Origin of the sequence: Collinsella sp. LCP19S3_B7, assembly GCF_052121795.1 — a bacterium.
In the GTDB taxonomy this organism is placed as follows: Bacteria; Actinomycetota; Coriobacteriia; order Coriobacteriales; family Coriobacteriaceae; genus Collinsella.
In genome coordinates this window covers 57672-171890 of sequence record NZ_JBQKDO010000001.1, presented here as the reverse complement: position 1 = coordinate 171890, position 114219 = coordinate 57672, and the positions used below count along the sequence as shown (strand labels likewise).

General features: G+C 60.4%; 104 protein-coding genes, 2 tRNA genes, 1 other RNA gene and 1 pseudogene (2 of these 108 running past the window's edge). 80 read left to right on the top strand and 28 right to left on the bottom strand.

Annotated features, from left to right (window positions below; translation table 11 throughout):
- Positions 1–703 carry the 5' portion of a diacylglycerol/lipid kinase family protein gene (locus tag ACTQW0_RS00775; protein WP_441566437.1) on the bottom strand. It extends 215 nt beyond the left edge of the window, so 703 of the gene's 918 nt are visible here — the first part of the coding sequence; the start codon lies at positions 701–703; the stop codon falls past the left edge of the window.
- A 98-nt stretch (positions 704–801) separates the two neighbouring features.
- Between ACTQW0_RS00775 and rnd the strand changes: the two genes are divergently transcribed.
- From rnd to ACTQW0_RS00740, 7 genes are all read left to right on the top strand, one after another.
- Positions 802–1935 carry a ribonuclease D gene (gene rnd, locus ACTQW0_RS00770; protein ID WP_154517283.1) on the top strand — a complete coding sequence of 378 codons (1134 nt, stop codon included), beginning with the start codon at positions 802–804 and terminating at the stop codon, positions 1933–1935.
- A gap of 64 nt (positions 1936–1999) precedes the next feature.
- Entirely contained in the window at positions 2000–2704 is a 705-nt protein-coding gene (locus ACTQW0_RS00765; RefSeq protein ID WP_441566435.1) for a zinc metallopeptidase, read from the top strand.
- 115 nt (positions 2705–2819) lie between these two features.
- A complete protein-coding gene (xseA, locus tag ACTQW0_RS00760) occupies positions 2820–4271 on the top strand; it encodes an exodeoxyribonuclease VII large subunit (protein ID WP_441566433.1) in 1452 nt (483 codons plus the stop codon).
- Between the two features lie 42 nt (positions 4272–4313).
- Entirely contained in the window at positions 4314–4580 is a 267-nt protein-coding gene (gene xseB / locus ACTQW0_RS00755) for an exodeoxyribonuclease VII small subunit (protein ID WP_006234311.1), read from the top strand.
- 155 nt (positions 4581–4735) lie between these two features.
- Complete coding sequence (locus ACTQW0_RS00750; protein WP_035137921.1) at positions 4736–5071, top strand: histidine triad nucleotide-binding protein; 336 nt, start codon at positions 4736–4738, stop codon at positions 5069–5071.
- A gap of 147 nt (positions 5072–5218) precedes the next feature.
- Positions 5219–6397 (top strand): acetate/propionate family kinase, encoded by a 1179-nt coding sequence (locus ACTQW0_RS00745; protein WP_006234305.1) that lies wholly within the window; start codon positions 5219–5221, stop codon positions 6395–6397.
- Between the two features lie 163 nt (positions 6398–6560).
- On the top strand, positions 6561–7739 hold the full coding sequence (locus ACTQW0_RS00740) for an acetate/propionate family kinase (RefSeq protein WP_441031553.1): 1179 nt from the start codon (positions 6561–6563) through the stop codon (positions 7737–7739).
- Between the two features lie 550 nt (positions 7740–8289).
- On the opposite strand, the gene pta is transcribed toward ACTQW0_RS00740, so the two are convergent.
- Positions 8290–9270 (bottom strand): phosphate acetyltransferase, encoded by a 981-nt coding sequence (gene pta / locus ACTQW0_RS00735; RefSeq protein ID WP_441031550.1) that lies wholly within the window; start codon positions 9268–9270, stop codon positions 8290–8292.
- A 231-nt stretch (positions 9271–9501) separates the two neighbouring features.
- Between pta and glf the strand changes: the two genes are divergently transcribed.
- Together glf and ACTQW0_RS00725 are read left to right on the top strand one after the other, a co-directional pair.
- Positions 9502–10704: a UDP-galactopyranose mutase gene (glf, locus tag ACTQW0_RS00730; RefSeq protein WP_427729079.1), complete on the top strand. Its 1203-nt coding sequence runs from the start codon at positions 9502–9504 to the stop codon at positions 10702–10704.
- A complete protein-coding gene (locus ACTQW0_RS00725; protein WP_441031548.1) occupies positions 10697–11728 on the top strand; it encodes a glycosyltransferase family 2 protein in 1032 nt (343 codons plus the stop codon). Before glf ends, ACTQW0_RS00725 begins: the two co-directional genes overlap by 8 nt.
- A gap of 364 nt (positions 11729–12092) precedes the next feature.
- Here ACTQW0_RS00725 and ACTQW0_RS00720 read toward each other — a convergent pair whose 3' ends face one another.
- From ACTQW0_RS00720 to ppk1, 5 genes are all read right to left on the bottom strand, one after another.
- The gene (locus ACTQW0_RS00720) at positions 12093–13094 is read right to left on the bottom strand and encodes a P1 family peptidase (protein WP_441031546.1); all 1002 of its coding nucleotides are present in this window, start codon (positions 13092–13094) and stop codon (positions 12093–12095) included.
- 100 nt (positions 13095–13194) lie between these two features.
- Positions 13195–13776 carry a Maf family protein gene (locus ACTQW0_RS00715; RefSeq protein WP_441031544.1) on the bottom strand — a complete coding sequence of 194 codons (582 nt, stop codon included), beginning with the start codon at positions 13774–13776 and terminating at the stop codon, positions 13195–13197.
- Positions 13773–14315, bottom strand: coding sequence for a DJ-1 family glyoxalase III (locus ACTQW0_RS00710; RefSeq protein ID WP_427718432.1), 543 nt, complete (start codon positions 14313–14315; stop codon positions 13773–13775). The genes ACTQW0_RS00715 and ACTQW0_RS00710 overlap by 4 nt, the downstream gene beginning before the upstream one ends.
- Positions 14316–14491: 176 nt before the next feature.
- Entirely contained in the window at positions 14492–15820 is a 1329-nt protein-coding gene (gene rlmD, locus ACTQW0_RS00705; RefSeq protein WP_427748199.1) for a 23S rRNA (uracil(1939)-C(5))-methyltransferase RlmD, read from the bottom strand.
- A gap of 86 nt (positions 15821–15906) precedes the next feature.
- Positions 15907–18315, bottom strand: coding sequence for a polyphosphate kinase 1 (ppk1, locus tag ACTQW0_RS00700; RefSeq protein WP_441540632.1), 2409 nt, complete (start codon positions 18313–18315; stop codon positions 15907–15909).
- A gap of 548 nt (positions 18316–18863) precedes the next feature.
- Between ppk1 and arcA (ACTQW0_RS00695) the strand changes: the two genes are divergently transcribed.
- The 33 genes from arcA (ACTQW0_RS00695) to ACTQW0_RS00535 all read left to right on the top strand — a co-directional run bounded on the left by arcA (ACTQW0_RS00695) (position 18864) and on the right by ACTQW0_RS00535 (position 56840).
- On the top strand, positions 18864–20105 hold the full coding sequence (gene arcA / locus ACTQW0_RS00695; protein ID WP_427719159.1) for an arginine deiminase: 1242 nt from the start codon (positions 18864–18866) through the stop codon (positions 20103–20105).
- A gap of 138 nt (positions 20106–20243) precedes the next feature.
- Complete coding sequence (locus tag ACTQW0_RS00690; RefSeq protein ID WP_441540633.1) at positions 20244–21722, top strand: amino acid permease; 1479 nt, start codon at positions 20244–20246, stop codon at positions 21720–21722.
- 16 nt (positions 21723–21738) lie between these two features.
- The gene (locus ACTQW0_RS00685) at positions 21739–22863 is read left to right on the top strand and encodes an aminotransferase (protein ID WP_441566431.1); all 1125 of its coding nucleotides are present in this window, start codon (positions 21739–21741) and stop codon (positions 22861–22863) included.
- A 579-nt stretch (positions 22864–23442) separates the two neighbouring features.
- Positions 23443–24684 (top strand): arginine deiminase, encoded by a 1242-nt coding sequence (arcA, locus tag ACTQW0_RS00680; protein WP_427719159.1) that lies wholly within the window; start codon positions 23443–23445, stop codon positions 24682–24684.
- A 104-nt stretch (positions 24685–24788) separates the two neighbouring features.
- A complete protein-coding gene (argF, locus tag ACTQW0_RS00675; RefSeq protein ID WP_154515223.1) occupies positions 24789–25784 on the top strand; it encodes an ornithine carbamoyltransferase in 996 nt (331 codons plus the stop codon).
- Between the two features lie 138 nt (positions 25785–25922).
- The gene (locus ACTQW0_RS00670; protein ID WP_427795812.1) at positions 25923–27410 is read left to right on the top strand and encodes a YfcC family protein; all 1488 of its coding nucleotides are present in this window, start codon (positions 25923–25925) and stop codon (positions 27408–27410) included.
- Between the two features lie 500 nt (positions 27411–27910).
- The gene (locus ACTQW0_RS00665; protein WP_154515227.1) at positions 27911–29392 is read left to right on the top strand and encodes a DUF1846 domain-containing protein; all 1482 of its coding nucleotides are present in this window, start codon (positions 27911–27913) and stop codon (positions 29390–29392) included.
- A gap of 193 nt (positions 29393–29585) precedes the next feature.
- Positions 29586–29969, top strand: a complete 384-nt coding sequence (locus ACTQW0_RS00660; RefSeq protein WP_154515229.1) for a hypothetical protein — start codon at positions 29586–29588, stop codon at positions 29967–29969.
- A 180-nt stretch (positions 29970–30149) separates the two neighbouring features.
- On the top strand, positions 30150–31811 hold the full coding sequence (locus tag ACTQW0_RS00655; protein WP_154515231.1) for a CTP synthase: 1662 nt from the start codon (positions 30150–30152) through the stop codon (positions 31809–31811).
- A gap of 2 nt (positions 31812–31813) precedes the next feature.
- On the top strand, positions 31814–32755 hold the full coding sequence (gene xerD / locus ACTQW0_RS00650) for a site-specific tyrosine recombinase XerD (RefSeq protein WP_441016669.1): 942 nt from the start codon (positions 31814–31816) through the stop codon (positions 32753–32755).
- Positions 32756–33218: 463 nt separating this feature from the next.
- The gene (locus ACTQW0_RS00645; RefSeq protein ID WP_035137949.1) at positions 33219–33653 is read left to right on the top strand and encodes a division/cell wall cluster transcriptional repressor MraZ; all 435 of its coding nucleotides are present in this window, start codon (positions 33219–33221) and stop codon (positions 33651–33653) included.
- A 20-nt stretch (positions 33654–33673) separates the two neighbouring features.
- Positions 33674–34639: a 16S rRNA (cytosine(1402)-N(4))-methyltransferase RsmH gene (gene rsmH / locus ACTQW0_RS00640; protein ID WP_441038964.1), complete on the top strand. Its 966-nt coding sequence runs from the start codon at positions 33674–33676 to the stop codon at positions 34637–34639.
- 90 nt (positions 34640–34729) lie between these two features.
- The gene (locus tag ACTQW0_RS00635; RefSeq protein WP_427719178.1) at positions 34730–35200 is read left to right on the top strand and encodes a hypothetical protein; all 471 of its coding nucleotides are present in this window, start codon (positions 34730–34732) and stop codon (positions 35198–35200) included.
- A 239-nt stretch (positions 35201–35439) separates the two neighbouring features.
- Positions 35440–37083: a peptidoglycan D,D-transpeptidase FtsI family protein gene (locus tag ACTQW0_RS00630; protein ID WP_441545600.1), complete on the top strand. Its 1644-nt coding sequence runs from the start codon at positions 35440–35442 to the stop codon at positions 37081–37083.
- A gap of 124 nt (positions 37084–37207) precedes the next feature.
- Positions 37208–38632 carry a UDP-N-acetylmuramoyl-tripeptide--D-alanyl-D-alanine ligase gene (locus tag ACTQW0_RS00625; RefSeq protein ID WP_427719184.1) on the top strand — a complete coding sequence of 475 codons (1425 nt, stop codon included), beginning with the start codon at positions 37208–37210 and terminating at the stop codon, positions 38630–38632.
- Between the two features lie 3 nt (positions 38633–38635).
- Positions 38636–39655 (top strand): phospho-N-acetylmuramoyl-pentapeptide-transferase, encoded by a 1020-nt coding sequence (gene mraY / locus ACTQW0_RS00620; protein WP_441540638.1) that lies wholly within the window; start codon positions 38636–38638, stop codon positions 39653–39655.
- 9 nt (positions 39656–39664) lie between these two features.
- Positions 39665–41071, top strand: a complete 1407-nt coding sequence (gene murD, locus ACTQW0_RS00615) for a UDP-N-acetylmuramoyl-L-alanine--D-glutamate ligase (RefSeq protein WP_441566428.1) — start codon at positions 39665–39667, stop codon at positions 41069–41071.
- Positions 41072–41107: 36 nt separating this feature from the next.
- Entirely contained in the window at positions 41108–42601 is a 1494-nt protein-coding gene (ftsW, locus tag ACTQW0_RS00610) for a putative lipid II flippase FtsW (protein WP_441566426.1), read from the top strand.
- Positions 42591–43706, top strand: a complete 1116-nt coding sequence (gene murG, locus ACTQW0_RS00605) for an undecaprenyldiphospho-muramoylpentapeptide beta-N-acetylglucosaminyltransferase (protein ID WP_441048618.1) — start codon at positions 42591–42593, stop codon at positions 43704–43706. Before ftsW ends, murG begins: the two co-directional genes overlap by 11 nt.
- Before the next feature lie 96 nt (positions 43707–43802).
- The gene (murC, locus tag ACTQW0_RS00600; protein ID WP_441566424.1) at positions 43803–45221 is read left to right on the top strand and encodes a UDP-N-acetylmuramate--L-alanine ligase; all 1419 of its coding nucleotides are present in this window, start codon (positions 43803–43805) and stop codon (positions 45219–45221) included.
- Between the two features lie 5 nt (positions 45222–45226).
- A complete protein-coding gene (murB, locus tag ACTQW0_RS00595; protein ID WP_154515248.1) occupies positions 45227–46138 on the top strand; it encodes a UDP-N-acetylmuramate dehydrogenase in 912 nt (303 codons plus the stop codon).
- Between the two features lie 205 nt (positions 46139–46343).
- Positions 46344–47360 (top strand): cell division protein FtsQ/DivIB, encoded by a 1017-nt coding sequence (locus ACTQW0_RS00590; protein WP_441566422.1) that lies wholly within the window; start codon positions 46344–46346, stop codon positions 47358–47360.
- A gap of 200 nt (positions 47361–47560) precedes the next feature.
- Positions 47561–48712, top strand: a complete 1152-nt coding sequence (gene ftsZ / locus ACTQW0_RS00585; protein ID WP_427719199.1) for a cell division protein FtsZ — start codon at positions 47561–47563, stop codon at positions 48710–48712.
- A gap of 210 nt (positions 48713–48922) precedes the next feature.
- Positions 48923–49723, top strand: coding sequence for a polyphenol oxidase family protein (locus tag ACTQW0_RS00580; protein ID WP_441566420.1), 801 nt, complete (start codon positions 48923–48925; stop codon positions 49721–49723).
- Positions 49720–50556 (top strand): phosphate ABC transporter substrate-binding protein, encoded by an 837-nt coding sequence (locus tag ACTQW0_RS00575; RefSeq protein ID WP_427727615.1) that lies wholly within the window; start codon positions 49720–49722, stop codon positions 50554–50556. The genes ACTQW0_RS00580 and ACTQW0_RS00575 overlap by 4 nt, the downstream gene beginning before the upstream one ends.
- Position 50557: 1 nt before the next feature.
- Positions 50558–51484, top strand: coding sequence for a phosphate ABC transporter permease subunit PstC (gene pstC, locus ACTQW0_RS00570; RefSeq protein WP_441033191.1), 927 nt, complete (start codon positions 50558–50560; stop codon positions 51482–51484).
- A 3-nt stretch (positions 51485–51487) separates the two neighbouring features.
- Complete coding sequence (pstA, locus tag ACTQW0_RS00565; RefSeq protein WP_441566418.1) at positions 51488–52393, top strand: phosphate ABC transporter permease PstA; 906 nt, start codon at positions 51488–51490, stop codon at positions 52391–52393.
- 12 nt (positions 52394–52405) lie between these two features.
- Positions 52406–53209, top strand: coding sequence for a phosphate ABC transporter ATP-binding protein PstB (gene pstB, locus ACTQW0_RS00560; RefSeq protein WP_089571588.1), 804 nt, complete (start codon positions 52406–52408; stop codon positions 53207–53209).
- Between the two features lie 92 nt (positions 53210–53301).
- Positions 53302–54159, top strand: coding sequence for a phosphate signaling complex PhoU family protein (locus tag ACTQW0_RS00555; protein ID WP_427719211.1), 858 nt, complete (start codon positions 53302–53304; stop codon positions 54157–54159).
- A gap of 120 nt (positions 54160–54279) precedes the next feature.
- Positions 54280–55017, top strand: coding sequence for a YggS family pyridoxal phosphate-dependent enzyme (locus tag ACTQW0_RS00550; protein WP_441566416.1), 738 nt, complete (start codon positions 54280–54282; stop codon positions 55015–55017).
- Positions 55018–55077: 60 nt separating this feature from the next.
- A complete protein-coding gene (sepF, locus tag ACTQW0_RS00545; RefSeq protein WP_154515266.1) occupies positions 55078–55806 on the top strand; it encodes a cell division protein SepF in 729 nt (242 codons plus the stop codon).
- A gap of 15 nt (positions 55807–55821) precedes the next feature.
- Positions 55822–56109 carry a YggT family protein gene (locus ACTQW0_RS00540; protein ID WP_427727642.1) on the top strand — a complete coding sequence of 96 codons (288 nt, stop codon included), beginning with the start codon at positions 55822–55824 and terminating at the stop codon, positions 56107–56109.
- A 62-nt stretch (positions 56110–56171) separates the two neighbouring features.
- On the top strand, positions 56172–56840 hold the full coding sequence (locus ACTQW0_RS00535) for a DivIVA domain-containing protein (RefSeq protein ID WP_154515270.1): 669 nt from the start codon (positions 56172–56174) through the stop codon (positions 56838–56840).
- 165 nt (positions 56841–57005) lie between these two features.
- On the opposite strand, the gene ACTQW0_RS00530 is transcribed toward ACTQW0_RS00535, so the two are convergent.
- The 3 genes from ACTQW0_RS00530 to ACTQW0_RS00520 form a co-directional block, all read right to left on the bottom strand.
- Positions 57006–57536, bottom strand: a complete 531-nt coding sequence (locus ACTQW0_RS00530) for a nitroreductase family protein (RefSeq protein ID WP_154515272.1) — start codon at positions 57534–57536, stop codon at positions 57006–57008.
- A 282-nt stretch (positions 57537–57818) separates the two neighbouring features.
- Positions 57819–58442 carry a DUF47 domain-containing protein gene (locus ACTQW0_RS00525; protein WP_427719219.1) on the bottom strand — a complete coding sequence of 208 codons (624 nt, stop codon included), beginning with the start codon at positions 58440–58442 and terminating at the stop codon, positions 57819–57821.
- A gap of 66 nt (positions 58443–58508) precedes the next feature.
- On the bottom strand, positions 58509–59558 hold the full coding sequence (locus ACTQW0_RS00520) for an anion permease (protein ID WP_441566414.1): 1050 nt from the start codon (positions 59556–59558) through the stop codon (positions 58509–58511).
- Positions 59559–59807: 249 nt separating this feature from the next.
- Here ACTQW0_RS00520 and ACTQW0_RS00515 point away from each other — a divergent pair, with 249 nt between their 5' ends.
- From ACTQW0_RS00515 to ACTQW0_RS00500, 4 genes are all read left to right on the top strand, one after another.
- The gene (locus ACTQW0_RS00515; RefSeq protein WP_154515278.1) at positions 59808–60146 is read left to right on the top strand and encodes a hypothetical protein; all 339 of its coding nucleotides are present in this window, start codon (positions 59808–59810) and stop codon (positions 60144–60146) included.
- 80 nt (positions 60147–60226) lie between these two features.
- Positions 60227–60922: a Bax inhibitor-1 family protein gene (locus ACTQW0_RS00510; RefSeq protein ID WP_154515280.1), complete on the top strand. Its 696-nt coding sequence runs from the start codon at positions 60227–60229 to the stop codon at positions 60920–60922.
- A gap of 136 nt (positions 60923–61058) precedes the next feature.
- Complete coding sequence (locus tag ACTQW0_RS00505) at positions 61059–62174, top strand: TIGR02452 family protein (protein WP_441566412.1); 1116 nt, start codon at positions 61059–61061, stop codon at positions 62172–62174.
- A gap of 84 nt (positions 62175–62258) precedes the next feature.
- Positions 62259–62918, top strand: coding sequence for an SGNH/GDSL hydrolase family protein (locus ACTQW0_RS00500; protein ID WP_441033176.1), 660 nt, complete (start codon positions 62259–62261; stop codon positions 62916–62918).
- Between the two features lie 73 nt (positions 62919–62991).
- Here the strand turns inward: ACTQW0_RS00500 and thiD are convergent, their stop codons facing one another.
- Both thiD and thiC read right to left on the bottom strand, forming a co-directional pair.
- The gene (thiD, locus tag ACTQW0_RS00495; protein WP_441566410.1) at positions 62992–63822 is read right to left on the bottom strand and encodes a bifunctional hydroxymethylpyrimidine kinase/phosphomethylpyrimidine kinase; all 831 of its coding nucleotides are present in this window, start codon (positions 63820–63822) and stop codon (positions 62992–62994) included.
- Between the two features lie 177 nt (positions 63823–63999).
- Positions 64000–65334: a phosphomethylpyrimidine synthase ThiC gene (gene thiC / locus ACTQW0_RS00490; RefSeq protein WP_441554562.1), complete on the bottom strand. Its 1335-nt coding sequence runs from the start codon at positions 65332–65334 to the stop codon at positions 64000–64002.
- Positions 65335–65505: 171 nt separating this feature from the next.
- On the opposite strand from thiC, the gene ACTQW0_RS00485 reads away from it, so the two are divergent.
- Positions 65506–66021: a hypothetical protein gene (locus tag ACTQW0_RS00485; protein WP_441566408.1), complete on the top strand. Its 516-nt coding sequence runs from the start codon at positions 65506–65508 to the stop codon at positions 66019–66021.
- A gap of 40 nt (positions 66022–66061) precedes the next feature.
- Here ACTQW0_RS00485 and ACTQW0_RS00480 read toward each other — a convergent pair whose 3' ends face one another.
- Together ACTQW0_RS00480 and ACTQW0_RS00475 are read right to left on the bottom strand one after the other, a co-directional pair.
- Positions 66062–66871, bottom strand: a complete 810-nt coding sequence (locus tag ACTQW0_RS00480) for a YaaA family protein (protein ID WP_441566406.1) — start codon at positions 66869–66871, stop codon at positions 66062–66064.
- Positions 66872–66974: 103 nt separating this feature from the next.
- Positions 66975–68372 (bottom strand): aminopeptidase, encoded by a 1398-nt coding sequence (locus ACTQW0_RS00475; protein WP_441566404.1) that lies wholly within the window; start codon positions 68370–68372, stop codon positions 66975–66977.
- Between the two features lie 166 nt (positions 68373–68538).
- Between ACTQW0_RS00475 and polA the strand changes: the two genes are divergently transcribed.
- Positions 68539–71289, top strand: a complete 2751-nt coding sequence (gene polA / locus ACTQW0_RS00470) for a DNA polymerase I (protein WP_441566402.1) — start codon at positions 68539–68541, stop codon at positions 71287–71289.
- 272 nt (positions 71290–71561) lie between these two features.
- Here polA and ACTQW0_RS00465 read toward each other — a convergent pair whose 3' ends face one another.
- Positions 71562–72389: a Cof-type HAD-IIB family hydrolase gene (locus ACTQW0_RS00465; protein WP_441566400.1), complete on the bottom strand. Its 828-nt coding sequence runs from the start codon at positions 72387–72389 to the stop codon at positions 71562–71564.
- Positions 72390–72942: 553 nt separating this feature from the next.
- Between ACTQW0_RS00465 and ACTQW0_RS00460 the strand changes: the two genes are divergently transcribed.
- The 4 genes from ACTQW0_RS00460 (at position 72943) to ndk (ending at position 76913) form a co-directional block, all read left to right on the top strand.
- A complete protein-coding gene (locus ACTQW0_RS00460; RefSeq protein WP_035138001.1) occupies positions 72943–74169 on the top strand; it encodes an argininosuccinate synthase in 1227 nt (408 codons plus the stop codon).
- 234 nt (positions 74170–74403) lie between these two features.
- Positions 74404–74547 carry a hypothetical protein gene (locus ACTQW0_RS00455; RefSeq protein WP_441566398.1) on the top strand — a complete coding sequence of 48 codons (144 nt, stop codon included), beginning with the start codon at positions 74404–74406 and terminating at the stop codon, positions 74545–74547.
- 145 nt (positions 74548–74692) lie between these two features.
- Positions 74693–76123, top strand: a complete 1431-nt coding sequence (gene argH / locus ACTQW0_RS00450; RefSeq protein ID WP_238057251.1) for an argininosuccinate lyase — start codon at positions 74693–74695, stop codon at positions 76121–76123.
- Between the two features lie 385 nt (positions 76124–76508).
- Positions 76509–76913, top strand: a complete 405-nt coding sequence (gene ndk / locus ACTQW0_RS00445) for a nucleoside-diphosphate kinase (protein ID WP_055251725.1) — start codon at positions 76509–76511, stop codon at positions 76911–76913.
- A 176-nt stretch (positions 76914–77089) separates the two neighbouring features.
- Here ndk and rpiB read toward each other — a convergent pair whose 3' ends face one another.
- Positions 77090–77557 carry a ribose 5-phosphate isomerase B gene (rpiB, locus tag ACTQW0_RS00440; protein ID WP_427719257.1) on the bottom strand — a complete coding sequence of 156 codons (468 nt, stop codon included), beginning with the start codon at positions 77555–77557 and terminating at the stop codon, positions 77090–77092.
- 270 nt (positions 77558–77827) lie between these two features.
- Between rpiB and ACTQW0_RS00435 the strand changes: the two genes are divergently transcribed.
- Positions 77828–79150, top strand: coding sequence for an L-cysteine desulfidase family protein (locus ACTQW0_RS00435; protein ID WP_441041684.1), 1323 nt, complete (start codon positions 77828–77830; stop codon positions 79148–79150).
- Between the two features lie 366 nt (positions 79151–79516).
- On the opposite strand, the pseudogene ACTQW0_RS00430 reads toward ACTQW0_RS00435, so the two are convergent.
- From ACTQW0_RS00430 to ACTQW0_RS00410, 5 genes and pseudogenes are all read right to left on the bottom strand, one after another.
- A pseudogene (locus ACTQW0_RS00430) lies at positions 79517–79687 on the bottom strand (helix-turn-helix transcriptional regulator); the annotation flags it as partial.
- Positions 79688–79833: 146 nt separating this feature from the next.
- The gene (locus ACTQW0_RS00425) at positions 79834–80187 is read right to left on the bottom strand and encodes a hypothetical protein (protein ID WP_427727584.1); all 354 of its coding nucleotides are present in this window, start codon (positions 80185–80187) and stop codon (positions 79834–79836) included.
- Between the two features lie 100 nt (positions 80188–80287).
- On the bottom strand, positions 80288–80908 hold the full coding sequence (locus ACTQW0_RS00420; protein ID WP_427727582.1) for a helix-turn-helix domain-containing protein: 621 nt from the start codon (positions 80906–80908) through the stop codon (positions 80288–80290).
- Between the two features lie 346 nt (positions 80909–81254).
- Positions 81255–81446: an Arc family DNA binding domain-containing protein gene (locus tag ACTQW0_RS00415; RefSeq protein ID WP_117734980.1), complete on the bottom strand. Its 192-nt coding sequence runs from the start codon at positions 81444–81446 to the stop codon at positions 81255–81257.
- 64 nt (positions 81447–81510) lie between these two features.
- Positions 81511–82530, bottom strand: coding sequence for an SPFH domain-containing protein (locus tag ACTQW0_RS00410; RefSeq protein WP_117734981.1), 1020 nt, complete (start codon positions 82528–82530; stop codon positions 81511–81513).
- Positions 82531–82918: 388 nt separating this feature from the next.
- On the opposite strand from ACTQW0_RS00410, the gene ACTQW0_RS00405 reads away from it, so the two are divergent.
- Entirely contained in the window at positions 82919–84169 is a 1251-nt protein-coding gene (locus tag ACTQW0_RS00405; protein WP_427719692.1) for an MFS transporter, read from the top strand.
- 1407 nt (positions 84170–85576) lie between these two features.
- On the opposite strand, the gene ACTQW0_RS00400 is transcribed toward ACTQW0_RS00405, so the two are convergent.
- The 3 genes from ACTQW0_RS00400 to trpS are packed head-to-tail and all read right to left on the bottom strand — an operon-like array spanning position 85577 to position 87842.
- Complete coding sequence (locus ACTQW0_RS00400; RefSeq protein ID WP_427719691.1) at positions 85577–85909, bottom strand: MGMT family protein; 333 nt, start codon at positions 85907–85909, stop codon at positions 85577–85579.
- Positions 85910–85960: 51 nt separating this feature from the next.
- Entirely contained in the window at positions 85961–86791 is an 831-nt protein-coding gene (locus ACTQW0_RS00395; RefSeq protein WP_441566395.1) for an HAD-IIB family hydrolase, read from the bottom strand.
- A 1-nt stretch (position 86792) separates the two neighbouring features.
- Complete coding sequence (gene trpS, locus ACTQW0_RS00390) at positions 86793–87842, bottom strand: tryptophan--tRNA ligase (RefSeq protein WP_427719689.1); 1050 nt, start codon at positions 87840–87842, stop codon at positions 86793–86795.
- A gap of 298 nt (positions 87843–88140) precedes the next feature.
- Here trpS and ACTQW0_RS00385 point away from each other — a divergent pair, with 298 nt between their 5' ends.
- Positions 88141–88530: a hypothetical protein gene (locus ACTQW0_RS00385; RefSeq protein ID WP_118098410.1), complete on the top strand. Its 390-nt coding sequence runs from the start codon at positions 88141–88143 to the stop codon at positions 88528–88530.
- 87 nt (positions 88531–88617) lie between these two features.
- On the opposite strand, the gene ACTQW0_RS00380 is transcribed toward ACTQW0_RS00385, so the two are convergent.
- Complete coding sequence (locus ACTQW0_RS00380) at positions 88618–89376, bottom strand: HAD family hydrolase (protein WP_441566392.1); 759 nt, start codon at positions 89374–89376, stop codon at positions 88618–88620.
- 313 nt (positions 89377–89689) lie between these two features.
- Between ACTQW0_RS00380 and rpsA the strand changes: the two genes are divergently transcribed.
- The 3 genes from rpsA to ACTQW0_RS00365 all read left to right on the top strand — a co-directional run bounded on the left by rpsA (position 89690) and on the right by ACTQW0_RS00365 (position 92553).
- Entirely contained in the window at positions 89690–90856 is a 1167-nt protein-coding gene (gene rpsA / locus ACTQW0_RS00375) for a 30S ribosomal protein S1 (RefSeq protein WP_154515317.1), read from the top strand.
- A gap of 341 nt (positions 90857–91197) precedes the next feature.
- Positions 91198–91559, top strand: an RNA gene (rnpB, locus tag ACTQW0_RS00370) — RNase P RNA component class A.
- Positions 91560–91914: 355 nt separating this feature from the next.
- On the top strand, positions 91915–92553 hold the full coding sequence (locus tag ACTQW0_RS00365) for a YigZ family protein (protein WP_441566390.1): 639 nt from the start codon (positions 91915–91917) through the stop codon (positions 92551–92553).
- Positions 92554–92620: 67 nt separating this feature from the next.
- On the opposite strand, the gene ACTQW0_RS00360 is transcribed toward ACTQW0_RS00365, so the two are convergent.
- On the bottom strand, positions 92621–93067 hold the full coding sequence (locus ACTQW0_RS00360; RefSeq protein ID WP_154515321.1) for a C-GCAxxG-C-C family protein: 447 nt from the start codon (positions 93065–93067) through the stop codon (positions 92621–92623).
- A 230-nt stretch (positions 93068–93297) separates the two neighbouring features.
- Here ACTQW0_RS00360 and ACTQW0_RS00355 point away from each other — a divergent pair, with 230 nt between their 5' ends.
- The 4 genes from ACTQW0_RS00355 to ACTQW0_RS00340 all read left to right on the top strand — a co-directional run bounded on the left by ACTQW0_RS00355 (position 93298) and on the right by ACTQW0_RS00340 (position 96111).
- Positions 93298–94581, top strand: coding sequence for an O-acetylhomoserine aminocarboxypropyltransferase/cysteine synthase family protein (locus tag ACTQW0_RS00355; RefSeq protein WP_427719685.1), 1284 nt, complete (start codon positions 93298–93300; stop codon positions 94579–94581).
- Between the two features lie 135 nt (positions 94582–94716).
- Entirely contained in the window at positions 94717–95010 is a 294-nt protein-coding gene (locus ACTQW0_RS00350) for a hypothetical protein (RefSeq protein WP_441566388.1), read from the top strand.
- 58 nt (positions 95011–95068) lie between these two features.
- Entirely contained in the window at positions 95069–95647 is a 579-nt protein-coding gene (locus ACTQW0_RS00345; RefSeq protein ID WP_441566386.1) for a xanthine phosphoribosyltransferase, read from the top strand.
- A gap of 65 nt (positions 95648–95712) precedes the next feature.
- The gene (locus ACTQW0_RS00340; RefSeq protein ID WP_441566384.1) at positions 95713–96111 is read left to right on the top strand and encodes a peptide chain release factor-like protein; all 399 of its coding nucleotides are present in this window, start codon (positions 95713–95715) and stop codon (positions 96109–96111) included.
- An 87-nt stretch (positions 96112–96198) separates the two neighbouring features.
- Here the strand turns inward: ACTQW0_RS00340 and ACTQW0_RS00335 are convergent, their stop codons facing one another.
- The gene (locus ACTQW0_RS00335) at positions 96199–97161 is read right to left on the bottom strand and encodes a diacylglycerol/lipid kinase family protein (RefSeq protein ID WP_441566382.1); all 963 of its coding nucleotides are present in this window, start codon (positions 97159–97161) and stop codon (positions 96199–96201) included.
- 88 nt (positions 97162–97249) lie between these two features.
- Positions 97250–98671, bottom strand: coding sequence for a chloride channel protein (locus ACTQW0_RS00330; RefSeq protein ID WP_441566380.1), 1422 nt, complete (start codon positions 98669–98671; stop codon positions 97250–97252).
- A gap of 210 nt (positions 98672–98881) precedes the next feature.
- Here ACTQW0_RS00330 and ACTQW0_RS00325 point away from each other — a divergent pair, with 210 nt between their 5' ends.
- From ACTQW0_RS00325 to selB, 18 genes are all read left to right on the top strand, one after another.
- Positions 98882–100144 (top strand): molybdopterin molybdotransferase MoeA, encoded by a 1263-nt coding sequence (locus tag ACTQW0_RS00325; RefSeq protein WP_441566378.1) that lies wholly within the window; start codon positions 98882–98884, stop codon positions 100142–100144.
- Between the two features lie 10 nt (positions 100145–100154).
- A complete protein-coding gene (locus ACTQW0_RS00320) occupies positions 100155–100634 on the top strand; it encodes a MogA/MoaB family molybdenum cofactor biosynthesis protein (protein WP_441566376.1) in 480 nt (159 codons plus the stop codon).
- A gap of 205 nt (positions 100635–100839) precedes the next feature.
- On the top strand, positions 100840–101712 hold the full coding sequence (modA, locus tag ACTQW0_RS00315) for a molybdate ABC transporter substrate-binding protein (protein ID WP_441566374.1): 873 nt from the start codon (positions 100840–100842) through the stop codon (positions 101710–101712).
- A gap of 115 nt (positions 101713–101827) precedes the next feature.
- A complete protein-coding gene (modB, locus tag ACTQW0_RS00310) occupies positions 101828–103309 on the top strand; it encodes a molybdate ABC transporter permease subunit (RefSeq protein WP_441566372.1) in 1482 nt (493 codons plus the stop codon).
- Positions 103310–103312: 3 nt separating this feature from the next.
- Positions 103313–104383: a sulfate/molybdate ABC transporter ATP-binding protein gene (locus ACTQW0_RS00305; protein WP_441566370.1), complete on the top strand. Its 1071-nt coding sequence runs from the start codon at positions 103313–103315 to the stop codon at positions 104381–104383.
- Between the two features lie 117 nt (positions 104384–104500).
- Positions 104501–104851 (top strand): 2-hydroxyacyl-CoA dehydratase, encoded by a 351-nt coding sequence (locus tag ACTQW0_RS00300; protein WP_441053915.1) that lies wholly within the window; start codon positions 104501–104503, stop codon positions 104849–104851.
- Between the two features lie 7 nt (positions 104852–104858).
- Positions 104859–105299 (top strand): BadF/BadG/BcrA/BcrD ATPase family protein, encoded by a 441-nt coding sequence (locus ACTQW0_RS00295; RefSeq protein WP_441063155.1) that lies wholly within the window; start codon positions 104859–104861, stop codon positions 105297–105299.
- Between the two features lie 84 nt (positions 105300–105383).
- Positions 105384–106433, top strand: coding sequence for a selenide, water dikinase SelD (gene selD / locus ACTQW0_RS00290; RefSeq protein WP_441566367.1), 1050 nt, complete (start codon positions 105384–105386; stop codon positions 106431–106433).
- Between the two features lie 60 nt (positions 106434–106493).
- On the top strand, positions 106494–107120 hold the full coding sequence (yedF, locus tag ACTQW0_RS00285; RefSeq protein WP_441566365.1) for a sulfurtransferase-like selenium metabolism protein YedF: 627 nt from the start codon (positions 106494–106496) through the stop codon (positions 107118–107120).
- Positions 107121–107139: 19 nt separating this feature from the next.
- Entirely contained in the window at positions 107140–107391 is a 252-nt protein-coding gene (locus ACTQW0_RS00280) for a DUF3343 domain-containing protein (protein ID WP_427795782.1), read from the top strand.
- Entirely contained in the window at positions 107388–108527 is a 1140-nt protein-coding gene (locus ACTQW0_RS00275) for an aminotransferase class V-fold PLP-dependent enzyme (protein ID WP_441566363.1), read from the top strand. The genes ACTQW0_RS00280 and ACTQW0_RS00275 overlap by 4 nt, the downstream gene beginning before the upstream one ends.
- Positions 108528–108594: 67 nt before the next feature.
- On the top strand, positions 108595–109953 hold the full coding sequence (gene brnQ / locus ACTQW0_RS00270) for a branched-chain amino acid transport system II carrier protein (RefSeq protein ID WP_441566361.1): 1359 nt from the start codon (positions 108595–108597) through the stop codon (positions 109951–109953).
- A gap of 91 nt (positions 109954–110044) precedes the next feature.
- Positions 110045–110121 (top strand) — tRNA-Pro (locus ACTQW0_RS00265).
- Between the two features lie 6 nt (positions 110122–110127).
- Positions 110128–110201 (top strand) — tRNA-Gly (locus ACTQW0_RS00260).
- A 543-nt stretch (positions 110202–110744) separates the two neighbouring features.
- Entirely contained in the window at positions 110745–110993 is a 249-nt protein-coding gene (locus ACTQW0_RS00255; protein ID WP_441566466.1) for a hypothetical protein, read from the top strand.
- 39 nt (positions 110994–111032) lie between these two features.
- A complete protein-coding gene (locus ACTQW0_RS00250; RefSeq protein WP_441566359.1) occupies positions 111033–111872 on the top strand; it encodes a formate/nitrite transporter family protein in 840 nt (279 codons plus the stop codon).
- Positions 111873–112012: 140 nt separating this feature from the next.
- Positions 112013–113470: an L-seryl-tRNA(Sec) selenium transferase gene (selA, locus tag ACTQW0_RS00245; RefSeq protein ID WP_441566357.1), complete on the top strand. Its 1458-nt coding sequence runs from the start codon at positions 112013–112015 to the stop codon at positions 113468–113470.
- Positions 113467–114219, top strand: partial view of a selenocysteine-specific translation elongation factor gene (gene selB, locus ACTQW0_RS00240; RefSeq protein ID WP_441566355.1) — the 5' end (the start) only. Its footprint extends 1215 nt past the window's final position; the window shows 753 of its 1968 coding nt (coding positions 1–753); the start codon lies at positions 113467–113469; the stop codon falls past the right edge of the window. The genes selA and selB overlap by 4 nt, the downstream gene beginning before the upstream one ends.

Here is a 114219-nt window from a genome sequence, read left to right as displayed (position 1 = left end):
CGGTTGGGAGCAGTTGCACGGTTTTTACGGGCTCGATGACTGCGATGTCGACCATGCCGTCGTTCATGCGGCAGTTGGGGAACAGGTTGATGTCGTTTTGGATGACTGAGGTATTGCCCGCCATGCAGCAGATGCCGTCGAGCTCCTCGACAATGCCGTCGTGTTCAATGGTAAAGTGCGCCACCGTGGGGTTGGGCGTGGCGAGCGCGGAGAGGAAGTAGGCGATCTCGCCAATGTCGTTTTTGGTGGGAGCGGCCTTCATCATGATCTCGGCGTCGAAGCCCGAGCCGGCGATGATGATAAAGCCGTGGCGCTTCTCGTTACCGTTCTCGTCGATCCAAAAGAGCTCACCCATGTCCACCTTGACCGTGCGGCCGGCGCGGCAAGCCTTGGCAAGCGCCGCCGCCTCGGGGGCATTACCGATGTTGTTAAAGAACAGGCAGGCTGTGCCGGAGGGGAAGATGAGCGTAGGGACACCGCACCCGCGCATCTGGTCGAGCACGTTGGAGACGGTGCCGTCGCCGCCCGAAACGACTACGCGGTCGAACTCACGAACGTCCGCTACCGCGTCCTCGGGCTCCATGCCATCGCCGATAAAGCGCATTACGACCTCGTCGCCGCCTTGTGCAAGAGCGTGCGTGAATGCGTAGATTTCATCGGAGCTGGGACCCGATGCCGGGTTGTGGATGATAAGGCAGCGCATACTTACGTTCCCGTTCTGTGACTAACCGAGTATAGTTGTAGGGCAATGCCGATATCCTACCCGTGTTTTTCGGGCCTAACCTTATTCGATGGGTTGATATGTACATTTCCACACATCAGGCTCTACTCGACTTTTGTCAGCGCGCTCGTGAGTTCGACGCGATTGCCGTCGATACCGAGTTTTTGCGCGAGCGCACGTTTCATCCGCGCCTGTGTTTGGTTCAGATTGCCACCCCTGCCGAGAGCGTCGCGGTCGATCCTTTGGTGATCGACGACTTATCGCCGCTGGCCGAGCTTATGGCCGACGAGAGCGTGGTCAAGGTCTTCCACGCCTGCTCGCAGGATATGGAGGTCATGCTCCACACCGTGGGCGCGCTGCCGCGACCGATTTTTGACACACAGGTCGCCGCCGCCTTTTTGGGCGAGCGCCAGCAGATTTCCTACGGCGCGCTCGTTCAGACGTTCTGCGGCGTATCGCTGCCCAAGACCGAGTCGCTGACCGATTGGTCGCGCCGCCCGCTGAGCGATAAGCAGATTGAGTACGCGATCGATGACGTCAAGTATCTGATCGTCGCCTATACCGAGATGATGAGCCGCCTGCGCGAGCTGGGCCGCGTGGACTGGGTGCTCGACGAGTTGCGCCCGCTGGCAGACGAGTCGCACTACCGCGCCGACCGGCATGAGGCATTCCGCAAGGTCAAGCGCATCAACTCGTGTAGCCGCCATCAGCTGGGCATTGCGCGCGAGCTTGCCGCCTGGCGCGAGGACCGCGCCGAGCGCCGCAACATCCCGCGCAAGTGGGTCATGTCCGACGATACGCTGCTGGCGCTCGTCAAGCGCAATCCCGTGCGTGTTGAGGAATTCCGCAGCATTCGCGGTACCGACCAGCTGGGGGAGCGCGACGTGGACGGCGCGCTTATGGCCATCAAGCGCGGTGCGAGCTGCCCGCACGATCGCCTGCCGCTCATGGTGCGCGGGCATCGCCAAATTTCGCCGGAGCTGGAAAGCGTGACGGATCTCATGTACGCGCTCATTCGCCTGGTCGCCGAGCGTTCGGGCGTGGCGACCTCGGTCATTGCCTCGCGCGATGACCTGGCCGACTATATTGAGCATCCCGAGCAGAGCCCTCTGCGCGAAGGTTGGCGCTTTGAGCTCGTGGGCTCGCGCCTGGACGATCTGCTCTCGGGCAACATGGGGTTGACGGTCAAAGATGGCAAAATTGAATTGCTATAAGGAAGTCTAGCCGCTTGAGTGGGTAGAATGCCTCCAACGTGTAACTCGATTCGGAGGAATTCGCATGCCCTATTACTATGGTTATGGCTTTGGCATCGACCCGCTGTACCTGCTGGTCGTCCTTGTTTGTACGGTGCTCGGTCTTGCCGCGCAGAGCTATATCAACTCGACGTATAAAACCTGGTCCAAGGTTCGCTCGGACGGCGACACGGGCGCTGCGGTTGCGCGCCGCATGCTCGACGCCAGCGGTTGCAATGCCGTGGGTATCAAGGGCGTCGCCGGTGAGCTCACCGACCATTACAACCCGCAGGATAACAACCTGTATCTCTCGGATGCCAACCGTTCGGGCGGATCGGTCGCAAGCGTTGCCGTCGCCTGCCACGAGGCGGGCCACGCCGCCCAGCGACAAAGCGGCTATGCCATGATGAAGGTGCGCACCGCTTTGGTCCCTGTCGTCAACTTTACTCAGAACACCTGGACCATCGTGCTGCTCATGGGCCTGTTCATGAACATCGCGGGTCTCACGACCCTCGCGCTGGTCTTCTTCTCGTTTAGCGTGCTGTTCCAGCTGGTTACGTTGCCGGTCGAGATCGATGCCAGCCGCCGCGCCGTGGCGTACATCGAGCAGTCGGGGATGAGCTCCAAGCAGGTCAACGGTGCCAAGAAGGTCCTGACGGCAGCCGCGCTTACCTATGTTGCCGCAGCGCTCACCTCGATCATTCAGCTGCTCTACCTGATGGCTCGCTACAACAGAAACTCCAACCGATAACAAATTGGCTTGACAGGCGCCGCGGGGATTTGTGTCCCCGCGGCGCTGTACTATGTGTTGGACTTGAATTTGCGCAGGGCTGGAGCCTTTGTGCACGATAACGAAAGGAGGCTGCGTGGCAGGCTGGAATCTAACCGGCAATGCTGTTTCCGCCGAGTTTGACGGCTCGGACGATCGGGAGCGCAAGGAACTCAGCGTGAGCCAGGCGGTGGAGATCGCCGCCGGTGCACTCGATGCTATTCCGCAGCTGAGTGTCTTGGGCGAGGTCACGGGCTTCCGTGGCCCCAATGCCCGAAGCGGCCACTGCTACTTCCAGATTAAGGACGATTCGGCCGCCGTTGACTGCATCATTTGGAAGGGCGCCTATCTCAAGCGCACGTTCGATCTGCGCGACGGCATGCAGGTGAGCTTTAAGGGTAGCTTCAATCTCTATAAGCCCACGGGCCGCATGAGTTTTGTCGCCCGCTCGTTTTCGCTGGCGGGGGAGGGTCTGCTGCGTCAACAAGTGGCGCAACTGGCCGAAAAGCTGAGCCGCGAGGGCCTGATGGACGAAGCGCGCAAGCGCCGCATCCCGGTGTTCTGCTCGCGTGTGGCGGTCGTCACCTCGCTTTCGGGTGCCGTAATCGATGACGTCAAGCGCACATTGCGTCGTCGCAACCCACTCGTCGAGCTCGTTTGCGTGGGTGCCAAGGTTCAAGGCGAGGGTGCGCCGGCAGAGCTCATTGAGGGTTTGCGTCGCGCCGCTTCCATTACGCCGGCGCCCGATTGCATTTTGCTGGTGCGCGGCGGCGGCTCCTTCGAGGACCTCATGACCTTCAATGACGAGGAGCTTGCCCGCGCGGTGGCGGCTTGTCCTGTGCCCGTGGTGACCGGCATTGGCCATGAGCCCGATACCTCGATCTGCGACATGGTGAGCGATCGCCGCGCCTCCACGCCCACGGCGGCGGCCGAATCGGTGGCGCCGGCTATGACGGAGTTGGCCGACGTGCTTGAGACGCGCCATCAGCGTCTGGGCGCCGCGATGGCTTCGATGATCGGGTCGGATCAGGTCGATCTGGAAATGCTCGACCAGCGCGGTCGTCGTGCCTGGGACACCTATACAGCTCGTCTGGGCGACGCGCTCGATGCGGCCGCGTGCCGCCCGTGCCTCAACGATCCAACATTTATGGTCGAGCGTCGCGAGTCCGAGCTTGCCCTGACTGCCGATCGTCTGTCCGGCGCTGTAACGCGTTCGGTTGGGGCCTTCCGCTCCAACTTTGAGCGTCTGCCCGAGCGCTTGATCGCAAGCACCTCGGGGCTCGATGGCAAGCGCCATGCGCTCACGCTTGCGAGCTCCCGTCTGGAGCATCAGGGGCGCACGATGTTCAGCAAGTCCGCGTCCGACCTGGGCCGAGCTGCTGCGTCGCTCGATGCCTTGTCGCCGCTCAAGGTGCTTGCCCGCGGTTACTCCATCGCGTACAGCGAGGACGGTGTGGCTACGAGCGCCAAGACCTTTAAGCCGGGCGACGCTATTCGCGTGCGCATGGCGGACGGCAACGTGGCAGCAACCGTCAACGCGGTCGAGTAGACCTCGTTTCACAGTGATAGACCCTTAGGAAAGGAAACAGATATGGCAGAGAAGACCCCGGTCGAGCAGCTTACGTACAAGCAGGCCTCGCAGGAGCTGGAGCTCATCATCCGCAGCCTGGAGTCGGGCGACATGGAGCTCGAGGAGTCGCTCGAGAGCTATACCCGCGGCGTCGAGCTCCTCAAGAGCCTGCGTACCCGCTTGTCCGATGCCGAGCAGAAGGTCTCGGTGCTCCTGAAGGACGTCGACGGCAACGACGTGCTCGCCGACGGCGAAGCCGCCAACACCGACGACAACCTTTCGTTCTAACCACCTCGCAGCCTACTTTGGGGTAGTCTTTTTGGGACGGGGCTTTTTTGACTACCTTTGCGCGACGGCTCGCCAGGTGCTTGCGCTTGCGAAAAAGTAGTCAAAAAAGCCCCGTCCCAAAAAGACTACCTTGGTCTGCGAGAAAGGAACCAACCATGTGTGATTGCATCTTCTGCAAAATTGCCAACCACGAGATCCCCTCAACCGTCGTTTACGAGGACGATCAGGTCATCGCGTTCGACGACCTCAATCCCCAGGCGCCGGTCCACACGCTCGTAATCCCCAAGAAGCACTACAGCGACATCGCCGACAACGTACCTGCCGAGACCATGGGCGCCATGGCCCACGCCATTCAGGAGGTCGCCAAGGCCAAGGGCCTGGAGGACGGCTTCCGCGTCATCTCCAACAAGGGCGTCAACGCCGGCCAGACCGTCATGCACTTCCACATGCACGTCCTCGGCGGCAAGAACCTGGGCGAGAACCTCATCTGAGGACGCTTCTTCCGTGGGATGAGGCGAAAGCTTAGGCACCGATAACTTATATATCAACGCAATAAACCCGAGCGCGAGGACGTTTGGGTTTATTATTGAAGCGTATGTAACCTGGCGGCGCCACACCGCCTGTTAGTAGGGAGACACATGAACGTTCTGGTCGTCAACGCGGGATCTTCGACCCTTAAGTATCAGGTCATCGATACCAAGTCCCACAAGGTGTCCGCAAAGGGCTCCTGCGAGCGCGTCTGCTTTACCGGCGGTACCTTCACCCACGCTGCCAACGGTTCCAAGAAGGTGACCGAGAACATCGAGTTCCCCGACCACAAGGTCGCCATCGAGGTCGTCCTGAAGGACCTCGAGGCCAACGGCGTCAAGATCGAGGGCATCGGCCACCGTATCGTTCAGGGCGGTTGGTACTTCGGCGATTCCTCCCTCGTCGACGAGGACGTCCTCGCCAAGATCCGCGAGGTCGCTCCGCTCGCCCCGCTGCACAACAACCCCGAGGCCAACGTTATCGAGTACTGCCTCGAGCAGTATCCCGACCTGCCCAACGTCACGGTCTACGACACTGCTTTCCACTTCAACATGCCCGAGGTCGCCAAGACCTACGCCCTGCCCAAGGACGTCTGCGACAAGCTGCACATCCGTAAGTACGGCGCCCACGGCACCAGCTACCGCTACATCTCCAAGAAGGTTGCCGAGATGACCAACGGCGAGGCTCGCAAGGTCGTCGTGTGCCACATCGGTTCCGGCGCTTCCCTGTGCGCCATCGAGGACGGTAAGTGCATGGACACCACCATGGGCTTGACGCCGCTCGACGGTGTCATGATGGGCACCCGCTGCGGCTCCATCGATCCGGCTACCGTGTGCTACCTGCAGCGCGAGGGTGGCTACACCTTCGACGAGGTCGACGAGATGATGAACAAGAAGTCCGGCCTTTTGGCTGTGACCGGCGGCAAGACCAACGACTGCCGCAACGTTGAGGAGCTCGCCGCTGCCGGCGACCCCGAGGCCCAGCTCGCCTTCGACATGTTTGTCTACAAGATTGCCGCCAAGGCTGCCGAGATGGCTACTTCCATGTGCGGCATGGACACGCTCGTCTTTACCGCTGGCATCGGTGAGCACGCTCCGGCCGTTCGTGCCGGCGTCGCCGACCGTCTGGCCTTTATGGGCGTTAAGATGGATCATGCCCGCAACGCCCTGCGTGGTGACGGCGCCTGGTGCCTGTCCGCCAAGGATTCCAAGGTCAAGATCTTCGTCATCCCCACGGACGAGGAGTTCATGATCGCTTCCGACGTCGAGCGCATCGTCAACGGCAAGTAATTGCAAGAGGGGAGGGGCTGGGCGACCGAGCGCCGTTCGGCCCCTCTTTTGCGCTCGTTGGGCGATATGCTGATAGCTATTTATCAAGATATGATAACTTCTTATTAACATTCGGTCGCCTTAAGGGGTCTGCGTCGACCGTATTGCACTGCAAAGGAGTCTCATGAACGTACTTGTTGTCAACGCCGGCAGCTCAAGCCTTAAATATCAGCTTTTGGATACCGATACCCGCGAGGTTTTCGCCAAGGGCAACTGCGAGCGTATCGGATCGGACATGGGCATCTTTGGCCACTCCGAGAGCGGTGGCGCCAAGCAGACCGAGGAGGTCCCTTTCCCCGATCATCGCTCTGCTATCGCTCGTGTGCTCGAGGAGCTTGAGAAGACCGACTTTACGATTGATGGCATTGGGCATCGTATCGTTCAGGGCGGCTGGCACTTCGATGATTCCGCAGTCGTCGACGACGAGGTCATGGCCAAGATTCTTGAGGTGGCACCGCTCGCCCCGCTGCACAATTACGGCGAGGCCGCGGCAATCGAATATTGCCGCGAGAAGTATCCGGAGCTGCCCAACGTGGCCGTCTTCGACACCTCGTTCCACATGACTATGCCCGAGGTCGCCTACACCTACGCGCTGCCCAAGGACGTGTGCGACAAGTACCACGTGCGCAAGTACGGTGCACACGGTACGAGCCACCGCTACGAGTGGATGATGGCCAAGGAGATCTTGGGCTCGCGCTGCCACCGTCTGCTTTCGTGCCATCTGGGCAACGGTGCTTCGCTCGCCGCCATCGAGGACGGCGTGTGCCGCGACACCACGATGGGCCTCACGCCGCTCGATGGCCTGATGATGGGCACCCGTTGTGGTTCCATCGACCCTGCTACCGTGTGCTACCTGCAGCGTGAGGGCGGCTACAGCTACCAGGAAGTCGATGACATGATGAACAAGCAGTCTGGTCTGCTTGCCATCTCGGGTATCTCCAACGACGCCCGCGACATCCGTACACGCGCCTCCGAGGGCGATGAGCGCTGCCTGCTCGCCTTCGACATGTTTGCCTACAAGGCCATGCAGCAGGCCGGTTCCATGATCGCATCCATGGCGGGCGTGGACACCATCACCTTTACCGCCGGCATCGGCGAGAACGACTGGTCGATCCGCAAGGCCTTCTGCGACTGCTTTGAGTGGCTGGGCGTGCGCATCGACAACAATAAGAACCGCGAGGCCGTGGGCAACGGCCCGCAGGTCATCAGCGCCGCCGGTTCCGCCGTCACGGTCATGGTCATCCCCACCGACGAGGAATACATGATCGCCCACGACGTCGAGCGTCTGACCGCGAACAACTAGCGTGCCGATTGCATGTAAACGAAAGGCCTCCGAAGCAACAGCTCCGGAGGCCTTTTTCTGGAGGGCGGACGGCGGAAACCCCATCCCATTTTGAACGCGGATTTTGGGACACACTTTCCGTTTGGGGCAGGTTGCGGAAAATACAACCCACAACAAAGCAAAATTCCGTCCCGCAGTTTCCCAAACAGCCCCCAAGTGGAAGTTACATCCCACAATCCACCTTCAAACCGGGACACACTTTCCGGCAGAATGGCCGCCGAGGCCCTATAAGCCTTTCAAATCCAAAGTGACCATATCCGCATCGTTTGACCCCCAGCAACGGCATCCAATCATTCAGATTCCCAGCCCCAACTCGTAGCCAAGCCGCCGTCCGCCCCAGATTCCCTGAATGCTACGTGGCGGTAGAAGGCCGTACGGGCTAACCCCTGAAAACAATCCGCAGACCAGAAACGCCCCCGTTCGTAGCTCCGGAGGAGCAGAACGGGGGCGTTTCATTGGTCGAGGACGTTTTCAGGGGTTAGCCCGTACGGCCTTCGGGCGAGTGCGTCCGCTACTCAGCCATCTGAGCCTGGACGGCGGTGATGGCTACGACACCCACGATGTCGTCGGCAGAGCAGCCGCGCGAAAGGTCGTTAACCGGCTTGGCGATGCCCTGCAGGATGGGGCCGTAGGCGTCGGCGCCGGCGAAGCGCTGGACCAGCTTATAGCCGATGTTGCCGGCCTCGAGGTCGGGGAACACGAGCACGTTGGCCTTGCCGGCAACGGAGGAGCCGGGAGCCTTGAGCTGGGCGACGGTGGGGACGATGGCGGCGTCGAGCTGCAGGTCGCCATCGATGGCGAGCTCGGGAGCCTTCTCCTTGCAGAACTTCACAGCCTCCTGGACCTTCTTGGCGACCTCGCCGCCGGCGGAACCCATGGTGGAGTAGGAGAGCATGGCCACGTGCGGCTCAACGTTGCCCATGAAGGTGGACCAAGAGTGAGCGGAGGCGATGGCGATCTCGGAGAGCTCATCGGAGGACGGGTTGATGTTGAGGCCGCAGTCGGCGAAGATCAGCGTGCCGTCGGTGCCGAACTGCGGGGTGTCGGTGCACATCACAAAGAAGGCCGAGACCAGCTTGGTGCCCGGGGCGGTCTTGAGGATCTGCAGCGCGGGACGCAGGGTGTCGGCGGTGGAGTGGCAGGCGCCGGAGACCAGGCCATCGGCATCGCCCATCTTGACCATCATGGTGCCAAAGTAGGTGGCGTCCATCAACTGGGCGCGAGCCTGCTCGATGGTAACGCCCTTCTTGGCGCGGAGCTCGGCAAACTTCTGCGCGTACTCCTCGTGCTTCTCGGCATTGCGCGGGTCGATGACGGTAGCGCCGGGAACGTCGATCTCGTCGGGGTTGCCCAAGATGACGATCTTTGCCAAGCCCTCCTCGATGATCTTGGTAGCTGCGATGATGGTGCGCGGATCTTCGCCCTCGGGCAGGACGATCGTCTTAAGGTCGGCCTTGGCGGCAGACTTCATACGGTTTAGGAAATCGCTCATGTTACTCCTTACAAGCGTTTCGCTAAGCTCCAGGCACCCGGCTGTCCACGAATAAACCCGCTGCTAGCGGGTTTACCTTTCAAATATGTACGCCGGGGTGCTTGAGCTTTCCTTGTGTGGCAAGCTCATTATAGGACGCATTAGCGCTATAATCGCTCTGATAAATATGTCTCGAAGAATGTTCGAGAAAAGCCCAGCTAACGAGCCCGTGGCTTTTGACAAGGAGTATCGATGCAGATTACCTCAGGCCTGCCTGAAGGCTTTAACGCCGGCGCATACGACATGATTGTCGTCGGTGCCGGGTATGCCGGTGCCGTTTGTGCCCGCCGTCTTGCCGAGACCATCGGCTATCGCGTTGCCGTTTTGGAGCGCCGTGGCCACATTGCGGGCAATGCTTACGACTGCTTTGATGAGGCCGGGATCCTGGTCCACGAGTATGGTCCGCACATTTACCATACCTTTAACGAGCGCGTCCACAATTTTCTGTCGCGCTTTACCAAGTGGACGGACTACCAGCACAAGGTGCTCGCCAACATCAACGGCACCCTTATGCCCGTGCCCTTTAACCACGCGAGCCTCAAGCTCGCCTTTGGCGATGAGCGCGGCGAGGAGCTGTATCAGAAGCTCGTGGAGACCTTTGGCAAGGACGTCAAGGTGCCCATCATGGAGCTGCGCAAGAAGAACGACCCGGATCTTGCCGAGGTCGCCGATTACGTCTACGAGAACGTCTTTTTGCATTACACCATGAAGCAGTGGGGCCAGACGCCCGACCAGATCGATCCCTCGATCACCGGCCGCGTTCCCGTCTTTGTGGGCGACGATGACCGCTATTTCCCGCAGGCTCCCTTCCAGGGCATGCCGCAGGACGGCTATACCGCGTTGTTCGAGCATATGCTCGACCACGATCTGATTGATGTGTTCTGCGACGTGGATGCCCGCGACCTCTTTGAGATTGACGAGACCACCGTCAAGATCGACGGCAAGGTCTATGGCGGCGAGATCGTCTACACCGGTCCGCTCGACGAGCTGTTCAACCTCGACTTGGGCGCTCTGCCGTACCGTACGCTCGACATGAAGTTCGAGACGCTCGATATGGACCAGTTCCAGCCCGTGGGCACCGTCAATTACACCACGAGCGAGGATTACACGCGTATCACCGAGTTCAAGAACATGACTGGTCAGGTCCTGCCCGGCAAGACCACCATCATGAAGGAGTATTCCAAGGCCTATACGCCCGGCTCGGGCGAGACGCCCTATTACGCCATTCTGGAGCCCGAGAACCGCGAGCTCTATGAGCGCTATCTTGAGCGCGTCCAGAACCTGACGAACTTCCACCCGGTGGGTCGCCTGGCCGAGTATCGTTACTACGATATGGATGCCGTGACCAACTCTGCCCTCGATCTTTCGGATGAGATTATCGCCTGCCATGCATAAAGTCATATCATTCGGTATTCCCTCGTATAACGCCGCCAAGGACATGGACCATTGCATCACCTCCATTCTGGAGGGGAGCAATTACGCCACCGATATCGAGATCATCATCGTCGATGACGGTTCCAAGGACGAGACGGCAGCTAAGGCCGATGAGTGGGAGGCGCGTTACCCCGGTATCATCCGCGCGGTGCATCAGGAGAACGGCGGTCACGGCATGGCCGTCCTCTCGGGCCTGCGCGAGGCGCAGGGCACCTACTACAAGGTCGTCGACTCGGATGACTGGCTCGACGGTGCGGCGCTTTCGACCATGCTTTCGATTCTGCGTGGCTTTGAGGAGCGCGACCAGCGCGTCGATCTGTTTATCTCGAACTATGTGTACGAGAAGGTTTACGAGGGTACGCATACCGCTATTGGTTACAAGTTTGCCCTGCCGCGCAAAAAGATCTTTACCTGGGACCAGATTGGCCATTTCCGCCCGGACCAGAATTTGCTCATGCACAGCCTGTGTTATCGCACGGATGTGCTGCGCGCGTCCAATCTGCCTATGCCGTCGCACACGTTCTATGTCGACAATATCTACGCCTATGTGCCGCTGCCGCGCTGTAAGACCATGTACTACGCCGACATCGACCTCTATCGTTACTTTATCGGTCGCGAGGGCCAGAGCGTCAACGAGGCCACGATGGTCAAACGTCTGGACCAGCAGTTTCGCGTGACGCGCATTATGATGGAGGCGTTCCATTTGTACAGCGATGTCGAGTCGTCGCGTCTGCGCGCGTACATGATGGGCTATTTCACCATGATGATGGCAATTTGTTCGGTGCTAACCAAGCTTTCCGATGAGGATTGCGCCGACGAGCGCTTGACGACATTGTGGAGTGATTTGAAGGCCTACGACGAGCGTATGTATCGTCGTGCACGCTACGGTGTGGTCGGCTTCTTTACCAACCTGCACGGGCGGGCTGGAGACAAAACCACACTCGGCCTATACCGTCTTGCCTCAAAGATCTTCAAATTCAACTAGTGCATAAACGCTCGGGTAACGGGGACCCCTGGTCCTTAACTTGCTACTTCGAACAGTCCTGCGCAAGACGGAGGCGCCACTGGCGCCTCCTTTGCGTGCGGAACTCGTATCAAGTTAAGGACCAGGGGCCCTCTGCTATGTCCCGCTTTATGTCAGCAAGCTGAATTTGAAGATCTTCGACGCGCGGTACACAGGGGCCTGGGCTGAAAAGGTCTTAGTTGGTAGTCGGTCGGAGGCGGGCGGGCGTTACGTTTGTCGCGAGTTCCGCATGCAAAGAAGGCCACTTAATGTGGCCTTCGTCTTGCATAGGACTGTAGAGCAGCAAACGTAACGCCCGCCCGCCTCCGACCGACGGTCGAGTGGATTACTTCGCGATGCCGGGGATGCCGTGGGATGTTTTGGCGGTTTTGGCTCCGTTTACGATGGCGGTTTCCAGGGCCCTTACGGCGAGCATGCCCAGCAGGTCTAGGGGAACGGCGGCGCTTGCCTGGCTGCCCAGCTTGCCGCTGGCAAGGGTGTAGATGGTGTCACCGTCGTTGGTGGTGTGTGTGGGGCGGATGGCGTGTGCATAGGCGTCTGCGGCCATCTGGGAGACCTTGGTGGCCTGGGCCTTAGTGAGCTCCACGTTGGTGACGATGCAGCTGATGGTGGTGTTGGTGCGGTCGAGTGGCATTTTCATAGAGCCGGCGGCGGCAAGGGCGGCGTGCTCCATGTCGACGATCTGGTCGCTATCGGCTGCGGCGCGCATGCCGGCCACCCACTCGCCGGTGGTCGGGTCGACCACGTTGCCACAGGCGTTGACCGAGACCACGGCGCCCACCTTGACGGTGCCGAGTGCCACGGCAGCAGCTCCAAGGCCAGCCTTCATGCAGGTGGCGGGCCCCATGAGCTTGCCTACGGTGGCGCCGGTGCCGGCACCTACATTACCCTGCTCGAGTGTGGTGGGGGTATGGTCGAGCGCCTCGCGCACGGCGGCGATACCGGCCTCAATGTCGGGACGCACGGTGGGATCGCCAAAGGCGAGGTCGAAGATGCAGCTGGAACACACGATGGGCACCTGCGTGGGGCCGACGGGCAGGCCGATGCCGCGGCTCTCGAGTTCGCGGGCCACGCCGCTTGCCGCTTCGAGACCAAAGGCCGAGCCGCCCGAAAGGCAGACGGCGTGGACCTTATCGACGGTGTTCTCGGGACGCAGCAGATCGGTCTCGCGCGAAGCGGGAGCGCCACCACGTACGTCAACGCCGCCGGTGGCACCCTCGGGCGCCACGATTACGGTGCAGCCGGTGCCGGCCTCTTCGTCTGTATAGTTGCCAAAGCAAAAGCCATCGACATCGCAAACGTCAATGGCTTCGAACAGTGTGTCCATGTTTTCTCCTATCGGTTTTCCGCCGGGCCTTATGCTCGGTCGGGATCCGTACGGTACGGCAAAATTGTAGGCGCCGGGGGATACCCAGCGCCAGATGCAATTACGAGAGTTTTTGAATCGCGCGTGTGACGCGAGCGATGGGTAAGCCCACCACGTTGTAGAAGTCGCCCGAAATGTCATGCACGAGCATGCGGCCGCCTGTGCCCTGGATACCGTAGGCTCCGGCCTTGTCCATGGGTTCGCCGGAGGCAACATAGTGCCCGATCTGCTCCTCGGTAAGCTCATAGAACGTCACGTCGGTCACATCGACAAACGACAGACTTTCGGCGGCATGCGGAGCTGCAGCGTCGCCGGCTTTAACGATGCAGACGCCGGTTGCCACCTGGTGTGTGCGGCCCGAAAGCTCGCGGAGCATGGTGCGTGCCTCGTCTTCGTCTGCCGGCTTGCCCAAAATTTGCCCGTCAAAGGTGACAATGGTATCGGCTGCGACAGTCAGTTCGTTGGGTTCGGCGTGCTCTGAGGCAACGGCAGCGGCTTTGGCGCGTGCCAAACGTTCGACAAGCGTAAGCGGAGCTTCGCCATCAAAAGGTGTTTCGTCGATATCTGCGGGAATTACGCGAACGTCATAGCCCGCCTCGCGCATCAGCTCTATGCGGCGCGGCGATTGCGAAGCCAAAATCATAGCTGGATGCCCTCGGCAACCTTCTCGACGGCCTTGTCGCCGGCGAGTGTGCGCAGCAGCTCCAAGGCAAAGGGAAGTGACTGTGCCATGCCGCTGGCAGTGATGATGTTGCCGTCTTGCGTGACCTTCTCACCGGTATAAGCACCCTCGGGGAAGCTCTTCTCAAAGCCGGGGAAGCACGTGGCTCGGCGTCCCTCGAGCAGACCAAGCTCGCCCAGGATAAACGGGGCGGCGCAGATGGCGGCAACGTGCTTGGTTGCGGCGAACTCGCAGACTACATCGCAGACACGCTGGTCGGCGCGCAAGTTGGTGGCTCCGGGCAGGCCGCCGGGCAGCACGATGCAGTCGTACTCCTCAAAGTTGATTTCGTCAAAGAGCGCATCGCAGGTCACGGGAATCTGCAGCGAGCTCACGACCTCGCGTGTGGGCATGATCGAGACGAGCGTGGCGCGCACGCCGCCGCGACGCATGACATCGACCATGGTTAGGCATTCAATAGTTTCAAAACCATCGGCGGCGAGAACGGCAACGCTGGGCATGAGAGTTCCTTTCGTAAGGCGGATACAATTAGCCGTCTTATACCCCGAAGACCTATGCTTGCCACGCTCGATTTCCCAATGTTTAAAAGGGGACGGGGATTAAATAATCATTCGGAACAAATTTATTTTTATCCCCGTCCCAGAAAAATCATCGGGTGTGGTCTTGGGCAAACAGTCTAGTTGCGCTTGAGATGGGCGACGGTTTCGCAGTGGAAGGTTTGCGGGAACAGGTCGACCGGCGTGATCTTGACGGGGGAGAAGGTGCCTTCCTCGACAAAGCGCTTAAGATCGCGTGCCAAAGTCGCCGGATCACAGCTCACGTAGGCCACGTCGCGGGCGCTCGTGCTGGCGATGAGGTCGATTGCCTCGGGTGCCAGACCTGCACGCGGCGGGTCGACCACCAGGACATCGGCATCCTGATCGGGGAACTCGCGCACGGCATCGCCGCCGATGACATCGACGTTATCGAGCTTGTTGATCTCGAGGTTGCGGCGCAGGTCGCGCACGGCCGGGCCGTAGGCCTCGACGGCGGCAACAAAATCACAGCGGCGGGCGAGCGGTAGGGTAAAGGTGCCGGCGCCGCAGTACAGGTCCATGGCAAGCTCGTCTTCTTGCGGGTCGAGCGCCTCCATGACAAGCTCGATCAAAATCTCGGCGCCCTTGGTGTTGACCTGGAAAAACGATGGGGCCGAAAGGCGCATCTGGCCGTCGGCGATGTTCTCGGTCCAGGAGCCCTCGCCGGCGAGCATCTCCACCTTGGAGACGCGGCGGGCCTTCTTCTCGCCCTTGCTCATGACGCGCACTACGCTCGTGGGGCGAGCGGCGTCTGCCAACACGCGCGAGACCTGCGAGCGCGGGAAGGAGCCCGTGGGCGTCCAAAGTGCGACCTCGAGTGCCTTGGTGCGACGCGAAGCGCGAATGCCCACGCGCTCCAGACCCAGATCGTGACTGCCGCTCAGATAGTTGAGCGCGCCGACGACCGATTTGAGCGCCTTGGGAAAACGCTTATCGAACAGCGGGCACGAATCTACGGTGACGATCTTGCTGGGATCGACGCCGTGCATGCCAAGGCGAACGCGGCCGTTAACGAGGGTGGGCTCCAGCTCAATCTTGTTGCGGTAGCCCCAGTCGTCCTTGGTGTGGCGGATGGGCTGGACAAGATCGTTGACCTGCTCGGGGGCGAACTTGCCAATGCGCTCGAGCGTGGAGCGCAGGTTTTGCTCTTTGGCGGCAAGCTGCGCGGTGCGCGAGAGATTGCCCCACGAACAACCGCCGCAGACGCCCACGAAGGGGCAGGGGGGCTGAATGCGATCGGGGCCCGGCTCCAGAATCTCGGTCGTGCGGGCGCGCATAAACGACTTGCCGTCCTGCACGATCTCGGCCTCGACGGTGTCGCCTGCCACGGCGCCCTGCACAAAGACGGCCTTGCCGTTGTCGGCGTGCGCCAGTCCGTCGGCGCCGTAGGTCATCGATTCTATGGTGAGCTTCATGTTCCTGCCTGTCATTCGCGGTATTGTTCGCAACCATGGTAGCAGGGAAAAGCGCCCCGTATTTGGGGTATTCCTCAAATACGGGGCGCTTCTACAAACGTCTATTTCGTCTTGCCGGTAATGAGCGTCTTAAGGCCTAGGCCGATCAGGCCCAGTCCCATGCGCACGCGACCGGGGCGATGGCGCTCGATGGTCTTGGTCTTGCCAGCGGGCTTCTCGCGGCGGGCGCCCTTCTCGGACGCGGGGTTGGCCGTCTGCGGTTGGGGCCGAGGAGCAGGCTCGGACTCAGGCTCTATGACGGTTGCCTGAACCTTCTGGACCTCGGGTGCGGCCGGCTGCGGTTCGAGCTCAGGCTTGGATGCGAGCGTAGGTTCTGCCTTGGCGACGGCCTCGGCGTTGCGATAGGCACGCTCCAGCAGAGCTTCCTGCGAGTTGAAGGGCTTCTCGCCTTCTTTGCGCTCCACGGGAATCCAGGTGCCGTCACTCGTCAGACTGCGTGCCTTCACGTTGTCGCGCAGCTGCATGCCCATGTACTCGTGCACCTGGGCGCGGCAGGTGGGGTCGAGCACGGGGAAGGCGATCTCCACGCGGTGCTCGGTGTTGCGCGTCATCATGTCTGCCGAGCTCAGGTAGATCATATCCGAGTCCACGCCAAAGGCATAGACGCGCGCATGCTCCAAAAAGCGTCCGACGATGGAGCGCACGTGCACGTTCTCGGTCTTGCCCGGAACACCGGGCTTGAGGCACGAGATACCGCGGATGATCATGTCCACGCGCACACCGGCACACGATGCCTCGGCGATCTTGTCGATGACCTCGCGGTCGGTAAGCGAGTTGAGCTTAAAGAACACGCGGGCGGGCTCGCCGACAAGGGCACGCTGAATCTCGCGGTCCAGGCCGCGCATGATGAGCGGCTTGAGGCCCACGGGCGCCACGCCCAGGAAGCGGTAGTCGCCGCGCAGGTTGCCCAGCGACAGGTTGCGGAAGAACAGGTTAGCGTCCTCGCCGATGCCGGGATGCGCGGTCATGAGCATAAAGTCGCTGTAGAGCTTGGCCGTCTTCTCGTTAAAGTTGCCGGTACCCAAAAGCGTCAGACGGGTAAGCGCCATGCCCTCGCGATAGGTGAGCTGGCAGATCTTGGAATGGCATTTAAAGCCCTCGGAGCCGTAGATAACGGTGCAGCCGGCCTCTTCCAGCCGCTCGGCCCATTCGATGTTGTTTTGCTCGTCAAAGCGGGCGCGGAGCTCCATGAGCACTGTAACCTCTTTGCCGTTTTCGGCAGCATCGATGAGCGACTCGCACAGGCGGCTTTGTTTGGCCACGCGGTAGAGCGTGATGCGAAGCGAGATGCACTCGGGGTCGTAGGCTGCTTCGTGCACCAGGTCCAAGAACGGGTTCATGGTCTCGTAAGGGTAAAAGAGCAGCTTGTCGTGCTGCAGCACCTGGTCGCGGATGGAGCGGGTCATATCGATGGTGGGGTTGGGCTGCGGCCTAAACGGCGTAAAGAGCAACTCGTTGCGTAGATGCTCGGGTATTTTGCCCTCGATGCCAAAGACATAGCCCAGGTTGAGCGGGATATCGCAGGTAAAAACCGAGCGGCGCGAAAGCTCGAGCGCTTTGCGGATGGTCTTGAGCGTTGGCTTTTCGAGCGAGCCCGATACGGCGAGCACCACCGGCTGCAGGCGCAGGCGCTTCTTGAGGATGCGCTTCATGTGCTGGCGGTAATCCTCTTCCTCCTCGACGCCCTCGCCGTCCGGATCGATGTCGGCGTTGCGGGTGACGCGGATGAGCGCGCGGTCGAGCGGCTTATAGGAGCCGAAGCAGCTGTCCAGGCAGGCGAGGATGACGTCCTCGAGCAGAATGTAGGAGTAGGTGCCGGTGGGCGAGGGGATTTCGACCACGCGGTTCATCGAGGCGGGAATCTCGATAAGGCCCAGCAGGCTCTCCTCGTCGGTGATGCCGTCCAGGCCACAAGCCAGATAGAGCGCGCCGTTGCGCAGGTTGGGGAAGGGATGGCGCGGGTCGATGACCAGCGGCGAGATGACCGGTGATACGTAGGCCTGGAAGTAGCGGGTTACAAAGGTATGTTCCTCGGGCGTAAGCGAATCGATGCGGGCGCGGTGAACGCCCAGAGTGTCGAGCTTGTCCTCGATGCTCTTAAAGATCGACTCCCAGCGGGTAAGGAGCCCGGGCAGCTCTGCCATGACAGCATCGACCTGTTCGGAGGCGGTCATATTGCTCTTGTTGTCGACGGGCTGTTTTTTGAGCTCCGCCAGATCGGACAAGCCGCCCACGCGCACCATGAGAAACTCGTCGAGGTTTGACTCGAAAATCGAGACGAACTTAAGGCGCTCGAACAGTGGCACAGACTCATCGAAGGCTTCGTCGAGTACGCGGTTATCAAAGCGCAGCCAGCTAAGCTCTCGATTTTGCGTATACGAGAAATCGCGCGGTATCTTGCGCAGCTTGGCGGCGTTCTGCTTCTTTTCGATTTTGCTCGGCATATGCATCTGTCCGTTCAGTCCCCAAAGGGACGGTAGCCTAACACTGTTTGCTATTGTCTCAATTTAGTCGACCTATGGCACGGACGTATCGCGCGAACGGTATCTTTACCTACTTATTACGCTGACGATCCGAAGCACTAACGTCCGGTGCTTTGAACAAGCGATCTATATCCTCACTCAACTGGTGAGAATGTATGAATAAGAATGATAGCAAGCTGAATATAATCGAATTTAGGTCGAATCGAGGACAAGCGTCATTTATATGCAGAAAACCGTTTTCGCTATGCAATTTTGAATCATGGATAACTTTGAGTGTTCAATCTTGATTTCCTAGAAAAATAACGTTTACCTAGGAAAATCTGCTTTACGAAACTGAAGTGCATCATGGGAAATCAAATGCGATATACCGTTCATCGTACTTTGTTGACCGTTCGGGGGCGAGGTGGAATTGCGGGTGGTAATTGGATATAACTAGAGCTGTCAGCAAGCAGCGCTCCATACGGAGGGGCGCTGATACATTCGGCCAGTAAGGCCCGAAAGAAAGGTAGGAGGCCATGACGAAAGGTCTGCACGTGCCTTCCGAGATCGGCAAGCTCAGGAAGGTCTGCCTGCACCGTCCCGGCGACGAGCTCCTCAACCTGCCGCCCGACGAGCTCGAGCGGCTCCTGTTCGACGACGTCCCGTTCCTGGAGGTCGCGCAGCAGGAGCACGACACCTTCGCCCAGATCCTGAGGGACCAGGGCGTCGAGGTGCTCTACCTCGAGAACCTCGTCGCCGAGGTGTTCGACCAGGTCCCCGGCGCCCGCGCCGAGTTCACCGACCAGTACATCGCCGAGGCCGGCATCCGCGGGAAGCACATGCCGCAGATCGTCCGCGAGAAGCTGGACTCCATCGAGGACAACCTCGAGTTCGTCAAGAAGACCATGGCCGGCATGACCAAGGCCGAGATCGAGATGCCCCTCACGGCCTCCACGACCCTCGACTCCCTGGTCAACTCCGAGTCCGAGTCCGACCTGATCATCGACCCGATGCCCAACCTCTACTTCACCCGCGACCCGTTCGCGGTCGTCGGCGAGGGCGTCAACCTCAACCGCATGTACTCGGTCACCCGCAACCGCGAGACCCTGTACGGCAAGTACGTCTTCAAGTACCACCCCGACTACAAGGACGTCTCCCTGTACTTCCGCCGCGACTGCCAGTTCCACACCGAGGGCGGCGACGTGCTGAACATCAACGAGAAGACCCTCGCCGTCGGCATCTCCCAGCGCACCCAGGCCGCCGCTATCGACGTCATGGCCCAGAACATCTTCTGGAACTCCGACTCCAAGGTCGAGCGCATCCTGGCCTTCGACATCCCGGTCTCGCGCGCCTTCATGCACCTCGACACGGTCTTCACCCAGATCGACGTCGATAAGTTCACGATCCACCCCGCCATCATGGGCACCCTGCGCGTCTACGAGCTGACCGCCGGCAAGAACCCGGGCGACGTGAACATCCGCCTGATCGAGGACACCCTCGAGCACGTCCTGGAGGACGCCACCGGCGTCGACCAGGTCAAGCTGATCCCCTGCGGCGGCGGCGACCCGATCGCGGCCTCCCGCGAGCAGTGGAACGACGGCTCCAACACCCTGTGCGTCGAGCCCGGCAAGATCTGCGTCTACGCCCGCAACACCGTCACCAACGACGTGCTGTACAAGGAGGGCCTGGACCTTCTCGTCGTGCCCTCCGCCGAGCTCTCCCGCGGCCGTGGCGGCCCGCGCTGCATGAGCATGCCCTTCTGGCGCGAGGACCTCTAAGGTTTTCAAAGACCCGTACAGGTCTTAAAGCAAACGTCTAACTGCCATTAGATGTCTCCCATTGGGGCGGTGCGGATCTTTCGCACCGCCCCATTCTTGTTTAATGAAGCTAATTCAACAACAGATAAGGTGGCCATTATGTCTAAAGACAGTCGTGTCGATAACCCCAACGGTGTCGGCTTTTTCGGCCTTGTCGGCATGGTCGTTTCCTCCTGCATCGGCACGGGCGTCTTCGCCCTTACCGGTCAGCTCGCTAACGTCGCCTCTCCTGGTGCTGCGCTCATCGCTTGGGTCGTTTGCGGCCTGGGCTTTTTGATGCTGGCGCTCTCGCTCGCCAACGTGGGTTCCAAGCGCCCCGATCTTGACGGCGCCTGCGCGTACGCGGAGGAGGGCTTCGGTCCTTTCCACGGATTTATCTCCGGCTGGGGCTATTGGCTTTCCGCCTGGCTCGGCAATGTCGGCTTTGGCACCATGATCGCCCAGGTCCTGGGTTCCGATTATTGCCTGGGCACGATCATGCCGGGCGTGTTCTCGGATCCCGTGACCGGAAACCCCGCTGTCGTCGGCGTCGTTGTCGTGTCGCTGGTCCTGTGGGGTATTACGTTCTTGGTCATTCGCGGCGTCGAGAGCGCTGCGGCCTTCAACGCGATCGTCATGGTCATTAAGATTGCCTCCATCCTGCTGTTCATCGTGTTTTCCTGCTTCGCCTTTAATGCCGGTGTGTTTACCGCCGACTTCTGGGGCACCGCCGCGCGCAATGCCACGATCATCGCCGCCAACTGCGTTGAACTCGGAAGCGTTGCCAACCAGGTCACGCAGTGCATTCTGATCATGATGTGGGTCTTCATCGGCGTCGAGGGCGCTTCGGTCATGTCCGGTCGCGCTAAGCGCAAGAGTGAAGTCGGCTCCGCCACTATCATCGGCTTGATCGTGCTGCTCACCCTCTACATCGGCGCTTCCGTCATTCCGTACGGCGTTGTTGACTATGCCGATCTGGTTGCGGCTCCCAAGCCTGCCACCATTTCCGTGTTCGAGCAGCTTGCTCCCGGCTGGGGCGGCGCCTTCATCTCCTGGGCCATCATCATCTCGGTGTGCGGCTCCTGGCTCTCCTTTACCATGCTTCCTGCCGAGGTCTCCTCGATGATGGCCGACCACGGTCTGCTTCCCAAGTCCTGGGGCGAGGTCAACGCCAAGGGCGCGCCGCAGATGGCCTTGATTATCGTCGGTGCCCTGACGGAGGCGTTCATCATCATCGCCACGTTCGCTGCCGACGCTTATACCTTCGCGATCTCCATGTGCACCGTGACCATCGTTGTCACCTGGGCCTACGCTGCTGCCTATCAGGTCAAGCTCTCTCGCGAGCGCGGCGAGTCGGGCCAGGCTCTTATCGGTATCCTCGCCCTGGTGTTCCAGGTCGTCGGCGTGCTCTTTACCGGCTGGGGTTTCTTGCTGCTTGCCTGTCTGGGCTACATTCCCGGTTTCCTGTTCTATCGCAAGGCACTCACCGAGTCTGGTCAGTCCATGGGCAACGGCCAGGTTATCTGTGCCGTGGTGATCGCCCTTTTGGGCATCATCTCCATTCCCATGACCTTCGCCGGCATCATCCCCGTGTTCTAGCGATTGGAGCCTAGCCATGGATATCAAGACAATCGGCGTTGAGGAATGGCTCAACGTTTGGGAGAAGAGCGCTACGTGGGATATCGCCCAGTCGACGATCTCGTCGCTTACCATGGGCGAGTTGCGCGCGCTCGACGAGCAGGACGGCGCTACCTTCTACGAGCGCCTGGACCGCGAGAAGATGAACTACGGCTGGATCGAGGGCTCGCCCGACTTTAAGGCCGAGGTCGCCAAGCTCTATCGTCGCGAGGTCAATCCCGATCACATTCTTCAGACCAATGGCTGCACGGGTGCCAACCTCAACGCCATCATGGCCGTTGTCGAGCCCGGCGACCACGTGATTGCCGAGTGGCCTACCTATGCGCCGCTCTACGAGATCCCGCGTACACTGGGCGCCGAGGTCGAGTATTGGGAGCTTCGCGAGGAGCTCGGCTGGAAGCCCGATATCGAGGAACTCAAGCGCCTGGTTCGCCCCAACACGAAACTCATCTGCATCAATAACGCATCGAACCCCATCGGTACGGTGCTTGATGCCGATACGCTCGGTCAGATTGCCGAGATCGCCCGTTCGGTGGGCGCCTACGTGCTGTGTGACGAGGTGTATCTGCCGCTCGAGAACACCGAGTCCTTTATGTCGATGGTCGACGTGTATGAGAAGGCCATTGTCACCAACTCGGTGTCTAAGACCTATTCGACGCCTGCAGCCCGCGTGGGTTGGGTCGTGGCCGACGAAGAGGTGTCCAATCGCATCCGTACCTATCGCGATTACACCATGATCTGCGGCGGCGTGTTCAACGATGCCCTGGCGACCTATGTGCTTGAGCACAAGGACAAGATTCTCGAGCGCAACCGCAAGATCGTGTCTGGCAATCGCGATATCGCGCAGGCTTGGATCGATACGCAACATCGCGTTTCCTGGACGGCCCCGCAGGGCGTGTCTACCTCGTTTATCCAGCTTGATATTCCCGAGGACGACGAGGAGTTCTGCAAGCGCCTGTTGTCCGAGAGGGGAGTGCTGCTGGTGCCCGGCAGCCGTTTTGAGCTTCCCTGCGGCGCACGCCTGGGCTACTGCGCGAGCGAAAATGTTCTTCGCAAGGGCTTGAAGCTTCTGGGCGAGGCACTGGCCGAGTTCGATCGCTAATCCCTTGAGGCCCTCGAAGGCCTAAACCTTACTTGGCCCTAGGTGTACCGAATGCAGACCCGCCCCTTTTGGGGAGCGGGTCTGCATGTCTTTGCCGCCGGAAAAGTCAAGTTGTTACAAATGGAGACGCAAGATCGATCGGGTATTCGACGGGCCTTATACTAAGCTTCCGGTGAACGGTATCCAACGTCTGGTAAACGGTAATCTGTTTGCTAAAAATGAATAGGACAAACTTTTTTATGAATAAAAATCAAAATGGTTGAGACACAGCAAGAATTGCGAATTCTATTCATATCGTTGCACGAAATATGCAATCTGAGGGTGGTTTAATAAAGTTTAGTTCCATTTGATTTTTGGATTGAAAACGCGTTTAAGCACGTAAATAAACTTTATTAAGATGAAGTGTGCCATGCGTGAAGTATATGTGTATGCCGTTCACCCCCTATAAAAAACCGTTCGGGGGCAAGGTGGAAGTATGGGTTGATTTTGGATATAAATATGTCGTCAGCAATAACGCCTCACACGGAGGGGCGCTAACGAATCGGCCCTGACAAGGGCCCGAAAGAAAGGTAGGAGGCCATGACGAAAGGTCTGCACGTGCCTTCCGAGATCGGCAAGCTCAGGAAGGTCTGCCTGCACCGTCCCGGCGACGAGCTCCTCAACCTGCCGCCCGACGAGCTCGAGCGGCTCCTGTTCGACGACGTCCCGTTCCTGGAGGTCGCGCAGCAGGAGCACGACACCTTCGCCCAGATCCTGAGGGACCAGGGCGTCGAGGTGCTCTACCTCGAGAACCTCGTCGCCGAGGTGTTCGACCAGGTCCCCGGCGCCCGCGCCGAGTTCACCGACCAGTACATCGCCGAGGCCGGCATCCGCGGGAAGCACATGCCGCAGATCGTCCGCGAGAAGCTGGACTCCATCGAGGACAACCTCGAGTTCGTCAAGAAGACCATGGCCGGCATGACCAAGGCCGAGATCGAGATGCCCCTCACGGCCTCCACGACCCTCGACTCCCTGGTCAACTCCGAGTCCGAGTCCGACCTGATCATCGACCCGATGCCCAACCTCTACTTCACCCGCGACCCGTTCGCGGTCGTCGGCGAGGGCGTCAACCTCAACCGCATGTACTCGGTCACCCGCAACCGCGAGACCCTGTACGGCAAGTACGTCTTCAAGTACCACCCCGACTACAAGGACGTCTCCCTGTACTTCCGCCGCGACTGCCAGTTCCACACCGAGGGCGGCGACGTGCTGAACATCAACGAGAAGACCCTCGCCGTCGGCATCTCCCAGCGCACCCAGGCCGCCGCTATCGACGTCATGGCCCAGAACATCTTCTGGAACTCCGACTCCAAGGTCGAGCGCATCCTGGCCTTCGACATCCCGGTCTCGCGCGCCTTCATGCACCTCGACACGGTCTTCACCCAGATCGACGTCGATAAGTTCACGATCCACCCCGCCATCATGGGCACCCTGCGCGTCTACGAGCTGACCGCCGGCAAGAACCCGGGCGACGTGAACATCCGCCTGATCGAGGACACCCTCGAGCACGTCCTGGAGGACGCCACCGGCGTCGACCAGGTCAAGCTGATCCCCTGCGGCGGCGGCGACCCGATCGCGGCCTCCCGCGAGCAGTGGAACGACGGCTCCAACACCCTGTGCGTCGAGCCCGGCAAGATCTGCGTCTACGCCCGCAACACCGTCACCAACGACGTGCTGTACAAGGAGGGCCTGGACCTTCTCGTCGTGCCCTCCGCCGAGCTCTCCCGCGGCCGTGGCGGCCCGCGCTGCATGAGCATGCCCTTCTGGCGCGAGGACCTCTAAGTCTTTCCGTTTCCGGTGCGGTCCCCCTACAACCGCACCGGTTTCGCCCGTCAAACGGGCAACACTAATACTTGCGTAATTCATTTTTCGAAAGGAAACGAACCATGGGTGTTAACCTCTCCGGCCGTAGCTTCCTCAAGCTCCTCGACCTCACCACTGAGGAGATCGAGTACCTGCTCAAGCTCTCCAAGAACTTCAAGGACATGAAGCGCGCTGGCGTTCCGCATCGCTATCTCGAGGGCAAGAACATCGTTCTGCTCTTCCAGAAGACCTCCACTCGTACCCGCTGCGCCTTCGAGGTCGGCGGCATGGATCTGGGCATGGGCGTCACCTACCTCGATCCGGGTTCGTCGCAGATGGGCAAGAAGGAGTCCATCGAGGACACCGCCCGCGTTCTCGGCCGCATGTATGACGGCATCGAGTTCCGTGGCTTTGCCCAGGACGACGTCGAGGAGCTCGCCGCTAAGTCCGGCGTGCCCGTGTGGAACGGCCTGACCACTGAGTGGCATCCCACCCAGATGCTCGCCGACATCCTGACCGTCCAGGAGAACTTCAACTACGACATCAAGGGCAAGACCCTCGTCTTCATGGGCGACTGCAAGAACAACGTTGCTCGCTCCCTCATGGTTGTCTGCTCCAAGCTCGGCATGAATTTCGTGGCCTGTGGCCCCGAGGAGTGCATGCCCGCTGACGACGTCATCGAGGCCTGCAAGCCCATCGCCGAGGCTAACGACTGCACCATCAAGCTGACCACCGACGTCAAGGACGGCGTCACCGGTGCCGACGTTATCTACACCGACGTGTGGGTCTCCATGGGCGAGCCTGACGAGGTCTGGGCCGAGCGCATCGCTCAGCTCACCCCGTATCGTGTCACCTCCGAGGTCATGGCTATGGCCAACCCGGGTGCCATCTTCCTGCACTGCCTGCCCAGCTTCCACGACACCAACACCACGATTGGCGCCGAGAAGTGCGAGCAGTTCGGCATTACCGAGCAGGAGGTCACCGACGAGGTCTTCGAGAGCCCCGCTTCCAAGGTTTTCGACGAGGCCGAGAACCGCATGCACACCATCAAGGCTGTCATGTACGCAACGCTCAAGTAAGAGCCTTTAAGCATTTCGCTCGGGGTGTATTGCTGCACACCCCGAGCGGTTTGTCTGGTAAATATCTTGCGTCGGGCGGTGGGCACGGCACGGAAGATCCGCTTCGCGCGAGAAAGTTAAATGATTTATGAAGGGGGGATGAGAACCATGACTGAGACCGCAAAGAAAAAGCGCGGTATGCCTTCATCGTTCACCATTCTTCTAGCTCTGCTGGCAATTGTTGCAGTGATTACCGTTATCGTCTCCGGCACGTCCGGCGGCGCTGTTACTGCAGCCCGTCTGAGCGATTTCTGCACCGCCCCGATCCTGGGCTTCGCTGACGCTCTGCCCGTCTGCCTCTTCGTTATGATCCTGGGCGGCTTCCTCGGTATGATGACCGAGACTGGCGCTCTGGACAACGGCATCGCCGTTCTGGTGCAGAAGCTTAAGGGCAACGAGATCATGCTCGTTCCTGTCCTTATGCTCATCTTCTCCCTCGGTGGTACCACCTATGGTATGTGCGAGGAGACCGTTCCCTTCTACGCCCTGCTCGCCGCTACCATGATGGCTGCCGGCTTCGACCCCATGGTCGGCGCCGCTACCGTCCTGCTCGGCGCTGGCTGCGGCTGCCTGGGCTCCACGGTTAACCCGTTCGCCGTCGGCGCTGCCGTCGACGCTCTGACCGGCGTTGGCATTGAGGTCAACCAGTCCATCATCATCGGCCTCGGTGCCGTCCTGTGGATTGTTACCACGGCCATTTCCATCTTCTTCGTCATGGGCTATGCCAAGAAGGTCAAGGCTGACAAGGGTTCCACCATCCTGTCGATGCAGGAGCTCAAGGACGCCGAAGAGGCTCACGGCAAGGCTGCTTCCGAGGTTAGCAAGGAGGTCAAGCTCACCGGTCGTCAGAAGGGTGTTCTGATCGCCTTCGCCTTCACCTTCGTCGTCATGATCGTCGGCTTCATTCCGCTGGCCGACCTCAACGAGGGCGTTGCCAACTTCTTTGACGCTGGCGCTGTCTACGATGCCGACGGTAACACCGTCGTCCAGGGCTGGTCTGCCCTGATCACCGGCCTGCCCATTGGCCAGTGGTACTTCGACGAGGCTTCCACCTGGTTCTTCCTCATGGCTATCCTGATCGGTATCATCGGTGGCCTGTCCGAGAAGCAGATCGTTAACACCTTCATCACCGGTGCCGCCGACATGATGTCCGTTGTTCTCGTCATCGCCCTCGCCCGTGGCATCTCCGTCCTCATGGCCAACACCGGTCTCGACGTCTACGTCCTCGACGCTGCCGCCAGTGCCCTGGCTGGTCTGTCCGGCGTGATCTTCGCTCCCATGAGCTTCCTGGTCTACTTCGGCCTGTCCTTCCTGATCCCCTCGACCTCTGGTATGGCTACCGTCTCCATGCCCATCATGGGACCGCTGGCTGTTAAGCTCGGCTTCTCGCCCGAGGTCATGGTCATGATCTTCTCCGCCGCCATCGGTGTCGTGAACCTGTTCACCCCGACCTCCGGTGCCATCATGGGCGGTCTCGCCCTGGCCAAGATCGAGTGGACGACCTGGCTCAAGTTTGCCCTTAAGCTCATCGTCGTTCTCTCCGTCGTCTGCGCCATCATCCTGACCGTCGCCTGCGTGTTGATCTAAGTACCCAACGGGTGCCCCACGGAAACCTTGACGATCCTGTAGAGGATCACTTGGTCATCGTCTGTCCGGTGGGGTCAACCCACCGGTAGACTCCTACCTTTAGCCCCCTCCCGTTCCGTGCGCGGGAGGGGGCGCTCTTATGTTGCGCGGTTCTACGAACCGCGCAACCAGTTGACGCTGCGCGCCGCCCAGAACGACAATTTGTCATTCAAAAGGCAAGGCATGACCAAAAGGTCTACGCCTTGCCTTTTTCATGCCAACTTGTACGTTCTGGACGGCGCTCGCTGACTTATGCTCAACCTGCGATGTTGCCATTGTTGGTGCAGGGGAAGTGCGTTTGGGGCAGCTAATTTGGGACGGGGCTTTTTTGACTACCCCCACATAAAGGGTAGTCAAAAAAGCCCCGTCCCAAATTAGCTGCCCCGGCCTCGTCGGTGGGGGAGGGTCTGCTCCGCTATAATCGCCTAGGACATTAAATGGAAACGGGACGGGAGCCATACATGCGCCAGGGTTTCGACAACGCGAAGTATATCGAGCTGCAGGCTGCTCACATTAAGGAGCGCATCTCGCAGTTTGGCGGCAAGCTGTATTTGGAGTTTGGCGGCAAGCTGTTCGATGACTATCATGCGAGCCGCGTGCTGCCGGGTTTTGAACCGGACAGCAAGTTCCGCATGCTCAAGAGCATTGCCGACGACGTCGAGGTCATCATCGCAATCAATGCGAACCATATCGAGAAGAACAAGGCCCGTGGCGACTTGGGCATTACCTATGACGAGGACGTCCTGCGTCTGGTCGATCTGTTCCGCGGGAACGGATTTGCCGTTGCCGCCGTGGTCATCACGCAGTATGCCGGTCAGCCCGCTGCCGACGTCTTCCGCAATCGTCTAAACGCGCTCGGCATTCCCGCCAAGCTGCACTATCCCATCGAGGGCTATCCGCACGATGTCGACCTGATCGTTTCTGATGAAGGCTACGGCAAGAACGAGTTTGTCGAGACCACGCGTCCGCTCGTTGTCGTGACGGCGCCCGGCCCTGGCTCGGGTAAGCTCGCCACCTGCCTGTCGCAGCTGTATCACGAGCACAAGCATGGCACCGCTGCCGGCTATGCCAAGTTTGAGACCTTCCCGGTCTGGAATCTCCCCCTCACGCATCCGGTGAACATTGCCTATGAGGCTGCCACGGCAGACCTCGATGACGCCAACATCATCGACTCGTTCCACCTTGAGGCATATAACAAGACCACGGTCAACTACAACCGAGACGTTGAGGCGTTCCCGGTTGTTCGCGCCCTGATGGAAAAGATCTTGGGCGAGAGCCCCTATCAGAGCCCCACGGACATGGGCGTCAATATGGTCGGTTTTGCCATTACTGATGACGATGCATGCCGAGATGCCTCCAAGATGGAGATCGTGCGCCGCTATTTTGCCGCGGTTGAAAGTGTGCGCCGTACTGGCGTGGGCGATGAGCAGGTCGACCGTCTCAAACTCATTATGAAAAAAGCCGGCATCGACAAGAACTATTCGCCGGCACGCTCGGCTGCTCTCACCAGGGAGCAACTGACGGGCGGTCCCGTGGGCGCCATGGTGATGCCGGACGGTTCGGTAGTGACCGGAAAGACCTCAACGCGTCTGGGCGCCGCGAGCTCGCTCATCATGAACGCGCTTAAGCATGTTTCGGGCGTCGATCTTGAGCTCGAGGTCATCAGCGATGAGGCGATTGAGCCTATCAGCAAGCTCAAGACGCATTTCCTTGGCAGCAAAAACCCGCGTCTCCACACCGACGAGACGCTCATGGCGCTCTCTATCACCTCGGCCACGAGCGAGACGGCTACTCGTGTTCTTTCGGGTCTTGAGCAGCTGCGCGGCTGCGACGCCTTCTTTAGCGTGATTATCTCGCCTACGGACGAGACGGTGCTGCGCAAGCTGGGCATTAACGTGTGCTGTGAGCCCAAGTTTGAGCGCCGCGGTTTCTTCCATCGCTAAGATTGAGATGAGACGCCGCATCGGAGTGCGCACCCGATGCGGCGCTTAGGGGTTTTTAGGGCTTAATTTGCCGAAATTTAGGCCGTTTACCTGCCCAAAAGCGATTTGCGCGGTATACAATTACCTCAGTGGATACATCCTTTGCGGGGCTACCCATGATGGATGTTGCCGGCCATCGAGGGATGCGCCGGTCATGCGCGGTGCTTTTGATGCTCGTGCTCGGTTTGAGGAGGCTGCCATGGCGGGCAAGGGTCGTGCGAGTGTCAACGATATGAAGCGTGTCGAGGTGCTGGTGCTGATGGAGATCGCTCGGCAATCTAAGGGAAACGGTGTGCCGTACGGTTTCTCGCGCAAGACACTCTCCGAGTGCGTAGGGGTTTCGCCGTATCGTGCCCGCGCTGCAATCGACCGTTTGGATTCTGATGGCCTTATCGAGGTCGTTTCTCGTTATAACGATGATGGCGGCCAGCTTGCAAACGGCATATGCCTGACCGGGCGAGGCGAGTGGTACCTTAAGGGTGTTCGTGCCGGCATGCTTGTTCAAGATATGTTGAAGGATGAGACTGCCGATCGGTAACAACACGGTAGTTTCGACGAGCCTGCACCGCCCAAAGCTACTTGGGCGGTGTTTTGTTTCGAGATGGAGAAATGCGGGCATGCGGGTGAAAAATAGCGAGCGGCTTGCTTTTCGAGTATTACAATGAAGACCCGTAAGATGTGAATGGAAAACTTCTACGGGAAGCGCAGGTAATTCAATATGACCAAGCATGTATTTGTAACCGGCGGCGTAGTTTCGTCCTTGGGTAAGGGCATCACCGCGGCCTCGTTGGGCCGTCTGCTCAAGTCACGCGGCTACAAGGTGACGATGCAGAAGGCCGACCCGTATCTGAACGTCGACCCCGGCACCATGAGCCCGTTTCAGCATGGTGAGGTCTTCGTGACCGAGGATGGCTACGAGTCCGACCTGGACCTGGGCCATTATGAGCGCTTTATTGACGAGAATCTTACCCGTGATTCCAACTTTACGACCGGCGCTATCTACAAGAGCCTGATTGCCCGCGAGCGTCGCGGTGACTTTTTAGGCGGCACCGTTCAGGTGATTCCACACGTCACCAACGCCATTAAGGATAAGTTCCGCCGTATCGAGGAGCAGACCGGTTCCGACGTGGTCATCACCGAGCTGGGCGGCACGATTGGCGATATCGAGTCGCAGCCGTTCGTGGAGGCCATCCGCCAGTACCGTAAAGAGGCCGGCCCCGAGAACGTCTGCTACATCCACGTGTCGCTCGTTCCCTATATCGCCGCCGCGCATGAGGTCAAGACCAAGCCCACGCAGCATTCGGTCAAGGAGCTTCGCAGCTTTGGCATTCAGCCCGACATCATTGTGCTGCGTTCTGATCACCATATCGACGACGCCATCCGTGGCAAGATCGCAAGCTTCTGCGACGTCGATACCGACTGCGTCTTTACCAACGAAGATTGCGCGAGTATTTACGACGTGCCGCAGCTGCTCGCCGAGCAGGACTTTGACCTGCGCATTTGCGAGCGCCTGGGCTTGGACCCGCGCGAGCGCGACATGAGCGAGTGGAACGAGTTCCTGCGCAAACAGAATCATGCCAACCACCATGCCGACAAGGTCAAGATCGCCGTTGTGGGCAAGTACACCCAGCTCCCCGATGCCTACCTGTCGGTTATCGAGGCCCTGCATCATGCAGGCGTTTTCTATGATCGTCATGTGGACGTGCAGCTGGTCGACGGCGAGAGCCTCGACGAGCAGAACGTCTCCGAGGTGCTGGGCGACGCATCGGGCATTTTGGTGCCCGGCGGCTTTGGCAAGCGTGCCCTGGAGGGCAAGATTCTTGCTGCCGAGTTTGCTCGCGAGCATAAGATCCCGTATCTGGGCATTTGTCTGGGCATGCAGGTCGCCGTGTGCGAGTTTGCCCGCAACGTGGTCGGCCTTGCCGGCGCTAGCTCCTCCGAGTTCGATCCGGACGGTCCGTTTAGCGTAATTGACCTGATGAGCTCGCAGGAGGACGTGACCGAGAAGGGCGGCACCATGCGCCTGGGCGCCTATCCGTGCAAGCTCGCTGCCGATACCCTTGCGCGCGAGGCCTATGGCGAGGAGCTTGTCTATGAGCGCCACCGTCATCGCTTTGAGTTCAACAATGCCTTCCGCGACCAGCTCGAGGACGCGGGTTTGGTTATCTCGGGTCTTTCGCCTGACGAGCGTCTGGTCGAGATGGTCGAGCTGCCGCGTGACGTGCATCCGTGGTATGTGGCCACCCAGGCCCACCCCGAGTTTAAGAGCCGTCCGACCAAGCCGCAGCCTCTGTTCCGCGAGTTCGTGCGCGCCTCGATTGGCCAGCACGAGGGTGTCGATCGCCTGCAGGTGACGCCCATGAACCTCGCGACGGACTAAGGGTGCCAGCGAACGAAAGACATACCGAAGATACTCCCTCGTTGCTCGATACGGTGACGGGGGAGTATCTTGATTACCTTGCGGTCGAGCGAGGCTTGGCGCGCAATACGATCGCGGCATATCGTCGTGACTTGACGACTTACTGTTCCTACCTGGAGCGGGCCGGTGTTGAGTCCTTTGAGGGCGTGAACCGTCAGATAATAGAGGGTTTTGTCGGTGATCGGCGCGACGGGGGCTACTCCGATGCCTCGGTGGAGCGTGCAGTTGCGGCCGTGAAAGGTTTGCATGCCTTTTTGGTTCGCGATGGGATCGTCGCCCAAAACCCGACGGCTGCACTGCGCCTGCCCAAAAAGGCGGAGCGCCTTCCGGAGTGTCTCTCGGTAGGGGATGTCTCGGCGCTCCTCGACCAAGATTTCCCGGAAGGGGAGATGGGTTTGCGGGACCATGCCATTTTGGAAGTGCTCTATGGATGTGGCCTGCGCGTGAGCGAGTTGGTGGGGCTCGATGTGGGCGACGTCCATTTTGACGACGGCTTTGTGCTGGTGCGCGGCAAGGGCTCGAAGGAGCGGCTTGCCCCACTCGTGGGAAGTGCCGCACGGGCTATGGCTCAATATATTGCTGATGGGCGTCGACGCCTGGCCGCTCATGCCCGCGGGTCAAAGACGCCGGCAGTCTTTTTAAATAAGAACGGTGGTCGCCTGTCGCGTCAGAGTGTTCACGTCATATGCGAGCGATACGGGCGTCAGGTGGGACTGGTGGGGCTTCATCCTCATACCTTGCGTCACTCCTTTGCGACCCATATGCTTGCGGGCGGTGCCGACCTGCGCGTGCTACAGGAGATTTTGGGACATGCCGACATTTCGACCACACAGGTCTACACGCATGTCGACCGCACGCAGCTGACCGAGGTCTACCTGGCGGCTCATCCGTTGGCGCATCGCTAGCGACTCTTTGACCTGCATATTTACAACTAATGGGGGACGGACCCCAGGTTGTCGTGACGCGGTTTTGTGCGCGTATCGGCAATCTGGGGTCCGCCCCATCTTTTGTCTTGCGCCGATGCGCCGGTGGGTCACGCGTGACGTTGGTGGGGAAGTTTGGGGGGCGATGTGAACGGCGCGTAAAGGGACACAAAATTCGCCTCAAGGTCAACTTGAAGGTTGAGGTCGAAAGCCGGGCTGCTACAGATGGCATCCCGGCTTTGCTGTAAACACAACATATTGTGTTTTCGAACATATGAACGAGGGTGTTTTACAGCATATAGAGGGTGGAGTGGTGGGGTGTTGTGGGGGAAGGTGTGGGGAAAGATGTTGAAAAATGGGGCTGTTCCCCATATTATTAATGACGTCGACAGGCGGGGTGGTTCCCCGCGTACGTGCCATCTGAGTAACCGAGGGGAGGGCGCACATGGGAATGACGGGTGCATACGAGCGCAATCTCGATGCAAAAGGTCGTCTGTCCCTGCCTGCACCCCTTCGCGAGGAGCTTGGAGAGCATGTTCGCGTGTTCAAAGCCCTGGATGTCGATGCTCTGTACGTGTTCTCTGCCGAGGCCTTCGATAAGTGGGTCGAAGGACTCTTCGCGGGTCGTGAGGGCCACGAGGGTTTTAACCCGCGTGACATCAACGACCAGAAACTCATGAGGGCGATCAACAAGCGCACCACCTCGATGGATGTGGACAGCGCCGGTCGTATCGGTCTTTCTGAGTCTCTCCGCAAGCAGGCGAACCTCGACCGCGAGGTCACGGTTGTGGGCAACTACGACCACCTCGAGGTTTGGGACCGTGCTACGGCCGATGAGGACGATGACGATGAGGCTCTGCTGGACCTCTTCTTCTCGTAAGGGCAAGGCATGAGTAACGGATGGAGCGTGGGATCTTGACACAAGAATATCGGCATGAACCTGTCATGCTCGGCGAAGTGCTTGAGTCGCTGCAGCTAAAGAGCGGATCTGTCGTCTGCGATTGCACCCTTGGCGGTGCCGGTCATTCGGTAAAGATGGCCGCGCAGGTGGGGGAGACGGGTCTTTTGCTTGGCGTCGATCAGGACGACATGGCCCTCGAGGCCGCTGGTGCCCGTCTGGACCGCGAGGTCCCCGGCGTCCCGCATCAGCTGCTGAAGGGTAACTTTGGCGACTTGGACGAGCTGCTTTGCTCGGCCGAGGTGCCCGGGGTCGATGGCTTCCTGTTCGACTTGGGCGTCTCGTCACCGCAACTCGATATCCCTGGCAGGGGCTTTTCGTATAACGAAGATGCCCCATTGGACATGCGGATGGATCCGGGTAACAACACCCTAAACGCAGCTGAGGTCATCAACACCTATAACGAACACGACCTCGCCCGGATTCTACGCGTCTATGGCGAAGAGAAGTTCGCCTCGCAGATCGCACGCGAGATCGTGCGTCGCCGCGAGTCCGAACCGATTGAAACCACCGGTCAGTTTGTCGAGATCATCAAGGCTGGCATTCCGGCTGCCGCTCGTCGGCATGGCGGACACCCGGCCAAGAAAAGTTTCCAGGCCATTCGCATCGAGGTCAATCATGAACTCGATGTGCTCGAGAGAGGACTTGACGCCGCCACCAGGTGGCTCAACCCGGGCGGACGCATCTGCGTCATCTCGTATCACTCGCTCGAGGACCGTATCGTAAAGAACCACTTTAAGGAGATGAGCCAGGGGTGCACGTGTCCGCCGGAGATTCCGGTGTGCGTGTGCGGCAACGTGCCGATACTCAAGGTCATCACCCACAAACCCTTGGTTGCCCAACCCGATGAGGTTGCGCGCAACCCTCGGGCGAGATCAGCCAAAATCCGCGTGGCGGAGCGCTTGTAGCGTTACGCGCGCGATATTGGACCTCCCGCTCGCACCATAGACGAAGCTTAAACACACTACCAACGTACTCGGGATGGGAGGCGGCATATCATGGGCTACAACACCTCAAACGCAGCACTCGCCTATGATATGAACGCCATGCCCGCCTACCGCGAGGCACCGCAGGCGCCCGCTGCTCCTCGTGAGCAGCGCACGCCGCGCTTTGATGTCTACACGGGCGCGGGCCGTCAGGCAAACCAGGCGGTAAGCCCGGTTTTCATGAGCGTTCTTAAAACGTTTTGCATCATTGCGGCTATCTTCATGACGATTGGCGTCGCCCGCGTGGCGCTTGCAAGCGTTACGGCCCAGGTGCTCAACAGCAACGCCGAGCTTACCAACACGCTCGAGAAGGCGACCGATGAGAGCTCCGACCTTGAGGTCATGCACTCTGTTTATGGTGCCGATACACGCATTCGCGATCTTGCGGGCGCTTATGGCATGGTGGAGCCCAGTGAGAGCGTTACACTTGATTTTTCGCAGGATGCAGCCGCGGGCGCTAGCTCGGCTGCGGCTGTCCAGTAATAAGACGGTAGCTGAGTATGACAAATGATTATCGTCGCGGTCCAGACGGGAGTCGCGGGCAGGGACGTCCCTCTTCGCGGGGACGTTCTGGTTATCAAGGATCGGGTCGGTCATCTTACAACTTGGGGTCGAATCGTGGCAACGACCCAACGTCGCGCCTTCGCGGCTCGGATGACCCTCAAGTACGCAATAGCAGATCGAATAGACGATCTTCGACCGAATGGCTTACGGGGACGCCATTGCCTCGCCGTAATGTCGTCATGGGTTGTATCGGTTTGGGTCTGGCTGCGGGCGCCATCCGCCTTGCCGACTACCAGATCGTAAATGCCGATGAGTTGCGCGGGCGCGCCGATGCTCGACGCCTGCTTGCGGAGACGCTTTACGCCAAACGCGGCACGATCTACGACCGAAACGGCAACGTGCTGACGTCGTCGGTCGAGTGCAGCAATGTCGCCGTGAATCCACAGCTGATCGAGGATGTCGATAAAACGGTATCGGCCTTGGTTAAGGCGACTGGAATCGATAAGAAGACTTGCCGCAAGCTGGTTCAGTCCGATGGCACTTGGGTGTATATCAAGCGCCAGGTGGACGAGGACGATGCCGCGGCATTGAAGAAGAAAAATCTGCCCGGCGTGCTCTTTGAGCAGGCGATGAAGCGGGTGTATCCATACGGCAATCTGGCTTCGCAGGTTCTAGGCGTGGTGAACGTTGACAACGTGGGCCTAACGGGCCTTGAAAAGCAATATGACAAATTGCTGACCGGAACAAACGGCACGCTGGTACGAGAGCGCGCGAGGGACGATAGCTATATTGCGGGTGGCGCCTATAAAAAGGTTGCCGCCATCGATGGCGTTGACATCGTGACGACGCTGGATGTCAATATCCAGCGTGCAGCAGAGGACGCTCTGGCGGAGGCGGTTGAGAAGACCAAAGCCAAGAACGGTTCGGCTTTGGTGACAGACCCTACTACCGGCGAGATTCTGGCCGCCTGTTCATATCCGACCTACGACCCGACCAATTTGGAGAACGCCAAGACCGAGGATATGAACTTGCGCTTGGTCACCGATGCGTATGAACCCGGTTCGGTCTTTAAGACGCTCGTTGCAGGTGCGGGTTTCGACTTGGGCGTCGTGCGCTCGAGTACGTCGTTTGAGGTGCCGGCGAGCATTAAGGTTGGCGACGATACCGTCACCGATGCCGATAAGCGTGACTACGCCATGACCATGGATGTGCGCGAGATGATGCGCCGCTCATCCAATGTTGGCTTTGTATTGGTCGGGCATAAGATCGGCGCGGACGATTTTGCCGCGTACGTGGACAAATGGGGCGTTGGACACAGTTCGGGCATCGATTTTCCCGGCGAGAGCCTTGGCATTGTCAAGGAGCGTGACCAGTATGACGGCGCCACGTTGGGCTCGATGAGTTTTGGCCAAGCGCTGTCTGTCTCGCCGATCGAGATTGCGCGCGCCGTGGGCGGCATTGCCAACGACGGCGTGATGATGACGCCGCACTTTTATAAATCCAGCAAAGGCGAGGAGAAGGACTGGGGTGAGGGAGAGCAGGCGATTTCTGAGGATGCCGCCGCCCAGGTGACATCGTGCATGCAGACGGTCGTTTCCGAGGGCACGGGTGTCGGGGGCGCCGTCGATGGTTACGACGTGGCGGGTAAGACCGGTACGGCCGAGCGCGCCGATGAAAAAGGCGGCTACCTCAAAGCGAGCTATATGTCGTCCTTTATGGGGTTTGCCCCGGCGCAAGCACCCAAGGTTTTGTGCTATATCACGCTCGACGGAACGCCGAGCGGTTCGGATGCCGCCGCCGTGCCGTTCCAGGTCATTATGGCTAACGCGCTCGATGTGTTGGGTATCCCACGCACCAAGTAGGGGGTTACAATCCTGAAAAGGGCTGTCGATTAATCTGGAGGGTGTTCACATGCCCTGCACCACGCATGCGTGGCGCTGGGATACAATACGCCGATAGCATTATTAGGTTTACAGGGGAGCTGCAATGATAGAGATCGCCGTCAACAACCTCGCGGCCGCAACAGGGGCCCGAACCGTGACGGGAGAAGCCGATCGGGTATGCCGTGGGTGCGTTATCGACTCGCGCCAGGTTGAGGAAGGCACGATTTTTGTTGCCTTTCCGGGTGAAAAAGTCGACGGAAACGACTTTGCTTCCCGCGCCATCGAATCGGGCGCCGGCGCTGTTGTGATGACGCGCGAGCCCAACGCCGAGCTTGTATCGCTGGCTCAGCGTAAGGGCTGCGCCATCCTACACACCGATGATCCCGAGGAATTTTTGCTGCGCCTGGCACATGCCTATCGCACGCAGCTTGGCTGCCTAGTGGTTGGCATTACCGGCTCTATCGGTAAGACGACGACCAAGGATGTCCTTGCGGCAGTGCTTGCCAAGCGCTATCGCGTTTGGGCCACCAAGGGTAATTTCAACAATCTGATCGGTATGCCGCTCACGGTTTTGGCCGCTCCTGCCGACACCGAGGTGCTGGTTCTCGAGATGGGTATGAACCATTTTCACGAGATCGAGCGCCTTTCTCGGTCCGCCAATCCCAACCTTGCCATCGTGACCAAGATCGGCACCTCTCATATTGGAATCCTGGGAAGTCGCGAGAATATCGCCCGCGCTAAGTCCGAGATTGTTGGGGGCATGTGTGCCGCCGACGACCTTCTCCCGTTGCTGGTTTTGGGCGGCGAAGACGACTTCACCCCGTTCATTCGTGAGACGTTTGCCGAGCCCGCGGGTATCGACGTGATGCTGGCGGGTGTTTCGGATGTTGATGAGGTTTGCGCCCGCGGCATTCACATTGATGATGAGGGCCGCCCGGTCTTCACGCTTGACTTTGGCATGGGTGAGTCCGTTGACACCATGCTCGCCATTCCCGGCGTCCAGTCCGTTCCCAATGCCGTTAAGGCCGCCGCAGTTGCCTATCGTTTGGGTGTGACCCCCGAGCAGATCGATGCTGCCTTTAGGGGTATCGCGATTACCGGTCATCGTCAGGAGATCAAACACGCCAAGAGCGGTGCCCGCATTATCGACGACTCGTATAACGCCAGCGCCGAATCCATGGCTGCTGGCCTTGACCTGCTGTGCTCGCTTTCGTGTTCCGGCTCTCGAATGGCGATTCTGGGCGAGATGGGCGAAATGGGCGACGAGGCCCCCCGCATGCATGAGCTGGTGGGCGCCTATGCCGCGGCTAAGAAGCTCGATATGCTGGCGTGCGTGGGCGGTGAGCTGGCCGCTCGTATGGCCGAAGCCGCGCGCATGATGGGCATGGACGAGGACCGCATCCAGGTGTTCTCCGATTATCAGCAGGTGCTCGACCGTATGGCCGGCGCACTTGAGAAACATGACGTTGTGCTGGTCAAGGGCTCTCGCTTTGTCGAGCTCGACCGCTTTGTGGAAGGTGTGTGCTAGCCCATGTTCGGGAACCCCGCGTATCCTACATACCAGGCCTTTTTGGGACTTGGCCTCGCCGCCGCCATTGCGCTGCTGCTCATGCCGTGGTGGATCAAGCTTCTTAAGGTCGAGGGTATCGGCCAGCAGGTCCGCGCCGATGGACCCAAACGCCACCTGATTAAGCAGGGCACGCCCACCATGGGCGGCGTTGTCATTCTCGTAGCCGTTTCGCTGACGTGCCTTTTGATGGGCAAGCTCACCACCGAGCTTGTGCTCGTGCTGCTTGCCACGCTTGCAACCGGCGTTCTGGGCCTTATCGACGATTTGACCTCTGTCACGCACGGTCGTTCGCTCGGCCTGACGCCCCACGCCAAGATGATCGGTCTCACCATTATCTGCGTCACGTTTACCGTACTTGCCGTCAGCTGGTGCGGCGTTGCCCCCGAGATTCGTTTTCCTGGCGGTCTGACGATTGACCTCGGTATCTTCTCGACCACCATTGGTGGCCTTACCTTTCCGTGGCTCTACATCGTCTTTTGCTGGCTGATGATCGCCGGTCTTTCTAATGCCGTGAACCTGACCGATGGCCTGGACGGCCTTGCCGGTGGCACCTCCATGATTGCCATGCTTGCCATGGCTGCCATGGCGTTTTTGCACGGTGACGTAAACCTGTCTATCTTCTGTACCGCATGTGCTGGTGCTTGCCTGGGCTTCCTTTGGTTCAACTGCTATCCGGCGAGCATCTTTATGGGTGATACCGGCTCTCTTGCCTTGGGTGCGGCCTTTGCCTGCACGTCCATTATGACCAACACCGAGGTCGTCTCGCTCATCATCGGCGGCCTGTTTATCGTCGAGACCCTGTCGGTCATGATTCAGGTCGTCTACTTCCACTTTACGCATAAGCGCGTCTTCCTTATGGCGCCCATTCATCATCATTTCGAGAAGAAGGGATGGGCCGAGACTAAGGTCGTCATCCGTTTTTGGATTGTCGCTGCCGCTTTTGGCGCTCTGGGCCTTGCCCTGTTTTTTCAGTTGGGATAGTGGTTTTTCATGCCTCTTGCAGATTCCTTTAGCCTGCTCGTCTTGGGCCAGGGTAAGTCCGGTCTAGATGTCGCTCGCTGGGCGCTTGCGCACCCCGAGCGCGTGAGTACCGTTACCGTGTACGGCGGCGGCACGTCCGAGCCCAATGATGCCACGCGCTCGCTCGAGGCGCGCGGGGTATCGTTTGTCTACGGAACCGAGCAGGTCGAGGGCGCGTTTGATGTATGCGTGACGTGTCCGGGCATCTCGGAGTTCTCGGCATTCTTTAAGGCTGGCCGCGATCACGCTGCCCAGATCATGGGTGAGCCCGAGTTTGCCTACCGCCTGTCTCCCAAAAATTGGATCGCCATTACGGGCACCAACGGCAAGACAACCACCACGTCGCTGACCGACTACCTGCTTAAGGCAGCGGGCGAGGCGAGCGTTGCTGTCGGTAATATCGGTGAGCCTCCGGTGAACGAAATCGACGACCGCGCGCATAACGAGTGGTTTGTAGCTGAGCTTTCGAGCTATCAGATCGCAACGACCCAGGAACTCCACCCCCGTGTGGCGGTGCTGCTCAACATCACCCCCGACCATCTGGGCTGGCACAAGAGCCATAAGAACTATGCGCTCGCCAAGATTAAGCTCTTCGAGAATATGGTCGATGATGACCTTGTGGTTATCGACGTCGAGGATGCCGGTATCCATGAATTCGATGAGTATGTCTACACGCCGGGTCGTCGCATCTGCAAGGTCGCCTTTGACGAGCCTGCGGGCGAGGACGCCGCATTTGTGCGCGATGGCAAGATGGTCATTCGCCTGAAGGGCGTCGAGACCCCGCTCATCGCCACGTCCGAGCTCAAAATCTCCGGACATCACAATGTCATCAATGCCCTGTGCGCTGCCACGGCTGCCCTGGCTGTCGGCGCCGATGTCGACGGTGTGTGTCGCGGCCTGGCCTCGTTCCAGCCGCTGGAGCACCGCGTTGAGCCCTGTGGCGAGATCGATGGCGTGCGCTACGTCAACGATTCCAAGGCAACGAACACCGATGCGGTCGAAAAGGCCCTGACGGCGTTTCCCGACGACGACGTTATCTTGCTGCTCGGTGGTCACGATAAGGGCACGCCACTCGAGTCCTTCGCCCGCGTTGTCATGGACAACGTGCGATCGGTCGTCTGCTTTGGCGATGCGCGCGAGCGCTTTACCGCCGCTATGGACGAGGCCGATGTCGATGGTGACGTTGATATCGCTCAGGCTGACGACCTGCGCGACGCCGTCGACGTTGCCCGTTCGCTGTCGAGCCGAGGCGACGTGATTCTGCTTTCTCCTGCCTGTTCTTCGTTCGATGAGTTCTCGGGCTACGAGGAGCGCGGCCGCGTGTTTAAGGACTACGTGGCCCAGCTTGCCGCCGCAGCGAAATCGCAAATGGAATAGGGGCCGCCGGTGAGAGAGGAGAGCCCCCGACAAGGTATGAGGAGGCCCGACTCGGACCGTGCTTCCTCGCAGCGCAGTACGCCGCGTTCCGGTCGCGGCGGGCAGACGCTCAGCGAACGCTATATTGCCGGCGTCCCCGCCCGCATCATGCGCCCTCGTTTGATATTCATGGCGTGCCTGTTTACTTTAGTGTGCTTTGGTCTGCTGATGGTGTACTCGGCGTCATCGGTCGAGGCATTGCACGAGAACGGCTCGGCGACGTTTTTCCTGGTTCGACAGGCTACCTTTGCCGGGGTTGGCGTGCTTGCCATGGTTGCGATCGTTCGCGTCTTGCCGGACAGCTGGTTTGGGGAAGATGTACTTAGGGTCTTCCTTATCGGCATGATTCTCTTGCTGTTTGCGGTATTTCTTGTCGGCAGTGGCAGCCGTGGCGCCACGCGCTGGCTCAACATCGCCGGTATTCAGTTCCAGCCGTCTGAGTTTTTAAAGCCGCTTGCCATCGCGTATTCGGCCATCATACTCGACCGTTTCTTTTCGCCCGGTGGCAACATCAACGAGTTCCTTCGTAAGATGGTCGTCTACTTGGGCATTTCGCTCTTTTTGATCTTTATCCAGCCCGATTATGGCACCGTCTTGATCATCTCGCTGACCCTCATGTGTATGGCGTTATTTGCGGGCCTAGACCCCAAGTTTATCATCGGCGTGATCATTCTCGTCATTGTCATGAGTGTGTTTGCGCTTGTTGCAGAGCCGTACCGCATGGTGCGTGTTCAGGTTGCCCTGAACCCTTGGGCCGACGAGTATGGCGATGGCTATCAGGCAACGCTTGCCATCATGGCGTTTGCTTCGGGCGGCTTGTTCGGCCGCGGCATCGGTAACTCCACCATGAAGTATTCGTATCTGCCCGAGGCACACAACGACTATATTCTGGCCATTATCGGCGAGGAGGTCGGTTTTGTCGGGACCGTGCTGCTCTTCCTGGTCTTTGCGATGCTGATTTACTCAGCGTTTCGCATTGCCGAACAGGCTGCGGACCGTCGCGGAGCGCTCATGGCATCGGGTTCCGCAGTCATTCTCGCGGTACAGTTTTTGATCAATGCGCTGGGCATCCTCAACGTGTTTCCCATGACGGGTAAGCCGCTGCCATTTATCAGCTACGGCGGTTCGTCGATTATCGTATCGCTTATGCTTGCGGGGCTGATCTTGCGCGTCTCGCACGAGAGCGCCCGTCGTGATGAGTACGACCGTCGCCGCGAGAGCTTTGCCGTTATGGACGAGAGCACCGCCGGCGTGCCCCATGTGCGCGGCGATCGCCCTTCGCGCAACGGTTTTACCGTCTTGGATGGCTCTGCGTCCGAGCCGGCGGCTCGTCCGCGCCCGCGAACGGCTCCGCAGGGGCGTCCCCAACGCCCGAACCCCCGAAGCTCGGGCGGCGGATATAATCGAATCAATTTGAATTCGGACCCGTCGGCGCGTCTGCGCACCGACGATCAGGGACCGCGCGTACGAAGGGATTTTCATGACCGATAAGATGACCGTTGCTATCGCAGCCGGCGGCACGGCGGGACATATCAACCCTGCGCTTGCCTTGGCTGAGGAGTTGCGCGACCGCGGACATCATGTTGTGTTCGTGGGCCAGTCGCACAAGCTCGAGGGTCGTTTGGTTCCCGAGGCCGGGTTCGATTTTGTACCTATCACGGTCACGGGCTTCGACCGTTCCCGTCCTTGGACCGCGTTGAGCTCGCTGTGGCGCGTCAATAAGGCCAAGCGCTCGCTCGCCAGCCATTTCTCAAAGGTTGGCAAGCCCGATGCTGCCATCGGTTTTGGTGCCTACGTCGAGGTCCCGCTGCTGGGCTGGTGCAAGGATGCGGGCGTTCCGTATCTGCTGCACGAGCAGAACTCTGTTCCGGGCCTGGCCAATAAGATGATGAGTTCCCATGCCGCCCGCGTGTGTATCTCGGTGCCGGCTGCGCGCTCTGTCTTTGAGCGCGAGGGCGACCCCGAGCATGTGCTCATGACCGGTAATCCGGTGCGCCGCTCGGTCATTGAGGGCGATCGCGCCCGCGGCCGCGAGGCACTTGGCGTGCCCGAGGATGCGACGCTTCTGCTCGTCTTTGGCGGTTCGCTCGGTGCCCAGCATCTCAACGAGCGCGTAGCCTCGCTCAAGGGCGAGCTGCTGACCCGCGAGAATCTCTACATTTTGCATTCGACGGGAGCCGACGGCTTTGAGGACACCGAGCGCGCTTTGGCGCTGACGTCCGATGAGATGAAGCGCTATCGCGTCCAGCCCTACATTGACGACATGGGCGACATGCTAGCTGCAGCTGACCTGGTGCTCTCGCGCTCCGGCGCCTCGAGCGTGGCCGAGATTGCCGCCCTCGCCGTGCCTTCGGTGCTCGTGCCGTATCCGCATGCCACGGCCGACCACCAGACGACCAATGCGCGTTATCTGGTCGATGCCGGTGCCGGCGTGCTTTGTGCCGATGCCGATATCGATGCTCCGGCGTTTGCCGAGGAGCTGCTGCATCTGGTCGATGACGCTGCAGCGCGCGATGCCATGCGTCAGGCGGCGCGCGGGTTGGCTCAGGACCGCGCCGCCGCACTTTTGGCCGATGCGGTAGAGGGTTTGCGTTAGTTAGACGGGATATCGAGCTTGCGCTCGCGCGGATGAGGTAGGTGCGGTACAGTTAACGGGTTACAGGCAGTGTTTACGCAAGGAGTACACGAGCACATGGCTGATTCCCAGACTGCAACCTCCGCGCCCGAGTTCAAGAGCGCCCACTTTATCGGTATCGGTGGCGCCGGCATGAGCGGTATCGCTCTCGTTTTGCACGAGCGTGGCTATGCCGTTACCGGTTCCGACCTTAAGACCTCGCGCTACATTCGTCAGCTTACCCGTGCTGGCGTGAAGGTTCATGTGGGCCACGAGGCCGCCACGATCGATGAGGTCAAGCCCGACGTGGTCGTGGTCTCTACCGCTATTCCCGAGTCCAACCCCGAGCTTGTGCGTGCTCGCGAGCTCGGTATTCCTGTGTGGCCCCGCGCCAAGATGCTCTCGGCTTTGGGCCACGGCTACACCACCATCGCTGTTGCCGGTACGCACGGCAAGACCACGACGTCCTCGATGTGTGCCACCATGCTCGACCGCATGGGTCTGGATCCCAGCTTTTTGATCGGCGGTATCGTCGAGGGTTACGATACCAACGGAAAGAACGGCTCGGGTGACTACTTTGTCGCCGAGGCCGATGAGTCCGACAGCTCGTTCCTGTTCCTGAACCCCAACGTGGTCATCGTGACCAACGTCGAGGCCGACCATCTCGACCACTACTCGGGCATCGAGGAGATCGAGGCCACCTTTGCCAAGTTTATGGGCCTGGTTGGAGAGGGCGGTACCGTCATCGTTTGCGGTGAGGACCCGCATCTGGTCGAACTCGCCAAGTCGACGGGTCGCCACGTGCTTTCCTATGGCTTTGCCGAAACCAACGACGTCGTCTGCGTACATCCGGATGTCAAGGGCATTCAGAGCGACTTTACCGTTCGCTTTGAGGATGGGACCGAGCATGCTGTCGAGATCAAGAGCAACCCCGGTCGCCACAACATGCTCAACGCCACGGCAGTGCTAACCGTTGCCCATGTCCTGGGTCTCGACGTCGACGCCGCAGCCGAGGCGCTTTCGAGCTTTGAGGGCGTCCGCCGCCGCTTTACCCATGTGGGCGATATTGACGGCATCACCGTGGTCGATGACTACGGCCATCACCCCACCGAGATCAAGGCGACGCTTGCCGCCGCCTCGTCGCTGGGCTATAAGCATGTTGACGTCGTGTTCCAGCCGCACCGCTATTCGCGTTTGCAGGCGCTGTGCGATGACTTTGCCGATGCCTTCGCCAATGCCGATAAGCTGCTGCTCATCGATGTGTTCTCTGCCGGCGAGATGCCGATTCCTGGCGTAACCTCCAAGATGCTCGCTGACACTGTGCGCGCCAAGCACCCTGGCAAGGAGGTCGTGTACTGCTCCAGCCGTCTCGAGCTCAATCGTGAGCTCGAGAAGATGGTAGGTGAGGGCGATCTGCTGCTTACTATGGGCGCCGGCGACGTTACGACCGTTGGCCCTGAGTTCATCGAGTATCTGACTGCCAAGAAAGACGCTTAGCCCCTATGGGTCTGTTTAACGCCGTCATGGCGCTTTCGGGCATGATCGACACGGATGTAGTCGAGGATGAACGCCTTGCGCGTCATACGAGTTATCGTATCGGCGGCAAGGCCGACCTCTTCGTGACGTGCCATAGCTATCATGCCCTTCGTCGTGCCGTGGCAGTGCTCGACCGTGAGCAGGTGCCGTGGGTCATTATCGGCAAGGGATCTAATCTGCTCGTTGCCGATGCGGGCTATCGCGGCGCCGTCATTTCGCTGGGGCGTGAGTTTCAGCGCACCGTTGTTGCCGAGGACGGTTGCACGCTGACCGTTGGCGCGGGCGTTATGTTCGCACGTTTGGTCAACGATGCCCTGTCGCGCGGGCTTTCGGGCCTTGAGTTTGCGGTTGGCATCCCCGGCTCGGTCGGCGGCGCCGTATCTATGAACGCCGGTACGCGTACCGAGTGGATAGGTTCGCTTGTCGAGGATGTGGTCACGTTTGACCCGGCATCCGGCATTAAGCATTATGCGGGGTCCGAGATTGCCTGGGGCTACCGTGAGTGCAGCCTGCCGCGTAACGAGATTATTCTCGAGTGCGTGCTTAAGCTCAAGCCTGCGCCTAAGGCCGACATTCGCGAGCGTATGGAGCGGTACCTGACGAGGCGCAAACGCACGCAGCCCATGGGTCGCGCTTCTTGCGGGTCGGTCTTTCGCAATCCACCCGACGCGAGCGTTGGCAAGCTGATTGAGGATTGTGGATTAAAGGGTTTTTCGGTTGGCGGTGCGGAAGTTTCGCCCGTACACGCTAATTTTATCGTTAATAACGGTACCGCCTCGGCCGATGACGTGGCCGCGGTTATCAGGCATGTGCACGGAAAGGTGAGGGAGGCGTATGGCATCGAGCTCAGACCGGAAGTCAAATTCCTCGGCTTCTAGAGCATCGAAACCTACCTTCCGCCGCGCCGGAGGGCGTTCCGGCGCACCCGTCCAGCCTCAACGCAAGCCCCCTGTGTCCTCCAAGCCCGCTGGATCCGTACGGTCCACCAAACGTCCGGTCGTCGGCTCGCAACTTGGTGGACGCACTGCCGCAAAAAAGACGGTTCACCCGGCTCCGCGCCCCTCGGTGACGTCTAAGTCGGCGATGGGTGCCAAGCCCTCTCGCCCCATAGTGACACCCAAGCCCTCGCTGGGGGCTAAAGCGACGCATCCCGGTCGTACGTTGGGCGCTGCCAAGCCGCGCTCGTTGACGTCGGTGCCCGCCACTAAGGCACCTGCGACCAATAAGGGTATCAATCCGCTGTCGTCGCTTGGCGTCATGGCGAGTAAGACGTCCGAGGCCGCCTCTGCCGTTAAGGGCAAGGGCAAAATCGTGGGCGGTATCTTGGCGGCTGTGGCCGTGCTTGCCGTCGTTGCCATCGTCGTTATCAATTCCGGCCTGTTTGCCGCTACCGATATTCAGATCGAGGGCAGCGAGCATGTGACCAAGCACGATGCCATGCAGCTGATCAGTCTGCCCGAGAACACATCGCTCTTCAACGTAAATCCCGACCAGATTACCGAAGATCTCAAGCAGAACCCGTGGGTTTCGGGCGTGGACGTTCAACGGCAGTTTCCCCACACGCTCGTCATTACGCCGACGGAGCGCAAGGTCACCGCGATCGCTTATATAAGTTCCGACGATCTTGCCTGGGCCATCGGCGACGATGACACCTGGATCGCACCGCTTTCGACCTCTGTGGAGGTGGACGACCAGGGAAATGTCGTCACTTCGGGTGAGGGCGCCAACACATTGAGCGGTATCGATGCTGCGTTGGCGCTGGCCAAGCACTACGGGGCCGTGCTGCTTACCGATGTCTCGGCTGATGTCGAGCCGGTCTCGGGGCGGGCTGTTTCTTCCAAGGCCGTTAAAGCGGGCCTGGATTACGTGCGTGGTTTTTCCGGCGAATTCTTGGCGCAGATCAAGGATATTTCTATACCTTCGGTCGAGGCCATCTCGGCGAATCTTGATAATGGCGTTGAGGTCTCGCTGGGCGATTCTGATGATATCGCCAAGAAGGAACGCGTCGTGACCAAGCTTCTGTCGCAGGTAGAGGGCGTAACCTACATTAACGTTCGGTCTCCCGGCAACTATACGTTTAGAAACGCACCGACCGCTTAGCGTCGGTGCGTGGCTTTGTTGAGGGGCCATACCACGCCGTTTATCTGGTTTGTTTGGTTTTCACGGTCAATTATTTGACTGATACGTTCATAATGTGCAAACATAATACGGTTTACCTTTGCATTTACTTTCAACCTGAAGGTTAATGTGCGCAGGGGTCAACCCATGCTATGGCTATAACCTTTGTTCGGAGGACCGACATGCACGAGACAGAGATCAACAACTACCTTGCCGTCATTAAGGTGGTCGGCGTCGGCGGCGGCGGTACCAACGCGGTCAATCGAATGATCGAAGAGGGCATTCGTGGCGTCGAGTTTGTTGCCATCAACACCGATGCTCAGGCGCTCGCGATCTCTGATGCCGATATCAAGGTCCACATCGGCACCGACCTTACCCGCGGCCTGGGCGCTGGCGCCAACCCCGAGGTTGGTCGCAAGGCTGCCGATGAGTCCCGCGATGACATCGCCGAGGCGCTCGCTGGCGCCGACATGGTGTTCATCACCTGCGGTGAGGGCGGTGGCACCGGCACCGGCGCCGCTCCCATCGTTGCCGATATCGCGATGAACGAGGTCGGTGCGCTGACCGTCGCCGTCGTGACCAAGCCCTTCACCTTCGAGGGCCGCAAGCGTAAGAAGAGCGCCGAAGAGGGCATTAAGACCCTTTCCGATTGCGTCGACACCATGATCGTTATCCCTAACGACAAGCTGCTCGACATCGCCGAGAAGAAGACCACCATGCTCGAGGCCTTCGCGATTGCCGATGGCGTCCTTTCCCAGGGCACCCAGGGCATCACCGACCTCATCACCGTCCCGGGCATCATCAACCTGGACTTCGCTGATGTTAAGACCATCATGAAGCAGGCCGGCACCGCCATGATGGGTATCGGTACTTCTTCTGGGGACACCCGTGCCGTCGACGCCGCCCAGCAGGCTATTTCCAGCCCGCTGCTCGAGAGCTCTATCGATGGTGCTACGCGCGTCCTGCTCTCCATCGCCGGCTCCAAGGATCTGGGCATCCAAGAGATCAGCGACGCTGCCGACGTTGTCGCCAACGCCGTCGATCCCGAGGCCAACATCATCTTCGGTACCGTTGTCGACGAGTCCCTGGGCGATCAGGTGCGCATCACCGTTATCGCTACGGGCTTCTCCGACTCTAATGTCAACCGTCAGGACGAGCTCTTCGCTGCCCAGCAGTCCCAGAGCAAGGCTTCCGTTGTCGAGCCTCAGCGTACCGCTCCCGCTGCAAGCTCGGCTCAGTCTGCCCCGACCCGCAACGTCGGCGGTACGGAACTTCCCAATTTTGGTAACGACCAGTTTGAGCTTCCCGACTTCCTTAAGCGTGGTAGCTTCTAGTTCGTTTTTCTCAACGATCTGCACGGGGTGTGTCCATTTGGATGCACCCCGTTTTGTTTCTCGTTTGTAAACGAAAGTCTCCAATCTCTTTACGTTCCCCTTACGTTTGGTTCCTACCGCTACGGGTATCCTTTTGTAGAAGTATGGCAGCCGTATGGCACGGACTGCTGCGGCTTGGCCGCGATACTCGTGTTATTAGGAGGCTTTAGTATGGCAGCACGTGCGGACAACGTTTCGCGTGTCGACCATGATGGAGTTACGTTGGTAGAGGGCGCGACGCACGATGTCCGCTTTGCCTTCACCGAACGCACTGGCGGTGTTTCCGAAGATGCGTACTCCTCACTCAATCTGGGCTCGCATGTTGGCGATGACCCCTTTGCCGTTCAAGAAAATCGTCGCCGCGTACTCGAGGCCATGGGTGTTGCCGAGTGCGAGCACAACCTGCTTGTCCCCAATCAGGTACACGGTGACAATGTCGTGACGGTGACCTCGAACGGCGCCGATGATCTCGAGAACATTCGCGAGCAGATTGCCGAGGGCTGCGATGCCCTCGTCTGCACGGCGCATGAGGTGCCCGTGATGCTTTGCTTTGCCGATTGTGTTCCCGTTGTGCTGGTGGCTCCCGGCGGCTTTGCCGTGGTGCATTCTGGCTGGAAGGGCACGATTGTGCGCATTTCCGCCAAGGCGTGCCAAGCGCTCTGCGAGGCGGCTGGCTGCAAGCCAGACGACATCTCTGCCTATATTGGGCCCCATATCCTGGGTGACGAGTACGAGGTGTCCCAAGAACTTATGGACCGCTTTGCCTCCGAGTTCGCGTGCATCGATGCTGCCGCTTCTCGTATGCTCGATCTTTCCGCCGCCATTCGCGAGGCGTTGATGGACGCCGGCGTCGAAGCGAACGGCATTGTGGACACCAAGCTCTCCACCGTTCGTCAGAACGACCGCTTTTATTCCTACCGCAACGAGGGTGGCACCTGTGGGCGCCATGCTGCGATCGGCGTGATGCTATGAGAAAGATCGCATCGGTCCTAAGCGCGGCAGTGCTCACGCTTACGCTGTGTGCCTGCTCCTCGGGATCTTCCACGTCTTCTATCACCGTGGCCGGCTCGACCACTTGCCTTCCCATTGCCGAGATTGCGGCCGAGGGCTTTAAGGAGGAGACCGGCACCGACGTGCTTGTCTCTGGCCTTGGCTCTTCTGCCGGTATCGAGGCCGTCAGCAACGGCACGGCTGACATCGCCAGCTCGTCTCGTGGCCTCAATGCCGACGAGCAGGATCTGGGCCTGACCCCGATTGTAATCGCGCACGACGGCATCGCAGTCATCGTGAACGACGATAATCCGGTCGACAACCTCTCGACCGAGCAGCTTCGCGACATATACGCCGGTAAGATTACCAACTGGAAGGAAGTCGGCGGAGAGGACCTGAAGATTCAGGTTATTAACCGCGATGAGGCGTCCGGTACGCGCGAGGCCTTCCGTACCATCGTGATGGACGGCACGCCGTTCGATCGTCGCTCTGCCGTTCTTTCGGGCACGGGCCAGGTACGCGATGTCGTGTCCCGTTCGCGTGGTGCTATTGGCTACATCTCGCTGGGTTTTGTCGAGAGCCTCAACGCTAAGACTTCGGTTAAGGCTGTTTCGGTCAACCATGTCGAGGCATCCGAGAAGACGGTCGCAAGTGGCGGCTACCCCATCTCGCGCGACCTTTACTTCTTTGTGAAGGGTACGCCTTCGCAGCGTGCACAGGACTACATTGACTATGTGACGTCGGAGAAGATGGACAAGCAGATTCGCGAGGCGGGCTTTATTCCCGTCACCAACGACGGAAAGGGGAGTGAGTAGCATGGAAGCACAGGAAACCCCCCAGATTGAGCGAGAGGCTCAGGCGCCCAAAAAGCGTGAGTTGGCGTTGGTGTCGCGCAGCACCTATCTCAAAGAGAAGGCGCTGCAGTGGATTTTCTTTGCTTGCGCGTTCTTGGCGGTCGTCACCGTCATCCTGATTTTTGTCTTTACCACGTACTCGGCGTTGCCCGTCTTTACCGACATCGGTCTGGCGGACTTCTTTAGCTTTACGTGGGCGCCCTCCGAGGGCCACTACGGCATCATGTCGCTGCTGGCGGGCTCTGGTCTGGTGACGGTCGGTGCGCTCGCCATGGGTGTGCCCCTGGGTGTGGGCACGGCCGTGTATCTGGTCGAGATCGCCGGCAAGCGCGTGCGCAGTCTCATCAGCCCCGCCGTCGACCTGCTGGCGGGTATCCCCTCCATCATCTACGGTTTCTTTGGCATGGTCATCATCCGTCCGTTTATCGCGCAGCTGACCGGCGGTCTTGGCTTTGGTGCGCTGACAGCGTGGCTCGTGCTCGCCATCATGATCGTTCCCACCATCACCACGCTCACCATCGATGCCCTCAATTCCATTCCCATGGGCATTCGCGAGGCATCCTATGCCATGGGTGCCACCAAGTGGCAGACCATCTACAAGGTCGTGCTGCCTGCAGCCAAGTTGGGCATCGTCGATGCGATTGTCTTGGGCATGGGTCGTGCCATCGGTGAGACCATGGCCGTGCTCATGGTCGTTGGCAACGCTCCGGTTATCCCGGACAGCATCTCGAGCCCCATCTCGACGCTCACGAGCCAGATCGCGCTCGACATGAGCTATTCCTCGGGCCTGCACCGCTCGGCTCTGTTTGGCATGGGCGTGGTCCTGTTTATCATTTCCGCCGCATTGGTGGGCATCGTCCGTCTGATTTCCAAGAAGAAGAGGGGGTAGGCTATGTCCGATTCCGTTGACACGACGGTCGATACGACCTCGTCGCGCGAACGCATCAAGCGTGCCCTTTCCCATGGTAAGAAGGGCCGCATCAACAAGGATCTGTCCAACAAGATTATGCTCGGCGTGTTTCGTGCCGCGGCCTATATCACCACGATGGTGCTGGTCGCCATCATCGCCTATGTAGTTATCAACGGTCTGCCGCACATCTCGCTCGACTTTATCTTTGGCTGGCCGCAGGGCGTAAACGCCGAGGGCGGCATTTGGCCCACTATCGTCTCGACCGTCTACGTGACGGCGCTCGCCATGCTCATCTGCACGCCGGTTGCCGTCTTGGCTGCGGTCTATCTGGCTGAATATGCCAAGCAGGGCAAGGTTGTCGACATCATTCGCTATGCTGCCGATGCCCTGGCCTCGGTGCCCTCCATTGTTATGGGCCTTTTTGGCTACGCCTTGTTTGTCGAGGCCATGGGCCTGGGTCTTTCGATGGTTTCGGCCGCCCTGGCGCTCGCACTTCTGATGCTGCCCATTGTCATGCGTACCACCGAGGAGGCAATCCGCGCCGTTCCGCGCTATATCCGTTGGGGCGCATATGGCCTGGGTGCCACCAAGTGGCAGGTCGTCTCCAAGATCGTGCTTCCTTCGGCTTTTGGTCGCATCGCCACCGGCATCGTACTTGCCATCGGCCGCGCCATCGGCGAGACCGCCGTGGTGCTCTACACCATGGGCCAGGCCATCAACCTGCCCATTTCGCCGCTCGATTCCGGTCGCCCCATGACCGTTCACCTTTATCTGCTTGCCAATGACGGCATCAACATGAACGCAGCCTACGGCACCGCGCTTTTGCTGATGGCGATTATTCTGGCCTTCAACCTGTTTGCGCGTTATCTGTCGCGCAAACGCCGCTAGTTAAGGAGTCCCATGTCCGTCTATCAGTCCGCTCCCACGCTGGAGCAAGCGGCCATCACGGCCAAGGATTTCAACTTTTGGTACGGTGACTTTCATGCGCTGACGGGGCTCGACCTCAACATCGCCAAAAACGCCATTACCTCGTTTATCGGCCCTTCGGGCTGCGGCAAATCGACGTTTTTGCGCTGTATCAACCGTATGAACGACCTTATCGAGGGCACGCGCGTCGAGGGCACCATGACGCTCGACGGCAACGATATCTATGCCGAGGGCGTCGACCCGGTCGACCTTCGCCGCCGCGTGGGCATGATTTTTCAGCAGCCCAACCCGTTCCCTAAATCCATCTACGAGAATGTTGCTTTTGGCCCTCGTCTGCAGGGCGTGACTAGCAAAAGCGACCTCGATGACATCGTGGAAGAATCGCTCAAGCGCGCCAACCTCTGGAAAGAGGTATCCAATCAGCTCAACAAGGATGGTTTGGCGCTCTCGGGTGGTCAGCAGCAGCGTCTGTGCATCGCGCGTGTGCTCGCGGTGCAGCCCGATGTCCTTCTGATGGACGAGCCCTGCTCCGCCATCGACCCCACGTCCGTCTCCAAGGTCGAGGATCTGATGGCCGAGCTGGCGCCCGAGATGACGATCATCATCGTCACACATTCAATGCAGCAGGCAGCTCGCATTAGCGACTACACCGCCTTCTTCTTGCAGGAGGTCGCCGGCGAGCCCGCCACGCTCATCGAGTATGGTCAAACCGACGCGATCTTCACCAGCCCGGTGGATTCGCGGACGGAAGACTATATCACCGGCCGCTTTGGCTGATCGGTGCGACTAGTCCCAAGCCGATCGGACCTGGTCCGGTGCGTATTCACTGTGCGGGCGGCATGACCGCACCCAACTGATTGGAGTGAACCATGCGCAAACTGTTTTCCCGTCAGCTCGTCGAGGCTCGTCACGAGATGTTGAGCATCTACGAGGCTGTAGACCTGGCTCTTCACGACGCCGTGAAGGCCTATGTGACCGACGACCGCAAGCTCGCCACCAAGACCAAGAAGCGCACGCTTTCGATTGACGCGCGCTGCGCCAACCTGGAGGCCGTGTGCTACAACCTGATCGCTACACAGTCGCCGGTCGCCTCCGACTTCCGCTTGCTGCAGACAATCATCTACGTCGACTTTAACCTGCAGCGCATGACCGATAAGGTTCGCCAGATCTGCCGCGCCACGCGCCATATGGTCAAGGCCGATATCTCGCTGCCCCAGGAGCTCGTCGGTACGGTTGAGGCCGAGGCCGAAGCCGTATACCAGGTGCTGGGCTCGTCGCTTTCCGCGCTCGTCACCAACGACATGTCCATCATCTGCAACTTGGCCGTCGAGGACGAGCCGGTGCATGCGGCCTATGAGAAGTTCTTCCGTACCTTCAACCGCATGGACGCGGGCGAGTTTATGGACGACGACAGCAACTATGACGATCTGCGCCGCGCCATCATGGTTTCGCGCTACCTCGATCGCATCGCCTCGATTTCCATCGATGCCGCCTGCCGTCTGACCTTCCTTTTGACCGGCCAGCGCATGAACGCCGGCGATATCGCCCGTACGGACGAGGATGAGCTCGAGAGCATGCGCGTGCCTTCGGGCGAGGGCGTCATCATGAGGCCAGCTGTCGATGCGCGCTTTGTTGCCAAGGTGCCCGCTAACGAGGTGAGCGAGGGTCTGCGCTACCTGCTCGAGCACCTCGAGGACGAGGACGATACCGAGGATGACGAGGAGTAGGGTAGCTCCGTTCGTCGAAAGATTGTAAATACCTAAGTGAGCGCGGCCTTGCACATGCAGGGCCGCGCTCTTGCGTTAGCATGGGACTACTTGTACGTCTGTCTGCGGAGGCGATTGGCAATGGATAATTATTTGGACTTGATGCGCGCTCGCCGCGAGCAGATTCTCGAACGCTTTTATGCCGCACTCGATCGCGCGGGCCGTTCTCACGATGCCGCACGTCTGATTGCCGTCTCCAAGACCGTTGGCGTCGATGAGACCGTTGCCGCCATCCAGGCAGGGTATCGTCATTTTGCCGAGAACCGTCCGCAGGAGCTTGTTCGCAAGCTTGCGGGGCTGGCGGAGCATCCGGAACTGCCCGAGGTGCGCTTCGATATGATCGGTAATCTTCAGACCAACAAGATCAATGCGGTGCTGGGTGCGGCCGAGCTGATTCATTCGGTGGGGTCGCTTCATTTGGCGCAGGCTATCTCGAGCCGTGCCGTCCGCAAGATTGAGGCGGGCGAGCTTGCCGGTCCTCAGCATGTGCTGATCGAGGTCAATGTAAGCGGCGAGGAGTCCAAGGGCGGCTTTTCGCCCGATGAGGTTCGTGCCGCGGCTGGCGAGCTTGCGGAGCTTGAGGGAATTTACGTACAGGGGCTTATGACCATGGCGCCCCGGGGGAATAAGGATGTGGCGCGCCGCACCTTTGCCGGGCTGCGTGAGTTGAGGGATGAGCTGGAGACGGCACACCCCGATCTGTGTCTGCCTGAGCTATCTTGTGGCATGAGCGAGGACTTTGAGCCTGCCCTTGAGGAAGGCTCGACGCTTGTTCGCCTGGGCAGGGTAGTATTTAGCCCGGAGTTTGAAGTAAAATAAGAGCCTGAAGTGCGCGCTGATTATCAGAGCGCCTGCATTAGACCGTGAGAGGACACAACCATGGGTTTCCTTGACGAAATTAAAAATAAAATGCACCTAGGCGGCCAGCAGGGTTATGACCAGGGTTATGGCCAGGATGATGACTACGGTTACGATGACGGCTATGACGACGGCTATCAGAACAACGGCTACAGCGGTGCTTCGGGCGAGGGCTTCTACACGCAAGATGAACCGAGCAATGGACTGCTGGGGCAGACACGCCGCGGAGAGGCTGAGTCGGTTGCTGTGTACACGCGTTCCGGTCAACTGATCGGCGACGACTCCCGTCACGCTACGACGTACAATCCGCCTTCGCGCTCTCAGGATGCCGCTGCGGGCGGTTATCGTCCCGGCGCCTATGACACGCCGTCAAGCTACGCCGAGAACGCTCGGGTCCGCGCGGCCGCTGTGCCCGCTCCTGCTTCAACGCCGAGCGATGCCTCTGCCTATGCGAGCAATATCATCAACGCCACGCCTCAGTTGCCGGCCTACGTTCTTCGTCCGGAGAGCTATGACGACGTGGAGACGGTCGTGCGCCGCGTGCGTACCAAGCAGCCTGTCGCGCTGATCTTTGTGGGCGTTCGCACCGAGGTCGCCAAACGCGTCCTGGACTTTAGCTATGGCTTTGCCTGCGGCCTGGGCGCTTCGGTCAAAGAAGTGGGCGATCGCGTGTTTATGGTGCTGCCCGCCGGCTGCGAGGTCAAGGATTCGGATCTCAAGAAGCTTCGCGCCGACGGCTATCTCAAGTAAAGACAAGGCGAGGAGATTCCCATCAACATCTACACCATCGTTCAGCTTGTCAACACGCTGTTTAATTTTTATTCCACGTTGATTGTGGTCTACTGCTTTATGACGTGGATTCCCATGAAGCAGGGTGGTTTGCTACAGGATATCGCGGCGGTGCTCGATAGCGTTTGCGGCCCTTGGCTCAACCTGTTTCGCCGGTTTATGCCGCCGATGGGCGGTATCGATTTTTCACCGGTCGTTGCGATTATTGCGTTGCAGTTGGTGCAGAAGCTCATTCTGCAGCTACTTATAGGTATACTCGTATAGGACTGGCTCAGTAACCTATGTCGGGCGCTTAGCGCCAAGGCGATGATAAAGGAGAACTTGTTATGGCTATCACCCCTGCTGACATCCAGGCTCAGACCTTCTCTGAGGCCAAGCGCGGCTACGATCCCGCCGAGGTCGACGTCTTCCTGGAGACCCTGTCCTCCGAGGTCGACGCTATGCTTGCCAAGATCGTTGATCTTAAGGGTCGCCTGACCGCCACCGAGCAGCAGCTTGCCGATACGCAGGCTCAGCTTGCGCAGGCCCAGGATTCTGCTGCTCAGGCTGCCCCTGTCGCCACTCCCGCTCCCGATTTCTCCGCTCAGGAGCGTCAGATTTCCGCCGCTCTCATTGCGGCTCAGCAGACCGCCGAGGCGATTGTCAACGACGCTAACGAGAATGCTGACCGCATCCGCAACGAGGCCGACGCCAAGGCCCGCGAGGTCATCCGTCAGGCCCTGACCGAGAAGCAGGCCGAGCTCGAGGAGATTGACCGTCTGAAGGCTTCCCGCGAGGAGTTCAAGGCCGAGTATCTTAAGCTCATTCAGCACTTTATGGACGATGCTCAGAATTCCTTCCCGGCCGATCTGCTGGCTTCTACGCCGGTCGGTTCCGCGGCTTCTCCTGCCGTGACCATGCCTGCCGCCGAGCCGCTGCCTGTCGCTGATCCGGTTGTCCCCGTGGCCGACCCCTTCGCCCCGATTGACAACTTTGCCGCGGACGACCTGGACTAGCGCCAAAACTACAATCTAGCTCTTAAAAGGAGCTCGCGCTTGCGAGCTCCTTTTTTGTAGCTGTATACGGGTTGGGAAGCAAAACGCCGAGCTCTGCGTGCGATAGGGCAGAACTCGGCGAACGTTTGAGCGGTAAAAGGTAGATTTTAGGGCATGGGCCAAAAACTACTTGAGGAGGAAATTGGATAGGGGAATGGTGCGGGCCTCGCGATGCTCGGGGTCGGCGATATGGTCGGCGGGATAGCCGCAGACGAGCATGTGGTAGGGATAAACGCCCTCGGGCAGGTTGAACTGCTCGCGGGCTAGCTCAGGCTTAAAATGGCATACCCAGCACGTTCCCAGGCCCTGTTCTTCGGCCTCCATCATCATCTGATCGCAAACAATCGAGGTGTCGATAGCGCTGGAGTTCATCTGGTCATAGGGACGCACCCAAGCATCGTTGGTAACGCTGCAAACGAGGAAGATGAGCGGAGCGCCAAAGATGGACCCATCACGAGCAAACCGAGGCTGACAAGCAGCTGCCTTTTCCAGAAGCTCAGGCGTATCTAACACCATCACACGGGTTGGATGATTATTGCAAGCAGAAGGAGCAATGCGCCCAGCCTCAACAATGGTATCCACCACAGCCTGCTCAACAGAACGATCCTCAAACAAACGACAAGAATACCGAGACCGAGCCAGATCCATATACGACATACAAGCCCTCCAACAATTAAAAATCAAACAAACCCAAAGTAACCTAAAGAGTACCCAAAGCAGCAATCAGTCAAACGCTCACCAAGGGCCAAAGTGTCCGAGCGGGTACCAAAGGGCCCTTCAGCCAAACCCCCATTGCGCTAAAACTATCAGCCAAAGTTCCAATGGTGGTACGTAAGGCGAAGGGCCGGCACCTGTTTACTTTCGAACGACTCTGCTACGCAGCCGGAGTGAGAAAGCAAACAGGTGCCGGCCCTTCGCCAGTGGGATACGTACCCCCAATTAACTGTTCTTCATGACAATCGAATCCACGACATCGGCCACATTCTCGCAGCAGTCGGCGCAGTACTCCAAGAAGGCGTACACGTCACGCCAGGCGATGACCTCGAGCGGGTCCTTGCCGTTGACGTGCAGGTTACGCATGGCGTTGATGTAGAGTTCGTCGGCCTCGGACTCGATGGTGTTGATCTGGATGACGAGCTCGCGCAGCGTTTTGGACTTGCGGTAGTTGGGCAACTCGACCATCAGGTCCTTCATGGCGCGGCAGGCGTCGGTCACCTTGTGGGCGATCACGATGGCATCGGGGTGGATGCTCTGGATGTTGGTGAAGTAGAGGCGCTGCACGACACCCTCAATACGGTCGAGCACGGTATCGAGCGAGCAGCTCATGAGGTTAAGGTCCTCGCGCTCAAGCGGGGTGATAAAGGCCGTGAGCAGGGCGTCTTCGAGCTCATGGTGCTTCTTGTCTGCTGCATGCTCAATCGCATGCATCTTCTCGAGCATGTCGTGGATCTGCGCGGGGTCAAAGTTCTCAAAAATCTTGGTGAGCAGCTCGGCTGCCTGAACGGCAAAGTCGGCGCAGGCGACGTAGTTGTCAAAGTAGAACGAATCGGGTTTCTTTGCCATGAGTGATCCTTTCGGGGCGAAGACGGGTGGGCGAGGTAATGCGGTCCGGATGGACGTTCGGTTTGACTAGAGGAGCATCATGAACAGCCTGGCCATGACAAAGCTGATGAGTCCACAGGCGGGGAAGGTGAAGAACCACGTGAACATCATGTCCTTGACCACGCCGAAGTTGATGGCCGAGAGGCGCTTGACGGCGCCAACGCCCATGATGGCGCAGGTCTTGATGTGCGTGGAGGACACGGGGATACCGGTGAGCGTGGCAAGCAGCAGGTTTGCGGCTCCTGCCAGGTCGGCAGAGAAGCCCTGATACTTCTCAAGCTTAACCATGCTCTGGCCGACGGACTTGATGATACGCTCACCGCCCACGCTGGTGCCGATGCCCATGGTGGCCGAGCACAGCAGCATGATCCAGATGGGGATGCCGGCGTCGCCGACGCCGGTCTGTCCGTTGGCAAAGGCGACACCTAAAAAGAGCACGCCGATGAACTTTTGTCCATCCTGCGCGCCGTGCATAAAGCTCATGGCCGCGGCGCTCGCGATCTGAGCATATTTAAAGAAGACGTTGGCACGTCGCCTGTTGGCGGCGGCGAAAAGAATCGAGACGAGCTTGCACAGGACCCAGCCCATGACAAAGCCCAGACCGATGGAGAGCGCCAGGCCGTAGATGACCTTCATCCACTCGTGGACATTGACGCTGCTGGCGCCGCCGAGGGCGATGGCAGCGCCGGTCAGGCCGGCGATGAGGCTGTGGCTCTGCGAGGTGGGGATGCCAAAACGCGATGCCGTGGCGCCGTAGACGACGATGGAGAACAGGGCCGCGCAGAGGCACGCGAGCGCCATGGTGCTCTTTCCGCCAAAGTCGACGATATGGGAGATGGTGTTGGCAACGCTGGCATTAAAGTGCGTCATGATGAGCACGCCCAAAAAGTTGAACGCGGCACTCATGAGAATGGCGGCGCGGGCGGGCATGCAACGCGTGGTGACACAGGTCGCGATGGCGTTGGGCGCGTCGGTCCATCCGTTGACGAAGATGGCGCCGAGCGCGAGGAACACGGTGACGGCAAGGACTGGGTTCGAAACAAGTTGGCCGAGGAAGGCTGAGAACGTTACGTCCATATATGGGCTTTCTCGAAGTTTGCAGAAACGTTACAAAAACATGATAAATCGTATCACCTCCTGCGGGTTTCTTTACCGAGTTCTGACGGGAGAAGTGAATTTTTTGGCACTAAAATTGAATATTAGCCCTGTTGACCGCGGGTGTTCTTTTTGCTAACACGCCGTGAGGACACGTGCGCTCGCTCCGACACCCCAAAACCACAGTCTGTTCGCTTTACAATATGCAAACATGCGTTCGATAATAGGGGCATGGAATATCGACAGACAGATGGCAAAACTCGGCGCGTGCACAAGCAGTATGTGGACGTCGTGGCCCGCATCCTCGCGGGCGGACAAGTTGTGCCGGTTACCGTCTGCTGGGTCGACGGTCGCTGCTTTACGATTGACGAGATTGTCTCGTCTACCGGTTTTGGCCTGACGGTTCACGGCATTCGTACGGCAACCTATAAGGTTCGTTTTGGCGGACATACGACCGAGCTGTATCTGGAAGACCAGGCGCGTGAGCGACCGGATGGCTCGCAGGCTCATCTGATGCGGTGGTGGGTGTGGGCGTTCGACCGCACACTCGAGAGTGAGCGCCGCGGGTAAGAGCGCGCGCCATTCGGGTACAATGGCAGGAATCTTGTCACCTACGGCGCTGTCGCGGCGCTTTTTGAAAGGACGAAATTATGAACGATATCCAGGGCTATCAGAACGGCCCCATCGAGACCGGCGCAAGCCGTGCCAAGGAGATGTCGCCGCGCGCGTACAACCTTGCCATGTCTGCCCTGATCTTTTTGGGTTTTTGCGCTATGGGCGCTGGCGCCTACTTTACGGGCACCATGTCGTTTGCGCGCATGATGATGAGTGGCGCCGCCCTGCCGCTGGTCTTTGGCTCGTTTATCCTGACCATTGTCGGCATCGTCATGATGTCGGCCGCCGCCAGCAAGCAGTCCGTGGGCCTGTCGCTCGCGGGTTACGCGATCTTTGCGAGCACCTTTGGTCTGACCGCGTCGTTTGGCCTTGCCAACTACGACCTGCCCACCATCAACACCGCCTTTATCGCCACTGCCGCCATCACCTTTGTCTTTGGCGCACTGGGCGTGACCTTCCCCAAATTCTTCCAGCGTGTGTATGGCATTGGTTTTGGTATTCTGCTTGCCACGATTCTGGTCGAGATCGTGCTGATGTTCATGGGCGTCTCGCAGACCATCACCGACCTGATCGTGATTGTGGTGTTCGCCGGCTTTATTGGCTACGACACCTATGTGGCCACGACGGTGCCGCCCACGCTGCCCAACGCCGTGCTCATGGCGTCCAACCTGTTCGTGGACATTATCAACGTGTTCCTGCGCATCCTGAACATCCTTGGTCGTCGCGACTAGTGCCAGATTGCAGCGGTGCTTGCCGCGCGCAAATCAATGCGAAAGGCGGTCCTTCGGGGCCGCCTTTTTTGTACGCGGCGGGGTATCATGGATGGGAAAAGCCGATAGCGGCAGCGACCGAGAAAGGTGACCACTTATGGCAGACGTCGACAACAGGAACCGTAACCGTAGGCCCAACCGCGCGGGACAGCCCAATCCCAAGCGCGAGGCCCGTGCCAAGGCCGCCGAGCGTCACGTGGCGACTGTGTCCGAAGCGTGCGCAAAGGATATCGAGCGCTCGCTTGCCGGCGTGCGCGAGTTCGAGGGCAGGCCTGCCGGATTTGTCGCGGCGATGAAGGCTAAGGCCCAGGTGGCTGCTGCCGAAGAGCAGGTTGCCGATGAGTCTGAGGCCGCCGAGGTTGTGCCTGCCGAGACCGAGGTCGTGGCCGAGCCTGTGCCCGCAGAGGAAGCCACGGAGACCGAGCCCGCGCCTGCTGCCGAGGAGCCCGCTCCGGTCCTGCCCGAGGTCACCGTGCTCGACGCCTCTGCCACGCAGGCCATTCTGGATAACGGCCGAGGCTACGCGCAGTTCTGCGACATGGCCGTGCTCGCCTTTGCCTCGTTCACCAACCCGGGCGGCGGCTACATCCAGGGTTATCTGGGTCAGGAGGCCACGCTCTGTGCCGATTCGTATCTGTACAACGTTCTCGATAAGCAGCGCAAATGGTACGGCGAGAACCGTCGCCGCAACATCAACTGCGAGCTTTATCGCAACCGTGCGCTGGTGGTGCCCGCGGTGCGCTTCGACCGCAACCACGTGCATGCGTATGCCGACGTGATCGTGGCCGCCGCGCCCAACGCCAAGCGCGCTCGCCAGGAGTATCGCGTGGGTGACGATGCCCTGCTGGACGCCCTGCGCGATCGCATCCGCTTTGTGCTTGCCATCTGCGACGAGCTGGGTCGCGAGAAGCTCGTGCTGGGCGCTTGGGGCTGCGACAACAACGGCTTTGGCGCCGAGGCCGTGGCCGAGCTCTTCCGCAAGGAGCTCGCATCGGGCGACTTTAAGGTCAAGCAGGTCTTTTTTGCCGTGCCCTCTACGCGCTGGGACGAAGATTTTGCCAAGTTCGAGCACGTGCTGGCAAACTTCCCCGAGCGCAACGAGGAGTCCTATGCCCAGGTTGCCGCTCGCGCTGCGGCTGTCCGCGCCGCCGAGCAGGCCCAGGCTGCCGCCGAGGACGATGAAGACGATGACGATTGGCGCAAGTACCTGTAATCGGTATGTGCTGACAGATAGGTCGATCCGGCGGGAGAGACTGCTCCCGCCGACTTTTTCTTTTTACTAGAGGAAGGGCTTACGATGAAAAACGTTCTATGCTTTGGCGACAGCAATACCTACGGCTATGATCCGGCGGGCATGCGCGACGGCACCGCGGTACGCTATGCGCACGATGTGCGCTGGTGCGGCGTGGCCCAGCGCGACCTGGGCGAGGGCTGGCACGTGATTGAGGAAGGCCTCAACGGCCGCACGACGGTACGCGACGACATGTGCCATCTGGACACTAATCTCAACGGCATCCGCGCGTTGCCGATGCTGCTCGAGGCTCATAAGCCGCTGGATGCGATCGTGATTATGCTGGGCACCAACGACTGCAAGACGGTCTTTAGCGTGGGGGCTGCCGATATCGCTGACGGTGCCATGGCGCTGATTCGCACCGTCCGCGCGTTTCCCTGGACCGAAGCCGCGCCCTGCCCGCGTATTCTGCTGATGGCGCCTATCAAGATTAAACCGCAGATCGCCGATGTGTACATGACCGACTTTGACGAGCGCTCCGTCGAGGCCTCGGAGCATTTTGCCGAATACTATGCGTATGTCGCTGAGCAGTTTGGCTGCGACTTTTTGAATGCCGCTGATTTTGCCGAGCCGGGCGATATCGATTATCTGCACATGATGCCCGAAAGCCACGAGAGCCTGGGCCACGCCGTGGCAGCCAAGCTCCAAGAGATGCTTGGTCAGTAGCGCGACCCCAAACCACCACAAAGGGACAGGCGCCTTTGTGGTGGTTTGTGCGGTGGTTTTGGCTGCTGGCTTTTTAGTACTGCCACATGTGGTTGACGGGGCCGGAGCCCTTGCCCATGTTCAGGCCGGCGGCGAGAGCGCCGGTTAGGTAGGCCTTGCCGGCGTTGACGGCATCGGCAAGATCCATGCCCTGGGCCAGCGCGCAGGCGATGGCGGACGAAAGCGTACAGCCGGTACCATGCGTGTTGTCGGTCTCGATGCGCTTGTGGCGGAACCACGTGGTGAGCGGATCGCCCAGGTGGTTGCCCTCGTCATCGAGCGGCGCGGGCTCTGCTAGTACATCGTTGGCCTCGTTGACAAAATGCCCGCCCTTAACGAGGGACGCGCAGCCAAAACGGCGGGTGAGGAGCATGGCGGCATTTTGCTGTGTGCGCTCGGAATCGACCTCGTAGTCGAGCAGCGCCATGGCCTCGGGAATGTTGGGCGTGATGACGGTCGCCAGCGGGAACAGGCGGCGTGTAAGCGCTTCGGCGGCGTCCTCGGCGATGAGACGAGCGCCCGAAGTGGCGACCATGACGGGATCGACGACGATATTTTGTGCGTCCCAGGCGCTCAGGCGGTCGGCTATGACTTCGATAATCTCGGCAGAAGAAACCATGCCGATCTTGACGGCACTGGGGCGGATATCGTCAAAAACGGCATCGATCTGCGCCGCGACAATACCCGGGGAGATGTTCTGCACGGCGGTGACGCCTAGGGTGTTCTGTGCGGTGATGGCCGTGATGACCGTCTCGGCATACAGGCGGTGCGCCGTGATGGTCTTGATGTCGGCCTGAATGCCGGCACCGCCGCTGGAATCGGATCCTGCGATGGACAGGACGGCAGGTACCTTACTACGATCCATGTTCGCTCCCTTGTTCGGTCGGATTCAAATGGGTCTCCTGCCCGCATTATAAAGTTGCCCGGGCCGGCTGTATGCCGATCCCGGGCGGGTGGCGCAATCTTTACGTAAATGTAAGAAAATGTTCACACGTCAACAATTGACGAACGCCTTGTGGCCGATTATGGCTCCGGTGACGAGTTAGTCCTCCATGCCGAGGTCGATCGTCGTGCCCTCGAACACCTTGTTGACGGTGCGGACGGCGCACATCTTGCCGCACATGGTGCAGGTGCCCTCGGTGGCAGCAGGGGATTCCTCGTAGCGCTTCTTGCCGGTGACCGGGTCGAGCGCGCACGTCCACATGGCGTCCCAGTCGAGCTTGCGGCGTGCCTGGCCCATCTTGTCGTCCATGTCGCGGGCGTGGGGCACTTTTTTGGCGATGTCGGCGGCGTGTGCGGCAATCTTGGTGGCCATGAGGCCGTCGAGCACATCCTGGGCGTTAGGCAGGCATAGGTGCTCTGCCGGTGTCACGTAGCACAAAAAGTCGGCACCCGAGCTCGCGGAGATGGCGCCACCGATGGCTGCGGTGATGTGGTCGTAGCCCACGCCGATATCGGTCACCAGCGGCCCGAGCACGTAGAACGGGGCGTTGTGGCACAGGCGCTTCTGCAGTTTCATGTTGGCGGCGATCTCGTCGAGCGCCATGTGCCCCGGGCCCTCGACCATGACCTGGACGCCGGCGGCCCAAGCGCGCTTGCACAGCTTGCCCAGCTCGATCATCTCGGCGGTCTCGGTGGCGTCGTTGGAGTCGTAGAGGCAGCCCGGGCGGCAGGAGTCGCCGAGCGAAATCGTCACGTCGTACTCGTGGCAGATCTCGAGCAGCTCGTCAAAGTACTCGTAGAAGGGGTTCTCGTTGCCGGTGACCTCCATCCAGCCAAACAGCAGTGAGCCGCCGCGGCTGACGATGTTCATGAGACGGCCGGTCTCCTTAAAGGTTTTGGTGACCGACTTGTTGATGCCGCAGTGGATGGTCATAAAGTCCACGCCGTCCTCGGCGTGCGCGCGCACGACCTCGAACAGGTCGTCCTTGGTAAGCTTGACAAGCGGCTTTTCCATGTAGCCGATGGCGTCGTACATGGGGACGGTGCCCACCATGAGCGGCGTCTCGTCGATGAGCTGCTGGCGGAATTGGCGCGTCTTGCCCGAGTTGGAGAGGTCCATGATGGCGTCGGCGCCAAAGTCCTCGGCGATCTTGACCTTCTTCCATTCCTCGGCGGCATCGGCCTTGTCGCCCGAGATGCCCAGGTTGACGTTGACCTTGGTAGACAGGCCCTCGCCGACGCCAAAGGCGCGCATGCCCTTTTTGATATGCACGATGTTGGCGGGAATGGCGATGCGGCCGTCGGCCACGCGCTCGCGGATGTACTCGGGGTCGCGATGCTCGCGCTCGGCAACCTCCTTCATCTGCGGTGTGATTTGTCCGGCGCGGGCGAAATCGATTTGCGTGACGAGCTTGGGCTCGGTCTGTGTGCTCATTGGCACGGCTCCCTTCGTTGGCATTACCCATATCAGGTTTGCGGGTCAGGGCGGGCGCGCCCAGTCTCAGCCTGCCGTCTTGTCCTGCAAGCTCCCCGTTTATGTGACGGGCTCAAGTATAGCTCGAATGGGTACGATTGACGCGACGAGCATGCCCGCGGGGAGGCGAACATGGAAGACAAGCATCTGTATCGAGAGACGCAGTGGGATGTGTCGGCCGAGGAGAGCCGCGCCCATCATGGGCTGGTCGCAATTGGTTTCGCGATTCTTGTCGTGATGGTGATTGCCTGTTGTATCTGGACGTTCGGCGGGCGTGGGGGAGTTTCCTGGACGTTTGAGGCGGACGATAGCCTGCCGATTATGACGGCGAAGGTCGCGGGTGGCAATACCGTTGCCGCGCCGGGCGACTATTGGTATCCGCGCGACATGTTTGTGCAACTGCAGCTGAGCGGTGGTTCCATTCCTGGTGAAGAGATCGAGCGTGTGACCTTCGATGCGTCGCTTAGGACGCTGTCGGTCGAGCTCAAAGATCAGGGGGATGTACCCACGACCATGGATATAGCCCTGACGGAATGGCGCCTGGAGCCTCCGTCGGGTGTTGAGGCGTCCGAGGTGGAGCACGTTAAGGTTACCTACCAAGATGGCTCGACGACCGAGATTGCAAAAGCCGACGGCCTGGCGGAATAGACGCCGTGCCTAGGCAGCACATTCAAAAGTAGCGGTAGTCCTACAAGGCCTGTTCGTTCAGGAAGACCAAAGTGTTTTTATTTGAAAGCTCGGGAAAGTAACGATAACCAACGTCGAACGCGGTGAGCCCGCTTACATCCTCGAACTTTTTTTCTGCCATCCAGCGCACCATGGAGCCGCGCGCTTTTTTGCTGGCGGTCGAGCGTTGGATGGGCTTGCCGTTGCGGATGCCTTCGCCAAAGAGACATGTGACGACCGTGGCGTCGGTGGTGAGGCGGGTCAGAACGGCTTTGGCGTATTCCGCGCTGGCGAGGTTGACGATCGTGGCGTTGGAGCCTGCCGGAGCGATGACCCGTGCGAGCTTGTTGCCCCAAAACGCGTAGAGGTCTCGGGCATCGTCGACGGCAAGCTTCGCGCCCATCTCCAGCCGATACGGTTCAACGGCATGAAAGGGGCGTACGCATCCGTAAAGGCCCGAGAGGATCCACAGATGGTCTTGCAGCCATGCGAGCTGTGCGGAATCCATCACCTCGGGCGCCATGCTTTGGTATTGAATGCCGTGATAGGACATGACGGCAGGGGAGAGGTGACGGGCGAGTGCGGGATTGTCGAGATCGCCGTTTTGCAAGATGGGCTCGAACTCATGCAGGGTGTTGAGGCAGGGCCCCAGCAGTTTGTCACTCACGTTCCACAGCGCCTGCAGGCTGCCGCTGCCTTCATTCCGCTCGATATCTAGCAGTGCGCGGTGGAGGCGAGCCGTCTCGCGCACAAAGGGTGGAATGCCCAGGACTTCAAAAGCATCTTGGGCCGCGCGCATCTGCTTGGCGGGTGAAATGATGACCTGCAGCATGGACTCTCCTCTGCCAAAAAGGAAGTTGCGGTGTAATACGGTCTGTTTTGGCCGTTTATGGGCCAGTTTAGTCCGTATCTCACCGCAACTGATGAAGGGTTGATTATGCGCGCTCGAGGAAGGCCTTGTAGCCGCGATAGGCCTCGTAGATATCGGCCTTGTTGGCGACCTCCCACAGGGCGTGCATGGACAGGACGGCAACGCCGGAGTCGATGACGTTCATGCCGTACTTGGCCATGATGTAGGCGATGGTGCCGCCGCCGCCCGCGTTGACGCGACCGAGCTCGCAGGTCTGGAAGTCCACGCCGGCCTCGTCCATAATGTCGCGGATGAGGGCCATATACTCGGCGTCGGCGTCGTTGGAACCGCCCTTGCCGCGGCTGCCCGTGTACTTGTTAAAGCACAGGCCGCGACCCATAAAGGCTGCATTCTTGGTCTCGAACTTGCCGGCGTAGCCCGGATCGAAGCCGGCGGATACGTCAGAGGAGAGCATGCGGCTGCGGGCGAGTGCGCGGCGCAGGGCCAGCGGGCTGCCCTCGCCGGCGAGCGTCATGATCTCGGCGACGGTGTTCTCGAAGAAGCGGCTTGTCATGCCGGTGGCTCCCACGGAGCCAATCTCCTCCTTGTCGACGATGAGCGTGATGCTCGTGCGCTCCACGTTGGCCACATTGATCTGGGCGAGCATGGAGGGGTAGGCGCAGACGCGGTCGTCGTGGCCATAGCCCAAAATCATGGAGCGGTCGAGGCCCATGTCGCGGGCGGGGCCGGCGGGCACGACCTCGATTTCGGCGGAGAGGAAGTCCTCCTCCTCGACGTCGTACTGCTCCTTGAGGATATCCAGGAACATCTGCTTGACGGGCTCGGTGGGAGCGTCCTTGTCGTCCTCGTCAAATTTTACGGGACGGCCGCCCACGATCACGTCGAGGATCTCGGCGTCGACGGCGTCCTTGGCGGGCTTGGACATCTGCTCGCTCGAGAGGTGGATCAGCAGGTCGGAGATGGTAAAGACCGGATCGTCGGCCTTGTCGCCGATGTTGATGTCGACGGTGGTGCCGTCCTTTTTGCAGATGACGCCCACGAGTGCGAGCGGGGAGGCCACCCAGTGGTAGCTCTTGACACCACCGTAGTAGTGCGTGTCGAGGTAGGCCATGTCGCCGGCCTCGAACGCGGGATTCTGCTTGAGGTCCAGGCGCGGCGAGTCCACGTGGGCGCCCAGGATGTTAAAGCCCTGCTCGAGCGGGGCGGTGCCCAGGTTGACGAGCATAAGATCCTTGCCGTGGTTGGCGGCGTACACCTTGTCGCCTGCCTTGAGCTCGCGGCCTTCGGCGATCACGGTCTCCAGGTCGACGTATCCCGCCTCCTCGGCCATCTTGATGCCGGTCTTGACGCACAGGCGCTCGGTCTTGTTCTCGCTCAAAAACTGCTTATAGCCGCGGCAAAGCTCCTCGAGCTCCTCGATTTGCTGTGGCGTGTACTTTTTCCATGCGCAGGGACGCTCCATGACGCAGGCTCCTTTCGGATCGATCGTGCTGGTTGTTGTACCGTGAGCCATCGTATCACTCGGGAACGCGCGGTGGCGGGGGAGCTTGATGTGCGGTGGCCGCGGGGCGGGGAGCGTGTAAACTGGAGTGAGCAAACCGTGCCCAGCCCAAAGCGAGGTATTCAATATGTCTGACAAGCGCCGCACCTTTGCCGTTATCGACGGCAACTCGCTCATGCACCGCGCCTTCCACGCCGTGCCGCCGACCATGAACGCGCCGGACGGTCGTCCCACCAACGCGATCTTTGGCTTTCTGAACATGTTTCTTAAGATGATCGATGCCTTTAGCCCCGACGGTGTGGTCGTGGCGTTTGACAAAGGCAAGCCGCGCGTGCGCATGGAGATGCTGCCGCAGTATAAGGCGCAGCGCCCGCCCATGGACCCCGATCTGCATGCGCAGTTTCCCATGATTAAGGAGCTGCTCACGGCGCTCAACGTGCCAATTCTGCAGTCCGAGGGCTGGGAAGGCGACGATATCCTGGGAACCATGGCGCGCCTGGGTGAGGAGGCCGGCTGCGACATGCTGCTGGTGACCGGCGACCGTGACATGTATCAGCTTGTGACCGAGCACGTCAACGTGGTCTCGACTCGCAAGGGCCTGTCCGACGTGGCGATCATGACGCCCGAGAGCGTGGACGACCTGTATCACGGCATTACGCCGGCGCTCGTGCCCGATTTTTACGGCCTGAAGGGCGATACGTCGGACAACATTCCCGGCGTACCGGGCATCGGCCCCAAAAAGGCGAGCGCGCTCATCGCGCAGTACGGCAGCTTGGACGAGGTCATTGCGCATGCTGACGAGGTCAAGGGCAAGATGGGCGAGAACCTGCGTGCACACATCGACGATGCGCTGCTGAGCCGCAAGGTTGCGACCATCCGCACCGATGCACCTGTCGAGCTCGACTTTGACGCGACGTCCTTCCCATCGTTTTCTGCCGATGAGGTGTCCGCGGCGCTGGGCGCACTTGGCATTACGGCCATGCAGAACCGCTTCCTGGCGCTGATTGGCGGCGAGGGCGGGGTCGTGCCCGCTGCCAGCTCGTTCGAGATGCCCGCGGTTTCGCGTGCGGCCGCCGGCGATGCTGAGGCACTTGCTGCTGTGGCGGCCGAGATCTCTCGCGCGATTGATGCGGGCGAGTGGGTCGCCGCCGTGGTGGACGATGACAAGGAGGAGGGTGCGCTCTTTGGCCTGACGCGTACGCTGTGGCTGGCGACGTCCAAGGGACTCTTTGCGCTCGAGGAAGCCGATGACGGCACGCCTGCCGCTGTCGAGGGCTTCAATTCTGCCCACGGCGTTATCGCTGGCGTGCTCGCGCGCCTGTTTATGGAGGGCCGCGTGGCGAGCCCGGACATGAAGGCGTTGCTGCATGAGCTTTCGCCCATCGATTCTTCTGAGCCCGAGCTCATGGACCCGCTGGCAGTCGATTCCGTGCGCATCTTTGATACCGTGGTTGCCGCGTACCTGTTGGATTCCGACCGTTCCGAGTTTGACGAGGCATATCTGGCCGATACCTATCTGCAGATGGCGCTGCCTGCGGCGCGCGGTGCGGATGGTGCTGGCGAGGACGCTCCTGCTCCTGCTGCCCGTACCGTGGCGTTGACGCTGGCACTCGTGGCGCCGCTTCGCGACCGCATGGCCCGCGAGAACGCCGCCAACGTGTTCGATGGCATTGAGATGCCGCTCGTGCCGGTGCTTGCCAAGATGGAGCGCGCGGGCATGCTCGTAGATCCCGACCGGCTGCACAGCCTGTCCGAGGGCCTGGCGACCCAGATCACCGAGGTCGAGCGCAGCATTCGCGACCTGGCAGGTGATGAGACGTTTAACATCGGCAGTCCCATGCAGCTCTCGCACGTGCTCTTTGACGTTATGGGGCTTCCGACCAAGGGCCTCAAAAAGACCAAGCGCGGGTACTATTCGACCAACGCCAAGGTGCTGAGCGACCTTGCCCGTGACCACGAAATCGTGCGCCTGATTTTGGACTGGCGTGAGAAGTCCAAGATTAAGTCGACCTATCTGGACACGCTAGGTCCGCTGCGCCGTGGTGACGGTCGCGTGCACACCACGTACAACCAGACCATCACGGCAACGGGTCGCCTGTCCTCGAGCGACCCGAACCTGCAGAACATCCCGACGCGCTCTGAGCTGGGCCGTACCGTTAAGACGGCGTTTTCGGCAGGCGAGGGCAGCGTCTTTTTGGCGGTGGACTACTCGCAGATCGAGCTGCGTCTGCTCGCGCATCTCTCGGGTGACGAGCACCTGGTGCGCGCCTTTAACGAGGGCGAGGACTTCCATGCCGAGACGGCCGCGCGCGTGTTTGGCGTTTCCGTGTCCGAGGTAACGCCCGACCTGCGCAGTCGCGCCAAGGCCGTGAATTTTGGCATTGTGTATGGTCAGCAGGCGTACGGTCTGTCGCAGTCGCTGCACATCTCGATGGCCGAGGCGCGTGGCATGATCGATCGCTACTACGAGGCCTACCCGGGCGTGCGCACGTTCCTCGACAACGTGGTGGCGCGCGCCAAGCAGACGGGCTACGCCGAGACCATGTATGGCCGTCGTCGCCATATTCCGGAGCTCAAGGCCAAAAACCCGCAACTCCGTGGCTTTGGTGAGCGTACGGCCATGAATCACCCCATGCAGGGCACCGCCGCCGACATCATCAAGATCGCCATGGCCCGCGTAAGCCGCCGCCTGGAAGAAGAGGGCTTTGCCGCCCACATGATCTTGCAGGTGCACGACGAACTGGACTTTGAGTGCCCCGTCGACGAAGTCGAGCGCCTGACCGCCATGGTCCAAGACGTCATGGAACACGTCGTAGACCTCCGCGTACCCCTCATCGCCGAAGCCAGCACCGGCGTAACCTGGGCCGACGCGAAATAGGAAAGCGCCCACAATTCCAAAGTAATTAAAGGCAGAAGGGGGCTCCTTGCCAACAAGGAGCCCCCTTCATTCCAAAAAATCAGCCAAGTATCTAGACACCCAAGACGCCATCTAGGCGGCAAGCAAGTCAACATAGCCATGCCCGGGGCCGGCCGTTTGATTTTTGTAGATTCCGCACGAGCCGAAGGCCACTTAATGTGGCCTTCGAGCGAGCCCAGGACCTGACCGAGCAAAAATCAAACGGCCGGCCCCGGGCATGGCGACGAGATAGATTACCGAGCCGCCAAGATGGCGTCGATGAGCGTCAGTACGCCCCCGTCGTTGTTGCTCGGAATGCGCCACTTGGCGTGCGCATTCATATGCTCTTCGGCATTGTCCACGATAAAGCTATGCCCGACGCGCTCGAGCATGGGGATATCGTTGTAGGTGTCGCCCACGGCGGCGGCATCGGCGATATCGATGCCCAAGTGCTCGCACAGGTGCGCGACGCCGGCGCCCTTGTCGACGCCCAGGTTCATAAAGTCGATCCACTCGCGGCCCGCATTGGTGACGTAGAGCTGATCCGAGAACGCGGGGTTATAGGTCTCGCGGAACGCAGGCTCAGCGTCGTAGGCGGGGAAGAAGATCGAAATCTTGTTGGACTCGAAATCAATGCCCTCAAAGCTGTCGACGTAGTTGATTGTGTTGTAGTAGACGCTGATCTCGTCGTGGTATTGATGGTCGCGGGCAAGCACGTAGAACTCGTCGAAGCAGCACAGGACGGGAACGGCGCGAGAATCCTCCGAGGCACGAGCGAGCACCTGTTGATACAGCGCCACATCGATGTTGCTCTTATAGATATAGTTGCCGCGATAGATGACGCAGGCTCCGTTGTCGGGACAAAAGGCGAGGCGGTTCTTGATGTCCTCAAACATCTCCTCGAGCTTGGGGGCGGGACGTCCGCTGGCGGGGCAGAATACGATGCCGGCTTCGGCGAGCTTGTCCAGGCGTTCGTCAAGGCCTTGCGGCAGCACGCGCTCGTCGGTCAGCAGCGTCTTGTCCATGTCGACGGCGATGAGCTTAATGTTTCCGATATTGGCGTCCGATTCGTAAGTTTGCATAAAAGCGAGCCTTTCGTTTCGAAATTGTTTCAGACGTTATAACCATCAACTCGTAATCAGGCGTATTTTCGCAGGAACGGAGCGTATTTGCACTGCATTTCACAAACTAATGAAAATACTTTTCAGAAATTTGAATTTGTCGCTTGTGCAGCAGGCACTTTAGCGTAATATAGCGACCATCGAAAACGGAGAGGCAAAAGAGCCGCTTACCGAGGAAAAGGTACCGTTTGCGATATTAGAATTGCGCCCGGCGATAGGTGAAAGGAGAGGCAGATGCAGTTCGTAAAGATCATAACCACTGCAGACAATGCCATCCGACGCCAGCGCGCAATTTCCCGACGACGATAACAATCGTCTCTGTCCGCATGGGGCGAATTGCCTCAACAGAGTCATTTTAAGGTCGTTGGGTTTTAGCACGACATTGCTGCATGTTTCTAGGGCATGTATGTGCTGATTTTTGCTATTTAACCTGATATTGCACGGTACGTGACCTTGAAATGACTTGCAACTGACCGATGTTCTAACTAGCTACCAAGGGCGAAAGGAAACAGCCATGAGCAAGGAAAAAGTCGTTCTCGCATATTCCGGTGGTCTTGATACATCCGTATGTGTCAAGTGGCTCCAGGACGAGAAGAATCTCGATGTCGTTTGCGTCTGCGGCAACGTGGGCCAGGAGGAGACCGGCCTGGATGCCAAGAAACAGAAAGCGCTCGACCTGGGCGTTCTTGATTGCCAGGTGCTCGACCTGCGCGATGAGTTCTCCGATGAGTTCCTGACCAAGGCCATCGCCGCAAATTCCATGTACGAGAACAAGTACCCGCTGCTTTCCGCTCTGTCTCGCCCGCTGCTCGCCAAGAAGCTTGTCGAGGTCGCCCACGAGTTTGGCGCGACCTACGTCGCCCACGGCTGCACCGGCAAGGGTAACGACCAGGTTCGTTTTGAGGCTGCCGTCAAGGCCCTCGACCCCGAGCTTAAGGTTATCGCCCCGGTTCGCGAGTGGGATCTGAAGTGCCGTCCCGACGAGGTCGCCTATGCTCACGCCCACAACGTGCCGGTTCCCGAGGGTGCCAACGACAACCCCTATTCCATCGACGACAACCTGTGGGGTCGTGCCATTGAGTGCGGCCACCTGGAGGATCCCTGGAACGAGCCGCTCGACGACGCCTGGGTTATGACCAAGAATCCCGAGGACACGCCCGACACCCCGACCTACACCGAGATTGAGTTTGAGGCCGGCAAGCCCGTCGCCGTCGACGGCAAGAAGATGAAGCTCTCCGAGATCGTCATCGCCCTCAACAAGATTTCGGGCGATAACGGCTTTGGTCGCCTGGACCTGGTCGAGGATCGTCTGGTGGGCCTCAAGAGCCGCGAGTGCTATGAGGTTCCCGGCGCCCTGACGCTTATCACCGCCCACAAGGCGCTCGAGGATATTTGTGTCGAGGGCGATCTGCTCAAGACCAAGATTAAGCTCGAGCAGGATTGGGCCACCGCCGTGTACAACGGCCAGTGGTACAGCCCGCTCAAAAACGCACTCGACGCCTTTATGGCCGATACCCAGAAGTTCGTGACCGGTACCGTTCGTCTGAAGTTCTTTAAGGGCAACTGCCATGTTGTCGGCCGCAAGAGCCCCTTCAGCCTCTATGACTACGGTCTGGCCACCTACGACCGCGACACCACGTTTGACGAGAAGGCCAGCGCCGGCTTTATCGAGATCGACACGCTGTCGCTCAAGACGTGGGCCAAGGTCCAGGGTCCCAGCTCTGCTGCCGCTCAGGCTTAAGTCTTTCTCCCTTGGTATCCGCGCGGCCCATCCGCGTGATACATAACGGGCGCATGGGGTCCCTACCTTTCGTTATGCTTGCTGACACTTCTTAACATCGGTGGCCCCTACATTCCGCCCGCATATATGATGCCGCGTCTGCGGCTGAGTCCGAGCCCCGCCGGGGTTGTCCGGCGGGGCTCCTTCTATCAATTTGGCGGCTCTGCGCCTATATATATCTGAGGAGTATCCATTATGTTCAATGCTATCGCGCATGCTTTACTTGCCCTCGCGCCCGAGTTCGATGCTGCAAAGGTCGAGGATGTCCCTATGAGCCTGAAGGCATGGATTGACGGCTCGGCAAGCAACGGCTGGCGGGAGTCGATGGGCGCCAAGTGACTGGTGCGTCACTTCTTTGCAAATTAGCCACATGGTCTCGCGCTCGGTGGGGAATGTGCAAAACTAGCGGTTGATAAATCGCTTTAGCGACATGGCGCTTTGCTTTGGGCGCTTGTTTTGGTATTTAGAGAAAGGGGACGGTTCCATGGCTCTTTGGGGCGGTCGTTTTGAGGCAGGCGTGGCCGAGGTCACGCAGGAGTTTGGCGCGTCGCTGCCGGTCGACAAACATCTCTATAAGCAGGATATCGCTGGCTCTAAGGCACATGCCAAGATGCTGGCGGCCCAGGGCATTATCAGTGCAAAGGACGAGCAGGCGATTGCCGAGGGTCTGACCGCAATCGAACAGGATATCGATGCCGGCAACTTCACCTTCGATATCAACGACGAGGACATTCATATGTCCATCGAGAGCGAGCTGACCCGTCGCATCGGCGAGGCGGGCAAGCGCCTGCATACCGGGCGTTCGCGCAACGACCAGGTGGCGACCGATACGCGCCTGGGCGTCAAGGCGCTGGCCAAGGAGCTCATGGAGGCCAATCTTGAGCTGCGCCACGTGCTGGTGGATGCGGCCAAACAGTACGACAAGGTGATTCTGCCGGGTTACACGCACATGCAGCATGCTCAGCCCGTGCTGCTGTCGCATCATCTGCTGGCGTATTCTTGGATGTTCGCGCGCGACTTTACACGCCTGAAGGCCGCCTTTGATGCTGCCGACAACTGCCCGCTGGGCGCTGCCGCGCTTGCCGGTACGAGTTATCCGCTCGATCGTCAGATGACGGCCGCCGAACTTGGCTTTGCGGGCGTGATTCCCAACTCGCTCGATGCGGTTTCCGACCGTGATTTCCTCCTCGATCTGCATTACGCCGGCTCCGTCATGGCGATGCACCTGTCGCGTCTTTCCGAGGAGATCGTGCTGTGGTCGAGCTCCGAGTTTGGCTTTATCACGCTTTCCGACTCGTATTCCACTGGCTCGTCCATCATGCCGCAGAAGAAGAACCCCGATTTTGCCGAGCTTATCCGCGGCAAGAGCGGCCGAGTCTATGGCAACCTGGTGCAGCTGCTCGTGACCATGAAGGGCCTGCCGCTCGCTTATAACAAGGACTTGCAGGAGGACAAGGAGGGCGCGCTCGATACCGCCCATACGCTCATGCAGTGCCTGTCCGTTATGGCCGGTATGATTTCGACCTGGACCGTCAACGAGGATGCCATGGCGCGCGAGTGCGGCGTGGGGCACCTTGCCGCCACCGATGTTGCCGATTACCTGGCCAAGCGTGGCCTGCCGTTCCGCGAGGCCCACGCCGTGGTGGGCCATTTGGTCCTGATGTGCGAGAAGCGCGGCTGCAATCTTGAGGATCTGCCGTTTGAGGTGTTCCAAGAGGCAAGCCCGCTCTTTGAGCACGACATTACCGAGGCGCTCGACATTCCGTCGATTGTCGCCGCACGCACGACCGAGGGCGGTACCGCCCCTGCCGCCGTTGCCGTGCAGCTGCAGCGTGCCCAGGCACAACTCGTTGCCGACGAAGGTGTGCTTGGATCGCTGACCAAGGTCGTCGAGATGGGCCACGGGGCAAAGTAAGGGTTTAGTTGAAGCGGCTTTGGCCATTTATTGATAAATCGTTTTCGCTTTTACGGGCGTCTGCTGCAGCGGGCGCCCGTATTTTGTTGCGATGGGGAAGGGGCTTGTCGATAACTTCTGTAGGACCTTTGGGCAGGTTGTGAAGGGGCTACGTTCACGGGCGGCAACCGACCGTCCGCTCGGTTCGGTGCGGTTGATGCGCGGTCGGATGATACTCTAGTCGGGCTTCGAAACAGAAGTAACACATATGGAACGTTTTAATAAATTGTAGTGTTTCAATAAACAGTTTTTTGTTTAACTGCAGCTAAAACTCTGTTACGATGCAGTCCAGGCGGGTGCCGGAATGGGACTTGGGCACGCGCGAACCTACTTGAAAGGCTACCTTATGGCTATCGAGAAGACCTTCATCATGATTAAGCCCGACGCTGTGCGCGATCGCAAGATCGGCGAGATCGTCGCTCGCATTGAGCGTAGCGGCCTTGTCATCGAACGCATGGAGATGACCACGCTCGAGCGTGCTACCGTCGAGGAGCACTACGCCCATCTGGCGGACAAGCCCTTCTTTGGCGGTCTCTGCGACTTTATGACGAGCGGTCCGGTCGTCAAGATGGTCGTTTCCGGTCTCTCCGCCGTCTCCAAGATGCGCACCCTTATGGGCGCTACCAACCCGCTTGACGCTGCCCCCGGCACCATTCGCGGCGACTTCGCTGTCGATGTCAACGCCAACGTGATCCACGGCTCCGACTGCCTGGAGAACGCCGAGATCGAGATCAAGCGCTTCTTTGGCTAAACCAGCTTTGACTCCTCAAAGCTGTTAGCGTGTGGCTTTGGCGCCGCGGAATTCCATCCGTGGCGCCCTTTTTATTCCAGTAGATTTCTAGGTATATCCCAAAATCTACTAAACAGCCCCCGTCCGGATGTTTCTTCCGGGCGGGGGCTGGCGTTAGCATATGGCTTTGTAGGTCTTTAAGCCTCGTCGACGACCTTGAGTCCGCGGGTCTGGTCGATCTCGTTGATGAGATTGACGCGACGCTCGTGGCGGCCGCCCTCAAACTCGGCGTCGAGCCACTCGTCGACAATCATCTTGGCGAGCTCGGAGCCCACGACGCGGGCACCAAAGGCGAGCACGTTGGTGTTGTTGTGCATGCGGGAGAGCTTGGCGCTGAAGGGCTCGGAGCACACGACGGCGCGTACGCCCTCGACCTTGTTGGCAGCCAGGCTAATTCCGACGCCGGTACCACAGATGAGGATGCCCAGGTCGACGTCGCCGTTGGCAACGGCCTTACCCACCTTGTAGCCGGCGATGGGGTAGTCAAAGCTCTCGGAGGTGTCGGTGCCAAAGTTCACGACCTCGCAGCCGCGCTCCTTCAGGTGCTCGGAGATGATGTTCTTGAGCTCGACGGCGGCGTGGTCGTTACCGATACCGATCTTCATGGATGCTTCCTCTCTGGTCTGTGCGGCGAGATTGCTAAAGGTTTTACCGCGTTCGACTGCATGATAGCGCGACTTTTGTGTAAACGCTCGGGCGTTTTTTGCTCAAACGCTTTAGCATGCAATAAGACCGGCTTCTCATGAATAATGCCGCCAATTTGTGCTTGAGCGCCGTCCGCCGGAACCATGGTTGTGGTTTTTGATGCATTGTTATCAAATAATAATAGCGAACTATTTTGAGAGCCCAGCCCGTTATACAAGTAGGAGATACCTATGCCTGCCGATTCCCTTCGTGATACCGCGTTTTGCGATGTTTTGAACCGCGAGCTTGTCTGTGCGCTCGGCTGCACCGAGCCCATTGCCGTTGCCTATGCAGCGGCGCTGGCGAGCCAGACGCTCGGTTGCGAACCCGATCATATGGATGTTGCCTGCTCGGGCAACATCATCAAGAACGTAAAGAGCGTGACCGTGCCTAACTCGGGCGGTATGCATGGTATTGAAGCCGCGGCCGTGCTGGGTGCTGTGGGCGGCGACGCCAAGAGCGCGCTCGAGGTGCTCGAGAGTGTTGACGATAAAGACCGTGCTCGCGTGGCCGAGCTCCTCGCCGATGCCGGCTACTGCGATGTGTCGCTTGTCGAGGGCGTGCCCAACCTCTACATCAAGGTGACTGCCACGGCCGGGGGGCATACCGCGGTCGTCGAGATTACCGACCACCATACCAATGTTACGTGCCATACACTCGACGGTATTCCGGTGTGCGGCAAGTCGGTGGGGGAGTGTGCCGCCTGCGCCGAGCGCGTGGTGGCCGAGCGCGCGGCAGATAGCGCCGACACGCCCATGTCGATTGAGACCATCATCGACTTTATTGAGGACGGCGATGTTGAGGGTGCTCGCGCTGCCGTTGAGCGTCAGATCGAGCTGAACGGCGCCATTAGTGCCGAGGGCCTGGCGCACGCTTGGGGCGCCGAGGTGGGCCGTACGCTGCTGGGCGCTCGCGCCGATGACGTCGCCTGCCGTGCCCGTGCCCGTGCGGCCGCCGGGTCCGACGCCCGCATGAACGGCTGCGCGCTGCCGGTCGCCATTGTGTGCGGCTCGGGCAATCAGGGCATTACCTGCGCACTGCCTGTTATGGAGTATGCCGAGTACCTGCGCTGCGACCACGAGCGCCTGGTGCGCGCCGTGATGCTGTCCGATCTTATTGCTGTGCATATCAAGAGCTATATTGGTGCGCTCTCGGCGTTTTGCGGTGCTATTTGCGCTGCGTGCGGTGCCGGCGCGGCGATTACCTGGCTGTGCGGTGGCACGCGCGAGCAGATCGGCGCGACGGTCTCCAATACGCTCGGTAACGTGGGCGGCATCGTGTGCGATGGCGCCAAGGCAAGCTGTGCCGCCAAGATTTCCGCTGCCGTCGATGCGGCGATTCTGGGTCATGATATGGCCATGCAAGGCCGCGGATTCCGTGCCGGCGAGGGCCTGATTCAGGATACGGTGGAGGAGACGATCGCCAGTATGGGCTATGTGGGCCGTGTGGGCATGAAGGATACCGACGTCGAGATCCTCAACATCATGATCGGCAAGACCATCGTCGACTGCTAGGGGCTCTGGGGCACTGCATCTTGTTGTTGAAACTATCGCGCTTGTGGCTGTAAAGCACCTGTCTGCATTGCGGACAGCGAGGATCTCGCGGTATGTCACCAGGTCGTTCTCGCGCTTGATGCGCTCGAGGACGGTTGCGACAACAAGCGCCGCTATCGCCGGCAGGAACGCCGCAGCCGCGGCGACGCCGGCGCCCCAGGTGCCCTCCATCCAGTTAAACGCCGGCGACAGTATCAGCGCGAACGCCACCGCCAGCAACGCGAGCATCAGCACGGCCAGCCATAGCATCCGCGTTCCCATGCGCTTGCGATCTCTTTCGACTGCCTCTTCCATAACGGTCACGTCTCCCTTCACGAGCGTGTCTATGGAGGTGCCGAATAGGATGCTCAGCATGAGCAGACTCTGGACGTCCGGATACGTCTTGTCCCGCTCCCAGTTGCTGATCGTCTGACGCGACACGTAGAGTTTCTCGGCGAGTTGTTCTTGGGAGAGCCCCATCGCCTCGCGCCGCGTCTTGATCTGGTTGCTGATGTCCATCGTCACCTCCCGGTCGTGAAGGAGCGTCCCGCGAACACGCCGGGTGCGCTATCGAATCTGTTGTACATCATATGCGGCAAGGCTTGCCGGGCGCTGCAAAAACTGTTTTGCACGGGGTTTACCTGCATGACTGTTGCTGCGATGGCTTAGCGATGTTGTCGAGCAGTCATCCAAGTGCGCAGGCCCATGGCGGCGTAGCCGATTGCGGTATAGGCAACCCCATGGAACGCAAGGTCCCGGCTGCCCTCGACCGCGAGGGGAAACAGGAGCGCGGATCCGATTCCGAGCGCCGCGGGTATCCAGAAGAGCGTCCTCGCGGAGTTCGCGGCGAGCAGGCCGAGGGCGATCGCAGTTACGGGGAGCACGAGGTAGATCAGCGTCATCATGGCGATCATGCCGGCATCGGATGGGACGACCCTCACCAGGAGGACGGGGATTGCCCAGCAGGCGCCAACGATTGCGATCAATGCGATGAGGGACGCGCGTACGGTGACGTTCATGGGGCACCTCCTAACGGGAATCGCCCCCATTCTGGCATACATCTTCAGAATGGGGGCTAAGGGGGATACCATTTCGGGGAACGGGTGCGTACCCGCGCTTTTAACTCAGCATCTTGGCGAGCATGCCGATGCCGACGCCCACCAGTCCGCCGGCGATGGCGCCGATGATGATCTGCACCGCGTTGCGCGTGCCCTTGACCCAAGGGTTCATCTCGCGCTCACGGCGCCCCTCGAGCGTGTCGCGATCGACCTGCTCGCCGCGGCTAAACGCCAACACCTCGCGGTACGTGACGAGGTCGTGCTGCTTCTTCATGCGTTCCATATACACGAACGCCACGAGCATCACGACGAGCGCCACGGCGGCAAACGCCGCGGTGGGCGCGATGTGCATGCCCCAGCCCCATTCGAACTGGAACGCCGCCCACGCGCTCAGCACCAAAAACACGACCGCGCTCACGACCGTGATTGTGGAGAGGGCGTTGTACTTCTTGACCGCTTTGTTCATTACCTGTGCCATGGTTTCCACATCTCCTTTGATGAGGGAGTCCACGGTCACCCCGAACACGTTGGAAAGCAGCAGCAGGCTCTGGACATCCGGATACGTACGGCCGCACTCCCAGTTGCTGATGGTCTGGCGCGACACGTAGATGCGCTCCGCCAGATCGTCTTGGGACAGTCCGAGCTCCGTGCGATGCTCCTTGATGTGCGAGCCCAGCTCCATGCGTTTGCTCCCTAGAGGGTCGGGGTGACCCCTGTCGAGAGCCACCATGTCATTGACGCGAGCATCGTACCATCAAAGGTCTTTATATTTGACCCCCACGGGGCAAAATCGAGCTGTCAAAAGGCTTTATATACGACATCTAGCTGGGAAAAGAACGGTCCCCAAAGGCGGATGCCTCCGGGGACCGGTTGGTGCGTATAGAGGGGGCGAGCTTGCTTTGGGTTGGTGTTGGCCCCGCCGCTCGGCTCGACTTTGGAGCGGCGGGGCTCAGCTCTGCCTCGGCGCTGGCGAGGCAGAGCGCGGCTTTGCCCCGACGTCGGCAGCGGCCGAGCCCTGTCTTCCCGGCTTAGCCCTCTTCGCCTTTGGGCGTGCCCTTGAACGAGGGCTCTTTCTTTGGCAGCCTTCCCGCGCGTTTGAGGGCGTCTCGCAAGATCCATTCCACCTGACCGTTGGCGCTGCGCATCTCATCGTCCGCCCAGCGTTGGACGGCCTCCCAGATAGCGGGGTCTATACGGAGTGGATACTGCTTGCGTGCCATGACGTGCCTTCTTGTCGAATGTGCAATTTTGCACCCGTCCCCAAATTATTCATTGGTGTTGGGGTTAGTACAGCGAGCCTGCGTTGAGCACCGGGTGCGCCTCGGATTCACCGCAGAGCACCACCATGAGGTTGCTGGCCATCTGCGCCTTGCGCTCGTCGTCGAGCTCGATGGTGCCGCCGGCAGCCATCTCCTTCACGGCCATGTCGACCATGGAGACCGCGCCCTCGACGATCTTCTTGCGTGCGGCGATGACGGCCTCGGCCTGCTGGCGGCGCAGCATCGCCTGGGCGATCTCGGGGGAGTAGGCGAGGTGCGTGAGACGTGCATCGTCGACCTCGACGCCGGCGGGCGCCAGGCGCATCGCGAGCTCGCGGCGCAGGGCTTCGGAGACCTCTTCCACATTGGCGCGCAGCGTGATGGCGCCGGCGGCATCGGACTCGTCCTCCAGGTGGTCGTAGGCGTACACGCTCGCCACGTGGCGCAGCGCCGTCTCGGCCTGCATGGCGACATAGCTCTGGTAGTCGTCGACGTCGAAGAGCGCCTTGGCGGTATCGGCGACGTGCCACACCACGACGGTTGCGATCTCGATGGGGTTGCCCATTTTGTCGTTGACCTTCAGGCGCTCGCCATTTAGGGTGCGCACGCGGGTGGAGATGGTGGTGGGGTTGCCCTTGGCGGCCTTCTGCGCCGCGGCCTTGGCGGCCTTGGAATCGCTCATCTCGAGCTCGATCATCTCGCCGATCCCGGCCGATCCGCCCATGCTCTTGCTAAAGAACGGGTTGGCCCAGAAGAAGCCCTCGTCGCGGACGGTGCCCACGTACTTGCCGAACAGGATGCACACGCGCGCCTGGCCGGGCTGCAGCGAGAAGAATCCGTTGAGTGGGATGAACCACAGGCAAAACGCGAGGATGCTGAGGCCGAGCCCCCATCCGTAGACTGCGGGCGCGTCGACGCCGTCGGGCGTGCTCGCGAGCCCGATGGTGCTCCAGATAAAGAGGCCGATGATGGCGATGAGCGCCACCGCCACGGCGACGAGCATGCCGTAGCCCGACTTGGCCTTGAGTTGCTTTTCCACGCTCATTGTGAGTTCCTTTCACGACTGCGCCGGCGTTCGCGTGACGTCCCCGGCGCCGCGCTCCAGATTGCGATGGGGAGGAGGCGAGTCCCCGAGCAGTCCGTGCGGCTGCTGATTGCATTGTGATATCACATTGAGACCAAGTCAAGGGGAATCGGATGCCGTCTCTCATGGCATAAGTGGTTCGGGGCGCCCGGCATCTACGCTCCGTAGAGGTCTTCCTGTTGCATCTTGGCTCGCAAGTCCCTATAATAGCCCCACTCACGGCTGAAGGTTTACCTCGAGATTTGGAAAGGGGAGCTGCACCATGCTTGCTTCCATTTGGCTCTAGCCACGGTCGCGTGAGCGACCGGTACTTCGCTGCATACCACCGATCGCATCAAAGGATTATTCCATGACACAACCGAATCCCTGCGCTTCTTGGAAGCGCTCGCTCGCCATCGTCTGGATCGGCGAGTTCTTCTCCGTGCTCACGAGCTCCATTCTGCAGATGGGTCTCATCTGGCACGTCACCCTCACCACCGGCTCCGCGAGCGCCCTGTCGTTCGTGAGCCTGGCGGCCTTCTTGCCCATGGCGCTCCTCGGCGCCTTCGCGGGCACCATCGTGGACCGCACGTCCATCAAGCGTCTCATGATCGGCGCCGATCTCTTCATCGCGGCCGTGAGCCTCACGCTTGTCTTCGGCTCGCTTCGGGGCGACCTTTCTGTCGCCGTTGTGGCGGCGGTGCTGTTCGTCCGTGCGCTGGGCAGCACGCTCCATACGCCCGCCTTCAACGCGCTCACACCGCTCATCGCCCCGCCCGAGGTGCTCGGCAAGCTGGCGGGCATGCTGCAGTTCATGCAGTCGGGTAGCTATATCATCGGCAACGCCATCGCCGCGGCGGTCTACCCGGCGTTTGGTCTGACTTTCATGATCGCGCTCGATGTCGCCGGGGCGGTGCTCGCGAGCATCGCGGTGGCGACCTCCGGCATCAAGACGCCGGCGCCCGAGCGCCATACGCCCGAGGAGAACGCCGAGGCGTCGCACCGCGCGGTGCGGGCCTTCCTATTGGAGACGGCCAACGGGTACCGCGAGCTCAAACGCCATCACGGTCTGTTCGCCATGCTCTGGATCGGCTTCGCCTTCTCGGTCCTGTTCTCGCCCATATCCGCGCTGTTCCCGCTCATGGTGTTCGACCATTTTGGGGGCACCACTACGCAGTCGGCTATCGCGGAGATCGCGTTCTCGGTCGGCATGATCGCGGCGAGCGGCTGGATCGGGGCGACGGGTGGCCTTAAGAACCGCGCTCTTTCGTGCACGCTGGCCATCGGCCTCATCGGAGCCGCCGCGCTCGCGGGCGGCCTCGTGCCCCCTTCCGCGCTCGTTGTGTTTCTGGGGCTTACGTTCGCGATGGGGGTCTCGAGTCCGCTGTACAGCGCGCCGCAGATGGCGCTCATGCAGGAGCGCGTCGATCCCGAGTGCATGGGCCGCGTCTTCGGTCTGTACGGAGCGGTCTGCAGCTGGGCTATGCCCGTGGGGCTCGTCGCATCGACCTTGTTCGCGGACGCCATCGGCGTAAGCGCGTGCTTCGTGCTCATCGGTGCTGCAATGGTGATCCTAGCAGGCATCACCTGGGCGATCCCGAGCATCCGCAAGATTGGGTAGCGCTCTGGCGGAGTGCGTTTCGTTTCGGACGGCTCGTAGGGTCGCTGCGACGTGAAGGGTGGTCGACGGTGCGCCTGCGAGGGCGCCGTCGACCACCCTTTTGTTTAATTCGTCTGGCCCGGCGCCGATCATCATCTGTTCGCCGGGCGATTGCGATGCCGCCGCTTGCCGATACGCGGCTCCTTACGTTGTGCGCATCCCATCGTTCTGGCAGCGTTTCCTGCAGTTAATCTCCAGAGCTCGAGGCGGTGGCCCCTATGAGTAATCTGCTCGAATCCATTCTGCGCGTCGGTATGACCGTGTTCATCGTCGGCCCGCTCACTGCATGGGTCGCCCGCCGCGGCGCGAGCGAGCGCAGCGAGGCAACGGACAGCCTCGATTGCTTCACGGTGCGCATGCCCGCAGCCATCCGCACGATCATCGCCTGCTGCGCCGTCGCGTTCGAACTGCTCATGCTGGGTGTCTACGTCTGGCAGGGCGTCTCGCTGGGCGAGTGGGACCACGAACTTGTGTGGTTCGGTCATGCCATGGCGCTCGCGGGTATGGCTATCTGGGCCTTGCTGAGCATCCCGCGTATCGACGTGGACGGTGGGCGCATTCTCTCGCGTAACGCCTTCGGCATCCGCAAGGAGACGACGTTTGGCAACATCACCCGTGCAACGCTTCACGCGCAGATGATGAGGATCGACCTGTTCGAGGGCGACCGGAAGTTCTGCTCGATAAGCCTCGAGGGGGTGTGCTCGCTCAACCTCCTCGCCCGTCTGGAGGAAGAGGGCATCGAAGTCTCGGACGCCGTCGACGGTCCCATGACCAAGGCGGGCCTGTGTTGGTCTGCCATCAAGCCGTTGACGATTGTTTTCAACGGCATGGCCCTCGTCTTCTCGCTCGTCCTCGCCTTCATGGCGGTCTTCACCGACGAGGGTGCGCGCCTGCTCGTGCTCATCCCGTTCCTGTTCCTGTTCATAGGGGGGTTCCTGCCCCTGCTCATGCTCGGCATGCCGGCCCGCGGCATCCTCGAGATCGGCAGGCAGGAGCGCGCGCTCGGTTTCTCCTTCTCCGAGGAGATGGCAAGCCGAGGTGCCACGGGTACTTCGCTTGTCGATGACGATTGGTTCATCGAGATCAGCAACGCCCGCGTCGTGGCGTTTCGCCGCGATTACCTCAAGAAGATCACGGCGCACGAGAACAGCGAGAGCGGCGACCGCTGCACGGTGACCACGAGGGGTGGTCGCAAAATCAAGGTGTATGCAAGCGGGCAGCACGCTCGAGGACCTGCGCACGTGGTTCAAACAGGGTGCCAAGGTCAGAAGCACACTCGACCGCGCGGGGGACGCACTCGAGGCGACCGTTTGATTGGGTTGCCTGCCAAGGATCCAAAACGGGAAGGGGCGCTGTCGGCGCCCCTTGTCATACCAGGCCCGCTGGCCAGCGAGAGGCCTGCAGGTCGACATGTCCGTTGGCGAGGAAGGCAACGCCTTCGTCCTCGAGCAGTGTGCGCTGCGCCTCGGGCCCACCGAAGGCGAACCCCTCCGCGAGGCGGCCGTCGGCAAACACGATGCGATGGCAGGGGATGACGCCCGGTTGAGGGTTGACGTGCAGGGCATATCCCACGTAACGGGCTCGCCTGGGCTCGCCGACGAGCTTGGCGATCTGCCCGTAGGTGGCGACCATGCCCGCGGGAACCTGTGCGACCATCTCGTAGACGCTCCCGAAAAAGCCCTCGCGGTTGCTATCAGCCATCACAAACCTTTCAGTGCGCGGGTATCGGCGCGCCCGCGAGCAGCGGACGCGCTACGCCTCCAAATACCTCTCGACAAGCTCCTCAAACGCGCCGTCCATGCCCGTGGTCTCGAGCGCGCCGTCGCAGTTGGGGCGCACGTCGTCGGTGACGTTCGCCACGCCCACGCCGAGTCCGGCGGCCTGGATCATGGAGAGGTCGTTGGCGGAGTCACCCACCGCGATGACCTCGCTCATGGGGATACCGAGCATCTCGGCCAGGCGCATCAGGCCGACTCCCTTGTTCACGCCTGCGGGCATGAACTCGAGGTAGCGCTTCGAGGAGAACGTGATCTCGACGCCAAGGCGCTGCGCCAGGGGCTCAAGATCGCCCCCGAGCTTCTGCAGCGCGTCAAAGTTCCTGTTCACAAACAGGATCTTCACGATGTCGCGCCCATCCAGGAAGGACAGGTCGGGGTGGTCTGCGCTCGAGATATGCGTCACGCCGCTGATCGAGGTGAGGTACGCACGCTCGTCGTCGTCCGCATCGGGCACGAAGACGTGTCCGTCGGCGACGTTGATGTGCATGCTAAGCCCCAGCTCAAGGCCCTTTTGATAGAGCTGCTCGGCACAGTCGCGCGAGAGTTCGCAGGTGGTGAGCGGGCAGGGGTCGCCCACGCGGTTGATAAACCCGCCGTTGTACGACAGAACGTATCCGCCTTCGAGCAGCGACGCATCGACGGCCGCGAAATTGTGCATGATGGACGAGTACCAGCGCCCGCTTGAGGGGACGAACAGAACCCCCAGCTCCTTCATGCGCTTGAGCGCGCGGATGTTCGCCTCGGGGATGGCGTGATTGGAGTCGAGAAAGGTCTCGTCCATATCGCTTGCAACAAGGCGGTACATGCTAGTACACCATGCCCATGGCCTCGCGCACCTCGGCGAGCGTGGCCTCGGCGACCTCGTTAGCGCGGCGGTTGCCCTCGTGCAGGACGTCCTTGACGTAGTCCATATCCTGCACGAGCTCCTCGCGGCGCGCGCGGATGGGGGCGAAGTGCTCGTTCACGCTCTCGGTGACGTACTTCTTGAGCGCGCCTGCGCCGCCCATGCCGATCTCCTCGGCGATCTCGACCTCGGAGCGGCCGGTGCAGATGGCGGCGGTGGAGAGCAGGCCGGACACACCGGGACGGGCTTCGGGGTCGAACGTGATCATGCGCTCGCCGTCGGTCTGGCTCTTCTTGATGCGCTTGGCCGTCTCCTCGGCGGTCATGGAGATGTTGATGGCGTTGCCGTAGGACTTGCTCATCTTGCGCCCGTCAAGGCCGGGCAGCAGCGGCGTATCGGACAGCAGCGCGTCGACCTCGGGGAACACCTTGCCGTAGCGGTTGTTGAACTTGCGTGCGATGGTGCGGGTGAGCTCGATGTGCGGCAGCTGGTCGCGCCCGACCGGCACCACGTTGCCCTTGCAGAACAGGATGTCGCACGCCTGGTGCACGGGGTAGGTGAGCAAAAGGCCGGTGAGCTCATGACCGCTGGCCTCCATCTCGGCCTTGACGGTGGGGTTGCGCTGCAGCAGGGCCTCGGAGACGAGCGACAAGAACGGCAGCATAAGCTGGTTTGCCGCGGGCACGGCGGAGTGCGTGTAGATCATCGTCTTGTCGGGGTCCAGGCCGCAGGCCAGGTAGTCGATGACCATGTTGTAGACGTTGTCCTGGATGTTATCGGTGCTGTCGCGGTCGGTGATGACCTGGTAGTCGGCGATGAGCACGTTGGTGTGCACGCCCATGTTCTGCAGCTCGACACGGCTCTTGAGCGTGCCGAAGTAGTGGCCCAGGTGCAGACGGCCGGTGGGGCGGTCGCCGGTGAGCATGGTGTACTTCTCGGGGTGCTGCGGCAGGTCGGCGCGGATCTGGTTGCTGCGCTCGAGGCTGACCTCATAGCTGAGCTCGTTGGGCATGCTGTCTCCTTTTGGGTTAAGTGCCTGGCCGGCATTGTCGGTCTGGGTTGAAGATGAAGGTACCAGAGAAACGGCGTCTCTTGCCGGAATCAACGATGGTTTTCGCCGTGTCGTCCCGCAGGGTCGTTTCCCTTCTTGGGAAGGAGCCCCTCGATATGCTCGAGCCGCTCCTCATGGGCCACGTGCGCCGCGCGTTCCTCGGCGGCGAAAGCGGGGTCTTCGGGCGTGACGGTCTCATCTCGCTGTCGACTCCGGTAACACCGCGACGGCGCTCCTGAGCCTGCTCGTCGACAAGCCGGTGACTATCTACACCACCAACGGCTATGCATGTCGGTTTACGGGCGAGCTTGCTGCTAAGGTGGTGGTAATTGGCGGCGACTTCAACCCCGTTACCTGCTCGCTCACCGGTCCTATGGTTGAGAGCGCGCTGCGCGAGCTGTACTTTGACCGGGCGTTTATAGGTGTCAACGCGGTGGACGAGGACCGCGGCATCATGACGCCAGGTTATCCCGAGGCTATCAAAAAACGTATCGTGATGCAGAATTCCCAAGCGAGTTACGTACTCGCCGATAGCTCCAAGTTCCACGTGTTTTCAAATGTAAAGGTGTGCGACCTGGAGGGCTTTACTGTTATTTCCGACAAGCGCGACGCCAAAATCGGCGAACGCGTCAAAATGATCACGGCCTAGGACACTGGGGCATCGCATCTTGCCCTCAAGCCGTTGCCCACGTAACGAAGCGTGGGGCAAATGTGCGCCCCATTCCTGATTTGGGGACTAGCTTAGTTCGTCGGCTATTTGGTGCTCGTAGAAGGCTTCTACTACGGCGTTAAAGTCGCGGGCGAAGTCTTCCATGGTTCCACGCCAGGTGGCTCGGCCGGGCTTTCCTTGGCCCACATAGGCGGTTTGAATGCCGCAGTCGGGGCTGGGGAAGTCGCGCTTGGGGTCGTTGCCCACCATAAGGACCTCGTGCGGTTCGAGCCCCATGGCCTGCAGCTGCTCCAGGTAATAGGTGGCATCGGGCTTGCAACGGGTGGCGTTTCCCATGTGCGTCACGAGCTCAAAGGGGGCGTCGGCCAGGTCACCCCAACCCATGCGGCATTCGATGGCCCCCTGGGGAAAGCTGGGGTTGGTAAAGAGTGCGCAACGCAGTCCTGCGTCCCGTACAGCCTGGAGTGCGGCGTGTGCACCCGGCATGGCGTGGGCATTGATGGCATCGTCATTCTTGTACGGGAGAACTTCGCGTTCATAGTAGGTAAAAGCCTCATAGATGAGTGGGTCCGAGAGGCAGATGCCGCACCTGCGCTCGACCTCGGTGCGGTAAAACTCAAGATTGGTGCGATTGTCCGTGCCGCTTCGGCGATTGGCGTTGAGGTCGATCAGGATGGTGCCGAGGCGTGCCATCGTGCCACCGCGACTGCATCGTCCGATATCCGCGAGCATTGACGAGACATCCTTAAAATAGCGAAGGATAAACGCGTTGAGATTGATGCTGAGAAGCGTCTCGTCCATATCGAAAACGACTGCTTTGAGCACGCGGGCACCTTTCTCGAAAAATTGTTTAGAACGTTGGCTCCGGATACTTTACCCCAAAGCCGTATACTCAACTGCTTATCGTCAACTTATGGAGACGGTCGTTCACAAGATTGCGAAAAAGTCTCCATACGAGTAAAAAATCGCAGTTCACGCTTGAAATCGAAGTGATTTCCACGTAACCTATACGAACGTGATTGCATAAGCGTCACATTAGTATCTGTCGGCTCCCGAGTGTTCCTAAACGTTGTGTGCTTGTCGCACCCTTCTGTAGGTCCTAGCAATCGGGGCCCCGTAGTTCGAAAGGGGTCCACCTTTGAGTGAGATTCAGAACTCGTCCATTTTCTCTCTTGACGATGTCAACGAGGAGGAGATGAACAACCTCATTGACGGTACGATTACCGACTTTGATGAGGGCGATCTCGTTAACGGTACTGTCGTTAAGATCGAGCATGACGAGGTGCTCGTTGATATCGGATTCAAGTCCGAGGGCGTTATCCCGGTCCGCGAGCTGTCCATCCGCAAGGACGCTAACCCTGCAGACATCGTTGCACTCGGTGATTCCATCGAGGCCCTGGTTCTCCAGAAGGAGGACAAGGACGGTCGTCTGGTCCTTTCCAAGAAGCGTGCCGAGTACGAGCGTGCTTGGAACCGCATCGAGGAGAAGTTCAACTCCGGCGAGAACGTCGAGGGCGAGGTTATCGAGGTTGTCAAGGGCGGCCTGATTCTCGACATCGGCCTGCGTGGCTTCCTGCCCGCTTCCCTCGTCGACCTCCGTCGCGTCAAGGACCTCACCTCCTACATGGGCACCCGCATCGAGGCCCGCGTCATCGAGATGGACCGCAACCGCAACAACGTCGTTCTCTCCCGTCGCGTCGTGCTTGAGGAGTCCCGTAAGGCCGAGCGTTCCGAGATCCTGTCCAAGCTCAAGTCTGGCATGCGTCTCCAGGGCACCGTTTCCTCCATCGTCGACTTCGGCGCCTTCGTCGACCTCGGCGGTATCGACGGTCTCATCCACATCTCCGAGCTCTCCTGGAACCACGTCAACCATCCTTCCGAGGTTGTCAAGGTCGGCCAGGAGGTCGAGGTCGAGGTTCTCGATGTCGATCTCAACCGCGAGCGCATCTCCCTGGGTCTCAAGCAGACCACCGAGGATCCGTGGCGCGCACTGGTCAAGAAGTACCCCGTCGGCGCTATCGTCGAGGGCACTGTGACCAAGCTTGTCCCGTTTGGCGCTTTCGTCGATCTGGGCGAGGGCATCGAGGGCCTGGTGCACATCTCCGAGATGGCCAACAAGCACGTCGACCAGCCTTCTCAGGTCACCCACGTGGGCGACAAGGTTCAGGTCAAGGTCATGGAGATCGACCTCGACCGTCGTCGTATCTCCCTGTCTATGAAGTCCGCTGCTGAGACTCTGGGCGTCGAGATCGAGGTTACCCCGCTGCCTTCCGAGAAGAAGGACGAGGAGACCGACGCCGAGTAAATCGGTTTGACGATCACTTGCTTTAAGGGATCCGTCCGCAATGGACGGGTCCCTTTTTGCGTTTGCCGGTGAGGTGCGCAATGCTACTCGTGCGCAACGCTGTCCGGGCTGTTCACAGGCTATTGGGTTGTCGGTGCATGAAAATGCCGACATCCCGCCTCGGGGAGGAGGCGGGAACGCACCGAGTAGACGGAGGGGTGCGGAGCGCGGTCGCGTCTCGACTGGCGACGTTGCCCATCGACAACCCTATTGTACTGCATGGCTTGGTTCTTGGTATATCGTGTCGAACGCTTGTGTTGTGCCTTTGCCTGCGGCAACGGTGTGTTACACTCTTGCACTGCTGAGTGGGCCAGACGGTCGCGCGATGTGCTGCTTGCGGCACGCGTGAGGAAAGTCCGGGCTCCAGAGGGCGGGATGCCGGCTAACGGCCGGGCGGAGTGATCCGACGGAAAGCGCCGCAGAAAAGAAGACTCCCACCTGCGCCGCAAGGCGTAAAGGGAAAAGCTGAAACGGTGGTGTAAGAGACCACCAGCGTCGTGGCAACACGGCGGCTTGGCAAGCCCCATCCGGAGCAAGCGCGAATAGGAACGCTATGGGCCGGCCCGGTCCGCGTTCGGGTAGCGTGCGTGGAGCTGCACGGTAACGTGCAGACAAGATAAATGACCGTTCACGACAGAACCCGGCTTATAGGCCCACTCGGCACTTTGTTGACGCTGCGAACCCGTCAGCGCGACAATCTGCCTTTCAAGCCTTCGGGCATGACCATAAGGTCAATGCCCTCGTCTTTCAAGGCACCTTGCTCGCGCTGACGGGTTCTCGCTTTCGTTGACGGAATCATCGGCGGTTCCGTTCTTGGCATCTCGCTGTTTTTGCCTGGTCATCGGCAGCTTCATTTCTGTTGCAATCTCGTCTTTCAAGGCACCTTGCTCGCGCTGGCGGGTTCTCGCTGTTGGTGACGGCATCATTGGTGTTTTCGCTCTTGTTGGCGAGGACAACGGTGCTGTCTTTGCCGTATTATTGAGGCTGTTTGTTGCCGCGCTTAGTTTTGTTGAGGGGCTTTGTTGGACAGCTATTTTACCCTGCGATCGAATATTGAGGCTTCTGGCGAGTTTGTGGATCGCAAGAGCCGGTTTATTGCCCAGCTGGTCCATATTGAATCCGAGGATGAGGCGAATGCCTTCATCGAGATGGTTCGCAAGCGTCATTACGACGCTCGACACAATGTTCCCGCGTGGATTTTGGTCGATGGACGCGAGCGTCAGAGTGATGACGGTGAGCCGAGCCGCACGAGTGGCATGCCGACGCTCGAGGTGTTGCGCGGCACTGGGCTCAAAAATGTTTGCTGCGTGGTGACGCGCTATTTTGGCGGCACGCTGTTGGGGCCCGGTGGCTTGGTGCGCGCCTATACCGCGGCGACGCAGGCGGCGGTGGCAGCTGCTCAGGAGGCAGGGCAGGTCGTTGAGATGACGAGCGTCGTGCCTGTTGACGTGCACGTGGCCTATCCGCAGTATGAGCAGGTGCTTCGTTTGGCGCAGGATTCGGGTGCCAAGGTTTCGGATACCGATTACGCGGATGCCGTGACGATTCATTTGGTGTTTAAGGCGGGGGAGCAGGAGCCTTTTTGCGCTAAGATGCGCGAGCTTATGGCGGGGCGCGAGGAGCTTGAGGTCGGCGCTCCCAAATTTGCCGAGTTCTAACGGCGACGGCCGGCGTGCTTTTGGATGAATCCCAAGCACGCCAGCCGTCGTTTTCTGTTGCCGCCGTTTACTCGGCGAGCTGCTTTAGCACATCGCAGGCGATCTCGATGGCGTCGTCGATGCAGCCGGGGCAGCTGCGGAGCGGACCATTGTCCGATCCGATGCCCTTGAGCGTGCCGCAGACGGTCGTCGTGTTTTTCGTTTTAAAACGCTTGGCGATTTCGCGCGACAGCTTGTAAGTCTGGCCCTTGGTCTTGGGGTTATCCATGCCGTCGCTCATTACAAAGCCCATGATGGCCACGGCGCCCGAGATAGCGCCGCAGGTCTCGGTCATGCCGCCCATGCCGGCGCCAAAGCCCTCGGTGAGGATAAAAGCGGTCTGGGGGTCGAGCCCGACGGCGGGTGCGAGCGTGCAGGCGACGGCCTGTGCGCAGTTAAAGCCACGGGCGTGGTATTCGGCAGCCTGAGCCTGACAGGCGGTGATGTCGAGCTGGGCAGTATCGATTTGCTTCATCGTTGTCTCCTCGGTAACGGTGTACTCGCCTATGGTACCCTTGCCGATGCATTTGTTCATCGAAAGCCTCATGTATGCCTCATTTTTATCTATCGAATAAATGCCAAGATCTGCGATAAATGACCCCGGTTGATTTGTCTCATAACCTACCTTGGGGATGGGTTGAGAGGGGTGCGGGGTAGCGGTATCGTGAACCGGATAAAAATGTAACCCAGGCAAGGGAGCTAGATATGAGCGAGCAGACCATCGGTACGACATGTGTTCAGGGCGGCTATCACCCGGGAGATGCGGAGCCGCGCCAGGTGCCCATCTACCAGTCCACCACGTGGAAGTATGACACGTCCGAGCACATGGGCAAGCTGTTTGACCTGGAGGAGTCTGGTTATTTCTACAGCCGTCTGCAGAACCCTACGTGCGATCTGGTTGCCGCCAAGATCTGCGAGATGGAGGGCGGCACCGCTGCGATGCTCACGAGCTCGGGCATGGCTGCGAACTTCCTCGCGATCTTTAACGTGGCCGGCGCCGGCGATCATGTGGTCGCAAGCTCGGCCATCTACGGCGGTACCTACAACCTGCTTGCCCATACCATGGGTCGTATGGGCGTTACCTGCACGTTCGTTGCCCCCGATTGCACCGATGAGGAGCTCGAGGCAGCCTTTGAGCCCAATACCAAGCTCGTCTTTGGCGAGACGATCGCCAACCCCGCCCTTGCCGTGCTCGATATTGAGCGCTTTGCCAAGGCCGCGCATGACCACGGCGTGCCGCTGATGGTCGACAACACCTTCCCGACGCCCGTGATGTGCCGTCCCTTTGAGTGGGGCGCCGATATCGTTACGCACTCCACCACCAAGTACATGGATGGACATGGGGCCTGCCTGGGCGGCGTGATCGTCGACCACGGCCAGTTTGACTGGATGGCCCATGCGGACAAGTTCCCGGGTCTCACCACGCCCGATGAGAGCTACCACGGCGTGACCTATGCCGAGAAGTTCGGTCGCGAGGGCGCCTTCATTACCAAGGCAACCGCTCAGCTCATGCGCGACCTCGGCCCCATGCAGAACCCGCAGGCGGCGTTTTTCCTGAACAGCTCGCTCGAGAGCCTGCATGTGCGCATGCCGCGTCATTGCGAGAACGGCCTGGCTGTTGCCAAGTTCCTGCAGAGCCATCCCAAGGTGCGCTTCGTGAGCTATCCGGGTCTGGAGGGCGACAAGTACTATGACCTAGCTCAAAAGTACATGCCCAACGGTACCTGCGGCGTTGTGAGCTTTGGCTTTAACGGTGGTCGCGCGGCGGCCGAGACCTTTATGAAGAGCCTCAAGCTCGCTCAGATCGCCACGCATGTGGCCGACGCCCGCACTTGCTGCCTGCATCCCGCTAACGCCACGCACCGCCAGATGAACGATGAGGAGCTTATCGCCTGTGGCATCTCCGCCGACATGGTGCGCCTGTCGTGCGGCCTCGAGGACACGGCCGATCTGATTGCCGACCTTGAGCAGGCGCTTGAGCAGTGCTAGGCTAACGTTCGTGCAAGGCGCCGATGCCGGCAGAAAGCTTCGGCGACCTTTAGTTCCGATACCGTAGGCGGGGCCCCAATCGCGACTCTTTGCAGGCGATTGGGGCCCCGTTTTTGTGTTGCGCCACTCGAAAGGATGGATACGGAGAAAACCGCAGAGCAGCTGCGCCGAGAACACATCGCTGTTGAGGGAGACACCCATGGCAAGAACAAATGGGCGATTCTGTTTACGGTGCTCATCATGACGTTTATGGTGTGTCTGGATTCGACCGTCGTGACCGTGGCGCTGCCCGTGATGCAAAAGGAGCTGGGCGTGGGCCTCGATCGCATTCAGCTGGTAAGCTCGGTGTATCTGCTTGCGGCTTGTGCGGCGATGCGGCTTTGTGGTGCGATGCGGCTTGTGGGGCGGGCGGGGGTCGGTCCGTGGTAGACTATCGAGCAACGTTTATTAATCGCGCGGTATCGTTGCCGCGAGAAGGGGTTGCGCCATGCAGGAGCTTGAGGACCGTATTCGCCATGACGGCATCGTAAAGGCCGGTAATGTCCTTAAGGTTGATGCTTTCCTCAACCACCAGTGCGACGTTGAGCTGTTTGACCGCATGGGCGCCGAGTGGGCCCGTCTGTTCGAGGATGTCGAGATTAACAAGATCCTTACGATCGAGGCTTCGGGCATTGGCATGGCCTGCATCGCAGCCCAGCATTTTGGCGGCGTGCCGGTGGTCTTTGCCAAGAAGGCGCAGTCCATCAACCTCGACGGCGAGCAGTATGCCACGACCATCTATTCCTTTACCAAGCAGAGGGAGTACCCGGTCATCGTTGGCAAGCGCTTCCTGTCCGAGGGCGACAAGGTCCTGATTATCGACGACTTCCTGGCCAACGGATGCGCGCTCGAGGGTCTTATCAAGATATGCGAGGCTGCGGGTGCCGAGGTGTCCGGCATTGGCATTGCGGTGGAGAAGGGCTTCCAGGGCGGTGGCGATAAGCTCCGCGAGCGCGGCTTCCGTGTTGAGAGCCTGGCCCGTATCGCCGATATGGACTGTGAGAACGGCGAGATCACCTTCGCCTAAGCGCGCAACACAAGCGATTGGTATGCGATGTGACAAAGGGACTGTCCCTTTGTCACATTTTTTGTATGAGGGGAGGTGTTGATATGGATGAGAACAAGATGGGATGGCGTGAGTATGCGCGCTATGCCGAGATGTCGGTCGAGGAGCTGGCGCGCGATTGCGAGGTGCAGGTGTTTCGCGCGACGGGTCCGGGCGGGCAAGGCGTGAACACGACGGACTCGGCGGTGCGCATGAAACATGTCCCTACGGGGATTACCGTGACGGCGCGCGAGAGTCGCAGTCAGTTCCAAAATCGTAGCTGCTGTTTGCGTAAGCTGCGCGCTGAGCTTGAGCGTCGCGGGCGTCCACCGCGTCGACGCGTAAAGACCAAGGTGCCTCAGCGCTCTCGCCAGCGCAGACTTAATGACAAGCACTTCAACGCCATTAAAAAGGCCAACCGCCGCAAGCCGGGCGGGGAGGAGTGATCTTCTCGATAAGTTGCGGTGAAATAGGGGCTTTTTTGCGGCTTTACCTGCATAAACAGTCCCTATTTCACCGCAACTTAGGGGTGGTTAGCGGGTTGGGCGCCAGACTTGGAGGGCGCCGGGTAGGATGTCGACTTCGATGCGCGAGGCGATAACAGGTTCGCCGTCGGCCTGAATGGGGTAGTCGGGCTCCTCAAAGGTAAGCACGGCATGGCGGCAGCGGAGCATGCAAACCGGCGGCAACTTGGTATGGTGGCCGTCCTTGGCCGAAAGGAACATGGGAAGCGCGACCGCGCGCGGAACGGGGCCGCAGGCGTAGCAAACGTCGAGCATGCCGTCACACGGGTCGGCGTCGGGACAGATACGATAGCCCGAGCCATAGGTGGGGCCCAGCTGAATCGCCATGATGATCGCCCTCACGCGCTCGGCGGGCGCGCCGTCAAAGCTGACTGTCATGGGGTAGTTGCGATAGCGCAGGCCAAACTGTTCAAGTCCCGAGAGGGTGTAGAGCGGAGCGCCGGCGAGGCCCGTCTTTTTGCGCAGCTCGGTGGTGCCCAGGCCGATGGCGGCGTCAATACCGACGGAGAGCGTCTGGTCGTAGTACTCAACGGTAGCCTCGCCGCTACCGCTTGCGGGGTTCCATGAGCGAATGCGACCGATGTCCTGACGCTGCAGCTCGCAGGTGAGCAGCGCGCCAAAATCCTTGCCGGAGAAATCTTCTATACCGAGCGTTTGGGCAAAATCGTTGCCGGAACCCACGGGTAGGATGGCAAGAGCGGGGCGGGCGTCCTCCTTTTGTGCCATAAGCCCGTTGACGACCTCGTGGATCACGCCGTCGCCGCCAAGGGCGATAACAGTGCGATAGCCCTGAGCCTGTGCGGCCAGCTCCTTGGCGTGTCCCATACACTCGGTCAATACCAGGTCAAACTGGGATGCGCGTGCAGTCATGTCCAAAAAGCGTTGCAGGCGCTCGGCAACTTCGCGCGCCGCACCCGATTGGGCGGCTGGGTTGGCGATGATGAGCGTGCGACCAAAATCAGTTGCGTGCATGGGCGACTCCCGGCATATGGCGTGACGGTGCGGTCGCGCTCGGGTCAAATTGCCCCCCCGATTGTGGCTGCACGGCGAATACTTACGTCTACTCTATCAGGTCGTTGTGGCGCTCGATAGCATCCGCTACCGTACCGCCCTCATCCACTATAAGCGAACGGCGCTTGGGTGAGATGATGCGCTGGGCAGGGTACACGCCGCGGTGTCCGCCGGCGAGATAGCTGATAAAGGCCACGATGACAAAGAACCCGGCGGCCGTGCCGTGGAACAGGTCGATGGCCATCATGCAGGTGGTGATGGGCACGTTAAGGCCGGCACAGAACACGCCGAGCATGCCGAGAGCCGCCAGAAAACTGGGGTCGAGCCCGGTAAGGCAACCGATCCAGCCACCGAGTGCCGCACCGATGCCAAACAGGGGCGTGACCTCGCCGCCTTGGAAACCGGCACCCAGGGTGAGTGCCGTTACGACGAGCTTGATGGCGGCGTCGGCGAGGGTGGTGTTGCCGGCAAACCCGGCGCCCGAAAGCCACGTGGAAAGGCCGGCGTAGTCCCAGGCGTCGAGGAGGGCATAGACAGCCAAAACCACGAGTGCGCCTATAAGTGCGCGAACGAGGTAATTGGTGATAAAGCGACCGTACAGGCCCTTGACGGTTCGAACCGACCAGGCAAAGAGGCGTGCCGTCAGACCGAAGATAATGGCGCTGATAACAACGATAACGACCGTTTTGGGCGTCATGGCGGGAACGCTGGCGATGGCATTCGCTTCGTACTCGGTACCCAGGGCGAGTGATGTAAAGTAGCCGGTAAACGAGGCGACCAGGCAGTAGATCCCTGCGGTGTAGTCGATCTTGCCGATAAAGCACATCTCCATGCCAAAGAAAGCTCCGGCAAGGGGAGAGCCGAATACGGCGCCAAAGGCCGACGAGATGCCGGCGAGCATGAGGTCGTGGTGGTCATGCTTTTTGAGGTGGGCGAGGCTTGAGATGTTGCTGGCGATGGTGCCGCCAATCTGCACCGCGGCTCCCTCGCGACCGGCCGATCCGCCCGTTAGGTGCGTGAGCGTGGAGCAGACGAAGGTGAGGACGGCCATGCGCTTATGGATGAGGCGTGTGCCCAGAGCGGAGTCGATGACCAGGTTGTTACCGCGTTTGGCGGCAAGACCGTGGTTTTTGTACACCCATGCGGTGGCAACGCCCACAACGGGAAGCATGGCGTAGATCCACGTATGGTGCTCGCGATAGTCGGTCGCGATATTCAACGAGGCCAAAAACGCCCAAGCGGCAACGCCCATGGCGAGCGAGACGATGACGACGAGTACGAGCAATTTAGCGCTCGCGAGTAGGTTGTGGGCATTGCGGCGCGTGTCGGCAGCCAAGAGATGCTCGGAGTGGGTGAGCTGTTGCCTGCCTGCCATGATGACGTCGTTAAGGGAGAAAAAGCCGCCGTCGTCGAGCGGCTGGGAATGATTCTGCGCCTCGTTTGTGCTTTCGGGTTTGTCGGTAAAAGCCATACGTTCCTCTTTTAGGTTGCAACACGAGCATTATAGAACGTGCCAAACGTGACAAACCGGCAGGTTGGTTTCGGTTCTGTTTCGCGGCTTGCGGCCGACAGATGTATTCGAGAACGTGGGTCGTTTCGCCGTCGTGCGGCAGGGGATTATACTGAGAAAAGCATAAAGAATTGGCGCTCCCGTTGTGCGCTGTGGCATTAAGAGGTGCATATGGCAGAGAAACTCATTCCGCTGGAGGACGCGCAGTCGATTGTTCTGTCGCACGTTGCTCCGACCGATCTCGTCGAGATTCCCGTGTGGCAGGCCGCCGGTCTTCCCTTGGCCGAGGACACGGTGGCCGATATCGACATTTCACCGTTTGCCAACAGCGCTATGGACGGATATGCCGTGCGCGCCGTCGACCTCGCCAAAGCGTCCACCGATGCGCCCGTGACGCTTTCTGTCGTAGGGCACGAGGCAGCGGGCCATGTCTTTGAGGGCGCAATCGGCGCGGGCGACACGGTTCGTATCATGACGGGCGCGCCGGTACCCGAAGGTGCCGATGCCGTGGTGAAGTACGAGATCGTCGATGTGCTCGACGGTGACGGCAACGAGGGTTCGCGTGTGAGATTCTCGGCGCCGGCCAAGGTGGGGGAGAACGTTCGATCGGCTGCTGAGGAAGCGCATACTGGCGACGTCGTGATGTACGCTGGAGAGGTTGTGGCTCCGGCGGGCGCCGGCTTGCTGGCGAGCGCCGGGTATGCGAGCGTGAAGGTGCATGCCGCGCCGCGCGTGGGCATTATCTCGCTGGGGACGGAACTGGTCGCACCGAGTAACGTGCCGGCGCGCGGGCAGATTCGCGACTCCAACTCGTCGGCGTTGATGGCCGAGGCGCTCGATGCAGGAGCCGAGCCCGTATTCTACGGCATTGCGCCCGATGATGAGCAGGCGATTGCCGAGCTGGTGCATCACGCTGCGCAGGAGTGCGATTTTGTCATTACGAGTGGTGGCGCCTCTGCGGGTGATTACGACTATGTGACGGCGCTCGTTCGGCGCGAGGGCGAGGTGCTGTTCGACCGCATCTCGATGCGTCCCGGCAAGGCCATCACGTTTGGCCTGCTGGGGGGCAAGCCATATTTGGGACTTTCGGGCAATCCCGCGGCGGCGTATGTGGGCTTTGAGATGCTCGCCCGCCCGGCGATCCGCAAGATGCGCGGCTTTGCCGAGGGCGTGCGTCCCGTGCAGCAGGCGAAGCTCACACACGGCGTGAAGAAGCGACAGCATCGCCGCTTCTTCGATCGTGCCACGGTTTTGCGCGACCCCGAGACCGGTGAGCTGTTGGTGACCGAGGCCAAGACGCAGAATTCGGCGCTGCTCGGCACGATGCAGCGGGCCAACTGCCTGCTGCGTATTGACGAAGGCCCGTGTGACCTCAAGGCGGGCGACGTCGTGGATGTCGTGCGTGTCGACTTGCCTGAGGGCACGGTGCTATAGGAGGAATGCTATGGAGCTGAAGATATCGATTGTGACGTGCTCGGATACGCGCGATCTTGCCCAGGACGAGGCGGGTGCTGCGCTCGAGGAACTCATCGCGGCGCAGGGCTGGACGGTCGCCTCACATGTGGTCGTGCGCGACGACGTCAGCGAGATCGGTGATGCCATTGTGGAAGCGGCCGATGAGTGCCACGCCGATGTCGTGCTCACCTGCGGCGGCACGGGCCTTTCGATGCGCGACGTGACGCCCGAGGCGACGCGTGCCGTCTGCGACCGCGATGTACCGGGCATTGCAGAGGCAATCCGTGCGTACTCCATGACCAAGACGCGCCGCGCTATGCTTTCGCGCGCCGTGTGCATGCAGCGGGGGCATACGCTTGTCATCAACTTTCCGGGATCAACGAAAGCAGCCCGCGAAAGCTGGGAGGCTGTGAGTGACCAGCTGGAGCACGCAGCTCAAATGACGGCGGGGGGCGGGCACACCAAATAAGCGCATTACCTGCGGCGGAGTGACCTTACGGGCTGCTCCGCCTTTTTTATGCAGCGACAGTGCGGTCCGTCTCGTGGTTACCGGTAAAGGAAAGTTATTAGACGAGAAATATTTATCACAAACACTATTCGCGCAAAAGTATAATCTAGTAACAGTATAAAGCTTGCGGCGGGGTGCCCGGGCGTAGCGTTCGAAAGGGTTGAACATGTTCGATACGGTTTCTCGCCGCGGGTTCGTTTCACTTTCCGCTGTCGCCGCTGCCGGCCTTGGGCTTGCCGGCTGTTCCGGCAGCAAGACGTCTGGGCCGACTGGCTCCGATGCCGGTTTTTCTAAGGCATCTTCCAAGAAGGCTGTTGATCTGCAAGTCTTTGCTGCCAACTCGCTCGAGAAGGCCCTGCCCGAGGCTCAGAAGCTCTATACCGACCAGACCGGCACTACGTTTGCCGACACGCAGTTTAAGGCGTCTGGCGACCTTGTCGAGCAGATGCGCGCCGGTGCCGCCGTCGACGTGCTCATCACCGCTTCCAAGGGCACCATGGATGACGCTGAGACCGCCGAGCTCGTCGACGCCGACACGCGTGAGGACATGTTCGTCAACGACCTCGTGATCATTCGCGCCGAGGGCTCTGACACCAGGGTCGAGGCCATCGCCGACGTCGCGAACCTGGACGGCAAGATTGCCATCGGCGACGCCAAGACCGTTCCCGCTGGCAAGTACGCCAACCAGGCCCTGGCCTCCGTGGGCCTCTACACCGGCACCGAGGGCGACGACGGCGAGTATGCACCCGATTTCGCCGACAAGGTGGCTCTGGCCGACAAGGTCGGCACCGCTGCGTCTTACGTCTCTACGGGCGATTGCGTGGCTGGCTTTGTCTACAGCTCCGATATCTTCCGCTACGACGGCATCGAGGAGGCCTTCGTGTGCCCCGAGGACTCGCACAAGCCCATCGTGTATCCCGGCGCTGTCGCCGATAGCTCCGAGCACGCCGACGAGGCCAAGGCGTTCATCGACTTCTGCCTGACCAACAAGAAAGCCCAGAAGATTTGGGCTAAGTACGGCTTTGAGCTTACCGCGTAGTTCGCAACATCGCTGCATAACGATATGCTTGAGGGCGGGCGTTCTCGCGATCGCCCGCCCTTTTGATTGAACCGGCGTGTCCGCGCGCCGTTGCCCTGTGTTTGAGGAGTCGCCCGTGTCAAGGAAAACGATTCGCCTGCTCGCCGTGCTGGCTGCGGTTCTGTGCGTGCTGACCGCACCGCCCGGGGTTGCTCGGGCCGAGGCACTCTTCACCACCGCCGATGGCCGCCAGGCGACCGAAGATTCCGCGCTTATCGATGGCGTCGGGTTTGGCCTCAACGCGTTTGAGCGCAATGCCAAGGGCACAGCCCGTTCGTTTGCGGGTCAGCCCGAGGGCTACCGTTTTCCTATCTACAAGAAGACGACCCTCGTGACGGTGACGACGCCTGAGAGCATCGTGGTCTGGCTCGACGCCCATGCCGCCAAAGACGCGGGGCTCGACATCTCAAAGGCAGATGACCAAAAGGCGCTCAAGAAGATGCTCGTGGGGCTCGACAAGTCGCACTCCATGGGTGGGGCGTTGCTGGAGGACTCTAATCTCGAATGGGTCTTTACCTCGGATAACGCGCTGGTGCAAAGCGATTACCGCTATCAGTTTAAGGTGAAGGGCGGCAACGGCGATTACTACACGGTAGTGAATGCCGCCGACGCCGCGAATGCCGAGCTAGATTTGGGTGACGGCGTCCTGTGGAGCGATAACGCCGCCCTCGTGCGGTATGCGGACGTGTCGACGACGGTGCCGCCGTCGCTGGCGGAGCGCGCCGCAGCCTTCTTGGGCGACATCGACTATCGCCCGTTTTGGGTGTCCATTAAAACGAGCGGCCTTGCCCTGCTGATCTCCTTTGCGCTGGGCCTGTTTGCCGCGTGGAAGACTATGGGTACCTCGAGTCGCATCAAGGGCCTGCTCGATTCGGTTTTTACGATTCCTATGGTGCTGCCGCCCACGGTCTGCGGCTTTTTGCTCCTCATGCTGTTTGGCCGCTCGATTGGGGTGGGCCAGTGGCTCATCGCGCACGGCGTCTCGATCGTCTTTACGTGGCCGGCGGCGGTGATATCTGCCGTGGTGGTGTCGTTTCCCCTGGTCTACCGTACGGCACTTGGTGCCTTCGAGAGCCTCGACACGCAGATGCTCGACGCCGCGCGAACCTTGGGATGGTCCGAACGTCGCATCTTTGCCAAGCTCATGATGCCGCTCGGCTGGCCCTCCATCGCCGCCGGCACGGTGCTCGCCTTTGCCCGCGCGATGGGCGAGTTTGGCTGCACGCTGTTCTTTGCGGGCAACTACGCCGGTATTACGCAGACCATTCCCATCGCCATTTACTTTGAATGGATGGGCGGCAACACGTCGGTGGCCCTCTTTTGGGTCGCCGTCGTGATCATGTTCAGTTTCCTGGTCATTCTGTTCATCAATATGTACACCGCTCATTCGCAAAAGTATCGCGAGCGCGGCCTTTCCCGTGCGGAGCGCAAGCAGGCCAAAGATCTCGCCGGACAGGGCGATTCGCTCGACCCGGCGGGCGGCGATGCCTTGCGTATCGATCGCGAGGCGCTGGCCGAGCTCATGCGCGATGATGCCGCTTTGCAGGGAGGTCGATAGGCCATGTCGCTCGTTCTGGATATCAAAAAGCACTATCCCGGGTTTACGCTCGACATGCAGCTTGAGGCCGGCGAGGAGCGTGTGGCGCTGCTGGGCGCCTCGGGCTGCGGCAAGAGCTGCACGCTGCGCTGCATTGCCGGCGTGGAGACGCCCGACGAGGGCAAGATCGTCGTCAACGGTGTAACCTTCTTTGACTCGGCGGCGGGCATCAACCTGTCGCCTCAGGAGCGCAAGTGTGCCCTGCTGTTCCAAAACTATCAGCTCTTTCCCAACATGACGGTGGCCGATAACGTATGCGCCGGCGTAAAGGATGCGGGCGACGCCGCCGCGCGCAAAAAGCTCGCCGAGCGCTATCTGGGCATTTTCGGTCTGGCCGATTTTGCCGACCGCTATCCCGCGCGACTCTCGGGCGGCCAGCAGCAACGCGTGGCGCTCGCCCGCATGGTGGCGGCGCATCCGGGCATTTTTATGTTCGACGAGCCCATGAGCGCGCTCGATTCTTATCTTAAGAGCGCCCTCGAGCAGAACATGCTCGACCTGTTTGACGTCTGTAACCGCACCGTGCTCTACGTGAGCCACGACATCGACGAAGCGTGCCGCCTCTGCCAGCGCATCTGCGTGATGCATAACGGGCATGTGGAGGAGATCGGCTCCGTCGAGGACGTGGTCCGCCGTCCGCAGACGCTGGCGGCACTGCGTCTGACGGGGTGTAAGAACACAAGCCGCGCACGAAAGATCGGGCCCGAGGAAGTTGAGGCGCTCGACTGGGGCATGACCTTTAACGTGGGTCGCGAGGTTCCCGATAATGTGGTGTACCTGGGCATTCGCGCAAGTTACTTCCATGTTGACAACCGTGCCGAGCGGGGCCGCAATAGCTATGATTTGCACGTGGCCCGTGTGAGCGATTCGCGCTTTGAGCGGCTGGTGCTGCTGGACGTACCGCGCGTCGATGCGCCAACGCGTCTGCAGTGGAAGGTCAACAAGGTGGGCATGCCTGTCGACGAGCTGCCACAAGCAGGCGAGACGCTGCGCATGCATTTTGATGCCAGTAGGATCCATTTGGTTTGTCGATAGCGCCGGGTAATGCCGTCGGGGATATAAGCCTCGGCGGCTTTGTTTTTGCCGTTCGCCGAATGAGGGATGACAAACTCTTATCAATCAAGCAATCAATTTATTAAACGACGGCACACGATGCTGTCGTACGACGATGCCGCGGGGGCTGCAAGCGTGGCTCTGTGCGGTACGTCCGACGAGGTGATTCCCGAGGCCGAGAAGGTGCTGCCGTCAAACCTCTGCCCGCTCATCAAGTCGACGTACGGCTTTGCCTACTCGCAAAAGTGCCCGTTTACGTACTTTAGCGACATGATCATCGGCGAGACCGCCTGCGACGGCAAGAAGAAGATGTACGAGCTGCTGGGGGAGCTTAAGCGCACGCACATTCTGCATCTTCCTCAGGGTCGCGACCGCGCCTACGAGCGTGAAGGCTGGTACGAGGAGTGCCGCCTGCTCAAGGAGGAGCTCGAGGGCTTCTACGGCGGCTAAGGCCGCTGTGGTCGATGGGGTGGATTCGGTGACGTGGACCTGCGTGCAGCCAACCGGGTTCTCCTCGGTCGATGCTTCCGAGCGGCTGCGCGAGGCACTGGCAGCGGCTGGCTATGACGTGGCTGCCGACCTGGCGCGTTCCGGCGAGCCCACCAAGATCAGCAGCATGTGCACGGTGTTTGCCGAGAGCGAGGTCATTAGTCTGATCGGCCGCGGCGAGCCGCGCGAGAACATTGCCCGTGGCGTGATCGACAGCGTCGTGTCGCGTGTGGCGACCATGGCCTCGCAAGCCGCGGGCGCCCCGTACTATCTGACCGGTGGTCTGTGCGAAAACGCCTATGTCGTCGAGCGTCTTGGCGCATTGGTGGGCTCGCCGGTCACTACCTCGCCCCAGGCCCGCTTTGCCGGTGCCATCGGCGCGGCCATTCGCGCCCAGGCGCTCGCGTAGGGGGCCGGTGCGATAAATTGCCCGCTCTCGGCGCCGTCATGCGTATACTGGGAGGAACTGATTGACCGATGAGAGGAGGTATCGATGGCTGACGATCTCATGAAGCTCACGCAGATGACTGCCGCGAGCGGTTGAGCCGCTAAGTTGGCTCCTGGAGCCCTCGCCCAGGTCCTGGGCGACTTACCCAATGTGCATAACGACAACCTGCTCGTGGGGTTCGATACCTCCGACGATGCGAGCGTCTTCCGCGTTGGCGATAACTTGGGCCTCGTGCAGTCCATCGACTTCTTCCCACCGATGGCCGACGACCCGTTCCTGTTTGGCCAGATCGCCGCGGCAAACTCGCTGTCGGACATATACGCCATGGGTGGGCGGCCGAGCCATGCCATGAACCTGCTTTGCATACCCAGTTGCCTGGGCGTTGAGGTTGCCGGCCAGATTCTGGCGGGCGGCGCCGACAAGTGCGTCGAGGCCTGCTGTGCCATCGCGGGCGGCCACACCATCAACGACGACGAGCCCAAGTACGGCCTGTCCGTGAGTGGCTTTGTCGCGCTCGACCACATGCTCGCCAACAGCGGCGCACGCGTGGGCGATGTTCTGCTGCTGACCAAGGCGATCGGCTCGGGCATCATCACTACGGCCATTAAGGGCGAGCTCATCGAACAGGATGATGCCAGCCCGATGTTCGACTCGATGCGGACCCTCAACGAGGCTCCGATTCGTCTGGCCGAGGACCTCGAGCTTCATGGCTGCACCGACATCACGGGCTTTGGCCTGATCGGACATGCGTGCGAGATGGCCGAGGGCTCGGGCGTGCAGATTGAGCTTGTGTCGGGGGCGGTGCCGCTCTTTGACCAGGTGCTCGACATGGCACGCCTCGGCATTATCCCTGCCGGCGCCTACCGTAACCAGGACTTTTTTGGCCCGCGCGTGGCGGTCGACGATGGCCTGGAGCCGGGGATGCTCGATGCGCTGTACGATCCGCAGACCTCTGGCGGCCTGCTTATCGCGGCGCCTGCTGACGATGTGGATGAGCTTGCGCGCCGTATGCATGCCGAAGGACGTATCGCCTCCGTCGTCGGCCGCGTGTGCGAGCCGGTGCCGGGCGGTCCTGCCGTCCACGTTGTCCGCTAGCCCGCACGTTTATGTAACTGTTTACCGTTCTCTAGAACGGTTCTTTCGAAAGGAAATGCTATGTCTACCAAGATTGAAGTCAATGCCATGGGCGATGCCTGCCCGCTGCCCGTCGTCAAGACGCTTAAGGCGCTCAAGCAGCTCGATGGCGAGGGCGTTGTCGTGACCTCGGTCGATAACGAGACCGCCGTCAAGAACATCTCCAAGATGGCGCAGGAGAAGGGCTGCACAGCCTTGGTCGAGAAGGTTTCTGACGCCGAGTGGCACGTGACCGTGGCGACCGCCGGTGCCGTGGCCGTTGCGGACCCCGAGCAGGACGGTGCTGCCTTCTGTGATGCCAGCGCCGGCAAGGGCAAGCTCGTCATTTCCGTCTACACCGACTGCATGGGCCGCGGCGACGACGAGCTGGGCCACAAGCTCATGAAGGCGTTTATCTTTGCCGTGACGCAGCAGGAGGAGCTGCCCGCGACCATGCTGTTCTACAACGGCGGCGCCAAGCTCACCGTCGAGGGCTCTCCGGTGCTCGATGACCTGAAGGGCCTGGCCGAGCAGGGCGTCGAGATTCTCACCTGCGGTACCTGCCTGGACCACTTTGGCATTAAAGACCAGCTTGCGGTGGGCGAGGTCACTAACATGTACGTGATCGTGGAGAAGATGGAGCAGGCCGTGCGCGTCGTGCGCCCGTAGCATATTGGTTGGAGTTGCCATGAGGGAGAAGCGCCCGGCGCTTGTCATCACGTTTCCCACCACGGCGGCCGCCATGGGCTGCGAGACCCTATGCATCGAGCGCGGCCTTCCCGGGCGCACGATTCCCGTGCCCGGGGAGGTCGCTGCCGGCTGCGGTCTGGCGTGGAAGGCGTTGCCTGCCGATGAGGAGCTGCTGCGCGCCGAGCTTGCCGCAGCTGGTGTTCCCACCGAGGGCTTTACGGTGATTGACATGTGGGAGGTCGTGCGATGATCTACCTGGATAATGCGGCGACGACCATGCATAAGCCGCAGGCGGTCATCGATGCCGTGACGCAGGCGATGTGCTCGCTCGGCAATGCCGGGCGCGGCGCCACGTCGGGTGCTCTCGATGCGGCTCGTACGATTCACGGTTGCCGTGCCAAGCTCGCGCGCCTTTTGGGTTGCCCGAGAGCGGACCATGTGTGCTTTACGCCCAACTCCACGGCTGCACTCAACACCGCCATCTGTGGCGTGGTGCGCCCCGGCGACCGTGTGGTCACGACGGTGCTCGAGCACAACTCGGTGTTACGCCCGCTCAATCGCCTGGCGGCGGAACAGGGTGTGGCGGTTGAGCATGCGGGCTGCGACGAGAACGGCGTGCTCGACTACGACGAGCTCGAGCGGTTGGTCACGCCCGGTACGCGTGCCGTGGTGGTGACGCACGCCTCCAATGTAACCGGCAACGCAGTCGACATTGCGCGCGTGGCGGCCATGGCCCATGCGGCAGGTGCGCTGGTGATCGTCGATGCCTCGCAGTCTGCCGGCACGGCGCATATCGATATGCACGCCATGGGGCTCGATGTCGTGTGCTTTACCGGCCACAAGGGGCTTATGGGACCTCAAGGCACCGGCGGCCTGGCCGTGGCGGAAGGCATTGACGTGGCGCCGTGGGCCATGGGCGGCACGGGCGTGCACAGCTTCGATGAGCTGCAGCCGCTTGAGTGGCCCACGCGCCTGGAGGCCGGTACGCTCAACGGTCACGGTATCGCGGGCCTTTCTGCCAGCCTCGACTTTATCGAGACACAAGGCGGGGTCGAGGCGATTGCGGCGCATGAGCGCTCGCTTGCAGAGCGCTTCCTCGCCGGTGTTCGCGAGATTCCGGGGATTAAGCTCTACGGTGCCTTTGACCAGCCGACGCGCTCGGCGATCGTTTCGCTTAACGTGGGTGATATCGACTCTGCCCAGATTTCGGACGCGCTCATGCAGGGGTGGGGGATTGCGACGCGCCCCGGCGCCCATTGTGCCCCGCTCATGCACCGCGCGCTCGGGACTGAGCGTCAGGGTGTCGTTCGTTTCTCGTTTGGGTATTTCAACACGGACGAGGAAGTCGACACCGCGATTGACGCGCTCCGCGATTTAGCCTGTTAGAGCGTATATACTTGCGGGACGGGTCTTTTGCCCGTCCCGTTTTTGTTTCGACCCGAAAGGTGGTCCCATGGCCTCATCCGCCCCGCGCGGCCTGCGCTCCGACCATGTCGTTACCGTCGGCATCGCCCTGTTCTCGATGCTCTTTGGCGCCGGCAACCTCATTATTCCGCCGCTGTTGGCGCTGCAGGCAGGTTCTGCCACGCCGCTCGCCATGCTCGGCTTTCTGATTGCCGCCATCGGCCTGCCCGTCATGGGCTTTATTGCCGTGGCGCTTGCCGGAACGGCGCGCGAGCTGGCCGGGCGTGTGCATCCTAAGTTTGGCGAATTCTTCGTTGCGGCGGTGTATCTAGCCATCGGCCCGTGCCTGGCTATTCCGCGCACGAGCTCCACGGCCTTCGAGATGCTGGTGCCGCTGCTGCCGGAGGGCGTCTCGCTCGGCACGGCTCGCCTGGTGTTTGCCGTTGGCTTCTTTATCGTCGCGTTTGTGCTCACGCTGCGTCCGGGCGTTATCACGCGCGTGCTTGGTCGCATTACGGGACCCGCGCTCATTGCGCTCATCGTGCTGGTCGTGGGTGCCGCCGTGGTCTCGCCGTTGGGACCGGCTGCCGCGCCGCAGGCTCCCTACGATGCAGGCGCTGCCGTGCAGGGCTTTTTGACCGGCTACCAGACCATGGACCTGCTTGCGTCGCTCGCCTTTGGCATTATCATCGCCGAGACCATCCACGAGCTGGGCGTGACCGATGACAAGCGCGTGGCCTTCGAGATTTCGCGTTCCGGTGTGATCGCCGGCGTGCTCATGGCCATCATCTACTGCGGCCTGGCGCTTGCCGGCATGCAGCTCGGCACGGTTATACCCGACGCTACCAACGGCGCCGCCATCCTTGCCCGCTCTGCCTCCATGCACTTTGGTCTTGCCGGCACGGTCGTGGTCTTTGCAATCTTTTTCCTCGCCTGCATGAACGTGTGCATCGGCCTCATCAGCTGCTGCTCGCGCTACTTCTGCGAGACGTATGTGGTTGAAGGGGGAGCGGAGGCTTCCGAGGAGGCCGTGCGCCGTCCCTTCGCGGTTCTCGCCTTTGTGTTCGCGGCGTTTTCGTGCGTGCTCTCCAACGTGGGCCTCGACGCGATCCTCATGTTCTCGGTGCCCATGCTCAACGCCTTGTATCCCGTTGCCATCGTGCTGGTGCTTATGGGCCTGGTGCACGGCTTTTGCGACGCTCATCCGCAGGTGTGGGTCTGGGTCGGCGGCGTCGTCGCGGTGCAGAGCGTGATCACCTCGGTCCGCGACGCGTTCTTTGCGGGCGCGTGGCTGCCGTTCGATGCGCTGCCGCTGGCAGATATCGGCGCTGCGTGGGCGCCGGTCGCTGTGGTGGCGTTTGTGATCGGTCTGGTTCATAGCCAGTTTGTCGCACATTCGAGGAGCTAGGGTATCGTCGCTTGCACAGGAGAGAAGTCTCCCCTATAATTTCCTTCGCTTTGGGACACGCAAGGTTTAGACCTTAGCTGCTCAACACCTTCGGGACGTGGCGCAGTTTGGTAGCGCGCCTGCTTTGGGAGCAGGATGTCGCAGGTTCAAATCCTGTCGTCCCGACCATATCTTGCGGGCGTAGTTCAATGGTAGAACCCCAGCCTTCCAAGCTGATGACGCGGGTTCGATTCCCGTCGCCCGCTCCATAGGATAGTTTTAACGGCTTTGGCTCTATTTGGTGCCAGAGCCGTTTTCATAAGCGTGCCGGGCGACGGGAATCGAACCCGGCAGGGTGCGAAGCTGAGAAAATGCGTGAGCATTTTCCAGCGCAGCACGCAAGGGCCAATGGCCCGCAGCGAAACAAGGGTTTGCGAAGCAAACCCTTGGACTTCCCGTCGCCCGCTCCATAAGATTGATGAATGGCTCTGCTTCCTTTTGGAAGCAGAGCATTTTCATATACCTGCCGTGGACCCCACATCCCCTCCTAAGTTGCGGTGAAATACGGACTGTTTTCCGGCTTTTATGGCCCATGTAGTCCGTATTTCACCGAAACTTGCACCTGAGCTTCAGGTTGAGATTGCTCGGCCAAGAAACGCCGGCTATTATCTGGCAGATTATGGTTGGCATGTGCCGTCGCTACTCGAGGCCTGCGATGCGCTGCTCGACGAGCGCGGTTTTCGCGGGTCGGCCAAGGCCGGCATCTCGGTGTTTGACGACGACTTTGGCCTGCATGCCCAGCAGGTGGCACCATCCGCCTGCTCGACAAGAGCGATGTGGTCCGCAAGTCGATGCTCACCACGCATTCGCTCCCTTTGTCGATTCTGATCGAAGAAATCGAGCAATCGTGCGATGATATCGTCTTCATAGGGATTCAGCCGGGCGACACGGAGTTCTACAACCCCATGTCCCCGGAAGTCTTTGACGCCGTTGACGCCGTGTACGACGCCGTGGCCGCCAACGACTTTTCCCATTTTGTCCGCTTGGGACAGGAGCTGTAGCAACGCTTGTCCCTGGTGATTAGGAAAGAAGTGATTGACATGGCAGATTCCAAGGTGGAGTACCCTGCTCCCGATTGCCTGGCGCCCGCCGCGATCGAGGTCAAGACCGAGGCCGCCGGCGTGACCAAGGCTAACCTGCCGGTCGATAAGGCCTTTCTGTTGGCAATGTTCGCCGGTGCGTTTATCGCCTTCGGCGGTCTGTTCTTTACGGTGTTTTTGAGCGACAGCACGCTGGGCTGGGGTGCCCAGCGCGTCGTGGGCGGCCTGTGCTTTTGCCTGGGCCTGGTGCTGGTGCTGGTGTGTGGCGCCGAGTTGTTCACCGGTAATTCGCTTATGGTCTGCGCGCTCAAGAGCAAAAAGATCACCCTGGTCCAGATGCTCAAGGCTTGGGTCGTCGTGTGGCTTGGCAACTTTGCCGGTGCCCTGTTCATCGTCTTTTTGGTGTACATGGCCGGAGTTTACAAGCTCAACGGCGAGGCGGTCGCCAATTCCATGGTGAGTGTCGCCGCCGGCAAGGTGACGATCGACTGGCTGACGATCTTCTTCCGCGGCATCCTGTGTAACATCTTTGTGTGCCTGGCCGTGTGGATCGGTACCGCCGGCAAGACCGTGGTCGATAAGGTCGTGGGCATTCTGCTGCCCATCGCCGCCTTTGTGGCCTGCGGTTTTGAGCACTGCGTTGCCAATATGTACTTTTTGCCCATGGGTGCCGTGATGCACGCGTGCGGCTATGGTGTCGACGTCGCCGGCGCCGATGCGCTCAACGCCGCGGGCATTGCGTTTAACCTGTCCGCCGCCACGTTGGGCAACATCGTGGGCGGTGCGGTTCTGGTCGCGCTCGGCTACTGGTTTATCTACGCCAAGAAGTCTGAGGCGTAGGGTACCGTCTGTTTGACGTTGGACCTCCCGCGGGGCGTCGCCGCGCGAGGATAATAGCGATTGATTGATTCAGCCGATCGAATTGGCTGATAGTTTGACGTTCGAACGATTGATTCACCTTTGGTTTTGAAAGGCCGCACATGAGCGATAGCCAGAATATGTCCGATGAGGTTCGCGCCCGCCTGCGCGCCATTCCCTCCGTCAACGAGCTGCTCGCCGAGTGGCCGGTAGTGAAGGCGGCGGGGGAGACCTGCGACGCGGTGGTGCATGCCGCCGTCACGGCCGAGCTCGACGAGGAGCGCGCCGCCATTCGCGCCGGTGCCGTCCCGCGCTCTAAGCGCGACCTGGCCTCGGCGATCGAGTGGCGTGCGCACCGCTCCGCGCTGCCGAGCCTGCGCCCTGCCGTCAACGCCACGGGCGTGGTCATCCATACCAACTTGGGCCGCGCCCCGCTCGCGGAGTCGGCGGCAAAGGCCGTGGCCGAGGTTGCGCGCGGGTACAGTACGCTCGAGTACAGCGTGGACACCTGCTCGCGCGGGTCGCGCAAGGAACACGCCGCGCATCTGATCCGCTCGCTCACCGGTGCCGAGGACGCGCTTGTGGTCAACAACAACGCCGCCGCGGTGCTGCTGGTGCTGGCGACCCATGCCGCAGGCAAGGAGGTCATCGTCAGCCGCGGCGAGCTTGTCGAGATCGGCGGCAGCTTTCGCATCCCCGATGTCATGGCGTCTTCGGGCGCCAAGCTCGTCGAGGTCGGCGCCACCAACCGCACGCACCTAGCAGATTATGAGCAAGCCATCACGCCCGATACGGCCATGATTTTCAAGGTCCATCCTTCCAACTATCGTATCGAGGGCTTTCACGAGGAGGTGAGCTCTCGGGAGCTTGCGGCGCTTGCTCACAAGCATGGCCTGCTGTTCTATGAGGACCAGGGGTCGGGCGCGCTCCTGCCCGATGACATCCTGGTGTGCGGTGGCGAGGAACCCACGCCGGCTTCGGTCGCGGCGGGGCTCGATATCGTGTCGTGCTCGGGCGATAAGCTGCTGGGCGCGGCGCAGGCGGGCATCATCATGGGCCGTCGCGATCTGGTCCAGGCCTGCGGCGCACATCCGCTCATGCGCGCTCTGCGTCCGGGCAAGTTGGCGCTTACGGCGCTCGAGGCCACGCTGCGTATCTACATGGACGGCGCCGATGTTGCCCATCGCGATATTCCGGTGCTCAGCATGCTTACGCTGCCGCAGGCCCATTTGGAGCGACGTGCCCGCAAGTTGCGCGATCGTATGGTCGCCGGGCTCGATAAGGCCGGTTGCCCGTGCGCCGTTCAGGTGGAGATCGTCGAGGAATCGTCGACCCCCGGTGGCGGCTCGCTGCCTACCATGGAGCTGCCCACGATGTGCGTTGCCGTGCGTCTTGTTGACGCGCGCCTGACGGTCGATGCGCTCAAGCGCTCGCTTGTCCAGGACTTCGACACGCCGGTCGTCACGCGAACCTCGCACGATCGCATTTTGTTTGACGTCCGTACGCTCGTGGGCGACCGCGATATCGAGACGGCGGCGTCGACGCTTGCCGCATGCGTTGAGAAGGCGCTTGCTCGATGAGTGAGGTCCAGGCGCTGGTGGAGTGTCCCGTTATCGTTGGCACGGCGGGCCACGTCGACCACGGTAAGTCGGCATTGATCGAGGCGCTGACCGGCAAGAATCCCGACCGTCTGGAGGTTGAGCGTCGTCGAGGTATGACCGTTGAGCTTGGCTTTGGCGAGCTGGCGCTGCCGAGTGGCAAGATTGTCGGCCTGGTCGACGTGCCTGGCCATGCCCACTACCTGCGCGCCATGGTGCAGGGCGCCACGGGTATCGACGTGGCCGTGCTGGTGGTTTCGGCCGTCGAGGGCGTGATGCCGCAGACCCGCGAGCACGCGCATGTGCTGGAGCTGCTGGGCGTTACGCATATGGTGGTCGCGCTGACGATGTGCGACCTGGCCGATGCCGAGATGACCGAGCTTGCCGAGCTCGATGTCGATGACTTTTTGTCGGGTACCGTGTTTGCGGGCGCGCCGATGGTGCCCGTGTCGTCCAAGACGGGCGAGGGGATCGACGGGCTGCTTGCGGTGGTCGACGAGCAGGTAAGTGCCTGCTGGGATGCTTGCCGCGACCGTTCCGATCGGAGCGATACCGCGTCTCGCCTGCCGATTGACCGCTGCTTTACGATCAAGGGTGTCGGCACCGTCGTTACGGGAACGCTGCACGATGCGCCGGTTGCGGTGGGCGACGAGCTGATGGCTTTGCCATCGCGTACGGTCTGTCGTGTGCGCGGGATTCAGGTGCATGGCGATACGCCGCGCGCGCTGCCT

What these genes read in the sequence shown, in the direction of transcription:
- rnd (WP_154517283.1), top strand. Translation starts at nt 802, where the DNA reads ATGTACATTTCCACACATCAGGCTCTACTCGACTTTTGTCAGCGCGCT.
- ACTQW0_RS00765 (WP_441566435.1), top strand. Translation starts at nt 2,000, where the DNA reads ATGCCCTATTACTATGGTTATGGCTTTGGCATCGACCCGCTGTACCTG.
- xseB (WP_006234311.1), top strand. Translation starts at nt 4,314, where the DNA reads ATGGCAGAGAAGACCCCGGTCGAGCAGCTTACGTACAAGCAGGCCTCG.
- ACTQW0_RS00750 (WP_035137921.1), top strand. Translation starts at nt 4,736, where the DNA reads ATGTGTGATTGCATCTTCTGCAAAATTGCCAACCACGAGATCCCCTCA.
- ACTQW0_RS00745 (WP_006234305.1), top strand. Translation starts at nt 5,219, where the DNA reads ATGAACGTTCTGGTCGTCAACGCGGGATCTTCGACCCTTAAGTATCAG.
- ACTQW0_RS00740 (WP_441031553.1), top strand. Translation starts at nt 6,561, where the DNA reads ATGAACGTACTTGTTGTCAACGCCGGCAGCTCAAGCCTTAAATATCAG.
- pta (WP_441031550.1), bottom strand. Translation starts at nt 9,270, where the DNA reads ATGAGCGATTTCCTAAACCGTATGAAGTCTGCCGCCAAGGCCGACCTT.
- glf (WP_427729079.1), top strand. Translation starts at nt 9,502, where the DNA reads ATGCAGATTACCTCAGGCCTGCCTGAAGGCTTTAACGCCGGCGCATAC.
- ACTQW0_RS00725 (WP_441031548.1), top strand. Translation starts at nt 10,697, where the DNA reads ATGCATAAAGTCATATCATTCGGTATTCCCTCGTATAACGCCGCCAAG.
- ACTQW0_RS00720 (WP_441031546.1), bottom strand. Translation starts at nt 13,094, where the DNA reads ATGGACACACTGTTCGAAGCCATTGACGTTTGCGATGTCGATGGCTTT.
- ACTQW0_RS00715 (WP_441031544.1), bottom strand. Translation starts at nt 13,776, where the DNA reads ATGATTTTGGCTTCGCAATCGCCGCGCCGCATAGAGCTGATGCGCGAG.
- ACTQW0_RS00710 (WP_427718432.1), bottom strand. Translation starts at nt 14,315, where the DNA reads ATGCCCAGCGTTGCCGTTCTCGCCGCCGATGGTTTTGAAACTATTGAA.
- rlmD (WP_427748199.1), bottom strand. Translation starts at nt 15,820, where the DNA reads ATGACAGGCAGGAACATGAAGCTCACCATAGAATCGATGACCTACGGC.
- ppk1 (WP_441540632.1), bottom strand. Translation starts at nt 18,315, where the DNA reads ATGCATATGCCGAGCAAAATCGAAAAGAAGCAGAACGCCGCCAAGCTG.
- arcA (WP_427719159.1), top strand. Translation starts at nt 18,864, where the DNA reads ATGACGAAAGGTCTGCACGTGCCTTCCGAGATCGGCAAGCTCAGGAAG.
- ACTQW0_RS00690 (WP_441540633.1), top strand. Translation starts at nt 20,244, where the DNA reads ATGTCTAAAGACAGTCGTGTCGATAACCCCAACGGTGTCGGCTTTTTC.
- ACTQW0_RS00685 (WP_441566431.1), top strand. Translation starts at nt 21,739, where the DNA reads ATGGATATCAAGACAATCGGCGTTGAGGAATGGCTCAACGTTTGGGAG.
- arcA (WP_427719159.1), top strand. Translation starts at nt 23,443, where the DNA reads ATGACGAAAGGTCTGCACGTGCCTTCCGAGATCGGCAAGCTCAGGAAG.
- argF (WP_154515223.1), top strand. Translation starts at nt 24,789, where the DNA reads ATGGGTGTTAACCTCTCCGGCCGTAGCTTCCTCAAGCTCCTCGACCTC.
- ACTQW0_RS00670 (WP_427795812.1), top strand. Translation starts at nt 25,923, where the DNA reads ATGAGAACCATGACTGAGACCGCAAAGAAAAAGCGCGGTATGCCTTCA.
- ACTQW0_RS00665 (WP_154515227.1), top strand. Translation starts at nt 27,911, where the DNA reads ATGCGCCAGGGTTTCGACAACGCGAAGTATATCGAGCTGCAGGCTGCT.
- ACTQW0_RS00660 (WP_154515229.1), top strand. Translation starts at nt 29,586, where the DNA reads ATGCGCGGTGCTTTTGATGCTCGTGCTCGGTTTGAGGAGGCTGCCATG.
- ACTQW0_RS00655 (WP_154515231.1), top strand. Translation starts at nt 30,150, where the DNA reads ATGACCAAGCATGTATTTGTAACCGGCGGCGTAGTTTCGTCCTTGGGT.
- ACTQW0_RS00645 (WP_035137949.1), top strand. Translation starts at nt 33,219, where the DNA reads ATGGGAATGACGGGTGCATACGAGCGCAATCTCGATGCAAAAGGTCGT.
- rsmH (WP_441038964.1), top strand. Translation starts at nt 33,674, where the DNA reads ATGGAGCGTGGGATCTTGACACAAGAATATCGGCATGAACCTGTCATG.
- ACTQW0_RS00635 (WP_427719178.1), top strand. Translation starts at nt 34,730, where the DNA reads ATGGGCTACAACACCTCAAACGCAGCACTCGCCTATGATATGAACGCC.
- ACTQW0_RS00625 (WP_427719184.1), top strand. Translation starts at nt 37,208, where the DNA reads ATGATAGAGATCGCCGTCAACAACCTCGCGGCCGCAACAGGGGCCCGA.
- mraY (WP_441540638.1), top strand. Translation starts at nt 38,636, where the DNA reads ATGTTCGGGAACCCCGCGTATCCTACATACCAGGCCTTTTTGGGACTT.
- murD (WP_441566428.1), top strand. Translation starts at nt 39,665, where the DNA reads ATGCCTCTTGCAGATTCCTTTAGCCTGCTCGTCTTGGGCCAGGGTAAG.
- ftsW (WP_441566426.1), top strand. Translation starts at nt 41,108, where the DNA reads ATGAGGAGGCCCGACTCGGACCGTGCTTCCTCGCAGCGCAGTACGCCG.
- murG (WP_441048618.1), top strand. Translation starts at nt 42,591, where the DNA reads ATGACCGATAAGATGACCGTTGCTATCGCAGCCGGCGGCACGGCGGGA.
- murC (WP_441566424.1), top strand. Translation starts at nt 43,803, where the DNA reads ATGGCTGATTCCCAGACTGCAACCTCCGCGCCCGAGTTCAAGAGCGCC.
- murB (WP_154515248.1), top strand. Translation starts at nt 45,227, where the DNA reads ATGGGTCTGTTTAACGCCGTCATGGCGCTTTCGGGCATGATCGACACG.
- ACTQW0_RS00590 (WP_441566422.1), top strand. Translation starts at nt 46,344, where the DNA reads ATGGGTGCCAAGCCCTCTCGCCCCATAGTGACACCCAAGCCCTCGCTG.
- ftsZ (WP_427719199.1), top strand. Translation starts at nt 47,561, where the DNA reads ATGCACGAGACAGAGATCAACAACTACCTTGCCGTCATTAAGGTGGTC.
- ACTQW0_RS00580 (WP_441566420.1), top strand. Translation starts at nt 48,923, where the DNA reads ATGGCAGCACGTGCGGACAACGTTTCGCGTGTCGACCATGATGGAGTT.
- ACTQW0_RS00575 (WP_427727615.1), top strand. Translation starts at nt 49,720, where the DNA reads ATGAGAAAGATCGCATCGGTCCTAAGCGCGGCAGTGCTCACGCTTACG.
- pstC (WP_441033191.1), top strand. Translation starts at nt 50,558, where the DNA reads ATGGAAGCACAGGAAACCCCCCAGATTGAGCGAGAGGCTCAGGCGCCC.
- pstA (WP_441566418.1), top strand. Translation starts at nt 51,488, where the DNA reads ATGTCCGATTCCGTTGACACGACGGTCGATACGACCTCGTCGCGCGAA.
- pstB (WP_089571588.1), top strand. Translation starts at nt 52,406, where the DNA reads ATGTCCGTCTATCAGTCCGCTCCCACGCTGGAGCAAGCGGCCATCACG.
- ACTQW0_RS00555 (WP_427719211.1), top strand. Translation starts at nt 53,302, where the DNA reads ATGCGCAAACTGTTTTCCCGTCAGCTCGTCGAGGCTCGTCACGAGATG.
- ACTQW0_RS00550 (WP_441566416.1), top strand. Translation starts at nt 54,280, where the DNA reads ATGGATAATTATTTGGACTTGATGCGCGCTCGCCGCGAGCAGATTCTC.
- sepF (WP_154515266.1), top strand. Translation starts at nt 55,078, where the DNA reads ATGGGTTTCCTTGACGAAATTAAAAATAAAATGCACCTAGGCGGCCAG.
- ACTQW0_RS00535 (WP_154515270.1), top strand. Translation starts at nt 56,172, where the DNA reads ATGGCTATCACCCCTGCTGACATCCAGGCTCAGACCTTCTCTGAGGCC.
- ACTQW0_RS00530 (WP_154515272.1), bottom strand. Translation starts at nt 57,536, where the DNA reads ATGTCGTATATGGATCTGGCTCGGTCTCGGTATTCTTGTCGTTTGTTT.
- ACTQW0_RS00525 (WP_427719219.1), bottom strand. Translation starts at nt 58,442, where the DNA reads ATGGCAAAGAAACCCGATTCGTTCTACTTTGACAACTACGTCGCCTGC.
- ACTQW0_RS00520 (WP_441566414.1), bottom strand. Translation starts at nt 59,558, where the DNA reads ATGGACGTAACGTTCTCAGCCTTCCTCGGCCAACTTGTTTCGAACCCA.
- ACTQW0_RS00515 (WP_154515278.1), top strand. Translation starts at nt 59,808, where the DNA reads ATGGAATATCGACAGACAGATGGCAAAACTCGGCGCGTGCACAAGCAG.
- ACTQW0_RS00510 (WP_154515280.1), top strand. Translation starts at nt 60,227, where the DNA reads ATGAACGATATCCAGGGCTATCAGAACGGCCCCATCGAGACCGGCGCA.
- ACTQW0_RS00505 (WP_441566412.1), top strand. Translation starts at nt 61,059, where the DNA reads ATGGCAGACGTCGACAACAGGAACCGTAACCGTAGGCCCAACCGCGCG.
- ACTQW0_RS00500 (WP_441033176.1), top strand. Translation starts at nt 62,259, where the DNA reads ATGAAAAACGTTCTATGCTTTGGCGACAGCAATACCTACGGCTATGAT.
- thiD (WP_441566410.1), bottom strand. Translation starts at nt 63,822, where the DNA reads ATGGATCGTAGTAAGGTACCTGCCGTCCTGTCCATCGCAGGATCCGAT.
- thiC (WP_441554562.1), bottom strand. Translation starts at nt 65,334, where the DNA reads ATGAGCACACAGACCGAGCCCAAGCTCGTCACGCAAATCGATTTCGCC.
- ACTQW0_RS00485 (WP_441566408.1), top strand. Translation starts at nt 65,506, where the DNA reads ATGGAAGACAAGCATCTGTATCGAGAGACGCAGTGGGATGTGTCGGCC.
- ACTQW0_RS00480 (WP_441566406.1), bottom strand. Translation starts at nt 66,871, where the DNA reads ATGCTGCAGGTCATCATTTCACCCGCCAAGCAGATGCGCGCGGCCCAA.
- ACTQW0_RS00475 (WP_441566404.1), bottom strand. Translation starts at nt 68,372, where the DNA reads ATGGAGCGTCCCTGCGCATGGAAAAAGTACACGCCACAGCAAATCGAG.
- polA (WP_441566402.1), top strand. Translation starts at nt 68,539, where the DNA reads ATGTCTGACAAGCGCCGCACCTTTGCCGTTATCGACGGCAACTCGCTC.
- ACTQW0_RS00465 (WP_441566400.1), bottom strand. Translation starts at nt 72,389, where the DNA reads ATGCAAACTTACGAATCGGACGCCAATATCGGAAACATTAAGCTCATC.
- ACTQW0_RS00460 (WP_035138001.1), top strand. Translation starts at nt 72,943, where the DNA reads ATGAGCAAGGAAAAAGTCGTTCTCGCATATTCCGGTGGTCTTGATACA.
- ACTQW0_RS00455 (WP_441566398.1), top strand. Translation starts at nt 74,404, where the DNA reads ATGTTCAATGCTATCGCGCATGCTTTACTTGCCCTCGCGCCCGAGTTC.
- argH (WP_238057251.1), top strand. Translation starts at nt 74,693, where the DNA reads ATGGCTCTTTGGGGCGGTCGTTTTGAGGCAGGCGTGGCCGAGGTCACG.
- ndk (WP_055251725.1), top strand. Translation starts at nt 76,509, where the DNA reads ATGGCTATCGAGAAGACCTTCATCATGATTAAGCCCGACGCTGTGCGC.
- rpiB (WP_427719257.1), bottom strand. Translation starts at nt 77,557, where the DNA reads ATGAAGATCGGTATCGGTAACGACCACGCCGCCGTCGAGCTCAAGAAC.
- ACTQW0_RS00435 (WP_441041684.1), top strand. Translation starts at nt 77,828, where the DNA reads ATGCCTGCCGATTCCCTTCGTGATACCGCGTTTTGCGATGTTTTGAAC.
- ACTQW0_RS00425 (WP_427727584.1), bottom strand. Translation starts at nt 80,187, where the DNA reads ATGAACGTCACCGTACGCGCGTCCCTCATCGCATTGATCGCAATCGTT.
- ACTQW0_RS00420 (WP_427727582.1), bottom strand. Translation starts at nt 80,908, where the DNA reads ATGGAGCTGGGCTCGCACATCAAGGAGCATCGCACGGAGCTCGGACTG.
- ACTQW0_RS00415 (WP_117734980.1), bottom strand. Translation starts at nt 81,446, where the DNA reads ATGGCACGCAAGCAGTATCCACTCCGTATAGACCCCGCTATCTGGGAG.
- ACTQW0_RS00410 (WP_117734981.1), bottom strand. Translation starts at nt 82,530, where the DNA reads ATGAGCGTGGAAAAGCAACTCAAGGCCAAGTCGGGCTACGGCATGCTC.
- ACTQW0_RS00405 (WP_427719692.1), top strand. Translation starts at nt 82,919, where the DNA reads ATGACACAACCGAATCCCTGCGCTTCTTGGAAGCGCTCGCTCGCCATC.
- ACTQW0_RS00400 (WP_427719691.1), bottom strand. Translation starts at nt 85,909, where the DNA reads ATGGCTGATAGCAACCGCGAGGGCTTTTTCGGGAGCGTCTACGAGATG.
- ACTQW0_RS00395 (WP_441566395.1), bottom strand. Translation starts at nt 86,791, where the DNA reads ATGTACCGCCTTGTTGCAAGCGATATGGACGAGACCTTTCTCGACTCC.
- trpS (WP_427719689.1), bottom strand. Translation starts at nt 87,842, where the DNA reads ATGCCCAACGAGCTCAGCTATGAGGTCAGCCTCGAGCGCAGCAACCAG.
- ACTQW0_RS00360 (WP_154515321.1), bottom strand. Translation starts at nt 93,067, where the DNA reads ATGAAGCAAATCGATACTGCCCAGCTCGACATCACCGCCTGTCAGGCT.
- ACTQW0_RS00355 (WP_427719685.1), top strand. Translation starts at nt 93,298, where the DNA reads ATGAGCGAGCAGACCATCGGTACGACATGTGTTCAGGGCGGCTATCAC.
- ACTQW0_RS00350 (WP_441566388.1), top strand. Translation starts at nt 94,717, where the DNA reads ATGGATACGGAGAAAACCGCAGAGCAGCTGCGCCGAGAACACATCGCT.
- ACTQW0_RS00345 (WP_441566386.1), top strand. Translation starts at nt 95,069, where the DNA reads ATGCAGGAGCTTGAGGACCGTATTCGCCATGACGGCATCGTAAAGGCC.
- ACTQW0_RS00340 (WP_441566384.1), top strand. Translation starts at nt 95,713, where the DNA reads ATGAGGGGAGGTGTTGATATGGATGAGAACAAGATGGGATGGCGTGAG.
- ACTQW0_RS00335 (WP_441566382.1), bottom strand. Translation starts at nt 97,161, where the DNA reads ATGCACGCAACTGATTTTGGTCGCACGCTCATCATCGCCAACCCAGCC.
- ACTQW0_RS00330 (WP_441566380.1), bottom strand. Translation starts at nt 98,671, where the DNA reads ATGGCTTTTACCGACAAACCCGAAAGCACAAACGAGGCGCAGAATCAT.
- ACTQW0_RS00325 (WP_441566378.1), top strand. Translation starts at nt 98,882, where the DNA reads ATGGCAGAGAAACTCATTCCGCTGGAGGACGCGCAGTCGATTGTTCTG.
- ACTQW0_RS00320 (WP_441566376.1), top strand. Translation starts at nt 100,155, where the DNA reads ATGGAGCTGAAGATATCGATTGTGACGTGCTCGGATACGCGCGATCTT.
- modA (WP_441566374.1), top strand. Translation starts at nt 100,840, where the DNA reads ATGTTCGATACGGTTTCTCGCCGCGGGTTCGTTTCACTTTCCGCTGTC.
- ACTQW0_RS00305 (WP_441566370.1), top strand. Translation starts at nt 103,313, where the DNA reads ATGTCGCTCGTTCTGGATATCAAAAAGCACTATCCCGGGTTTACGCTC.
- ACTQW0_RS00300 (WP_441053915.1), top strand. Translation starts at nt 104,501, where the DNA reads ATGCTGTCGTACGACGATGCCGCGGGGGCTGCAAGCGTGGCTCTGTGC.
- yedF (WP_441566365.1), top strand. Translation starts at nt 106,494, where the DNA reads ATGTCTACCAAGATTGAAGTCAATGCCATGGGCGATGCCTGCCCGCTG.
- ACTQW0_RS00280 (WP_427795782.1), top strand. Translation starts at nt 107,140, where the DNA reads ATGAGGGAGAAGCGCCCGGCGCTTGTCATCACGTTTCCCACCACGGCG.
- ACTQW0_RS00275 (WP_441566363.1), top strand. Translation starts at nt 107,388, where the DNA reads ATGATCTACCTGGATAATGCGGCGACGACCATGCATAAGCCGCAGGCG.
- brnQ (WP_441566361.1), top strand. Translation starts at nt 108,595, where the DNA reads ATGGCCTCATCCGCCCCGCGCGGCCTGCGCTCCGACCATGTCGTTACC.
- ACTQW0_RS00250 (WP_441566359.1), top strand. Translation starts at nt 111,033, where the DNA reads ATGGCAGATTCCAAGGTGGAGTACCCTGCTCCCGATTGCCTGGCGCCC.
- selA (WP_441566357.1), top strand. Translation starts at nt 112,013, where the DNA reads ATGAGCGATAGCCAGAATATGTCCGATGAGGTTCGCGCCCGCCTGCGC.